This is a genomic window from Caballeronia sp. LZ033 (genome assembly GCF_031451265.1).
In the GTDB taxonomy this organism is placed as follows: domain Bacteria; phylum Pseudomonadota; class Gammaproteobacteria; order Burkholderiales; family Burkholderiaceae; genus Caballeronia.
Window position 1 is genome coordinate 3,123,591 of record NZ_JARUXQ010000001.1, and the last position, 115,343, is coordinate 3,238,933.

Below are 115,343 nucleotides of genomic sequence, written 5' to 3' on the forward strand. Positions count from 1 at the left end.
AGGGCGGCTCGGACGTGCGCAGCAACCGCACGCGCGCGCATGCGCTGGGCGCGCCGGGACGCGGCGGCGCCTATCGGCTGATCGGGCACAAATGGTTTTTCTCCGCGCCGCAATGCGACGCCCATCTCGTGCTCGCGCGCACCGAAGAACAAGGCGGGCTGTCGTGTTTCTACGTGCCGCGCTTCCAGCCGGATGGCCGCAAGAACGCGGTCGAGGTCCAGCGGCTGAAGGACAAGCTCGGCAACCGCTCGAACGCGAGCAGCGAAGTGGAGTTCCGCGATGCCTACGGCGTGATGATCGGCGAGGAAGGACGCGGCGTGCCGACCATCATCGAGATGGCGAACTTCACGCGGCTCGATTGCGTGATCGGCAGCGCGGCGCTGATGCGCGCGGCGCTCGTGCAGGCGATCCACCACGCGCGGCGCCGCAGCGCGTTCGGCGCGCCGCTCGTCGATCAGCCGCTGATGCGCAACGTGCTCGCCGACCTCGCGCTCGAATCCGAAGCGGCCACGGTGTTGTTCATGCGTCTCGCGGGCGCGTTCGAGGACAGCACGGCGCCGGGCGGATCGGCGCAAGCGCGCGCGTGGCGGCGCATCGTGACGCCGGCCGCGAAGTTCTGGGTGTGCAAGCGCGCGCTCGAATTCACCGGCGAGGCGATGGAAGTCTGGGGCGGCAACGGTTATGTCGAAACCGGGCCGATGGCGCGCTTCTACCGCGAGGCGCCGGTGAACTCGATCTGGGAAGGCTCGGGCAATGTGATGTGCCTCGACGTGCTGCGCGCGTTCGAGCGCGAACAGGACGCCGCGCACGCGCTGCTCGCCGACTGGAACGCGACGGCCAGCGCGCATCCGGCGCTGGCGGGCGCACTGGCGTCGCTGATGAAGCTATTGACCGGCGATCCGGCGGCGCGCGAGGCATCGGCGCGGCGCATCGCGCAGCAGCTGGCGCTGTGCGCGCAGGGTGTCTTGCTGGCGCGGCATGCGCCGCAGGAAGTGGCGGATGCGTTCATCGAGACGCGCCTCGGCGACGCGCGGGGCGACACGGGGCGGGTCTACGGCACGCTGCCGGCGCGCTTCGATCACGCCGCGCTCGTGAACCGCGCCTTCGCGGCGTGAAAGCGTCGGCGGTGAAGGATCAACGCAGCGCGCGCCCCGCTTCGCGCAACGGCTCCTCGTTTTCCAGCCGATACACCCACGACAGCAGTTCCGCGACCGCGTGATAGAGCGCAGGCGGAATGTGCGCGTCGAGATCGACCTGCATCAGCAGCGACACCATTTCCGGCGACTCGTGCACATACAGCCCCGCCTCCTTCGCGCGCTGCACGATCATCTCCGCGACCATGCCGTAGCCCTTCGCGACCACGCGCGGCGTCGCATCGCGATTGCCCGCCTCATAGGCGAGCGCCGTGGCCTGCATGCGGGTGTACGGCGGCGGCCCCGACTGGTTCTGGTTCATGCCGCGCCTCCCTCGCCCGCCGCCGGACGCAACAGATGCTCGAGCGGCGACCTGACCGGCTTCCTGTCATTCGGTTCGCCGGAGATGGCGAGATCGGTGGAGCCGTCCATCGAACGGACCGACAGCGACGCCAGCGCCAATCCCGCCGCTTCCAACTGGCGCGCGAAGGCGGGGCCGTCGGTGGCGAGACGGCGCGCGCCCGCGTCGCCCGCCTTGATGCGCGCGACCAGCTTGTCGCCGGTCAGCACCAGCTCGGCGTCCACGGTGCCGAGCGAAGTAATCTAAAGAGTTAAGCGCGAGCGCAACGCGCGCTCTTCGGCTGAGTCGACCAGCGAGCGGTGATCCCGCGGTTCGCGGGCAATCTCCCACTCGAAGCGCGTGCCGGGCCAGGCTTCGCCCTGCCAGCGGAACTGCTGGTTCGCGAGCACGTCGAGCTGCTGGCGCACGACATTGAGGGTGGCCGGATGAATGCCCGCATCGGCCGACGCCTGCAGCGCCGAGTTGTGTTCGCTCGGCCGCGCGGCCGGGGCCGACGCGGCGCTCGTGCCGTATGCGTTGTTCGCGCCCTGTGAACTCGACAGCATCGCGGCCGGCGCATCGCGCACCGACGCGGCGAGCGCGGCCGCCTGCTGCGGCGTCTGCGGCGTCGCGACGCCGCGCGCGGGGAAATCGGGCAGATCGGGCAAATCGGGGGAATCCGCGGCGGCGGCTTGCGGCGCGCGGGCGTCGTCGAGGCCGGTGTCGCCGGTGGCGGCGGGGCTCAAGGCATCGCTGACGAAGTCGAGCGGCAAGGCGCGCGTGCGGGCGTCGACGCGCGCCTGCGGCTCGTTGCCGAGCGACGCGCTGCTGCGCTGGCCCGCCAGCCATTGCACGAGGTGCGATTCGTAGAAGAGTCCGCTTTCGTCGACGGTCTTCGCCAGTTCGGTGGCGAGCACGCCTGCCGGCAGCGGCGGCAGATTCTGCGTCGCGGCGCGCGCCGCGGCGACCGCGGCGGCGTTGGAGGAGAAAGCGGTGTCGAAGAGTCCGGTCGAAAGCGCCGTGAACGCGCTGGCGGGACGGGGCGGCGTCGGCCAGAGCGGGGCGTCGCCGGTGACGGGCGGCGTCGCGCCGCCGAAACGGGAAATCACGTCGAGCGTGCGCGCCACGCTGGAGAAAGCGGTCTGGGTGGACGGCGCCGGCGCCAGGCTGGCCTGCGGCGCGCCGCCGACAAGCGACGTATCGGCCGACGTGCCCGTCTGTCCGACGCTCGCGCCGGTGACGCCGCTGCCGCTCACGCCGTTCGGCGCGCGAAGGGCGGACATCAGGAGCTCGGTTCGGTTGGCGAGCAAGCTTGCGATCGCAGTATCGAGTCCACTCATGCCCACATCCTCAAGTACGCTGTGACCGGCTTCCGGCCAGGCGCAGTTGCGCTCAGCGCAGTCCCATCATTTTTTTCAGTACGCGCGCCGGGCTGTTGACCGTGAACAGCGCGGACAGGCGCGCGAGGCTCGGCGACGTCAGGTCGCGGATCGCGGCGTCGTCGGCCAGGATCTTCTTGACGAGATCGAGCTTGCGGGCGCGGGCGCTTTCATCGAGCTCCGAGCCGGAATCCACGTCCTTCAGCTGCTCGATCAACTCGCGGTAGGTGCCTTGCAACGTCTTCAGTTCGCTCCATTCGCCGCCGCGCGCGGCCACGAGCATCTGGCCGGAAACCGCCGCAATGGCTTCGTAGTGGGCGAAATATTCTTGGGTCATCTTCATTCTTTCGAGGCAATCGACGCAGCCTTCCGTCATACGGGCGCCGCGGTCATTTGAGCCACTTCCGGTGCGATGCCCACCCACGCCTCTTCGAGCGTCGCGAGCAAGTTGTCGACTTCCACGAGCATCGTCTCGTCCTGCTTCAGGTTCGCTTCGAGCAGCCGGCGCGACATATACGTATACAGCGCGTCCAGCCGTTCGGCGATCTCGCCGCCCGCGTCCTTGTTGAGCGCCTGCTGCAAGCCGCTCTCGATGATGCTGATGGCCTTGCCGATCGCCATCCCCCGACCGCCGATGTTCTTCTGCTGGATGTGCATGCGCGCCTGCGCGATGGCCTGGCGCGCGCCCTGATACAGCATCGTGATCAGCCGGTGCGGGCTCGCTCCCATCACCCCTGTCTGGACGCCCACGCGCGCGTAGGCGTTGGCTCCGGCGTGTCCTGGGGAATACATCTCTTGCTTCTCCTTTTACGATGCCCTGCTGCGATCCGCTGTCTGTCCGGTTTCGGGCCTGCTGCAAACCGGCGCCGGCGCCCGATTCGCTCGCCGGGGCGAGCGAATCGTCGTTCGCCGTGCTGTTATGGGGGTTATCGGAGGAACGCGGCAAAGCTTTAGGACGCAAGGCTCAGGAGGCGGCGACAGGATCGGAAGAGAGACCGTGAACGGTTCGATTCCAGGCTTGACTGCGCGTCAGACCGAGATCTGCATGACGTCGTTATAGGCCGAGACGAGCTTGTTGCGCACCTGCAGGCCGAATTGCAACCCGACGTTCGCCTTCTGCATATCCACCATCACGTCGTTCAGCGACACGTTCGGCGAACCGATTTCAAACGCATGCGCCTCGCCGAGCGCCTTGGTCTGGTTGTCACTGATCTTGTCGATCGAGGTTTTCAGCGCGTCGGCGAAGCTGCCCACGCTGGCCGCGCCCGACTGGCCGCCTGTGACGGCGCCCGTCGCCACGTTAGCAGCGCCCGCGGCGGACGTTCCGCCGGCGGCCTGCGACGCCATCGACTGGATGGAGGAGAGCGCGGCCGAGAGCGGATTGATCGGAAAGTTCATGTGGACTCCGGAAATCAGTGATAAGCCGGCGGACCGCGTCCGAAGGCGGGACGGCCCGCGCCGCACGGGAGCGGTGGCCTGGGTTCGGCGCCGCCATGACGGAGGTTCACCGAGTACGAAAAAGCTTAGCAGCGGGTGTCGTTTCAAAGCGCGGGAAGAACGGGGAAAACCCCGCTCTATTCGCTGAATCGAGTTGCAATCTTCTGCGGATAATCCCCATCGTGAAAAGTCCACTGCCGCCGTTCAAGAAGCCCGGCGGCCGCGGTGGAAGCGAAAGATTCGGAGCCTCGACGCTAAATGGAAACGCCCAATAACTCACTCATCACGCCCGATGCCAGACTGGGCCTGGCGGGCGCACAACCCGGCACAGCCGGAACGGCAGGCCCGGGCCTCGCAGGCGGCGCCGACTTCGGCGGCTTCGCGCAGCGCGTGCCGATGCTCAACCAGTTCCGCTCGAACCCGCGGGTGCCGCTGATCGTCGCCGTCGCCATTCTGGTGATGGTCGTCGCGGGCCTCGTCATGTGGTCGCGCCAGCCGGACTACCGCGTCCTCTTCTCCAATCTCTCGGACCGCGACGGCGGCGCAATCGTTGCCGCGCTCCAGCAGGGCAATATTCCCTACAAGCTCTCCGACGGCGGCGGCGCGATCCTCGTCCCGGCCGAGCAGGTTCACGAAACCCGCCTGCGCCTCGCGAGCCAGGGCCTGCCGAAGGCCGGTTCGGTCGGTTTCGAACTGATGGACAACCAGAAGTTCGGCATCAGCCAGTTCGCCGAGCAGGTCAACTACCAGCGCGCGCTCGAAGGCGAACTGGAGCGCACCATCGGGTCGATCTCGTCGGTGAAGTCGGCGCGCGTGCATCTGGCCATTCCGAAGCCCAGCGTGTTCGTGCGCGACAAGGAACTCCCGACCGCCTCCGTGATGGTCAACCTGTATCCGGGACGCGTGCTCGACGAAGGCCAGGTGCTGGCGATCGCGCACATGGTGGCGTCGGGCGTGGCGGACATGCCGGTCAAGAACGTCAATATCGTCGATCAGGACGGCAACCTGCTCACCAGCCAGAGCGTCGCCAACGGCCTCGACGCCTCGCAGCTGAAGTACGTGCAGCAGATCGAGCACAACACGCAGAAGCGCATCGACGCGATCCTCGCGCCGCTGTTTGGCGCCGGCAACGCCCGCTCGCAGGTCAGCGCGGACATCGATTTCTCGAAGCTCGAGCAGACCGCCGAAAGCTACGGCCCGAACGGCAACGCGCAGAACACCGCGATCCGCAGCCAGCAGTCGAGCGAATCGAGCGAAACCTCGGGCAGCGGCGCATCCGGCGTGCCGGGCGCGCTCTCGAACCAGCCGCCGCAAGCCGCCTCCGCGCCCGTCGATGCCGCCGCGTCCGGCGCAGCCGGCGCGGGCGCGAAGTCCACGCCGAAGAACGAGCGCAAGGACACCACGACCAACTACGAAGTGGACCGCACCGTGCGCCACTTCGAGCAGGCGACCGGCGGCATCAAGCGCCTGTCGGTGGCGGTGGTCGTGAATTACGAGAAGAAGGTCGACGCCAAGGGCAACGTGACGATGACCCCGCTCGCCGCCGACAAGCTCGCGCAGGTGCAGCAGCTCGTGAAGGACGCGATGGGCTTCGACGACAAGCGCGGCGACTCGGTGAACGTGGTCAACAGCGCGTTCTCCGCCGACCTGAACGTGACGCCGGACGTGCCGTGGTGGAAGACGCCGGAGTCGATCGGCATGGGCATCCAGGCGGCGAAGTACCTGGGCATCGGCATCGTCGGCCTGTTCCTGTACTTCAGCATGGTGAAGCCGGCGATGCGCCGTGCGTTCCCGCCGCCGCCCGAAATGGCGCCGTCGCTGGCCGCACCGGACGAACTCTCGCTGCTCGACGGCCCCGCGGCCGGCGGCGACAAGAAGGACGATGAAGACAAGGATGCCGAGGTGAGTCTCCTCGGTCACGAAAGCAAGAAAGCCAAATTCGATCGCAATCTCGACTACGCGCGCATGGTCGCGCGTCAGGACGCGAGAATCGTTGCGACGGTCGTCAAGAACTGGGTGTCCGATGAACGCTGAAGGCCTGAATAAAGCCGCGCTCCTGCTGATGTCGATCGGCGAGGAAGAAGCCGCCGAAGTTTTCAAGTACCTCGCACCGCGCGAAGTGCAGAAGATCGGCGCGACCATGGCGGCGTTGAAGAACGTGACGCGCGAGCAGCTCGACAACGTGCTGACCGAATTCGTCAGCGAGGCGGAGCAGCACACGGCGCTGTCGCTCGATTCGAGCGAGTACATCCGCTCGGTGCTGACCAAGGCGCTCGGCGAAACCAAGGCCGGCGCGCTGATCGACCGGATCCTGCAGGGCAGCGACACGAGCGGCATCGAAGGCCTCAAGTGGATGGACTCGGGCGCGGTCGCGGAACTGATCAAGAACGAGCATCCGCAGATCATCGCGACGATCCTCGTGCACCTGGACCGCGATCAGGCGTCGGAGATCGTCTCGCTGTTGACCGACCGTCTGCGCAACGACGTGCTGCTGCGCATTGCGACGCTCGACGGCATCCAGCCCGCCGCGCTGCGCGAACTCGACGACGTGCTGACCACCCTCCTCTCCGGCAGCGACAACCTGAAGCGCGCGCCGATGGGCGGCATCCGCACGGCGGCCGAGATTCTCAACTTCATGTCGAGCAACCATGAGGAAGGCGTGATCTCGAACGTCCGCGAGTACGACGCGGAACTCGCGCAGAAGATCATCGACCAGATGTTCGTGTTCGAGAACCTGCTCGACCTCGAAGACCGCGCGATCCAGCTGCTGCTGAAGGAAGTGGAGTCCGAGACGCTGATCGTCTCGCTGAAGGGCGCGCAGCCGGCGCTGCGCCAGAAGTTCCTGTCGAACATGTCGCAGCGCGCCGCCGAACTGCTTGCGGAAGACCTCGATTCGCGCGGTCCGGTGCGCGTGTCGGAAGTGGAGCAGCAGCAGCGCAAGGTCCTGCAGATCGTCCGCAACCTCGCGGAAAACGGCCAGATCCAGCTGGGTGGCAAGGCGGAGGATGCGTATGTCTGACGCCCGCGCGCACAAGGGCCCGGACAAGGCTCCGCTCTCGGCGTACCAGCGCTGGGAGATGGCGTCCTTCGATCCGGTCAACGTCAAGGTCGACAACAGCGCGGCGGAACAGGCCGCGCTCGAAACGCATCTGCGCCGCGTCGAGGAAGACGCGCATGCACAGGGACTCGCCAAGGGTCACGTCGCGGGCCAGGCGCTCGGCTATCAGGCCGGCTACGAACAAGGCCAGGCGAAGGGTTTCGAAGACGGCCGCAAGGAAGCGCTGGCGCAGGCCGCGCGTCTCGCCGAAATCGCGGACAGCTTTAAGACCGCGTTGCAGGCGGCGGATGCGGCCATCGCGGAAGCGCTCGCCGAACTGGCGGTCGATATCGCGCAACAGGTCGTGCGCCAGCATCTCGCGCTCGATCCGACCGCGCTGGTCGCGGTGGCGCGCGAGGTGATCGCGGCGGAACCGGAACTGTCGGGCGCGCCGACGCTGATCGTCAATCCGGCCGACATGCCGGTCGTCGATGCCTATTTGAAGGATGAACTCGAAGGCGCCGGTTGGACCGTGCGTCCCGACCCGATCGTCGAGCGCGGCGGCTGCAAGGCGCATGCGGCGACGGGCGAAGTCGACTCGACCAATGTATCGCGCTGGGAGCGCGTCGTGGCTGCCCTCGGGAGACACAAGCCGTGGTAAATCAACCCGCATCGTCGGCCGTGCATCCGCACGCACATTCGCACGCCCACCCGCACGCGCACCGCATCACGCAGGACGGCCTGAGCGCGCTCGAACAGGAACTCGCGCGCGCGTCGTTCGGCCCGCTCGCCGCCGATGAAGCCGCCGACGAGCCCACGCCCGAGGAACTCGCCGCGCGCACCATCGCCGAACTCGCCGATATCGCCGGCAATCCGCACATCGACGCGTGGCGCGACAAGCTCGACGCCCTGCGCACGCGCAGCGCGCTCGCCAAGCCGCTGCGTCCGTGCGGCCGCCTGACGCGCGCCGCCGGCCTCGTGCTCGAAGCGGTCGGCCTGAAGATGGGCGTCGGCTCCGAATGCATGATCGAGCTGCCGCCCGGCAGCGCGATTCCGAGCGCCGAAGCCGAAGTCGTCGGCTTCTCGGGCGACAAGCTGTTCCTCATGCCGACCACCGAAGTGGCCGGCCTGCTGCCGGGCGCGCGCGTCTATCCGCTCGAAAGCGCGCCGATCAACGATCCGATGGCGGGCGCCAAGCGCCTGCCGGTCGGCTGGGAAATGCTCGGCCGGGTGGTCGATGCATCGGGCCGTCCGCTCGACGGTCTCGGTCCGCTCAACGCGCGCGTCGACGCGCCGCTGTCCGCACCGGTCATCAACCCGCTGAACCGCGAGCCGATCCACAAGGTGCTCGACGTCGGCGTGCGCGCGATCAATTCGCTGCTGACCGTCGGACGCGGACAGCGCATGGGCCTGTTCGCGGGTTCGGGCGTCGGCAAGTCCGTCCTGCTCGGCACGATGGCGCGCTACACGAGCGCGGAAGTGATCGTGATCGGGCTGATCGGCGAACGGGGACGCGAAGTGAAGGAATTCATCGAGCAGATCCTGGGCGAAGACGGCCTCGCGCGCTCGGTGGTGGTCGCCGCGCCCGCCGACGTCTCGCCGGTGCTGCGCATGCAGGCCGCCGCCTATACGACCTCGCTCGCCGAATATTTCCGCGATCAGGGCAAGCACGTGCTGATGCTGATGGATTCGCTGACGCGTTACGCGATGGCGCAGCGCGAGATTGCGCTGGCCATCGGCGAGCCGCCCGCGACCAAGGGTTATCCGCCGTCGGTGTTCGCGAAGCTGCCGGCGCTTGTCGAGCGGACCGGGAACGGCCCGGAGGGCGGCGGCTCGATCACCGCGTTCTACACCGTGCTCACAGAAGGCGACGACCAGCAGGACCCGATCGCCGATTCGGCCCGCGCGATTCTCGACGGCCACATCGTGCTGAATCGTTCGCTGGCGGAAGCGGGTCACTATCCCGCGATCGACATCGAACAGTCGATCAGCCGCGCCATGACCTCGCTCATCGACGACCGTCATCTCGAGCGCGTGCGCCTGTTCAAGCAGATGTTGTCGCGTTACCAGCGCAACAAGGACCTGATCAACGTGGGCGCGTACTCGAGCGGCCGCGACCAGCTGCTCGACCGGGCGATCGCGCTGTATCCGCGCATGGAGTCGTTCCTGCAGCAGGGTTTCAGGGAGCAGGCGCCATTCAAGCCGAGCATCGAAATGTTGAATCAACTTTTCGAATAGTTTTCGAATAGTATCCACTTTATTAGTCAGACAAAAACGAAAGACCATACGGGACCGTCACGCCATGTCCAAGAATCTGCCGATCAACACCCTCATCGAACTCGCGGGCGAAGAACTCGACGCCGCGACGAAGAAACTCGGCAAGCTCCAGCAGGAGCGAAACGACCTCGAAGCGCAGCTGAATTCGCTCATCACCTATCGGGACGAGTATCACGCTCGCTTCACCGCTTCGGCGCAGCAGGGCACCACGGCGCAGACGCTGCGCAATTTTCAGGCGTTCGTCGACACGCTCGATTCGGCGATCGCGCAACAGCGCACGGCGCTGTTGATGGCCGATCAGCGCATCGAAGCCGCCAAGCCCGACTGGCGCATGAAGAAGCAGAAACTCGGCAGCTACGAAGTCCTGGCCGCGCGCGGCGAGGCGATGCTTGCCAAAAAGGCGGCGCGCGTCGAACAGCGCGAAGCCGACGAACACGCGGCCAAGATCCTGCGCATGCGCGCCGAGCGCGCGTCGTCCTGACCGATCAAACATTCCCACCGATTTCCAGAGGCTACGCATGTCCTCCGTTTCTCTCCTTGGCGCGCTGTCGGGCGCCTCGTCTTCGAGCAAGACCACGGCGCAGCGCGTGGCGAGCGCGGGGGCGTCGTTCGGCCTGACGCTGCAGGGCATCACCGACCGCGCCAACGCCGACGCACAGGCCGCCCGCGCGCTGGCCGACTCGGCGCAGCAGTCGGGCGACACGTCGAGCGTGCACGATGCGCCCAAGCCGGACGACCGGTCCGACGCGGCATCGAAGAGCGCCGACGCCACCGATGCGCAGGGCGCGTCGCAAACCAATCAAGCCGATGCGGGCGCGAAGACGGGCGCAGCGGCTCGTCCGGGCAAGTCCACGACGGCCGATGCATCGAAGCCGGCCGCGCAATCCGCAGGCTCCGCGCAGGATGCGGCGGCGGCCTCGCAGGCCAAAGCCAAGGCGCTCGCGGATGCAGCCAATGCCGACGATGACACTGACCCGACGCTCACGGACCTGACCGATGCGGCCGCCGCTGCTGCGACGAGCGCCAGCGACGACACGAAATCCACCGACGGCACGCAAAAGGCCGGCGATGCGAAATCGGCGCAGGACGCCTTGCAGGCGGCGCTTGCTGCGCTGAACCAGCAGACGCCCGCCGCACTGCCGGTGAACGTCGCGACGGGCGCGGCCGGTGCGGCGCGCGAAGCCGGCAAGGAGGGGGACGAACAGACCGGTCTGTTCGCGAAGGGCGGCAAGGGCGCGGGTCTGATCGGACTGTCTTCGGCGGCAAATGCAAGCGCCGACGCCCACGCAGCTACCGCGCAGACCGATGTCGCGGCGCTCGCCGGCGGTCAGGCAGCGACGGCAATGCCCGCCGATGCCGCGACCGCCGCGTACAAGCAGGCAGCAGACGCCGCTGCCCACGCGGTGGCGATGCAATCGGCGACGGGCAGTTCGGCCGTGTCCGGCACGCAAGGCTCGATGGCGGCTTCCACCAGCGCAGCAATCGCGCCGCATGTTGGCGCTTCCGGCTGGGACGATGCGTTCAGCCAAAAGGTCGTGTTCGTGTCGAAGTCCGATCAGCAAAGCGCGGAACTGACGCTCAATCCGAAAGACCTGGGGCCGCTGCAAGTCACGCTGCAGGTTTCCGAGAATCACGCGCACGCGTTGTTCGTGTCGCAGCATGCGCAGGTGCGGGAAGCGGTCGAAGCCGCGATGCCGAAGTTGCGCGAGGCAATGGAAGCGAACGGCATCAGCCTCGGCAGCGCGTCCGTTTCCGATGGCTCGGCGTTCGCGCGGCAGTCGCAGCAGCAAAGCGGTGACGGGCGTTCGGGATCTGGGAGCGCGCGTGGTACGAGCGGGATTGGCGGTGTCGGCGGTATCGACGATGGAGGCACGGCCAGCGTGACTGTGCCGGTACGGCGCACGGTCGGACTGGTCGATACGTTTGCGTGACCAAGCCAGGTCGCGTCGGGGTTGCGGCGCGACGCTTACTTCCAGCCCTCTCGATTGCTGCTGAAGTCGATAAACATCCGGTGATCAGTGAAGAAGCCGATTCCTATAATCGTTCTCTTCGATGTCTCGTAACTGGGGAAGAAGGTGATATAGGGCAGATTCGAGTCCGCCTGATAGCTGTAGGTGAACGGCGAGCTCGCCAGCGTCAAGGTCTCTGTACTGCCTGCGGCCAACGATTGCGGGAATGTCGCCGTCGGCGGTACCGAGAACTGCATGTTCGGCGTGCCGGAATCGAAGAGGACTTCGGTCATGAAACGCTCACCGGAGTCGGAGTCGCTGATCGTGACGCCGGCAATATTGGCATCACATGCCGTAACGCCCTGGTCTGATCCGGTGGGACCTTCAGAAGCAGGACAGGTCAAGGGTGTCGATGCATAAGCTTGCTCGTCGGCGGAACTTAACCCCACCGTCAGCGCCGATTGCAGGGTGCATCCCGTCATCGTGGCGGTGATGAGGCAATTCGGATCAAGCGTTGCATTGCCGAGCGAGAAACCTGCATTGATGCCTGCGGAATAGTTCAGGTAACGCAGCGCACTCACGGTGTCGCAGCCGTTTGCATTGATGGACTGCAGCGAACAGATGTTCAAGCTACCGGATGAGGGGACACCTGTTGTCGAGCCAGAGTACTCGCCCGCGTGGACCCCGAACGTGCCATGCCAGGCCAGCGCAAGCGGCTGGCCGTTGCCGTCGAGCGTCTTGTAGCTGAACAGGATCGGCATCAGATTCGTGGTCAGCTCGCCGTGTCCGCCGAACTTCACTGTGGCGTAACCGATATTGCCGTAGTCGGTGTGGCCGCCTCCGCCGAAGCTCTTGGATACCTGCATCTTGGTCACAGTAATGCCGTGATAAGTCAGCATGTCCTGCCCGGGCGGAAACACGAATCCGTTGGTGCTGACGATGTCCGCAGGAAACACGTCCTGTGCGTTGATGACCATCCCGGCTGAACCGGTGTCCAGCACCAACGGTGAAGGCGTAGTCAAGGTTTGGGAACCGAGTGCGACCACCGGGATGATCAGCTTGCTTTGATCGGCTATCGATCCGCCCAACAATGATCCGTAGACCGTCACCGCGGTCGGCTTCGTGACAGTGCTTCCGCCTGTCACACCCTGCACTGTGCCGGGCGCGTTCTGAACGGCTGGTGCTGACGCAGGCGCGGGCCCGGATGCTGGCGTCGGCGGCGACGTTGGTGCAGACGCGGGTTCCGATGCAGGCGCCGGTGCAGAGGCAGGCGTCGGTCCTGACGCAGGCGCAGTCGGACCGCTCGAAGTCGACGGCCCGGTGCTGGCGGCCTGCGGCGAGTTGCTGCTTCCGCCGCACCCGGCCAAGGCCAGGACGAGCATGAGGATCAAGGCGAAAAATGGCGTGCGTCCCGGTGCGTTTCTTTTCATGGTGGCGTTTAATCAGCGTAGCAAGCTAATCAGAACCGGACGCCAGTCACGCCCAGACCGATTGCTTTCACGTTGCGGCCTATCAAAATCTGTCGCGCGTCTCAAATTAAAATGTTTCGAAAAATTTCAAGGCGGTAGCGGCGGGGAATTGTCGAACTTTCAATCTCTTTTTCATACAAGAAAGAACAGAAGCTCGTCGATTTGAAGAGGCGATTCGGCTGATCGACTAGTCCGTTTGCTTGATCCGGTATTGGCGAACGCCTTTCACGCCCGTGCAATGGACTTTTCCATATACTCATTGCTGTCGAAGGCGCTGCTCCAGTAACGCTCGCAGGCGCGATTGTATCGAATCCGCATCGCCTGATGCATTCGTTTCTGCGTGGCGAATATTGAGCAGATTTAGAAAACCCATCTGATCCAAGGCGGTCCGAGAAAATCATGACGTTCTGAAAAGTGAAAGGCGCGCTTAAAGTTGCGCCTGAATTGAATCAACCAAATACTCATTGACTCATGTTGAAATCAAGGCTCAAAGTATTTTCATTCATTGCATCCGCGTTATTTTCCGGATTAACGCACGCAGCCGCAACTGATTATGCAGGCGCTTACGTCAAGCTCAACGTCAATAACAGTTATCTTTGCGCGGGTGCGCTCGTCAGCAGTGACGTCGTGATTACCGCGGAGCATTGTCTGACCGAACCAAGCTCGGTGACATCGATCAGCGTGTCATACGGCAGCGCGTTCTCTTCTTCCCAGGAAGCCGCGTCCACTGTGGAAAACACAGGCTGGGTAAGAATCCCTGGCATCGATGTCGCGCTCATCAAACTGCAGCGTCCGGTCTCGTCGAGCGGGACGCAGACTCTGAAACTTCCCCAAAAGTGCCCGTCGCCCAAGATCTCGGATTTCGCGAACGATCCTGTGGTGGTGTATCGCCAGACGCCGCAGTCTCTGATCGTAGCCGGCGCCTTGCAGCTTTTCGGAGCCGCAATGTTGCCGCAGAGCGAATACGTCACAACACCGATCACCTTCAACAGCGTCGGCCCGAATTCTCTACTTGCGGGTACTTATTGGGCGGTGCGAACAGTCTGGTTCTATGGCGACTCCGGCGGACCGCTCGTCGATAGCAACGGCATCCTCGTGGGCACGGTCAGCAACGGCGGTCTGCCGCTGGAATACGCCGCCGCGACCTGTACGGTTTCAGACTACATCCAGGCTGGCATCACCGCGTTCGATGGAAACGCCTCGTCGGATCCGGCGACTTCAACGACCCGCGCCGCTTCGGGCACCACGACCCAGTCGCCCTTCGGATCCGCACCGCAATCCACATCCGGCACGACGCAAAGCTCGTCATCGGCGCTCGCCAGCATCATCGAGGCGCTTGCCAACACCTTCTCCAGCCTGTGGAGCGGTTCGTGACGTCTGGCCGACCTGACCAGGCCTGAAGCGCGGGGCGGCCACGCACCGCCCCGCACCCCCTCCTCCCTTCCCCCAAATAGCCAAAAGTTTTCCGTCAAATCCCCGTTAACCGGTCTAACCACGCCCGACCCAAGGGCTCCATCAATCAGATGGAATAGCCCCTAATCCCCCCTCTGTTCGACCCATCGCTTTACACCGCGATAGCCAACAATTCACCCTATCGAAAGAGGCACGCATTCATGGCTACCACGACCGCAAACCAGCAACCCATCGTTCCCGCCAAGGGCGGCAAGTTCAAGAAGATCCTGATCATCGCCATCGGCGCGATGGTTCTGCTCGGCGCGGGCGCAGGCGGCGCCTACTTCTTCCTCGGCAAGAACCATGGCCCGGCCAAGCCCGCTCCGGAGCCGCCGCCCGTGTTCTTCCCGCTCGATTCGCTCACCGTGAACCTCCAGTCCGACGACGGCACCATGCACTACCTGCGCGCGGGCCTCACGCTCAAGCTGCACGACGAGAAAGTGCAATTGCTGGTCACCGAGCACATGCCCGAAGTCCGCAGCCGCGTGCTGCTTCTGCTTTCGGGCAAGCGTCCCGACGACCTCGCCACCGTCGACGGCAAGAAACAGCTCGCCAACGAACTGCGCGCCGCCGTCGAAACGGCCGCGAGCACCGCTGAAAAGCCGGTGCGCGTCGAGGAAGTGCTGTTCACCGAGTTCGTCGTTCAGTAACGCCGCATCAGCGAGTAAAAGTTCATGGGCCACGAAGAGTTCATGTCGCAAGAGGAGGTCGATGCCCTCCTCAAGGGCGTCACCGGCGAAATCGACCAGGTCTCCGACGAGACCAAACCCGTCGGCGTCCGTCCCTACAACATCGCGACGCAGGAACGCATCGTCCGCGGCCGGATGCCCGGCCTCGAAATCATCAACGACCGCTTCGCGCGCCTGATGCGCGTGGGCATCTTCAACTTCATGCGGCGTTCGGCGGAAATCTCCGTCGGTCCGGTGAAGGTGCAGAAGTACAGCGAATTCACCCGCAACCTGCCGATCCCGACCAACCTCAACCTGGTCCACGTGAAGCCCTTGCGCGGCACGTCGCTGTTCGTGTTCGACCCGAACCTCGTGTTCTTCGTGGTCGACAACCTGTTCGGCGGCGACGGGCGCTTCCATACGCGCGTCGAGGGACGCGAGTTCACGCAGACCGAGCAGCGCATCATCAGCAAGCTGCTCAACCTGGTGTTCGAGCATTACGCGACCTCGTGGCGCAGCGTGAAGCCGCTCCAGTTCGAATACATGCGTTCGGAGATGCACACGCAGTTCGCCAACGTCGCGACGCCGAACGAGATTGTCATCGTGACGCAGTTCACGATCGAATTCGGCTCGACGGGCGGCACGCTGCACATCTGCATGCCGTACTCGATGATCGAGCCGATCCGCGACGTGCTGTCCTCGCCGATCCAGGGCGAAGCGCTCGAAGTGGACCGCCGCTGGGTGCGCGTGCTGTCGCAGCAGGTGCAGTCGGCGGAAGTGGAACTGACGGTGGACCTTGCTGAAATCCGCTCGTCGTTCGAGCAGTTGCTGAACATGCGCGCCGGCGACGTGCTGCCGATCGACATCCCCGAGCATGTGACGGCGAAGGTGGACGGCGTGCCGGTCATGGAATGCGGCTACGGAATTTTCAATGGGCAATACGCGCTGCGCGTGCAAAAAATGGTCAGCGCGAGCGATACGATGAAGGAAGGTGGATATGAGTGATCTGATGCAGGAAGGCACGTTGCCCGGCGCGGACGCCAAGGCCGACGACGCCATCATGGACGACTGGGCCAGCGCCCTCGCCGAACAGAACGGCAACGAAACGCCGGCGGTGGCTACGGCCGGCGTGTTCCAGCCCTTGTCGAAGGCCGCCGCGCCGTCCACGCGCAACGACATCGACATGATTCTCGACATCCCCGTGCAGATGACGGTGGAGCTCGGGCGCACGAAGATTGCCATCCGCAACCTGCTGCAACTCGCACAAGGTTCGGTCGTGGAACTCGACGGCCTCGCCGGCGAGCCGATGGACGTGCTGGTCAACGGCTGCCTGATCGCTCAAGGCGAAGTGGTCGTCGTCAACGACAAGTTCGGCATCCGCCTGACCGACATCATCACGCCGTCTGAACGCATCCGGAAGCTGAATCGATGAAACGCGTGGTCGCCGCGCTGCTTTTCGCCGCGCCTCTTCTCGTGCATGCCGCCGACATGAACGCGGTGAATCACGCCGCGCAGATCGCCTCGGGCGTCGGCGCGGGCACCGCGGTGCCGTCGCTCGGCTTCGGCGCCGTGTTGCAGACGCTCGTCGGACTCGCGGTCGTGATCGGCTTCGTGTTCGGCTGCGCGTGGCTCGCGCGCAAGTTCGGCTATCAGGGCGGCAAGCGCAGCGGGCTCGTGAAAGTGGTGGGCGGCGCGTCGCTCGGCAACAAGGAACGGGTTGCGGTGATCGAAGTGGGCGATACGTGGCTCGTGCTCGGCGCCGGTCCCGGCAACGTGCGCCTGCTGCACACGATGCCCGCCGGATCAGCGGACGCGGACGGCATCGGCGTCCCTGTTCCGGGCGCGGCACAAACCGTGTCCGGCGGCTTCGGCCAGCGGTTCCGCGACGCCCTCGCCGGCGAAGCGAACAAGCGCCTGCAGAAGTTCGTCAAGTAACGCGCAGGTCATCGGCATCGGGCGTGCTCCGCGAGGACCACGCCCGATGCGCGTTTACAGTCTCGCAGCCTCGTTTGCAATAGAACGAGTTAGCGCGGGTTTTCCCCTCTGTTCGCGTCATCGTCGCGCCCCCGGATAGTCAACAATTCAGCCTATCGAAAAAGGCAGGATTTCATGGCTATCACCTTCATCGTTTTCCACGGTCAGCGCTTCGTCGATGTCCTTGCGGGCATCGCGGGCAAGCGTCTCAAGCAGTTCGTCGGCGGGAGCAAGTAATGCGGGTCAGTCGCAACATCGTGCGCGGCGTGAAGCTCGCGCTTCCGGTCGTGATCGGTCTGATGCCGTATCTCGCCTTCGCACAAAGCACGGCGGGTCTCCCCGCGTTCAACACCAGCCCCGGCCCGAACGGCGGCACGACCTATTCGCTCAGCGTGCAGACAATGCTGCTGCTGACGATGCTCTCGTTCCTCCCCGCGATGGTCCTGATGATGACGAGCTTCACGCGCATCATCATCGTGCTGTCGCTGCTGCGCCAGGCGCTCGGCACGACGAGCACGCCGCCGAACCAGGTGCTCGTCGGCCTCGCGCTGTTCCTCTCGTTCTTCGTGATGTCGCCGGTGCTCGACAAGGCCTACAACGACGCCTACAAGCCCTTCTCCGAAGGCCAGATCACGATGGATCAGGCCATGACGCGCGGCGTCGCGCCGTTCAAGCAGTTCATGCTGAAGCAGACCCGCGAGGCGGATCTCGCGCTGTTCGCCCGCATCTCGCACGCCGCGCCGATGAACGGCCCCGAGGACGTGCCGCTGTCGCTGCTGGTGCCTTCGTTCGTCACGAGCGAGCTGAAGACCGGCTTCCAGATCGGTTTCACGATCTTCATCCCGTTCCTGATCATCGACATGGTGGTGGCGAGCGTGCTGATGTCGATGGGCATGATGATGGTGTCGCCCACCACGATCGCGCTGCCGTTCAAGCTGATGTTGTTCGTGCTCGTCGACGGCTGGCAGTTGCTGATCGGCTCGCTCGCGCAGAGCTTCGTTTCCTGAGGATCGACAGATGACGCCCGAATCCGTCATGACGATGGCCCATCAGGCGATGTATGTCGCCTTGTTGCTGGCCGCGCCGCTGCTGCTGGTCGCGCTGGTCGTGGGTCTGGTGGTGAGCCTGTTCCAGGCCGCCACGCAGATCAACGAATCGACGCTCTCCTTCATTCCGAAGCTGATCGCGGTGGCGGTCACGCTGGTGATCGCCGGGCCCTGGATGCTCTCGACGCTGCTCGACTACATGCGTCACGTCTTCACCATCACGCCCGCGATCACGGGCTGAGCGCCTCGATGTTCTCCGTCACCTATGCGCAACTGAACGGCTGGCTCACGGCATTCCTGTGGCCGTTCGTGCGCATTCTCGCGCTGATTGGCACGGCGCCGGTGCTGAGCCACATGGCGATCCCGATGCGCGTGAAGATCGCGCTGGCCGCGTTCGTCGCGCTGATCATCGCGCCGACGCTCGGCGCCATGCCGCAGGTGACAGTGTTCTCGTCGGCGGGCATCTGGATCATCGTCAACCAGTTCCTGATTGGCGCGGCCATCGGCATGACGATGCAGGTTGCGTTCGCCGCTGTGGATGCGGCGGGCGAGTTCATCGGCCAGCAGATGGGCCTCGGCTTCGCGATGCTCTACGATCCGCGCGCCGGCGGCAATGCCGTGGTGGTGTCGCGCTATCTCAACACGCTGGCGATGCTCGCCTTCCTCGTCTTCGACGGCCATCTGCAGCTGGTCAGCGCGCTGGTCTCGACGTTCCAGAGCGTGCCGGTGGATGTGAACGTCGTGGCCTCGGCCGCGCATGCGCAAGGCTGGCGCGTGCTGGTGGGTTATGGCGCCAGCGTCTTCTCGACGGGCTTGCTGCTCGCGCTGCCGATCGTCGCCGCGCTGCTCACCGCCAATCTCGCGCTCGGCATTCTGAACCGGGCCGCGCCGCAAATCGGCATCTTCCAGGTCGGCTTTCCGGTGACCATGCTGGTCGGCTTGTTGCTGCTGCAACTCATGGTGCCGAACCTGATGCCCTTCTTTCAGCGCATCTTCGACGTGGGGCTCGGGCAAATCGGGCGAATCGCCGGCGCGATGCACTGACGCGCGCATCGACATGTTCCGGCTCATGCCGTCAGGCAACGATATCTCGGAATTCCCGTAACGCCTTCGACGTTGGATCGCTGTAGTCTGCCGCCTGACGAAATTTCTATCGTCCAATTCTTATAAGGAAGCAGTCATGCACCAACGTCATTCAGTCACGATGCAGAAGATCGATCGAAGCCAGCTTCACTATTCGCTGGTGTCGGGAGGCGCGGCGAAGACCATCAACGCCGTCACGCAAAGCAACATCGACGGGAACAACGTCATCGTGCTGCAGGGCGAAGTCTCTCGAGGCAATTCGAAATCCCGCGTCTGATCGCTCCCTGGTCCGGCAGGCGGGGTTAAGAGCGCACCCGCCTGTCGCGCGCCAATAAAAAAAAGAGCATCGCGCTTCCGCGATGCTCCTCAAGATCAAGGTCCGGCAAAAACCGCCCCAATCAACTCCCGATGTAATCGAACAACGACATCTTCTGGATCTGCGAGAACGCCATCTGGGCTGCTTGCAGCGAGGTCTGCGTCAGCTCGTACTGGCTGATCGCCGACACCAGGTCGATGCTCGTGAGATTGGCGATGTCGCTTGCCGTCTGCGTCTGGCTGGTCTGCATCGACGTCTGCGTCGATTGCACTTCCTGTTCACGCCCGCCCACGACCGTCTGCGCCGCCAGCACATTATTGAACGTGTTGTTGACCTTGGTTCCGGCCGTGCTCAATGCGTTCGTCAGCGCAGCTTGCGCGCCCGGCGTGCCGGTCGGCTGCTTGAGCGCCGCCACGATGTTGTCGAGCGTCGCGAAGATATCGTTGTTATCGGTGGCCGCCGGCTGCACGCTGAACGTGTCGCCGTCGCCCGGCGTGCCGTCGATGGTCACGCTCTGGCCGCCCAGCTTGATGTCCGTCTTGCCGGTATAAGCCACGTTGGTCGGCAGCGTGTTGTCGGGCGGCGTGGATTCGACCGAATAGGTCGTCGTGCCGTCCGTTTGCGACACCGCGAAGGTGATCTTGTATTGGCTCGCATTGCCGGCGTTGCTGGCGTCGGTCACGCTCACCGCGCTGACCGTGCCGGTACCGGTGTTCTGGCTGCCGGCGCTCGAGACGGGATCGCTTTCCGTCGGCGAGACGCTCTGGAAAATCGACACGCCCGTGTCGCCCACCGAAATCGAACGGCCTTCGCTGATCTGCACCGAGCGCTGGCCGAAGTCGCCCGAATAGGTCGTGCCGACGCCCGACGAATTGTTGGTGAACGGCGCCGTGCTGCCCTTCAGGCCGGAGAAGATGTAGTTGCCGTTGCTGTCCGTGGTGTTCGCGAGACCGAAGAGCTGGTCGCGCAAGCCCTGGATCGCGGTCGCGACCGAGGTGCGGTCCGCATCGGTGAGCGAACCGTCGCCGGCCTGCACGATCTTGGTCTGGATGCTTTGCAGGACCGTGCTCACGGTGCCGAGCGTGGAGTCTTCCTGTTGCAGCGAGGACAGCGCGGTCGTCTGGTTCGTGCTGTATTGCGCGAGCGCGCCGCTCTTCAGGGTCAGCTGCACGGCCTGGGCGGCGCCGAGCGGATCGTCGGACGCCGTGAGGATGCGCTTGCCCGACGAGATCTGCTGATACATCGACGCGAGCGTGCTTTGCTGGTCGCTCATCGAAGCGACGTTCATGTTGAAGTACTGGGAACTGGAAATACGCATTGCGTTTGCCTCAGTTGAACATGCCGAGCAGCGACTGGAACAGCGTCGCGGCGGTCTGGATCACCTTGCTGTTCGCTTGATAGAGCTGCTGATACTGAATCAGGTTGGCCGCTTCCTCGTTCAGGTTCACGCCCTGCACCGATTGCTGCGCCGTCGTGGCTTGCGAGAGCAGCGCGGTCTGCGCCGTGCTCGTCGCCTTGAGCTGGTTGGTCTGGTTGCCGATCGTGTTCACGTAGTTCGCGTACGAGCTCGTGAGCGTGTCGGTGCCGCCGTTGAACGACTTGGTCGAGACCAGGTTGGACATCGCGAGCGCGTTGCTGCCGTCGCTCGTGCCGCCCTTGTTCTGCGCGATCGTGAACGCGTCGTTGTCCTTCGGCGTGCCGCTGATGGTGGCGGAGATGCCGTTCGCCGTGACCGTCATGCCGTTCGACGCGTTGTACGGAATGGTCGTGCCCGCCGTGTAGCTGGTGCCGCCGACCGTCACATCGACGCTCGACGTGAAGCCGCCCGCCGACGCGCTGTACGTGAGCTTGATGTCCGACGGCATCGAGTAGCCGGTCGTGACCGTCGCCGACGAGATCGTCGCCGTGCCGGTGTTCGAGCTGCCCGCCGAGGTCACCGCCGGCGAAGCCGCGGCCACTGCGGCGCCGTTGGTCGTCGTGAGCTTGAACGCGTCGAGTGCGGCGCGCGTCGGCTGGATCGTGAACGAGTCGCCCTGCTTCACATCGGCGGCGGCCGGCACGGTGATCTTCAGGCCGTTGATGGTCTTGTCGGTGCCGGGATCGATCGTGCCGAGCGAATTGCCGGTCGCCGGATCGGTCACGTTGAAGGTGGTGCCGTTGTAGGTGACGGCGAAGTCGTTGGTCGGCGGCTGCGTGCCGTCGACGATCGACGCGCTCACGGTGCCCGTGCCCTGGTTGCGCGCGTTGGTCACGATGTTCGGGCTGCCGGCCGCGAACAGGTCCGTGCCCTGGACACCGTTGAGGTCGAGGCCGAGCTTGTTCTGGCTGTTCAGCTGGCTGCTGAAGCTCGTGGCGATGGCGCCGAGCTGCGCTTCGGCCGGGTCGAGGGTCTGCGAGCGGAACGAAATGAGGCCGCCGACCACGCCGCCCGTTAGGGCCGAATCGTCGATGTACTGGGTGTTCGCGGGCGTCTGCGGCGAACCGTCGCGGCTCTGGAAGGCGACGGTCAGCTCGCTCGGATCCGACGGCGAATTCACCGTTTGCAAGCCGTATTGCGTATTGCCGACGACGAGCGGCTGCCCGTTGCCGATGAACACGTTGTAGCTGTTGCCTTGCGACACGACCTGCACGCCGATCATCGAACTGAGGTTCGTGACGAGCTGATCGCGCTGGTCGAGCAACTGGTTCGGCTGCTGGCCGCCCGCCGTGGCGACGTCGATCTGCTTGTTGAGATCCGCGATCTGCTGCGAGTAGCTGTTGATCTGCGAGACCGCGCTCGTCAGCTGCGTGTTGACGCTCTGGCGCAGCTGGTCGTATTGCTCGCCCGCCGAATTGATCTGGTCGGCGAGCGTCTGCGCGCTGCTCATCAGCGACTGACGCACGGCGGTGCTGCTCGCCGAGTTCGCGACGGACTGCAGGCCGGAGAAGTAATTGGTGATGCCCGTTGCGATGCCCTTGGTCGGATCGCCCACGAGATTGTTGAGCTGCGAGATCAGCGAGTAGTACGTGCTCGCCGCGCTGCTCGACGCCTGCGTGTTGTTGACCTGGGTCGTCAGGTACTGGCTGTATTGACGCGTGACGGTCGTCGCCTGCACGCCATTGCCGAGATAGCCGGAACCGGTGTATTGGCCGGCCGCTTCCTGATACTGGACCTTTTCGAGCGTATAGCCGGGCGTCGCGGCATTGCTGATGTTCTGACCCGTCGTCGTCAGGCCCCACTGGGCCGCATTCAGACCCGAAAGACCAATGCTGAAAATATTATTGGACATGCGTGAATCCTGTTGAGGCGGCGTGGAATCGAGCGCTGCCGCATGATTGCCTTGTATATCGGCCGGACGCCGAGGAAATTGAGCTTCACGCGTGGCTCGCATCGGGTTATCGGAGTGATCTTGAATTCGATGCAAACGCTGGACGCTTGTCGCGATGGGAAATTATCGACGGCCGATGTCAATCGCTATTGAGCGAAGAGCGCGGGGTTTACAGGTCAATTCTGCTGATTCGACGTGCGGTCGTTCAGATGGCCCATGAAAGACGATGCCCCTGGGCAAGACGGCAGTTGCCTGCCGCCCCGCACAGGGGCATGGAGCTGAATTACTCAGCCAGTTACGCCGCGAACGCGTTACTTCGCCAGCGAGCGCCGCTTCATCTCGAGCTGCGTGATCAGCCGTTGCAGCGTGTTTTCCGCCGATCCCGGCATCGACGTGAACTTGAAGCCGATCGTATAGCGGCGATCACCCTTGGGCGTCGTCGATTCGCGATGCGACACCAGCATCATGTCCAGCGTGACCTTGCCGTTCGCGCTGAAATGCAGTTCGGCATCTTCCAGCACGATGCCCATCTCCAGTCCCGCGACACGCTCATCCGTCGTGCGCAGCGCGACGCCGCCCAGCGAAAGGTCGTGCACCTCGAAGCGGAAACGCTCCCCGTCCGGAAGCACGCCCGTGCAGATGTAAGGATCGAGCACCGGCGCTTCGACGCGGAAGTACTCGCGCCGCTGCATGTAGTAGAGCACCGTGGGGAACTCGACTTCGAACGCGGGCCGGCCGTCGAAGACGGTTTCGCGCGGCCGGGCCGTGGTGAACTCGACGCGCACGCCTTCGGGCGCCGCATGAAAAACGAGCTTTTGTGCCGCCAGCACGCCGCGATTCTGTTCCGCGACGCCGCCCCAGTCGAAGGTGAAGCGATGCGCCGTCACATCGACGTCAAGCAGGCGGGTGACGATCTGGCCGTCGCCGTATTGCGCGGTGAGGAAGTCACCACGATTGGCGAGATTGCGCAGCGCAACGCCGATTTCCAGCGGATTGCGCCGTCCGAAATCAACGATCGGTGCAACATCATCGTCGGCAACGTCATGTTTTTGATTGGTGTTCATGGTGCTGGCCGTATTCTCTGTGCTCGCGCATTGCCCTTATCCCCGAACGCCGCGCGTCGCTCCAGGCCCCTATTGGTCCGGAACTTCGATTATTCAGGTTAGCGGCTTGCAGTTTTAAAAGTTTAGGGTTTGCCGGCGCAAAAAGTATGTGGTGCGCCGTCCCTTCGAACGTAAAACGTTTGCCGTCGCCCCAAGGCCGAACAATTGCATCTCGCCAGGATGTATACGGCAAACGCCGCCTTCCCAGCAAGAAGGCGGCCGCAACCATCGGGTGATTGAGCGCGAAGCCGCGCCCTGTTGCGTCAGACGATCTGTCGCATGATCGAGATGAGTTTCTTCGCGTATTGCGGATCGGTCGCGTAACCCGCCTTCTGCATGCCGTGCGCGAAGCCGGCCACGTCGCGGGACGCCTGGATCACCGGCGCGTAACGCGGGTTGGTGCTGATGACGCTGGCGTAGTCGGTCAGCGCGTGCTCGTATGAATCGTAGGCGCGGAACTTCTCCACGACCTTCTGCGGCCGGCCGTTCACGTATTCGGTCGTGACGGCATTGACCGTCTTGCCAGTCCAGTCCTTCGTCGCCTTGATGCCGAAGATGTTGTGGCTCGTCGAGCCGTCGGCGGCCTTGATCTCGCGCTTGCCCCAGCCGGATTCCAGCGCCGCCTGACCGATGATGAAGCGCGCCGGAATGCCCGTCGCCGCGCTCGCGGCCTGCGCCGGCGCAGCCAGACGGTCGACGAACGCATTGACCTTGTCCGAACCGTTGCCGCGCGCGGGCGGTTCGAGCGAATCCGCCGCCGAGTAGCCGCGGCCGGCGAGCGTGCTGTTCTTGTTGGCTTGCGCCGCCGCATACGCCTTCGCCATGGCGTTCATGGCCGCGAGATTGCCCGCGTTGGCATCGAGATCGCCGCCGCCCGACATGCCGCCGAGCGCCTGCATCGCGTTCATGGAGCCTGCCGCGCCGGCGCCGCCCGCGGCGTTCGCGCCGGTCTGCGTGCCGGAATTGCGCATGAGCTGCTTGAGCATCATGTCCGCGACGCCAATGCCCTTCGACGACATCTGCTGCGAAAGCTGCTGGTCGAGCATCGACGTGAACGACTTCGTATCGTTCGATTCGAACGGGCTGTCGGAAGGCGTCGCATCGCGCATGCTTTTCAGCATCATCTGCGTGAAGACGGCGTCGAACTGCTTCGCTGCTTCCTTGAGTCCCTGCTGCGGATTCGCGCCGGCCTGCGCGCGCAATGCGTCGAAACCTTGCGTGTCGAGCGCGAAACGGTTCGAGAGATTCGAGAGTCCGCCGCTCGTATCGGTCGATGCCAGCGCGCTGCTGGCGATTCCGTTCGGGTTCGCGTTCATGGGTTCTTATTCGTTATTAGATGATTTCGAGGTCGGCGCGCAGGGCGCCGGCGGCCTTCATCGATTGAAGGATCGAGATGAGGTCGGCCGGCGTCGCGCCGAGCGCGTTGAGCGCCTTGACGACTTCGGCGAGATTCGCGCCTGCGTTCAGCATCTTGAGCGCGCCGCTGTCCTGCTTGAGCTGGATCGACGACTCCTTCGCCGCCACCGTCTGCCCGTTCGAGAAGGCATTCGGCTGGCTCACTGCCGTCTTCGTGTTGATGACGACCGACAGATTGCCGTGCGCCACGGCGCAGTTCTGCAGCGTGACCATCTGGTTCATGACGATGGAGCCGGTGCGCGCGTTCAGGATCACCTTCGCGGCGGCCTGCGCCGGATGCACGTCGATGTTCTGCAACTGCGCCATGAAGGACACTTGCTGGCTCGGGTCCTGCGGCGCGCGCAACTGGATGGTGCGGCCGTCGAGCGCGAGCGCCGTGCCCGCGCCGAACAGGTTGTTGACCGCAGCGACGATGCGCTGCGTCGTGTCGAAGTCCATTTCACGCAGTTCCATCTGCATGACGCCGCCCTGCTGCTGCAATGCCGAAGGCACCGCCCGCTCGACGATCGCGCCCGCCGAGATGCGGCCCACCGCCAGCTGGTTCACCTGGACCTTGCTGCCGTTCGCGCTCGCGCCCGCGCCGCCGACGACGAGGTTGCCCTGCGCCATCGCATACACCTGGCCATCGGCGCCCTTCAGCGGCGACATCAGCAAGGTGCCGCCGCGCAGGCTCTTGGCATTGCCGAGCGAGGACACCGTGACGTCGATCGCTTCGCCGGGGCGCGCGAACGGCGGCAGCGTCGCGGTCACCATCACGGCGGCGACGTTCTTCAACTGCATGTTCTGCGTGGTGGCCGAGTTCACCGTGATGCCCAGGTTGCCGAGCATGTTGGTGAGCGACTGCGTCGTGAACGGCGTCTGCATGGTCTGGTCGCCGGTGCCGTCGAGGCCGACGACGAGACCATAGCCGATCAGCGGGTTGTCGCGCACGCCCTGGAACGAGACGAGGTCCTTGAGACGTTCGGCATGCGCGTGCGGCACGGCGCCGAGCGCGACGACGGCCGCAGCGAGCGAGAACGAGATGAAGCGAAGAAGCGGATTCATGATCAGAACGGCGCGACGTTGAGGAAGAAGCGTTGGAGCCAGCCCATGTTCTCCGCTTCGTCGATGTAACCCTTCGCCGAGTATTCGATCTTCGCGTCGGCGACTTGCGTGGAGTAGACGGTGTTGCTGCCCGAGATGGTCGTCGGGTTGACGACGCCCGAGAAGCGCACGAATTCGTTGCCCTGGTTGATGAGCATCTGCTTCTCGCCGCTCACCATCAGGTTGCCGTTGGGCAGGACCTCCGTGACGGTCACGGTCAGCGTGCCGCTGAACGTGTTGGCCGCGCTGGCGCCGCCCGTTGCGGTGAACTTGTTGGCGCCGGTGGCCGAGAGCGTCGTGTTGTTGAACAGGCCGCCGAAGATGCCCGGCGTGGTCGGCACGGCGAACGACGCGTTGCTGCCGCGGTTGGTGTTCGCCGCCGAGGACTTTGTCGCGTTGACGTTTTCCGAGATCACGATGGTCAGGATGTCGCCCATGTTGCGCGGCCGCTGGTCTTCGAACAGCGGGCGGCCTGCATAGCCGGCGTTGTAGATCGCGCCGGGCGAACGCGTGCCGGTGGGCGGCTGCGGCGGACGCGCGGTCATCGGCTGCTGGATGATCGGCTCTTTCGGCACGAGGCCGCATGCGCCGAGCGCCGCGCCGAAGGCGGCAACCGTGGCGAGGCGCGAGGCATGGAGCGAAGCGCGCGCGATGAGGTGAAGTGACGACATCGTGATAACTCGTATGAAGCGAAAGATGCGTCAGTGTGACGTCATCTTTCCGATTCTCATCCGTCGAATAAAGGGGTTAAACCTGCATTTGCGAGAGCGTCTGCAACATCTGGTCGGACGTGGTCACGGCCTTGCTGTTGATTTCGTACGCGCGCTGGGTCTGGATCATGTTGACCAGTTCCTGCACCACGTTGACGTTCGACGCTTCCACATAGCCTTGCTGCAACGAGCCCGCGCCGTTCAGGCCCGGTTGCGACACGTTCGGCGCGCCCGAGCTGCCCGTCTCCGAGAACAGGTTCTCGCCGCGCGCTTCGAGGCCGGCCGGATTGATGAAGGTCGCGAGCTGGATCGCGCCGACCGTCGTGCTGGCCGACGTGCCCGACTGCGTGATCGACACCGTGCCGTCCGAACCGATCGTGATCGACGTCGCGTTCTGCGGAATCGTGATCGCCGGATTCACCTGATAGCCGCTCGACGTGACCAGCTGGCCCTGCGCATTCGTCTGGAACGAGCCGTCGCGCGTGTAGGCGGTCGTGCCGTCGGGCATCGTCACCTGGAAGAAGCCCTGGCCGTTGATCGCGACGTCCTTCGAGTTGCCGGTCTGCTGCAGGTTGCCCTGCGTGTACAGCCGTTCCGTCGCGATCTGCTGCACGCCGGTGCCGAGCTGCACGCCCGAGGCGAGTTCGGTCTGTTGCGTCGAATTCGCGCCTGGCTGGCGGGTGGTCTGGTACAGCAGGTCCTCGAACACCGCGCGCGAACCCTTGAAGCCGTTCGTGCTCACGTTGGCGAGGTTGTTCGAGATGGTGTCCATCTGCGCCTGCTGCGCATTCATGCCGGTCGCGGCGATGTAGAGAGAGCGATTCATGTTCTTTCGTGTCCTGTGGTGCTGGCGTGCGCCGCTTAGCTGAAGTTGAGCAGCTTGTTGGCCGACTGTTCGTTCTGGTCGGCCGATTCCATCAGCTTCGTCTGCATCTGGAATTGCCGGGCGTTGGTGATCATCGAGACCATCGCGGAAACCGGGTTCACGTTGCTGCCCTCGAGCGCGCCGCCGGCCACGACGACATTCGGGTCCGCGTCGGCGGGATCGCCGGTCGCGGTGCGGAATAGCCCGTCGTCGCCGCGCGTGAGCGTCGCCGGATCGGGATTGACGAGCTTCAGCTGATCCACCACCGCGATCGCCGTCGGCGGGTCGCCCGGAATCAGCGCCGAGATCGTGCCGTCATGACCGATTGTCACTTCGGCGCCCGGCGGGATCGACAGCGGACCGCTGTTGCCGATCACCGGCAGGTTGCTCGCGTTGACGAGCTGGCCGTTCTGATCCACGTGCAGGTTGCCCGCGCGCGTGTAGGCCTCGCTGCCGTCCGCCGCCTGCACGGACAGCCAGCCCTGGCCCTGGATCGCGACATCCAGCGGATTGCCGGTCTGCTGGACCGGCCCCGCCGAGTAGTCCGCGGTGGGCGTCGACGAGAGCACGAAGGTGCGCGTCGAGCCGTCGGCGGACTGGTTCTCGAACGACATCGGCACCTGGCGGAACGCAGCGAGTTGCGCCTTGAAACCCGTGGTCGACGTGTTCGCGAGGTTGTTCGCCACGACGGCCTGTTGTTCGAGCGCCTGGCTGGCGCCGGTCATCGCGGTGTAGATCAGACGGTCCATGAATCGCTTCCTTCGAGCCTATGCGTGCGCTGCTTACAGGTTGATCAGCGTCTGGTCGACGGTCTGCTGCGTCTTGATCGTCTGCGCGTTCGCCTGATAGTTGCGCTGCGCGGTGATCAGGTTCACGAGCTCGCTCGTCAGGTCCACGTTGGAGTTCTCCACCGCGCCGCCCTGCAGCGTGCCGTGGTTGGTCGAGCCGGGCACGGCGATTTGCGCCGCGCCCGACGCGGCCGTCTGCGCGTACACGTTGCCGCCCAGGTTTTGCAGGCCGTTCTGGTTGTTGAAGTTGGCGATGGCGATCTGGCCGAGGGCCTTGGTTTCACCGTTCGAATAGTTGCCCGTCAGCATGCCGTCGGTGCCGACCGTAAAGCCCGTCAGTTCGCCCGTGCTGTTGCCGTCCTGGTGCAGATTCGTGATGCCGCTCTTGGCGCCGTACTGGGTCGTGCCGGTCAGGTCGAGCGTCAGGGTCTGCGTGCTGTTGCCGGTCGGATCCGCGCCGTTGGGGATCGTGAAGGTGAACTGCCCCTTGTTGGCCGAGGTTACGCCGCCTGCGGTGTTCGCAGCCGTGCCGGTCAACGTGCCGGTGGAATCGAACGACACTGCGCCGAGATCCGTTGTCTGCGAGACAGGGTCGCCGTAGCCCGCATAGGCTTCCCACGTGCCGGTCTGGGTCTTCGTGAAGTACACGGACACTTTCTGCGTGCCGCCCAGCGTGTCGTACACATCCACCGAAGTCGATTCGTTGTAGGTGTTGCCGTTGGTCGGATCGAAGTTGAGCGTCTGGTTCGTGTCCTGCGAGTTCAGGTTGAACGCGGCCGTGATGCTCTTCGTCGCGGTCGGCTGGATGTTCGCCGTCGGCACCGACAGGGGAACCGTGCTCGCGCTGTTGACCACGCCGGACGAATCCGCCGCATAGCCCATCAGTTGCAGGCCCGCCGAGTTGACGATCTTGCCGCTGTCATCGAGGTGGAACACGCCGTTGCGCGAGTACACCACCGAGCCGTTGTTCGACAGCTGATAGAAACCGTTGCCGTTGATGGCGACATCGAGTGCCTGGTTGGTCGTCGTGATCGTGCCTTGCGAGAACTGCTGCTGCACTTCCGCCAGACGCGTGCCGATACCGATCTGGTTGCTGACGGCCGTGGCCATCGAGTTGGCGTACATGTCGGCGAACTGCGCCGAGCCCTGCTTGAAGCCGACCGTGTTCGAGTTGGCGATGTTGTTGCCGATGACGTCGAGGTCGCTCGATGCGGCGCCCAGACCGCTCAGTGCCTGTTGATAGCTCATGTGTTTCTCCGTGACGAGTTCGCGCTCGTCCTAAAAATTGAATTTAAAGAATCGAGGCGACGCTCGAGAGCGCCACGGTGGAACCGTTCGAAAGCTTGAGGCCCGGCGCGCCGCCGGACATCTGCACGACGCTCTGGACCTGCGCGGCCGACAGCGTCGTGGCCGTGGCCTGCTGGCCGTTGATCGTGCCTTGCGCGGTGATCGTGTAGGAGCCGTCGGCGAGCGTGGCGCCCTTCGAATCGACCGGCGTCCAGCCCGTCACCGGCACGACGCCCGCGCCCTGCGCGCCGAGGTCGAGCGTGTTGACGATCTGGCCCGAGGCGTTCTTCACGACGATCTGCAGGTCGCTCACATCGTTCGCCAGCTGCACGCCGAAGCTCGACGACTTGCCGCTCGCCACCGTCACGTCGCTGCCGGAGGACAGCACGTTGGAACCGATCAGCAGCGCGGCCTGCGTCTGCTGGCCAGCCGACAGCTGCGCGGCAAGCGACGACAGCGACGTATTCAACTGGCCGATGCCCGTCACCGTATTGATCTGTGCGAGCTGCGAGGTCATCTGCGAGCTGTCGGCGGGATTGGTGGGGTCCTGGTTCTTCAACTGCGTCACGAGCAGCGTGAGGAAGGTGTTCTGCAGGTCCGACGCCGATTGCGCGCCGGTCGCCGAGGTCGACGAAGACGTCGACGAACTCGACGACGCGCCGTTCATGGTGTCGAGCAGCGTCTGCGACACCGTGGTGCCGTTGCTGCCGATGGTTGTGCTGGTCGTCACGTTGCGTTCCTTGGATGTCTGTATCAGGTTCCGATGGTCAGGGTCTTGAGCATCAATTGTTTGGCGGTGTTGAGCGTTTCGACGTTCGCCTGGTAGGAACGCGACGCGGAAATCATGTTGACCATTTCCTGCACGGGGTCGACGTTGGGCAGCGTCACATAGCCGTCCGCGTTGGCCGCGGGGTTGCTGGGGTCGTAGCTGGTCTTCATCGGGCTCGGATCGTCGATCACGCCGGTCACCTGCACGCCGCCGACCTGCTGGCCCGACGCGGTGCGCGCGCCGCCGAGCGGATCGACCGCGAACACGACCTGCTTCGCCTTGTACGGCTGGCCGTCCGGGCCGGTCGTGCTGTCCGCGTTGGCGAGGTTCGACGCGGTGACGTTCAGGCGCTGCGCCTGGGCGGACATCGCCGAGCCGGCGACGTTGAAGATGTTCATCAAAGAGGGCATGGTCTTTCTCCTGTCGTGCTCAGCTGTTCGACGTGATCGCCGACAGCATCGACTTGATCTGCGACGACAGCACCGTCATGCCGGCTTCGAAGTGCAGCGCATTGTCGGCGAACTGCACGCGCTCGGCGTCGAGGTCCACGGTGTTGCCGTCCAGCGAAGGCTGGCTCGGCACGCGGTAGGCGAGCTTGCCGTAGTCGTCCGTCGAGCCGCCGGATGTGGCGAGCGTCGACGTGCCGCTCATGTGGCCTTGCGAAGTCACGGCCAGCGACGCGCTCGAGCTGAGGCTGACGGGCTGCGCCATCTTCAGCGTCGAGCTGTTCGACGCCGTGCCGTTCTGCTTCAGCGCGCCCGCGAGCGCGCTCGAGAATTCGACGTCGCGCGCCTTGTAGCCGGGGGTGTCGGCGTTGGCAATGTTCGACGACAGCAATTCCTGCCGGTACGCGCGCACGTCGAGCGCTTCACGGCCAAAGGCGAATTCCTTGTCGAGTCTGTCTAGCATTCCGGTTTCTCCTGTCGGCAGCGCCGAGGCCTTTTTGCATGACACGCATCTTAGGAGCGGCGCACAAGAACTAATCCGACGAATAACCGGGAAACGCGGCCTCTATTCGACGCTTGCACGCGCCCGCCGATATCTAGAATGCGTTTCGTGGCCGATGGCGGGCGTGCTGTGCTTCCCGTCCGGTTCCAGGAAGTTGCCGTGCAGTGCGCGGCTCGATTTATTCAGGCAATGCCGCGTTCAGTGCGCGGCGTCAGGGAGAGAAGGGATGAGCAGGTCCGCCAAGCGTGCATCGAACCCTACGGCTCGCGCCGCAGCGACGTTCACGCGCCGCACGCTGTGCGGGCTGGCGGGCGTCTCGCTACTGATGGCCGTCGCGGCGGGCGCATCCGCGCAGCAAAGCGACGGCATGATCGTCATTCCCGGCAATGCCGAGACCAATCCCGCCGCGGCCGCCGACATGGCGAAGAACCTGGCGCCTGCCGCGCGGGTTTCGACGCCCGCGCCCTTGAGCGCCAGCGGTTATCGCGCAGCGACTCGCGCCGCCGACGCCGCGATGCGCAACGCCGCGCTCGAACTGGAAGCCCACGCCGACGCCGCCGACGATTCCATGAACGACGCCGGCATGATCGTGATTCCCGGACCGGGCGAAGCGAAGCCGGCGGCCGCCGCCGCTCCCGTTGCGACGCGCGTCGCGGCTCCGGCGCTTGCCAAGGCGCCCGCTGTGGCCGCCTCGCGCGACGTGATGCCGGTAGTCGTCACGCGCGATGACGCCGCGGCTGGCCGAGCCGTCAATCCGCGACCGGTTGCGGCCGGCGTGGCGACGCCCGTCGCAGGGGCAGCCGCTTCGCCGATGCAGCGCGTCAGCTTCAAGCCTGCCGCCGCAGCGGCACCCGCGGCAGCGACGCTTCCGCCCGCGCCCGGCGCGCCCGCCACGATGCAGGACGGCGAGTCGATTCGCGCGGCCGCGCTGAACTTCCTCCAGCAACAGGCAGCCGGCTTGCCCGGCAAGGTCGACATCACGGTCACGCCGGTGTTCCCGCGCGGCCTGGCCGCGTGTTCGTCGCTCGATCCGTTCATGCCGACCGGCGCGCGCCTCTGGGGCCGCATGACGGTCGGCGTGCGCTGCGTCGGCGAACGGCCGTGGACGCTGTATGTCCAGGCGCGCGTGTCGGTCAACGCCACTTACTATCTGGCCGCGCGTGCGATCGCGCCCGGCGAAGTGCTGACCAACGCCGATCTGATCGCCCGCGACGGCGACCTCACCGCGATGCCGCAGGCCATCGTCACCGATCCGGCGCAAGCTGTCGGCGCAGTGGCGCTGTCGCGTGTGCCGGCAGGTTTGCCGCTGCGCACCGACATGCTGCGCGCCGCGAGTTCGGTGTCGATCGGACAGACCGTGCATGTGGTCACGGGCGGCGCCGGCTTTTCCATTTCCGCCGACGGCACCGCGATGAACAACGCGGCGCCCGGCCAGCAAGTACGGGTGAAAACTGCCGGTGGCCAGATCATCACCGGCGTCGTGAAGGACAGCCAGACGGTGGAAGTGTCCCTCTGAAGAGGGCGGTTTGCGCGATGTGTTCGGTCCCCCACGTATGTTTCATTTTGTTGCAATTCGCGTCGATGCCCGCTGCATAAGGGTTTCCGGGCGATGAGCACGGCGAACACCAGTTGGCGCTCCTGAGGCAGGGTCAAGTTTTCGGGCACCCTGACCGATAAAGGACTCAACACGTTCGGGAATGGACATCGTGAAAATCGAATCGAATAGCAACACCACTCTGGCAGGCCTTCAAGACACCCTGCAGCGCGCGTCGCAGAACGACGCCAAAGGTGCCGCGAGCACCGTGCAACAAGCGGGCGCAAACCCGGCAACGAATTCGAAAGTGAGCTTGTCGTCCTTGTCGACGGACCTGCGCGCATCGAACGGCTCGGACATCGATACGGCGAAAGTCGAGTCGATCAAGGCCGCGATCCGCGACGGCAGCCTGACGATGGACCCGGCCAAGATCGCCGACGGCATTCTGAGCACGGCGCGCGATCTGCTGCAAACGAGAACCCCGCCGACCGGCGGCTGAACGCAGTGAGCTCGACTCGCCTGTCATGGATGGACAGGCGCGTCGTGGCGGCGGCGTTCGCGGACCGGGCGGCTTTTTAAAACCCGCTTTTCAGCGTATCCAGCGAGCCGCAATGAGAGACGCCCTGCTTGCCACCATCACCGAAGAAGTCGCTGCTGTTCAGGCCTTCGAATCCCTCCTCGCCGACGAGGAAAAAGCGCTGATCGCCGCGCAGCCGCTTCCGGCGCTTCCCGGCATCATCGAGAACAAGACCGCGCTCACCGAACGCATCTCCAGTCTCGAAAAGACGCGCGACGAACATCTGAATGCATTGGGCTTTCCGGCCGGTTTCATCGGCATGGAAGCCGCCGCCGCCGGCGATGCCGCGATTGCCGAGCAATGGGCGCTGCTCACCGCCGCCGCCCGTCGCGCGAAACAAGGCAACAACAATAACGGCGTGCTGATCCGCACGCGCATGGAATACAACCGCAAGGCGCTCGCCGCGATGCAGGTTGCGCCGTCGCGGGCCGGGTTCTACGGCCCGGACGGCCGCGTGCCGGGCGCCTGATCCGGACATTGGTAGCCTTCAGAACGGCGCGTGTCTCATGCGGGACACGCGCCGCTTTTTTTTCCGCGCTTTCATCTAGCGAATAACCCCCTTTTCCCCGGCCTTATCCTCCGATGGCCGCTCGACGCCTTCCGCAATAATCCCTGACATCGAAAAGCGGCTTCGTGCCGCTCGCACGGATTGGACACGGAACGGAGCAAGGCCCGGTGGCAGAAGAAAGCGATCTCGAAAAAACCGAATCAGCCACTCCCAAGCGCCTGGAAAAGGCGCGGGAGGAAGGCCAGGTTGCGCGTTCTCGTGAACTCGCTTCCTTTGCGCTGCTGGCGGCGGGCTTTTTCGGGGTCTGGGGCTTGTCCGGCCCGATCAGCGGGCATTTGCAGTCGGTGTTGCGGGGTGCTTTCACGTTCGATCATGCCACCGTGCTCGACACGCGTCAGATGATGATCGGGGCCGTGAACGCCGGCAAGGAAGGCATGCTGGCCGTGCTGCCGGTCCTGCTGCTCACGTGCTTCGCCGCGCTGGCCGCGCCGATGGCGCTCGGCGGCTGGCTGCTCACCACCAAGCCACTCGCGCCGAATTTCGGCCGCCTCAATCCGGTAAGCGGGCTCGGCAAGATCTTCTCTTCGCAGGGCCCGGTGCAGCTGGGCATGGCGATCCTGAAAACGGTCGTGGTCGGCGGCATGGCGGGCTCGGCAATCTGGAGCCGCCGCGCCGAAGTGCTCGACCTTCTGACCAAGCCGCTCAGTCTCGCGCTCGCCGATGCCATGCACCTCATCTTCGTGTGTTGCGGCATGGCGATCGGCGGATTGTTTCTGGTCGCGGCCGTGGACGTTCCGTACCAGCTGTACTCGCACGCCAAGAAGCTGCGCATGAGCAAGGAAGAAGTGAAGCGCGAGCACAAGGAGAACGAAGGCGACCCGCACATCAAGGGCAAGATTCGTCAGCAGCAGCGTGCGGCCGCGCGTCGCCGGATGATGCAGGCGATTCCCACCGCCGACGTGATCGTGACGAACCCGACTCACTTCGCGGTCGCGCTGAAGTACACGGACGGCGAGATGCGCGCACCGAAGGTCGTCGCGAAGGGCGTGAATCTCGTGGCCGCGCGCATCCGCGAACTGGGCCGCGAAAACAACGTGCCGCTGCTCGAAGCGCCGCCGCTGGCGCGTGCGCTGTATCACAACGTCGAGATCAATCGCGAGATTCCGGGCGCGCTGTATGGCGCGGTGGCGCAGGTGCTGGCGTGGGTCTACCAGCTGAAGCGCTACAAGGAAGACGGCGGTATCAAGCCGGACCAGCCGTCCGATCTCGACGTACCGAAGGAACTCGACAAAGGCGGCGTTTCCGACGCCGACGCCGATCAGGAAGCTGAAGAAGCCCTGACCGGCGACAACCCTGACAATGGAGCCGCCGCATGAACGCGCGCGCTGGATTTTTCGCCAAACGGCCTGACGCGCTGGGCACGCAGAACCTTCGAGCCCTCGCCGGCCCGATCCTGATCTGCATGATCCTGGGCATGATGATCCTGCCCTTGCCCGCGTTCCTGCTGGATCTGCTGTTCACCTTCAACATTGCGCTCGCGGTGATGGTGCTGCTCGTCAGCATGTACACCCAAAAGCCGCTCGACTTCGCGGCGTTCCCGAGCGTGCTGCTGTTCTCCACCTTGCTGCGCCTGTCGCTGAATGTCGCGTCGACGCGTATCGTGCTGCTGGAAGGCCACACCGGTCCGGATGCGGCCGGCCAGGTGATCGAGTCGTTCGGTCACTTCCTGGTGGGCGGCAACTTCGCGGTGGGTATCGTCGTCTTCGTGATTCTGATGATCATCAACTTCATGGTGATCACGAAGGGCGCGGGCCGGATCGCCGAAGTGGGCGCGCGCTTCACGCTCGATGCCATGCCCGGCAAGCAGATGGCCATCGACGCCGACCTGAACGCCGGCCTCATCAACGAGGAAACCGCGAAGAAGCGCCGCCAGGGCGTGGCGCAGGAAGCCGAGTTCTACGGTTCCATGGACGGCGCGAGCAAGTTCGTGCGCGGCGACGCCATCGCGGGCTTGCTGATCATGGTGATCAACGTCGTAGGCGGGCTGATTGTCGGCATGCTCCAGCACGACATGGACTTCAGCCACGCGGCGACCAACTACACGCTGCTGACCATCGGCGACGGCCTCGTGGCGCAGATCCCTTCGCTCATCATCTCGACGGCAGCCGGCGTGATCGTGTCGCGCGTCGCGACCGAGGAAGACATCGGCACCCAGCTGACGGGACAGTTGTTCCAGAATCCCCGCGTGCTGATGATTACGGGCGTGATCATCGGCATCATGGGCCTGATCCCCGGCATGCCGCACTTCGCGTTCATGCTGCTCGGCGGCGGCCTGATCTATGCCGCGCGCTCGATGAACAAGCGCGCCGAAGCGAAGAAGAAAAGCGCCGTCACCGATGTCACACCGCTCGCTGCAAGCGCGGCGGCCACCTCGGCCGAGAATGCGGAAGCCAGCTGGGAAGATGTCGCGCTCATCGATCCGCTCGGACTGGAAGTGGGCTACCGCCTGATTCCGCTCGTCGACAAGAACGCCGATGGCGAACTGCTCAAGCGCATCAAGGGCATCCGCAAGAAGTTCGCGCAGGAAATCGGCTTTCTGCCGCCGGTCATTCATATTCGCGACAATCTCGAACTGCGCCCGAACGGCTACCGCATTGCGCTGAAGGGCGTGGAAGTGGGCGTGGGCGAAGCGTTCCCGGGACAGTGGCTCGCAATCAACCCCGGCCAGGTTTCGGCGGCACTGCCCGGCGCCCAGACGCAGGACCCGGCGTTCGGCCTGCCGGCGGTGTGGATCGACACCAATCTGCGCGAGCAGGCTCAGGTGTACGGCTACACGGTGGTGGATGCGAGCACGGTGGTCGCGACGCACCTGAATCATCTGGTGGTCACGCACGCGGCCGAATTGCTCGGACGCCAGGAAGTGCAGGCGCTGCTGGAGCGCATCGGCAAGGACACGCCGTCGCTCACGGAAGACCTCGTGCCGAAGGTGATTTCGCTGACGACGCTGCAAAAGGTGCTGCAGAATCTGCTCGACGAAAGCGTGCCGATCCGCGACATGCGCACCATTCTCGACGCGCTTCAGGAACACGCTCCCAAGCTTTCCGACGCTCACGACCTGACCGCCGCGGTGCGTCTTGCGCTGGGCCGCGCGATCTCGCAGCAATGGTATCCCGGCAACGACGACCTCCAGGTGATGGGACTCGATCCGACGCTGGAGCGCGTGTTGTCGCAGGCGTTGTCCACCGGCACGAATCCGGGACTGGAGCCCGGACTCGCGCAGACGCTGATGAACTCGACCCAGAACGCGATGATGCGTCAGCAGAACCTCGGACTGCCGCCGGTGCTGCTGGTGCAACATTCGCTGCGCGCGATGCTTGCGCGCTTCCTGCGCCGCAGCCTGCCGCAGTTGAAGGTGCTGTCCTATGCCGAAGTGCCCGATACGCGCAACGTGAAGGTGGTCAACCTGATTGGCGCGTAATCAGACGACGGTGAATCTGCGCTCCTGCGCCGACGTGTCCGAGATATACAGTCTGAGCGGATGGCCCTCGTCATCCAGATCCGCTTTCGCAAGGAAGCAGATGGAATGGCGGGAAGCCATGGCCTCGACGTAGCGATTCTTAGGGCGGTTGAACGCGGGATCGACCACGATGGCGGGAAGCCGCGCACTGCCTCCTTCGAGCGTGACCCGGCACGCGCCGGTGGTCATGTCGAACTGCGAAATCACGCCGACATAAGTCTCGAGATGCTCCGAGAGCTTGCGTCCCGCGTGTGCAAATGTCCGCTTGTGCGTGCGATTCAGGCTCATGAAACACGCGCCATCCAGGTGGAGGTCGATGCGCTCGCATGAGCGCTCGATAGGACTCAGCGCCTGACGCGCGGCGGGTTGCAGGATGTCGGTGAGCTTGTCGATGGAGGCCATCATCTTGTCGACCGTCGTGGCCAGTCTGGTCATGTTGAGTTCGTTGCTCTGCATCGACCGTTGCAATGCTTCATTCAGGTATTTCATATTGCCTTGATCGCGTCGGGATAGAACGTACTGAATCACGGCGGCAAGCACAGCGCCAAACGCACCAGACCACAGTTCCTTGCTCGTTGCCATGCTTTTCACCATTGCCAGGACTTCGAAACAATGATGCTCGTCTACCGGGAGCGAGACGACACTGACATCGAGTGCATCGAAGTGAAAGGGCAGTCTACCCGTCGCGAGCACGCTCGCACATAGCGAAATGACGCGCGCGAAGCCTTGAATCGATTCTCCCAGCTGATTCAGATCTATCTCATGCGCGATAGCATCATAGCCTTGATAGCGAACGCTGAGAATGCACAGTTTGTTTTCGATGTTGCCACGTGCGACGTCAAGCATTGTTTGCTCCGCATGCCAGTTATGACGTCATGCTAAGCAACTGAGGCGGATTCGAACATCCACCGAACGGCCAGCTTGCGCCGGGCCTCAACACTCGACAATATTCACCGCAAGCCCGCCGCGCGACGTTTCCTTGTACTTGGTCTTCATGTCGGCGCCGGTTTCGCGCATGGTCTTGATCACCGAATCGAGCGAGACATAGTGCGAACCGTCGCCGCGCATCGCCATGCGCGCCGCGTTGACGGCCTTCACCGAGCCCATGGCATTGCGTTCGATGCAGGGAATCTGCACCATGCCGCCCACCGGATCGCAGGTGAGCCCGAGGTTGTGCTCCATGCCGATTTCCGCTGCGTTCTCCACCTGCGCGGGCGTGCCGCCGAGCACGGCCGCGAGGCCGCCCGCCGCCATCGAACACGCCACGCCCACTTCGCCCTGGCAGCCCACTTCCGCGCCCGAAATCGACGCGTTCATCTTGTAAAGGATGCCGATAGCCCCGGCCGTCAACAGGAAGTCGATGATGCCCTGCGGGTTCGAGCCAGGCACGAAGCGGTCGTAATAGTGCAGCACGGCCGGGATGATGCCGGCTGCGCCATTGGTCGGCGCGGTCACGACGCGTCCGCCTATCGCGTTTTCCTCGTTCACCGCGATCGCATAGAGGTTGATCCAGTCGATCATCGACAGCGGATCGCGCAGCGCCAGCTCCGGCTTGCTCGCCAGCGCCTTGTACAACTGCGGCGCGCGGCGCTTCACCTGGAACGGTCCGGGCAGATGCCCTTCGGCTTCGGGATTGCCGATGCCGCAGCCCCGCGCGACGCAATCCTGCATCACGTCCCAGATGCGCAGCAGGCCCGCGCGGATCTCGTCCTCGCTGCGCCAGACGCATTCGTTTTCCCACATCAGCCGGGCGATGGAGTGCCCCGACTCAACGCACATCCTCATCAATTCGTCGCCGGTCTGGAACGGAAACGGCAATTGCTCGTGCGCCGTCAGCACCGCGGTATTCGCCGCGCCCGCCGTCACCACGAAACCGCCGCCCACCGACAGATAGGTGGCCTCGCGCAGCAACGCGCCGCTTGCATCGAACGCGTACAGCTTCATGCCGTTCGGATGCTCGGGCAGTGCCTGCCGGTAGAACGCGATGTTCTCCCTGATCGTGAAGGGCAGCTTGTGATGGCCGAGCAGCGCCAGTGTCTTCGACGCGCGCACCTGGTCGAGACGCGCCGAAATCGTGCCGGCATCGACGGTATCGGGCGCGTCGCCCATCAGGCCCAGCATCACGCCGCGATCGGTGCCATGGCCCTTGCCGGTCGCGCCGAGCGAGCCGTACAACTCGCATTTCACCGACGCCACCGCGTCCAGCAGCGCGTCGCGCTCGAGCCCCTGGGCGAACAACAAGGCCGCGCGCATCGGACCGACCGTGTGCGAGCTCGACGGTCCGATGCCAATCTTGAAGAGGTCGAATACGCTGACTGCCATGACTGCTCCTGCGTGAGAGTTAGCGCGCCGGCAGCGGCAGACACACCGCGAGCCACGCGGGCGGCGTCGGCGCGAGCCGCAGCGCCACCGGCGCGTAGCGGCCGTCGAGACGCGCCGCCAGATGAAAGAGTTCTGCCGCGTTTTTAGGATCCCACGGACCCGAGAAGCCCGGCAAACCGGCCTCGCGGCGCTTGGCGTCGAAAGGGACGGTCGAACGCACGAATTCCTCGTGCGTCTTCGTGCCGAGCGCATACGGCGTGAGCCAGTTGAGCGCGACAGCGAGCGTCGCCCCCGACTGCGCGCGTTCCGGCAGCCAGTTGCGGTTGTGGCGGCGCGCGGCCAGCGCCGCCGTGACGAGCGGCTGAAGGTCGTAGGTCACGTAGTGAAGCGCATCGCGTTCGGCGAAATCGACCGTCGAGCCATCCGGCGCGATGTTGTCGCCGATATGCTCGACGAACAGCCGCTGCGCCGCGTTGATGAGCTTGCGGTCGTCGATGGTGAACGCGCCCATCGCCACCAGTTTCACGCGATGACTCTGCCAGTTGTTGCGATACGTGCCGGTGAGCGGACGCGGCTGCTTGTCGATGTCGTTGATGTAACCGGTCACGAGCTTCGTGATGAAGGCGTTCGCGGCATTGCGCGTCTTGACCGGCAGCGCGCTCGCCGTCAGGTCGTAGGCGAGGATCAGCGACTCGAAGTTGGTCTCGTCGATCGGGTTGAAGCTCGGCTGATACGTGGTGGTCCACGCGAACAGGAAACGGTCCACCAGACGCAGGTACCGCTCGTCGCCGGTGGCGCGCCAGGCGAGCGCCGCGTCGCGCATCAGGCTTAAGTCCTTCTCGGCCTCGATGCTCTCGTCGCGAATGCCCTCGTGCGGCAACGTGCCCTCGGTGTGCAGCTTCGCGCGCGCCTTCGGCTGGTCGTTGACGTGTGACTGAACCATCTTCACGAGCGCCCGCACGCCGGGATCGGCATTGGTGCGCTCGCTCGTCTGCATCGCGGGCGCGGCGCAGAAGTTCATCGCCGCATGCGCAGCCGGCGCGGCCAGCGTCAGCGCGCACAGCACAGCCAGCCGTTCGCGTGGCCTGAAACGGCCTTCGTTCACCTCTCGCACCTTCGGCGCCATGCGTACTCCTTGATTGGCTTGGGTCCGGGGTGTGATGTTAGCCGTTCTGACGCGCACCGCAAAACCGCCCGACAATGCTTGACCATTCGGGCGGCTCGCCGGCTCTAGGCCGTACTCATTCAGCGTAATCCGAAATCGGTACGCATGAACACATCAGGTTGCGGTCGCCATAGGCGTTGTCCGCGCGGCCCACTGGCGACCAATACTTGCGCGTCACCAGCGACTTGAGCGGATACGCTGCCGCCTCGCGCGTGTACTTGTGGTCCCACGCGTCCGCCGTGACGACTGCGGCGGTGTGCGGCGCGTGTTTCAGCACGTTGTCGTCGCGATCGGCGCGGCCTTCCTCGACGGCGCGAATCTCTTCACGAATGGCGATCATCGCGTCGATGAAGCGGTCGAGCTCTTCCTTCGATTCGGATTCGGTCGGCTCCACCATCAGCGTGCCGGGGACCGGGAAGCTCATGGTCGGCGCATGGAAACCGTAGTCGATCAGGCGCTTGGCCACGTCTTCCACCGAGATGCCGCTGGATTCCTTGATCGGACGCACGTCGAGAATGCACTCGTGCGCGACGAGCCCGCCCGCGCCGCTGTACAGCACCGGATAGTGCGGCGCGAGGCGCTTCGCGACATAGTTGGCCGCGAGGATCGCGCTTTCGGTGGCGGCCGTCAGGCCTTGCGCGCCCATCATCGCGATGTACATCCAGGAGATCGGCAGGATGGCAGCCGAGCCATACGGCGCCGACGACACAGCGCCGATGCCCGCTTCGTCGCGCTGGTAGCCGGTCGAGACCTGATTGGGCAGGAACTTGGCCAGATGTGCGCCGACCGCGACCGGACCCACGCCCGGTCCGCCGCCGCCGTGCGGAATGCAGAAGGTCTTGTGCAGGTTCAGGTGCGAGACGTCGCCGCCGAACTGGCCGGGCGCGCACAGACCGACCATCGCGTTCATGTTGGCGCCGTCCACGTACACCTGGCCGCCGTGCGCGTGCACGATGTCGCAGATTTCCCGCACATTGCGCTCGAACACGCCGTGGGTCGACGGATACGTGATCATGATCGCCGCGAGATTCGCCGAATGCTTTTCGGCCTTCGCCTTCAGATCGTCGATATCGACGTTGCCGTTCGCATCGCACGCCACCACGACGACCTGCATGCCGGCCATTTGCGCCGACGCCGGATTCGTGCCGTGCGCCGATGCCGGGATCAGGCACACATTGCGATGACCTTCGCCGCGCGACTCGTGATACGCATGAATGATCAACAGGCCGGCGTACTCGCCCTGCGAGCCGGCGTTCGGCTGCAAGGACACCGCCGCGTAGCCCGTGCATGCAACCAGCATCTGTTCCAGCTGATCGATCATCGTGCGATAGCCGACCGTCTGTTCGGCAGGCGCGAACGGATGAATCTGCGCGAACTCGGGCCATGTGACCGGCAGCATTTCCGACGTGGCGTTGAGCTTCATCGTGCAGGAGCCGAGCGGGATCATCGTGCGGTCGAGCGCGAGATCCTTGTCCGCGAGGCTGCGCAGATAGCGCAGCATTTCATGCTCGGAATGGTGACGATTGAAGACCGGGTGCGTCAGGTAGTCGCTCGTGCGCTGCAGTTCGGCCGGCAGTGAAACGGACGCAGCTTCGTCGAGCGCGTCGATGTCGAACGTTTCGGTCTTGCCCGCGACTTCCGCAAACAGCGCGAACAGCTTCAGCAAGTCATCGCGCGTCGTGGTTTCGTCGAGCGACACGCCCACGCACGTCGCGCTCACGCGGCGCAGATTGACGTGCGCGGCGTAGGCGGCCTGATGCAGCGCGGTCGTGCTGGCGCCGCTTTCGATCGTCAGCGTGTCGAAGAAGGATTCATTGGCCAGCGTATAGCCCAGCTTGCGCAGACCGCCCGCGAGGATGGACGCGACCCGGTTCACCCGTTGCGCGATCGTCCGGAGACCCTGCGGGCCGTGATAAACCGCGTACATGCTCGCCATGATCGCGAGCAGCGCCTGCGCCGTGCACACGTTCGAGGTCGCTTTCTCGCGGCGGATATGCTGTTCGCGCGTCTGCAGCGCGAGACGCAGCGCGGAATTGCCCTGCGCGTCGACGGTCACGCCTACAAGACGGCCCGGCATCTGGCGCTTGAATTCGTCGCGCACCGCCATGAAGGCGGCATGCGGTCCGCCGAAGCCGACCGGCACGCCGAAGCGCTGCGTATTGCCGATGGCCACGTCCGCGCCCCACTCGCCCGGCGGCGTGATGAGCGTCAGCGCGAGCAGATCCGCCGCCGCGATCACATGACCGCCCGCGGCGTGAATCGCTTCGGCGAGCGCGCGGTAGTCGTGCACGTCGCCGTTCGCGCCCGGATACTGGAGCAGCACGCCGAAGGCATTCGCACTCGCGGCGTCCGCGGCGGGACCGACCTTCACTTCGATGCCCGCCGGCTTCGCGCGCGTCTTCACCACTTCGATGGTCTGCGGCAGGACGTCGTCGGCGACATAGAACACGTTCGACTTCGGCTTGCCCACGCGTTGCAGCAGCGTCATGGCTTCCGCGGCGGCGGTGGCTTCGTCGAGCAGCGATGCGTTCGCCATCGCAAGGCCGGTCAGGTCCATCACCATCTGCTGGAAGTTGAGCAGCGCCTCGAGACGGCCTTGCGAGATTTCCGGCTGATACGGCGTATAGGCCGTGTACCACGCCGGGTTTTCGAGCACGTTGCGCAGGATCACGCCCGGCGTGTGCGTGCCGTAGTAACCCTGGCCGATGTAAGTCCGGAACACCAGATTCTCGTCCGCCAGCTTGCGCAGCGACGCGAGCGCTTCCGCCTCGCTTTTCGGCTGCGTGAACGCGCCGAGCGGCAACGTTTCCTTGCGGCGGATCGATTCAGGAATCACCGCGTCGATGAAGGCCGCGCGCGAGGCGAAGCCAAGCGCGTCGAGCATCGCGCGCTGATCTGCTTCATCGGGGCCGATGTGCCGTTCCGCAAACGCGTCGTGGCGTTCGAGCGCGGCGAGTGACAGGGAGGTGCGGTTCATCAGGCGATCCGGGTGTTCGAGCTTCATGAGAATTCCTGCGAGAAGCGGCTTTCCTCGAGGAAAACCGCCTTCGTCCAAGTGAGAAAGTTATTCGCCGATCGACTGGCCGTAGCCCGCGGCGTCGAGCAGCTTGTCGAGACCGTCATTGCTGGACGGCTTGATCTTGAAGAGCCAGCTTTCGTACGGCGCGCCGTTGACCTGGTCCGGCGCGGCAGCCAGCGCGTCATTCGAGGCGACGATCTCGCCCGACACCGGCGCGTAGATGTCGGAGGCGGCCTTCACCGATTCGATGACCGCAATGGCATCGCCCGCCGCGACGCTCTTGCCGGCTGCCGGCAGTTCGACGAACACGATGTCGCCGAGCGCTTCCTGCGCGTGATCGGTGATGCCGACGGTCAAGGTGCCGTCGGACTCGGTGCGGACCCATTCGTGCGATTCGGTGTATTTCAGATCGGCCGGGATGCTCATTGGATGCTCCTTGCGTGATGCGTTCGTGAGGTTCTTGATCGGAGGAAACGGGCGCAGCGGCTTGATGCCTTGTCTGATGCACTTGCCTCAGGACAGATCCACGAGGACCTTGCCGTTGCGCACGAACGGAAGTTTTACCACGCGCGCCGGGACTTGCTTGTCACGAATCACGACCTGCACCGTGTCGCCGGCGGCAACGGCGGCGGGCACGCGCGCAAACGCGATCGACTCCTGCATCGACGGCGAAAACGTGCCGCTCGTGATCTCGCCTTCACCGTGCTGCGACAGCACTTTCTGGTGGGCGCGCAGCACGCCGGCCGCGCGGCCGTTTTCCTTCATCAGCACCAGTCCGACGAAGTTCGCCTGCGTGCCGTTTGCTTCCAGCGCGCTGCGGCCGACGAAGTCGCGCTCGCTTTTGAGATCGACCGTCCAGGCGAGGCCGGCGTCGAGCGGCGAGACGGTGTCGTCCATGTCCTGGCCGTAGAGATTCATGCCGGCTTCCAGGCGCAACGTGTCGCGCGCGCCGAGCCCGGCGGGCTTCACGCCGGCATCGCGCAGCGCGTTCCACAGGGCTTCGACGTGCGTCGCGGGCACGACGATCTCGAAACCGTCTTCACCGGTATAGCCGGTGCGCGCGAGCATGACTTCGCCGAATGCCGTCGACGGAAAGCGGACCGCGTTGAACGGCTTGATCGATTCGGTTTGTGCGCGGGTATCAGGCAGCACGTGCCAGACTTTTTCGCGGGCGTTCGGACCCTGCACGGCGATGATCGCCAGATCGCGGCGCGGCGTGATGGAGAGGTTGAACTCGCCTGCGGCGTTCAATTGCCCGAACCAGGCGATGTCCTTCTCGGCGGTGCTCGCATTCACGACGACGCGAAAGCTCGTCTCGGAGAAGTAATAGACGATCAGGTCGTCGATGACGCCGCCGTCGCCGTTGAGCAGGCAGGAATAGAGTGCGCGGCCGGGTGTCGTGAGTTTGTCGACGTTGTTGGCGAGGGCGTACTTGAAGAAGTCGCGGACGGCTTCGCCCTCGAAATCGACGACGCGCATGTGGGAGACGTCGAACATGCCGGCATCGGTGCGGATGGCGCGATGCTCGTCGATCTGCGAACCGTAGTTGACGGGCATGTCCCAGCCGCCGAAATCGACCATGCGCGCGTTCAGCGCGAGATGGGCGGCGTGCAGGGGCGTGTGTTGAAGGTCGGTCATCGGGGCCTCGGTTCGCGAAACAAAAAAGGCCACGCAGCGCACTATTCGCCTGCCGGATGAGCCTTTCGTGCTGTCGAACAGCGCGCAAGGCTTATGCCGCGACGATTGCGATGCGTGACCCCTCTGTCCTCGGTACCTGAGAGATTGCGCGAACCGTGCACGGTCGTGCTGCGGTTCATCGCGCGCCCCTTCGGTGGGCAACTGGCTTTGCTATAGAAGCCGCTGCCGCTCTCCAGAGTGCGAGGAAATGATTCCTCGACGCCGTCGGTCCTTTTGCCTGAGAGTTTGCGGGTATGCCCCTTCGGCGGCGCGGCGACACTGCCTGAGCAGCGGCCACGCGCTCTCCCGACGCGTGCGGCAGAATTTACGCGACCGAATTGGGGTTGTCAAACTGATCCGGGGGCGGAATGGGTGGGGGCGGACATTTGGGGGCGCATCAGGATGGCGCTCGGCCGTTGGGGCGACGCAGGCGCCGCTGCCGATCAGGAAACGGCGGCCTGAGTGCGTTCGACGTGCGCCCGGAAAGCGTCTGCCCGAGGGACAAACGCACGGCAATTTGCCAGAAGGTCCGTGGCCTGAGACTGTGTGAACGATTCAGCGAGCCGATAGTCCGCATCTGTCCTCACGCGCTTGAGATCGATCAGTGAATAGGCCAGCGATCGTCCTTTCATGCCGCCTGCCTTGAGTCGCTCAGTGAGCTTGACGTGCCCACCACAAAGCTGCGGATTGGGGGGCAGGCAATGATCCGCCACGACGAGCGCCTTGTGGTAGGCGGCGTAATAAGCGCGCGAGGCGCCCGCGCGCCATTCACATTCGTGACTGCCCGCCGACAACTGTTCCGCCAGCGTCAATAGATCATCGACTTCGATACTCACCGTTCAACCTCGATGGACAAACCTGCCGGTATATAGGACGCAAATGGGCGGCACGCGAAAGTGATGGCTTCAGGATGAGCGTTCTCGAAGCGTTCGGTCAACGTGTCCGCTATCGCGCAATTCACGCTGGCGCAACGGCTTGCGGATTGATCGACGAAGAGCTCGTATCGCATGGAATGGTCCGGATAAACCACGACGGTGGTTTGTCTTATGACACAGTCTTCCTCGCAGAGGGCCGCGATGGCCGATTCCAACAGAGCCAGGCGTAGCTCGATGCCGACATTACCTTTCTGAAGCCGCTCGACAATTCCCTCGATGGATACAAAAAATGCATCGACCTCAGTGAGTGCGCTGTGATTTTCCTGAGCAAGAACGATCCTTGCCGCATCTTCGAAATGCAATGCTCCGAAAAGCACCCGCGCAGCATTCACCTTGAACCGAGCGTCATCGCCTGCGTTCGCGACTACCCGGCGCGCATAATTGACAGCGAGACGCGGCATGCCGACATTGTTCAAGAGCGAGGCCGCATTGCCCAGAATCATCACATCGTGTTTCGCGAGTGCCTGAGCGGCTTCGATACACCGTATGCACTGGCTCCGGTCGCCGCGCAGAAATGCGGCAAATGCCAGAATCAGCCAGCACATTTCCCGCTGCTGCGCACCCCTTTCAAGAAGCGCTTGGGCATCTCGCTCAATACGCCTTATCCGGAAAGCATTGCCATTCGTCGTGATCGTCATGTCGATCACTTCGCTGAGCCATTCCGTCGTGGCGAGTTTTGGAAGATTCAAGGACGACTGCTCCGGATTTCCGATTCATGATCTGCGCTGATACTAGCAGCGCAATCGAACCAAACCGCCATCTCGAAAAAAATCAGAAATAACGCCTGCCGGAATACACGAAAGGCGCGAAGCAGGCAGCAATGCCGCCCGTTTCACGCCTTTCGATTACCCTCCGCCCTCACGCCCTCACAAACGCCACGCTCCGCCCTTCGCGATCGCTCTGCATCGCCAGCTCGATGATCGTCATCGTATCCACCGCGTCCTGCGGCGATACGGGGAACGGCTTGCCATCCTGGATCGATGCCGCCAGCGCCCGGTAGAACTCGATGTACGCGCCATCCTTCGTTGCGAATTCATGGCGCAGATCGTGATCGCCGTCCACTTCGCGCAGCAGGCCCGGTGGGTTCTTGCCGAACTCCGGATTGCCCGGCCGCATGCCGGCCCGCAATTGATCTTCCTGCGTATCCAGCCCGCTCTTCACGTAGCTGCCGCGCGTGCCGTGAACCGCAAAACGAGGCGGCTCGAGCGCCGCGAGCGCGCTTGCGTGCAGGATCACTTGCTTGTCGTCGTAGCCGAGCACGAGATGTACGTAATCCGGTGCATGCGCGTGATCGCGATGCGTCTTGACGAACGCCGTCACCGTCTCCGGTGCGCCGAACAAGGTCAGCGCCTGGTCGATCAAATGCGGCCCCAGATCGAACAGCAGACCGCCGCCGCGCGCCGCTTCCTCGCGCCAGCGTTGCGGAACCTTGGGGCGGAAGCGGTCGAAGTGCGATTCGTAGTGCGCGATGCGCCCGAGCCGCCCGCTTTCGATCAAGCCGCGCAACGTCATGAAATCGCCGTCCCAGCGGCGATTGTGGAACGGGGCGAACAGCAGCCCCTTCTGGCGGGCAAGATCGGCAAGCGTGCGGGCATCGGCGGCGCTGAGCGTGACGGGTTTGTCGACCACCACATGCTTGCCCGCCGACAGCGCGCGGTGCGCGAGGTCGAAGTGCGTGTCGTTCGGCGTCGCGATGACGACGCACTGAAGGCCCGGAACGGCCAGCAGCGCGTCGAGGTCCGCCACGATTTGCGCGTCGGGATAGTCGGCCTGTGCGCGCTCGGCCTGGCTGGTCGCGATGGCGGTCACTTCGGCGCGGCCGCAATGCTCGATGACGGGCGCGTGAAACGTCGCGCCGGCGAGGCCATAGCCCATTACGCCGACTTTCAGTGCTGAACTCATGCGGGCATCCTGTCGTGGAAAGCGGTTTGATATTGTGGCACGCCCGCAGCCCGTGCTTCACGCCCTCCGACCGTAAGCAGGGCCGGAACCGGGCGCTTGGCATCGTGTTAACATCGCGCACTCCTTCATGCGGCGGCTGCATGCCGCGCGCCTCAGAATCCAAAGCCCAGAACGATGTCCGCAGGTCTGAACGCCGCGCAAAACGAAGCCGTGCGCTATCTCGATGGTCCCTGTCTCGTGCTCGCCGGCGCAGGCAGCGGCAAGACACGCGTGATCACGCAGAAGATCGCGCATCTGATCGAGGGGCGCGGCTTCGAGCCGAGGCACATCGCCGCGCTCACGTTCACGAACAAAGCCGCGCTCGAAATGCGCGAGCGCACCGCCAAGCTGCTCGAAGGCAAGACGCTCACGGCACCGGGCAAGGAAGGCCGCCGGATTCCTGTCAATCAGTTGACCATCTGCACGTTTCACTCGCTCGGCGTACAGATCATGCGGCAGGAGGCGGAGCACGTCGGCCTGAAGCCGCAGTTCTCGATCATGGACTCCGACGATTGTTTCGGCATGGTCCAGGAGCAGCTCGGCACCACGGACAAGGGGCTGATCCGCAAGATCCAATCGATCATCTCGCTGTGGAAGAACGCGATGGTGTCGCCCGATCAGGCATCGGTGCTCGCCAGCAACGAGGATGAACATCAGGCAGCGATTGTCTATCGCAGCTACGCGGCCACGCTGCATGCCTATCAGGCGCTCGATTTCGACGATCTGATCCTGCGCCCGGCGCAACTGTTCGCGCAGAACGAGCAGGTGCGCGACAAGTGGCAGAACCGTCTGCGCTACCTGCTGATCGACGAGTACCAGGACACCAACACCTGCCAGTACGAACTGGTGAAGCTGCTGGCCGGACCGCGCGCCGCGTTCACGGCCGTGGGCGACGACGATCAGGCCATCTACGGCTGGCGCGGCGCGACGATCGAGAATCTCGCGCAGCTCGGCAAGGACTTTCCGAAGCTGCACGTCATCAAGCTGGAGCAGAACTATCGCTCGACGGTGCGCATCCTGACCGCGGCGAACAACGTCATCGCCAACAATCCGAAACTGTTCGAGAAGAAGTTGTGGTCCGAGCACGGCATGGGCGACACGATCACCGTCACCGGCTGCAACGACGAAGAGCATGAGGCGGAATCCGTCGTGTTCCGGCTCTCGGCGCACAAGTTCGAGCGACGCACGCAGTTCCGCGATTACGCGATTCTCTATCGCGGCAACTTCCAGGCGCGCATCTTCGAACAGGTGCTGCGCCGTGAACGCATTCCGTATGTGCTGTCGGGCGGGCAATCGTTCTTCGACAAGGCCGAGATCAAGGATCTGATCGCGTATCTGCGGCTGATCGCGAATCCCGACGACGATCCCGCGTTCATCCGCGCGATCACGACGCCGCGCCGGGGCGTCGGCAACACGACGCTCGAAGCGCTCGGGGCGTTCGCGGGCGCGGCGAAGGTGTCGCTGTTCGAGGCCGTGTTCATGGGCGGCATCGAGGCGCGTCTGTCGGCGCGGCAGGTCGAGCCGCTGCGCACGTTCTGCGAGTGGATTCGCCGGCTGTCCGACCGCGCCGCGCGCGATCCGGCCAGCGAAGTCCTCGATGACATGATGGAGGCCATTCACTACGAGGCGTATCTCTACGATGCCTACGATGAACGGCAGGCGCAGTCGAAGTGGCAGAACGTGCTCGAGTTCCTCGAATGGCTGAAGCGCAAGGGCACCAAGCCCGAAGCCGCGCCGGGCACGGAGCAGACCGGCTTCGACACCGCCGACGGTCTCGCCGACGAAGGCAAGAACCTGCTCGGACTGATCCAGACCGTCGCGCTGATGTCGATGCTCGAAGGCAAGGAAGAGGATCCGGATGCGGTGCGCCTGTCGACGGTGCATGCGTCGAAGGGGCTGGAGTATCCGCACGTGTTCCTGGTGGGTGTCGAGGAAGGCATCATGCCGCATCGCGGCGGCTCGGACGAAGACACGCCCGTCGATGATGCGCGCATCGAGGAAGAACGCCGTTTGATGTATGTCGCGATCACGCGGGCGCAGCGCAGCCTGCATCTGAACTGGTGCAAGAAACGCAAGCGGGCGCGGGAGACGGTGGTGTGCGAACCGTCGCGCTTCATTCCCGAGATGCTGCTCGACGACGCGCCGCCGCCGACTGCCGATGAAGCGCCGCTGTCGCCGAAGGACCGGATGGCGATGCTCAAGGCGATGCTGCAGAAGAGCTGATCGCCGCTGTCGGGTTCATTCAGTGCACTCGAAAAAAACCCTGCGACACTCGCGTGCGCAGGGTTCTTTGCTTTGCGGCCTGGCCTCTTACTTCGACGCGTTCACCATGTAGTCGACGGCGGCCTTGACATCGGCGTCCGGCGCATTCGATCCGCCCTTCGGCGGCATCGCGCCCTTGCCGTGCAGCGCGTAGTTGTAGACGGTGTCCATCGGCTCTTTCAGACGCGGCGCCCAGGCAGCCTTGTCGCCGAACTTCGGGGCGCCGAGCACGCCGGCCGCGTGACACGCCTGGCAGACCTGCTCGTAGAGCGCCTTGCCGGCTTGCGCGGCGTCGGCGCTTTGGGCGCCCGCGGCCGGAGCCGGCGCGGCCTGCGGTACCGACGCCAACGCGGCGACGGCGGCTGCGGCCTGTGCGTTGTCGTTGGAACTCGCGGCCGCCGGTGCGGAAGCAGCGCCGGCTGCGCTTGCCGCGGCGCCCGGCGCCGGTTGCGCGGGTTCCGCGAACTTGGCGCCGCCGTTGTTTGCCATGTAGACGACAGCGCGCGCGATTTCGAAGTCGCTGTAGTCGTCGGGATTCGTGCCGCCGCGGGCGGGCATCGCGCCCTTGCCGTTGAGCGCGTTGTGCAGCAGCGTGTCGTAGCCTTCGCTGATGCGCGGCGCCCACGCGCCGGCATCGCCGAACTTGGGCGCGCCGGCGGTGCCGGCGGCGTGACAGGCGGAGCAGACGGCCTTGAAGACTTCCTCGCCGGTTTTGTAGACGCGCGGGGCATTGGCGTCGCGGACATCGACCTGGGCGGCGGGCGCGATGCGCTCCTTCACGGAGGCTTCGATATCGGTGCCTGCGCCGGTGCGCGTCGAGTTGTTCACATAGACGGCGAGCAGAATGATGATGGCGACTGGAATGCCGAATCCCGCAATGATCGCGACGATGAGTTGACCGGGCGTCTTGATCGGGGCTCCGTGGGGTGCTTCGCTCATGCTTGTCTCGTCTCCCGTTTTTTGGTGTGAGTCGGTTCAGTGACAGCGTGACAGCTACCGCATGCATTGCCTTGGCGCTCAGACCGTGCGCCGAGACAAGCCGTGGGGAAAGGCTCGGTCGATTATAGACGGAACGTTTGGACGGCGGCACAGGGCAGCAGCACGACCGGACGGGCGTTTACCCGAATCGTGTGATGCTTGTGGCGCACGCGGGCATCGAGTTTGCAGCGCCGCGCGATGGACGGAGTCATGGAAAACAGGTATCCTCTCGGATTCGCGTGGGCCTTGCAGCTGGCTTTCTTTGAGCCGCTTGCCTTGTTACCTTGTCAAATAAGCAGCCCACCGCCGATGCGCCCGTAGCTCAATGGATAGAGTACTGCCCTCCGAAGGCAGGGGTTGCTGGTTCGATCCCAGCCGGGCGCGCCAATCTCAAGACCCCCGCTACACCCCACCCGTCGTCCCCCATCCGAACTCCAGTTCCGCCAGCCATCTCCGGTAAGCCACCGACATCCGGTCGCACTTCTGATGCAACTCCGCATCGAGTTCCAGCGGCAAGCGCTTCGGCCATTGCGATTCGACGATCGGCGTGTCCTGCAGCAGGATCTCCATATTGAAGTCATAAAGCTCCCGATCGCTGTGCGTCGAGTCGTCTTCATGAACGGAGACGAGCCACGCCCGCGTTTCCGTCTCCGACACCGGCGACGCCACCAGCATGATGTGCAGCGCGCCCTGCCCGCCGGCGGCCATCTTCGTGAGGCTCGCAATCAACGGCCGCCTGACGCGATACACATAGTCGATCATCGCGCCGTCGTCCTGCCCCGGCATGCCGGCTGGTTGCCAGTAACGGCACTGCCGCGCTTCGAGACCGCCATCGACCGGAACGACTTCGTAATCGGGCACCTCGGTATGCGCCTGCTCGCCCAGAATCCCCGCGTGCACGAAAGAGAAATGGGCCATGTCGAGAAAATTCTCGACCACTCTCGGCGCCGATGACCTCACCGTCTGCGGTGCGAGATTGATGCGACGCCCGCCGGGCACATCGGCATCCGGATAAAAATCGAGCGCATACTCGGGCTCGCCGAAACACATCCAGACCACGCCGTACTTTTCGTCGCTGACAAAGGTCGTCGCGCAGGCGCGTTTCGGCGGACGCAGTGCGGGATTCGACGGGATATGCAGACACTGCCCCTCGATGTCATACCGCCAGCCGTGATAGGGACACGTGATCCAGTCGCGCGATACCGATCCGAGCGACAGTTGCGCCCCGCGATGCGGACAGTAGTCGCGCCACACATGCGCCGCGCCGAGACTGTCCCGCCACACGACGATGCGCTCATCCGCGACGATGAATCCTCGCGCCCCGCCCTCCGGCACGTCCTCACTGTTGCAGACCGCCAGCCATTCGCCTTGCAGGGAAGAAGCGTTGTTGTGCATTGTCATCAGCCGTAAGCAGGAAGACCGGGAAGAGTCAAAGAGTCCGCATTCGCCCCAACCGATCCTGCAGCGAGATCGCAAAAAGTAGCAGAATAGCGGGTCGCGCGACGGTGCAACCCGATGCACACCTTCACAGCGCCTCCCGCGACCGGGCCGCACATACGAGACAGCAGCACACCATAACAGCAAGAAATCACCAGCCAGGGGTTCATATGGAGCAGGCGCATCAACCGGCACGCCGGATCCAGGCTTTCATCGGGTCCGGGCACCGGAGTCCCGAACGGGAGCAGGCCACGCTTCGTGTCTGGATGGGAACAGCGGTGCTGCTCGCGTATGGCCTCTTCGCTTTGTGGCGCCCGTCGCACGATGCGTCGATGGTCGTGCGGCTCGTCGCCCTCTATGTGTCTTACGGCGCCCTGACGCTATTGGTCGTGAGCCGCGCGAGCGCCATGTCCGGAACGCGCCTGACGCTCACGACCATCGCCGATCAGGCCTTGCTCGGACTCGCGCTCGCGGCTGGCGGCGCCAGCGCGCTGCCGCTCATCTGGGTGATGTTCTGGTTCCTGATCGGCTCGGGATGCCGGTATGGCAAGCGCACGCTCGCGGTGTCCTGTACGACGGCGCTCATCGTGGTGATCGCGCTCGGCCTCGGGCAACCTTGGTGGCATGCCAACCTGCCGGCCGCGATCGGCCTGGGATTGAGCGTGCTGGGGGCTTCGGTGTATCTGAGCGTGCTCGTCGACCGGCTCGGCAAGCTCAATCTGGATCTCGCGCGCCAGGCGTCCACCGATCCGCTCACCGGCCTCTCGAATCGCTATGCGCTGGAGAAGATCGTCAATCGGGCGATGGCCGCGCCACCAACCAGCCAGGACGGCCACGACGCCGATGACGCCACCGCCCTGCTGCTGATCGACCTCGACGGTTTCAAGGAAGTGAACGACACCTACGGACACGCCGTCGGCGATGTGCTGCTGCAATCGTTCGCGCATCAACTCGAGGCGCGCCTGCGCAGGACCGATACCATCGCCCGGCTCGGCGGCGACGAATTCGTCGTGCTCGCGCATCAGGTGCGGGACCGCTCGGCGGTGCTCGCCGTGGCCGACAGCATCCACTCGGCGCTCGCCGCCATCACGTCGGTGCAGGAGCGGGCGGTATCGGTATCGGCGAGCATCGGCGCCTGCCTGCTGTCCGGCGCGACGATCGCGCGCCCGTCCGACATGAACACCGTGCTGCGCGCCGCCGACCGCGCCATGTATCGCGCCAAGAGTCTGGGCGCCGGCAAGACCGTGTTCGCCGAAACCCACGATTTCGAAACCAGCTAAACAAATGGCCCGCATCGCTGCGGGCCATTCGTCTCATGCGTCACGCGTCGAGCGTCAGACTTACGCCTCGGCGCCGGTCCACGCCTGCTCGCGCAGCTTCGTGCGCAGACGCGCCACGGCCTGGCTGTGCAGCTGGCACACGCGCGACTCGCTCACTTCCATCACCGCGCCAATCTCGCGCAGGTTCAGGCCGCGCTCGTAGTACAGGCTCATCAGCAGCTTCTCGCGTTCCGGCAGCCGGTCGATGGCTTCGATCAGCGCGCCGCGCAGGCTGTCGTCCATCAGCGCGGACAGCGGATCCGAACGGTCGACGCAATAGCGGTCGAGGAACGGCTCGTCATCGGCGGAACGGTCGAAGTCTTCGTAATAGATCAGCTGCGCGCCGTGCAGGTCCTGCAGCATCGACTGATATTCGTCGAGCGGCATCTTCATGTGCTCGGCGATCTCCGTCTCGCTGGCGGACCGGCCGAGGTTCTGCTCGACCTTGTGCACCGCCGATTCCACTTCGCGCGACGTCTTGCGCATGCTGCGCGGCAGCCAGTCGTTGGCGCGCAGCTCGTCGAGCATCGCGCCGCGAATCCGCTGGCTCGCATACGTCTCGAACTGCGCGCCCTGGTCTTCCTTGTAGCGGCCGGCCGCGTCCAGCAAGCCGATCATGCCGGCCTGGATGAGATCGTCGAGATCGACGCTCGCCGGCATCTTGGCGACGAGCTGAAGCCCCAGCCGGCGAACGAGCGGTGCATATTTCGTCAGCGTTTCGGACTGTGAGAGTTTGCCTTGGGCGTTATACATCTTGGTCACCTATCTTGATCACATCGACGCCGTGCTGCTCATGGCCATTTCGTGAAGCGCGGCCGCACGATGCGCCGTCTCCCGTCCGCCCTGCTCAGAGTCGCCAACCGGAATTCGCGCGTCCGCCTGGCCGTCCGCCGCACGCGCATACGGCGCGGGGCGCATCGGCCAGTGCAGGAGCTCCGCCGCAATCGCGCGGTAGTCGCGTGCCGCGGCCGTGGCCGGGAACGCTTCGACAGCGCAGCGTGAGAGTTCCTTTGCCCGAGCGACGCGCGCATCCTCGGACACATATCCCGCCTGCACCAGCGACACAGCCAGATACCGGCTTGCGACGCCCGACAGGTTGTCGAACGCGACCGCCGCATCGGCCGGGTTCTGCACGTGATTGATCAGCACGCGGAACTGGCCGATCGCATGGGCGTAGTGCAGACGCTTCATGCACGCATACGCCTCGGTGATCGCCGACGCGGCCACCCGCGTCACGACGAGAAAGTCATGCGCCTGCGCCGCGAGCGACGAGAGCGCGCCATACCGGTCCAGCTGCGCGTCGATCAGCACGATGTCCGCCGGACCGTCCAGCAACGCACGGCATTGCGCGGCGTCATGGCTGATGCGTTCATCACGCGGCGCCGCGAGCAGCGAAAAACCGAACGGCGTGCGCCCGGCGGCCTCCGCGAGCGTGCTGCGGCCCGTCATCACCGCGGCAGCCGCGCCTGCATCCTCGATGCCGGTGAGCCGGCTGGCCGACGCCACGTTGCGGTGCTCGTCGATCACAAGCACATCCTTGCCATGTACCGACAGCGCCGCGCCGAGATTCACCACCGTCGACGTGCAACCGATTCCCGCCGGGCCGCCCACGACCGCCACCACACGCGAGCCGGCTCGCGTGAGGAGCCGTCGCAGACCTTCTGCCTGGTCGAGCACGAACTTATCCAAAGTGCACCCCATGCATGTCGGTCGAGGCACGCGCGGACAGCGCGGAGAGCAGCGCGGGGACTTCTTCTTCGTTCGGCACGAACGGCGAGCCGTCGCGCGGAATGCAGAACGCGCTCTTGATGAGAAAACGCTTGGTTGCGACGTACAGGTTCTCCGGCACCTTCTGCCCGGTCGAGACGTAATGCACCGGCAGCTTGTAGCGGATCACCGTGTCGAGCACGCCGCCGAGATTGGTGGCTTCATCGAGCTTGGTCAGGATGCAGCCCGCGAGCGGCGGCTGGTCCGGCGCGCTCTTGTAGGCCTGCACGACTTCGTTCAGCGTGTCGCCGTGGCTCGTCGCGTTGAGCAGCAGGATGCGCTGCACCGGATGGCCCGCGCCGCACAGCATCGCAATCTGGTCGGAGACCATGCGGTCGCGCTGGCTCATGCCGATCGTGTCGATCAGCACGATATGTTTGTTACGCAGTTCGGACAGCGCCAGTTGCAGGTCGGCGCCGTCCTTCACCGCGTGCACCGACACGCCCAGGATCTTGCCGAAGATGCGCAATTGCTCGTGCGCGCCGATCCGGTAGCTGTCGGTCGTGAGCAGCGCGACCTTGCTGGCGCCGAAGCGCATCACGCAGCGCGCCGCGAGCTTCGCCGTGGTGGTCGTCTTGCCGACGCCCGTCGGGCCCATCAGTGCGAACACGCCGCCGCGCTCCATCAGCGCGTCTTCGCTGTCCATCACCGGAATGTTGTTTTCGAGGACTTGCTGCACCCATTCGAGCGCGCCTTCGACAGTCTCCATCTCCGGCATGTTGTCCATCACCATGCGCACGAGCTGCGCCGAGAAACCGGCCGAGAACAGGCGCTTGGTCAGCGCGCCGCCCGTCGGGTTGCGGCGCTGGCGCTCGCTCCACATCAGGCCGGCGAAGTGCTCTTCCATCATCTCGCGCATCGACGAGAGTTCGTTCATCACCGTGTCGTTGACGACCTGCTGCATGCGCGCCCGGATCGCCTCGGTCACGACCGCCGCCGCATTCGCGGGCAGGCCTTCGAAGACGCTTTCCGGCGTGGCGGGCGCGGCGCCCGGCGCCGGCGTTTCAGCGTGCGGCGCGCTCGTGTTGATCTTGTGCGCAGCGCGGCGGGCTGCGACCTGCGCGGCTTCGCGCGCCCAGTCGGGCGTTTCGACCTTCTGCTGCACGGCCGGCTGCGAGACCGGTTGTGAGACCGGCTGCGGCGCCGCTTCGGCCCGGGCCGGCTGCTGCTGACGCAGCGCAAACTTGCCGGCTTCGGATTCGGTCGGCCGGGCGGTCGACTGGACCGGCGCCTGCGACAGCGTCGTCACCGGCACGCCCATGCCGCGCGCAATCGCGGCCGACGGCGTGAGCGGGCGGTTCGACGGCATCGACGCCTGTTGCGCCAGGCGCTTCGCATGCTCGATCAGCCACGGGTTGGTGTCGGCCATCGTGCGGGACGTGTCGTCGGCGGAGGATGCGAAGTCGTCTTCGTCATCGGCACTCGCGCCGAACACGGAGGAAAACACATCGCCGTTCACGTAGGGGTTCGTGGCTGCCTGCTGTTTCACCGGGATCGCTGCCGCCGCCGCGGCCAGCGCCGCGCGCGACGCGCCGCCCGAACGCACCGCCTGCTCCTGCGCGGCGGGCGAGATCGAAGCGATGTCGCTGTCCGCGACCGCGACGATTTCGACCGAGCCGTCGTCCAGCGTGCGATTCGACAACACCACGGCATCGGGACCGAGCGTTTCACGAACCTGGCGCAGTGCGTCACGGCTGTTCGCGCCGATGAATTTACGAATGTTCAAACTTGCCCCCGATGAGGTGTGATACGGCGATCGTTGCGAGCGAACCGGTCTGTCTGCTTGCCGGTCCCGCTTTTCAGTGAAGCCATTATTGCGAAGTTCCCCTTCGGTCCATCGCTGGATAAAGGGTGGGAAAAAGGGGTATTTCGGCTGATGGACAGTTCGGGGCCGGAACACGGCGCGCCCGCCGCAGCCAAATCTTCCCGGGCGGCGTGTGGCCGAAGGCGCGGCCGAACGCGTAAGCTGGAGGGCACGTCGCTCACCGTCCGGCACCTCTCCGGCATCGAACCGAGGCGTTTCCGGACATTTCAAGGAGACTTCATCGCATGACGTCCGCTGCTTCCGCTGCTCCGTCCGCCGCTCCCGAAAGCCAGACGACCGGCGCCCGTCTCGTCGTCGATGCGCTCGTTCATCACGGCGTCGAGCGCGTGTTCTGCGTGCCCGGCGAGAGCTTCCTCGCGGTGCTCGACGCGCTGCACGACGAAACCGCGCACATCCAGACCATCGTCTGCCGCCACGAGGCCGGCGCGGCGAACATGGCGGAGGCGGTCGGCAAGCTGACCGGACGTCCGGGCGTGGCGATCGTCACGCGCGGGCCCGGCGCGACGCACGCGTCGATCGGCGTGCACACCGCGTTTCAGGATTCGACGCCGATGCTGCTGCTCATCGGCCAGTGCGCGCGCGATCACATGGACCGCGAGGCATTCCAGGAGATCGATTACCGGCGCATGTTCGGGCAGATGGCGAAGTGGGTCGCGCAGATCGACGACCCGCGCCGCGTGCCGGAATACCTGAGTCACGCGTTTCACGTCGCGACGGCCGGGCGTCCCGGGCCGGTCGTGCTCGCGCTGCCAGAAGACATGCTCACCGAGACGCTCGCCGCCATCCCGCCGCTGCCGCGCTACCAGCGAGTGGCGGCCGCGCCCGCGCCGGCGCAGATGGAACGCCTGCGCGAGCTGCTCGGCAACGCACGGAAGCCGTTCGTGATCGCGGGCGGCAGCGGCTGGACGGAGGAAGCCACGCAGGACTTCGCGCGCTTCGTCGAGCAATGGCAGTTGCCGGCGGGCTGCGCATTCCGCTATCAGGACACGCTGTCGAACGAGCATCCGAACTATGCCGGCGATGTCGGGCTCGGCATCAACCCGGCGCTCGCCGCGCGCGTGCGCGACGCCGATGTGCTCTTCGTGCTCGGCCCGCGCATGGGCGAATCGACGACGGGCGGTTACGCGCTGATCGACATCCCGAAGCCGAGGCAGACGCTGATCCACGTACACCAGGGCGCGGAGGAACTCGGGCGCGTGTACCACGCCGATTTGCCGATCGTCTCGGGCATGCCGGAAATCGCGGCGATGCTGGCCGCGCTGCCGCCGCCGCCTTCCATCGCGTGGGCCGGCGAGGCCGAAGCGGCACACGCTGCGTATCTCGACTGGCGCGAGCCGCGCCCGATGCTCGGCGATGTCCAGCTCGGCGAGATCATGCGCCAGCTCGCCCAGACCCTCCCCGCCGACGCCATTCTCACCAACGGCGCCGGCAACTATGCAACGTGGCTGCATCGGCATTACTCGTACCGGCAGTTTCGCTCGCAGGTCGCGCCCACCAGCGGCGCGATGGGCTATGGCGTGCCTGCCGCGATCGCCGCGAAGTCGCTGTACCCGGAGCGCACGGTGATCGCGTTCGCAGGCGACGGCTGCTTCATGATGTCGAGCCACGAGCTGGCCACGGCCATGCAATATGAATTGCCGGTGATCTTCATCGTCGTCAACAACGGCCAGTACGGGACCATCCGCATGCATCAGGAACGGCACTATCCGAACCGCGTGCATGGAACCGGACTCACCAACCCCGACTTCGCCGCCTACGCGCGGGCGTTCGGCGCGCACGGCGAACTCGTCGAGACGACCAGCCAGTTCATGCCCGCGTTCGAGCGCGCACAGCGTTCCGGCCTGCCAGCCGTAATCGAAGTCCGCATTCCGGCGGAACAGAGCACGCCGGGCGCGACGCTCGAACACATTCGCCAGCAAGGCAAGCGTTAGCGGACAAACTTTCATACTGCTTTCAGTGCGCTCCCGGTGGCGCTAGAGTAGCCCGTCCAGAACCACCGGGAGTAAGTCATGCTGAAGATTCTGGCGTTGTCGCTGGCGATGGGAATGTCGGGTGCGGCGTTCGCGAAGGCGGATTGCACGGCGCATCCGAAAAGCAAATAGATGAAGGAGTGCGACGCGAAGGCCAGGCTCGAGGCCGAAGGCTGCAAGATCCGCAAGTTCAAGGTCGATGGCAACTGCTACGAGATCTACGGCCACGACAAGAACGGCAAGAAGGTCGAGATCTATGACGACACGAAGACGCTCGCGGTCGTGAAATCGGAAGTGGAACAAGCGTCATGTCTCCGCCCGTGACCCGGCCCACGAGAGTCTGGGACCTCTGGGTGCGGCTCACGCACTGGGTCGTTGCGGGCATCGTCCTCTGGAACCTGTTCGGTCCGACCGATTCCATTCACCGGCTGCTCGGGTATGGCGCGGCAGGTCTGGTTGCCGCGCGCATCGTGTGGGGCTTCATCGGGCACGCTGTGGTGCCTGATTCTCGCGCTCGCGCTATCCGGCTGGATCATGCGGCTCGATGCCTTCTGGGGCGAAGACTGGCGGCAGGAGATCCACAGCTGGCTCGCGGTCGCGGTGGAAGTGTGCGTCTGCGTGCATGTCCTTGCGGCTGTGCTGATGAGTGTGTGGACGCAGGAAAAATCTCTGCGGGGCGATGCTGACGGGCAACATGCGCGGTCCCGAAAAGGAAAAAGCCCCGTGACCGGAGTCACGGGGCCTTCACCCGAAACATCAACCGCGAGAGCTGGCGTGCTTACTTGCCGCCCACGCTCTGCAGCGTCGTCCACTTGCCGCCGACGACCTTGTACAGCGTGATGCCGCCGTTCTTCAGATCGCCCTTCGTGTCGTATTCCAGATGCTTCGCCGTCACGCCCTGCATGTCGGTCTTCGCGAGGAACGGCAGGTACTTGGCCGGATCCGTCGAGTTGGCCGCCTTCATGGCGGTGAACATGGCCATGGCGCCGTCGTAGGCGTACGGCGAGTAGGTCTGCACGTCTTCGTTGAAGCGCTTCTTATACTTCGCTTCGTAGGCCGGGCCGCCCGGCATTTCGTTCATCGGCAGGCCGGCGAGCGAGGCCACCGTGCCGTCGGCCGAGTTGCCCGCGATCTTGAGGAACGTGTCGGTCTTGACCATTTCGCCCGCCATCAGCGGTGCGCGCAGGCCGAGCGTCTTCATTTGCTTGACCATCGGAGCGGCTTGCGAATCCGCGCCGCCGTAGTACACGAGGTCCGGATTCATCGACTTGATCTTGGTCAGGATCGCCTTGAAGTCGACGGCCTTGTCGTTCGTGAATTCACGGTCGACGATCGTGCCGCCCGCCGCCTTCGCCGCCTTCTCGAACTGGTCGGCAAGACCCTGGCCATAGGCCGTGCGGTCATCGACGATCGCAATCTTCTTGACCTTCAGGTTCTTCACCGCGAACTCACCCGCGACCGAGCCCTGCTGCGTGTCCGAGGTCATCATGCGGAACGCCGTCTTGAAACCCTGCGTCGTGTATTCCGGCGCCGTGGCCATGGCGATCTCGGGAATGCCCGCGTTCGCGTAGATGCGCGAAGCCGGGATCGTCGTGCCCGAGTTGAAGTGCCCCAGCATGCCCTTGATGCCGCCATCCACGAGCTGCTGCGCGACCGTCGTGCCGGTGCGCGGGTCAGCCTGGTCATCGGCCGATTCCAGCACGATGCGAACCGGCTTGCCGCCGATCACCGGCTTCGTCGCGTTGAAGTCTTCCACCGCGAGCGTGATGCCGTTCTGCATGTCCTTGCCGTAGTGCGCCTGCGCGCCCGTCAGCGGGCCGGCGTAACCGACCTTCACGTCTTCCGACGTCTGCGCGACTGCCGTCCCCGCGAACAGGCCGGCGAGCGTCATGGCTGCTGCCAGCTTGGTCATCGTGTGCTTCATAGCTTCTCCTGGTTCCAGTGTGGATGGCAGCGCGTGCCGGGATCGCCGTGCCTGCTGCCGCTTGTTTGAATGTTCCTGATCCGAACGTCCGAGGGGTAACTCAGCCGATCGTCATCAAATTGGCATTGCCGCCTGCCGCCGCCGTGTTCACGCTCACCGAGCGTTCCGTCAGCAGACGTTCGAGCGCATAGTCTTCGCCGTCGTGGCCTGCGTCGGCGAACGCTCCCGCAGCCACGCCCTGCACCGATACGATCGGTCCCGGACGCTTCGCGACTTCCTTCACGAGCGACAGCAGTTCATCGCTGTCGCCTTCGAACAGCACGGCGTCGAAGTCCTCGGCCGCCTTGCGAACCTGTGCATACGGCTTGAGCGCCGCCGGCAGCGACGCCGCCAGTTGCTCACCCGCCGATCCGCCGAACAACGCGCGGTTGCCCGTCGCGAGCACTGCCGCGAACTGCGCGCGCGCGCCGCTTTGCGTCGCCGCCACGCACAGCACCGTGCCGCGCGCGCCGAGCGTATAGGTATTGCGCTCGCCCGTCGGGCCGGTCAGCACCGCCGTCGCGCCCGCCATCACATGCTGCAGATAGCCGTCGCAACGCGCGGCCGTGTGCGGATCGCGCTCGCCGATCGCCCAGTCGCGCAACGCGGTGAGCGCCGCGGCCGGCGTGTCCTTCGTCGCGGCCGGATCGACGGTCAGCGCGCTTTCCAGCGACTTCGGCAAACCGCTCGGGCGCTTGGCCAGGAGGCGTTGCAGATACAGCGCGCCACCCGCCTTCGGACCCGTTCCCGACAGACCTTCGCCGCCGAACGGCTGCACGCCGACCACGGCGCCGATCACATTGCGGTTCACGTAGATGTTGCCCACGTGCGCCCGCGAAATGACGTGCGCGATGGTTTCGTCGATGCGCGTATGGATGCCGAGCGTCAGGCCATAGCCGGTCGCGCGAATTTGGTCGAGGAGTTTATCAAGGTTCGATCGGCGGTAGCGAACCACATGGAGCACCGGGCCGAACACTTCGCGCTTCAGTTCGTCGATGTTCTCCAGTTCGATCAGCGTCGGCGGCACGAAGGTGCCTTGCGCGCAGTGGTCCGGCATCGGCAGCTGCACGACGTTGCGGCCTTTCTCGCGCATCGCGTCGACGTGCGCGTCGATGCCGCGCTTCGCGTCCGTATCGATGACCGGGCCCACGTCCGCCGACAGCCGGTCCGGATTGCCCACCGCCAGTTGCTTCATCGCGCCGGTGAGCATCTCGAGCGTGCGGTCGGCGACGTCGTCCTGCAGGCACAGCACGCGCAGCGCCGAACAGCGCTGGCCGGCCGAGTCGAACGACGATTGCAGCACGTCCGCCACCACCTGCTCCGCGAGCGCGGACGAATCGACGATCATCGCGTTCTGGCCGCCGGTCTCGGCGATCAGCGGAATCGGGCGGCCGTCCGGATCGAGGCGCTCGGAGAGCGTCTTGTTGATGAGGCGCGCGACTTCGGTCGAGCCGGTGAACATCACGGCGCGGGTGCGCGGATCGGCGACCAGCGCCGCGCCCACCGTTTCGCCATTGCCCGGCAGCAGTTGCACCGCGCCCGCCGGCACGCCGGCCTCGCGCAGGATGCGCACGGCCTGCGCGGCGATCAGCGGCGTCTGTTCCGCCGGCTTCGCGAGCACCGGATTGCCGGCCGCGAGCGCGGCGGCGACCTGGCCCATGAAGATCGCGAGCGGGAAGTTCCACGGGCTGATACACACGACCGGACCGAGCGGACGATGCGTATCGTTCGAAAACTCGCCACGGATCTGCGCGGCGTAGTAGCGCAGGAAATCGACGGCTTCGCGAATCTCGGCAATCGCGTTCGGCAGCGACTTGCCTGCCTCGCGGATGATGAGGCCCATCAGCGTATGCATCTGCGCTTCGAGCAGGTCGGCGGCGCGGGTCAGGCAATCCGCGCGGTCTTCGACCGGCGTCGCCTGCCAGATCGGCGCGGTGGCGACAGCATTGGCGATGGCCGCGCTCACCTGTTCCGGCGACGCCTCGACCACCGTGCCGACGAGATCGCGCAGATCCGACGGATTGCGCACGTCGCGGGCGACGCCGTTGCCCGCGGCATCGTCGGCCGACGCGCCTTCGAGCATCGGCTGCGCGCGCCACGGATGATTCGCGCTCGCCAGCAGCGCCGACGACAGCGACGCCAGACGATGCTCGTTCGACAGATCGAGGCCCATCGAATTGGGCCGCTCGTCGCCGTAGAGATGGCGCGGCAGCGGAATCTTCGCGTGCGGCGCGCCGAGCGGCACGAGTTTCTGCGCTTCGTCGATCGGATCCTGGACGAGGTCCTTCACCGGAATCGATTCGTCGGCGATGCGGTTCACGAACGACGTGTTCGCGCCGTTTTCGAGCAGGCGCCGCACGAGATACGCGAGCAGCGTTTCATGCGTGCCGACCGGCGCATATACGCGGCACGGACGGTTCAGCTTGTCGCGGCCGGTGACTTCCTCATAAAGCGGCTCGCCCATGCCATGCAGGCACTGGAACTCGTACTGGCCGGGATAGTAGTTCTGGCCCGCGAGGTGATAGATCGCCGACAGCGTGAATGCGTTGTGCGTCGCGAATTGCGGATAGACCGCGTCGGGCGCGGCCAGCAGCTTCTTCGCGCACGCGAGATACGAGATGTCCGTGTAGATCTTGCGCGTGTAGACCGGATAGCCTTCGAGGCCGTCCACTTGGGCCCGCTTGATTTCCGTGTCCCAGTAGGCGCCCTTCACGAGGCGGATCATCAGGCGATGGCGGCTGCGGCGGGCCAGGTCGACCAGATAGTCGATCACGAACGGGCAGCGCTTCTGATAACCCTGCACCACGAAGCCGATGCCGTTCCAGCCCGCGAGTTCCGGATCGAAACACAGCGCTTCGAGCAGATCCAGCGAGAGTTCGAGGCGGTCCGCTTCTTCGGCATCGATATTCAGACCGATGTCATAGCGGCGCGCGAGTTGCGCCAGCGAACGCACGCGCGGCAGCAGCTCGTTCATCGTGCGTTCCTGCTGGGCGCGCGAGTAGCGCGGGTGCAGCGCGGAGAGCTTGATCGAGATGCCCGGGCCTTCGTAGATGCCGCGCCCGCCGGCCGCCTTGCCGATCGCATGAATGGCCTGCTCGTAGGACGCGTAGTAGCGCAGCGCGTCCTCCTCGGTCGTCGCGGCTTCGCCGAGCATGTCGTACGAGTAGCGGAAACCGCGCGCCTCGAACTTGCGGCTGTTCGCCAGCGCCTCGGAAATGGTCTCGCCGGTGACGAACTGCTCGCCCATCAGGCGCATCGCCATGTCGACGCCCTTGCGGATCAGCGGCTCGCCGCCCCGGCCGATCAGGCGCGTCAGCGCGGACGACAAACCTGCTTCGCTGTTCGTGGTCACCAGCTTGCCGGTGATCATGAGGCCCCACGTGGCGGCGTTCACGAACAGCGACGGCGCCTGGCCCATGTGCGATTTCCAGTCGCCCTTGCTGATCTTGTCGCGGATCAGCGCGTCGCGCGTGGCGCGGTCGGGAATGCGCAGCAGCGCTTCCGCGAGGCACATCAGCGCCACGCCTTCCTGGCTCGACAACGAAAACTCGTGGATCAGCCCTTCGACACCGCCGCCCGAACTCTTCGCGCGCAAGGCTTCGACGAGCTTGGTCGCGAGTTTTTCGGTATCGGCGGAGACGTTCGCCGGCAGGCGCGCCTGGCCGATGAGGAACGGCACGCACTCCGGCTCGGGCCGGCGATACGCGGCGGTGATCGCCGCGCGCAGCACCGATTGCGGCTGCACGTTCTGGGCAAAGTCGAGGAAGGGATGCGGCGCGCCATCTTCGTCGCTGTCGACGGGCGCGGCGTCAGCCAGTTCCGAGCCGCCGTTCGCGCCCGACAGTTCGGGCGGCAACTGGCCGTGCTCGATGCGCTCGAGGTAGGCGAAGATCGCCTGCTTGATCAGCCAGTGAGGGGTGCGCTCGAGACGCGTCGCGGCATCCTTCAGCCGGGAACGCAGCAGATCATCGACTTTGACGCCTAAGGTTGTGCTCGCCATGGTTCCTTCGTTTGCCGGTGGTGGGGCCCGGCGAAAGACTAAAAAGTGGGCGAATCGTACTCCGCTGATATAAAAGGTGCAACCATTTCAGAAATGGGTTGCACCCTGCTTATAACCCTTGTGGGTCAAGGGGTTGCGGGGAATGTTCTCGGACCGAGGGCAACTGGTTTGCTCGGTACTTTCCCTGAAGCAAGGAAATTTTGGGACAAACCCTAAGTAATGCCTGCGACAACGCCGATATAAACACAATGCGCCGCCCACGGCGCGGCATACGCGGTCAATGATCCGCGACCTCGGGGAGAGTTACGAGCATGAGCACTTGGATGGTGGTAGCCAGCGTTTGGGTAATGTTCGCAGTCTGTGTCGTGCTGTTCGTGCGGGGCGCATCGCCACAGGTCTTCCGTTCGGAAGACGCTCAGGAGGAAGGCCGACCCGCACGCAACGACGTTTCCCGCGCAAAGTCCTGAGTCTTCGAAGCGGCATGACTTTGCCTGCCGCTCTCGCGTCAGCATCAGACGTCCTGTGGATCGACTTCCACATTCCAGCGCAACACACCCTTCAGCGAACGCAGCACCGGCTGCCACGCGCGCAGCGCGGCTTGCAGCGCCGCGCGTGAGTTGCTTTCCAGCAGCAATTGCGCGCGGTGCACGTTGAACACTTTCACGATGGTCAGCGGCACGGCGTCGTACACCGTCACGCGCTCGGCGCCCGGCAGCGGCGCGAAGCCGGCGGCTGCCTGCTCCAGAAAGGCCAGCGCCGCTTCGAGCGTGCGTCCCTCGGCACGCAGCATCGCCTGATAGACGAACGGCGGAAGGTGCGCGTCGCGCCGTTCGGCCAGCGTCGAGTTGGCAAATCCCGCATAGTCCTGGCGCGTCAACGCCTGGTAGAGCGCATGGCGCGCATAGCGCGTCTGGATCATCACTTCGCCGGGCAGGCCGGCGCGTCCCGCCCGGCCGCTCACCTGCGTCAGCTGGGCAAAGAGGCGTTCGCTGGCGCGGAAGTCGTGTGAGAACAGCGCCAGGTCGGCATTGAGCACGCCGACGAGCGTCACGCGACGGAAGTCGTGCCCCTTCGCGATCATCTGCGTGCCGACCAGAATGTCGACTTCCCCGGCGTGGACATCGGAGAACAGCGCCTGTGCGCTGCCCTTGCGGCGCGTGCTGTCGGCATCGATGCGCAGCACGCGCGCGCCCGGCACCACGCTCGCGAGCGTCTCCTCGACGCGCTGCGTGCCGCGGCCCATCGGCGCGATGTCGATGTTGCCGCAATCCGGACACGACTTCGGAATGCGCGACTCCCAGCCGCAGTGGTGACAGCGCAGCGCCCGCTCCGGCTTGTGGAGCACGGCATAGGCGCTGCAACGCGGGCAGCCCGCGACCCAGCCGCAGGCGTCGCATGACAGGATCGGCGCATAGCCACGCCGGTTCAGGAACACGAGACTCTGTTCGCCGCGCTCGACACGCGTCTTCAACGCGGCGATCAACGGCCCCGAGAGCCCGTCGACCGACGCGCGGCCGCGGCGCCGCTCTTCTTCCAGATCGATGAGCCGGATGCCCGGCAGCACGGCCTCGGCGACGGCCCGCCGTGTAAGCGTCAGGCGCGTGTAGCGGCCCTGCTCCGTCTGCCACCAGGTTTCGAGCGACGGCGTCGCTGAGCCCAGCACGACGGCGATGTCGAGCTGCTTGGCGCGATAGATGGCGAGATCGCGCGCCGAATAGCGCAAGCCTTCCTGCTGCTTGTAGGCGGGGTCGTGCTCTTCGTCGACGACGATCATCGCCAGATTCGGCATCGACGCCAGGATGGCGAGACGCGTGCCCAGCACGATGCGCGCGTGCCCCGTGTGCGCGGCCAGCCAGTTGCGCGCGCGCTCGCCTTCTGCGAGACCGCTGTGCATCGTGACGATGGCTCCATCCGCGAGGCCCGCGAAACGCGCGCGAAAGGCGGCCTCGAACTGCGGCGTCAGATTGATTTCGGGCACCAGGACGAGCGCCTGTGCGTAGGGGCGTGCGGCGAACAACTGCGCCAGCGCCTGCAGATACACCTCGGTCTTGCCGCTTCCCGTTACGCCGTGCAGCAGGAACGGGGCGAAACCTTGTGCGGCCGAGATGGCGTCGACGGCTGTGCGTTGTTCGTCGGTCAGCACCGGAAGGGGGGCGTTGCCGGTCGGCGTGGCTTGAGGTGGCGACGCCGGGGCGCCCTCATTCACTTGCTCGATCCAGCCGCGTCCCAACCACTCTTCGAGCGTCGCGCCCGCCTTGGGGTGCAGGGCGCGGGCGTCACCGAGGCCGAGAACAGGCTGTTCGGCGAGCGTCTGCGCCAGACGTCGCAGCGCGCTGGCGCGGGCGGGCAAGGCATCGGGCAGGGCGTCGCGTCCCTCGGCCAGCAAGCGGTAACGCGCTTCGACGGCAAACAGGCGATTCCACCTCGACGCGTCACGCAGCGCCTGCGGCAGCGCCGGCAGCGCGACTTCTCCAAGACCACGCTGATAGTAGTCGGCCGCGAACTCCGCGAGCGCGATCCACGACTCCGACAGCGGCGGGCAAGACACGCAGATCGCGCTTACGCTGCGCAGCTTGCCGGCGGGGACATCGGTCGTGGACGCGATCTTGCAGATCAGTCCCACCACTTCGCGCCGGCCGAACGGCACGAGCACCAGCGATCCTTCAACCGGAGCCTCGGCCAGCGCATAGCGATAGTCGAACAGCACCGGCATGGGCTGGTCCACGGCGACGCGCACGAAAAGGTCGGCCATTATCCACAGCTCCGGCCCGGTGGGCGTGGGACAGAAGCATGGATTGCCCGGCTGAAGTTAAAGTAAAACATCAGAATCGTTGGTAAACCGCAGATTAGTTTTGGATTTCCGATGCTTTCCACAGCCTTGTGGATAACTTTGTTGAGAAGTGCTGGCGGGCATGCCGCAAAGCCCGTCACGAAACCCTTATGTGCGCTAGCCCACATTTCGGGTCATGCCGATTAAAACTCTTATCATTCATGGACTTAAAGCACATATAGAGATGCCGCATCAGCTCTTTCAGGCCATAGGTCTGATGGCGCGCCGCAGCGAACGAAATGTGTATAAGTTCAGTCTTGACATCGCCGGACTCCGCGTGAGACGGGCGATTGCGACAAAAAGCTACACCCGCTGACGATTCCAGCCGCGATCGTGACATTGCAGCGCAACATGCGTTCGTAACACGGGCTTTCGGACGCAGCGGCTCGGCGACGCTGATTACCGCGAGCCTTGTCCAGCCCGAATGGCGCGACTATGCCGATGCACCTCGTCGACCAGTTCCGCGACATGCTCCGGCGGCGTGAACTGCGAAATGCCGTGGCCCAAGTTGAAAACGTGGCCCGGATGGTTGCCGAAACTGTCGAGCACGGCGCGTGCTTCCATGCGGATCGCGGCGGGCGGCGCAAACAGCACGTTCGGATCGATGTTTCCCTGCAGCGCGACGCGCGCGCCCACTTTCTCCCGCGCCCGGCCGAGGTTCATGGTCCAGTCGAGCCCGACGGCATCGACACCCGTCGCCGCGATCTCCTCCAGCCACAGGCCGCCGCCCTTCGTGAAGGTGATGACCGGGACCCGCGCGCCGTCGTGCTCGCGCTTCAGCCCCGCGACGATCTTCGCGATGTAATCGAGCGAGAAGCGCTGGTAGGCGCCGTCCGCAAGCGCTCCGCCCCACGTGTCGAAGATCATCACGGCTTGCGCGCCCGCTTCGATCTGCGCATTCAGGTATGCGACCACTGCCTGCGCGTTGATGTCGAGGATGCGGTGCATCAGGTCCGGCCTGGCATAAGCCAGCGACTTGACCGTACGGTGGTCGTCCGAACCGCCGCCTTCCACCATGTAACACGCAAGCGTCCACGGACTGCCCGAAAAGCCGATCAGCGGCACTTTCTGGCGACCCTGCGAATCAGTGAGCGCGCGCCGGATCTGGCTGACGGCGTCGGTGACGTAGCGCAAAGTGCTGTCGATGTCCGGCACCGCGAGGCGCTTCACGTCGTCTTCCGTGCGCACGGTCCGCTCAAAGCGCGGACCCTCGCCCTGCACGAAATTCAGCCCGAGGCCCATGGCGTCAGGCACGGTCAGGATGTCGGAAAAGAGGATGGCGGCGTCCAGCGGAAAGCGTTCGAGCGGCTGGAGCGTGACTTCGGTTGCGTAATCCGGGTTCTTCGCGAGCCCCAGGAAACTGCCGGCGCGCGTCCGCGTGGCGTTGTACTCGGGCAGGTAGCGGCCCGCCTGACGCATCAGCCAGATCGGCGTGTAGTCGGTGGGCTGGCGCAGCAGCGCGCGCAGGAAGGTGTCGTTCAGAAGTGTGTGTGCCACGTCGCTCGGTGCTCAGTGCTGAAGGCGGAGAATCGTTCATTCTACCGGACCGCCCGAGCGTTGCCGTTGACGGATCCGGACGATTCGGAGAGTCTCACACGGCGCCGGCCTATGCCGTTCGGCCGACTGTCGGGCCGTCGAAAGGCTCGTTATGATCGCTGGACGGTCATCGCCCGTTACAACCCACCAGAAACAAAGACAACCGGGAGAATCAATGAAACGCACGTCTGTCCGTCTTGCCGCAGCCTTTTGCAGCGTCGTGCTGTCGTCCGCATTCGCGGGCGCCGCGCATGCCCAGACCGTTCAGGCGGGCGCCGTCTCAGGCGCACCGCCGGCTCCGGCGTCTGCGCCTGTCGCCAGCGCGCCGGCCACACGCCTCGACAGCATTCTCGCGCGCCATACGCTGCGCGTCTGCACCACCGGCGACTACAAGCCGTATTCGTTTCTGCGGCCGGACGGCCAGTTCGAAGGCATCGACATCGATCTGGCAGAGAGCCTCGCGAAGTCGCTCGGCGCGAAGGTGGAATACGTGAAGACGTCGTGGTCGAACCTGATGAACGACTTCATCGCACAGTGCGACATCGCCGTGGGCGGCGTTTCGACCACCCTGGAACGGCAGAAGCGCGCGTTCTTCACCGCGCCGTATATGGAAGACGGCAAGACGCCCATCGTCCGCTGCGACGATGTGGACAAGTACCAGACCGTCGCGCAGATCGACCAGCCGGGCGTGCGCACCATCGTCAATCCCGGCGGCACGAACGAACGCTTTGCCAAGCAGTATTTCCCGCACTCGCAGCTGATCGAGTATCCGGACAACGTGACCATCTTCAAGCAGATCCTCGACGGCAAAGCGGACGTCATGGTCACGGACGCCTCCGAGACGCTGCTCCAGCAGAAGCTCAACCCCGGCTTGTGCTCGGTGCATCCGGACAAGCCGTTTCAGTTCGGCGAGAAGGCGTATCTGCTGCCGCGCGGCGACGTGGTGTTCCAGCAGTACGTCGACCAGTGGCTGCATCTCGCCCGCGCGTCGGGCGAGTATCAGGCGGTGTATGACAAGTGGCTGAAGTAAGGGCTCAGCGCCCTGCCCGCAGCAGCTCGCCGGTGCGCACGCCGATCTTGCGCAGCCAGGCGAGCGCCGCCTCGGAATGCGCATGCAGGCGGGCGAATCCGTGCGTCATGTCGCGCGCGTCGATCATTTCGGCGCGGCCGCCGTTGGCTTCGAGAAAGCTTTTCAGGGCGTAGGCGTCGTCGTAGAGCGGGTCATAGGCCGCCGCGACAATCAGCGCGGGAGCCGGCGCGCGCTCGCACGGTTCAGCGAGCGGGAAGGCGCGGGCGTCGTCGGAATCCGGCACGCCGGCCGCGAAGAACCGGGCCCAGTACCACCTCATCTCTTCGTTGGTGAGGCCTGGACCATTCGCGTTGGCCACGCAGCTCGGGCTGTCGAACTGCTGCCGCATGACCGGATAGAGCAGCACCTGCAAGTCGACGATGCCGGTCACCTGGTGGTTCGCCCCGCGCGCCGCGACCACCGCCAGATGGGCGCCGGCGCTGTCGCCGCCCACGGCCAGGCGGTCAGTCGCGAAGCCGAGCCGGGATCGGTGCTCGGCGAGCCAGATCAGCGCGTCGAGTGCGTCGGCACAGGGCGCAGGGAAGGGAAACTCGGGCGCCAGCCGGTAGTCGACGCTCGCCACCGCGCATTGGGCGTCCCGTGCAAGCCGCGCGACAAGGCCGTGGTGCGTTTCCAGATCGCCGACCACCCAGCCGCCGCCATGGAAATACACGAGGAGCGGCAAAGGGCCGGTGGTGCCGGCGGGTTTGTATATGCGCGCGTTGACGGAGCGGCCTTCGAGCGGGATCTCGATGTCCTCGGTCGTGACAGCGGCATCGCTCGGGCCTGCGTAGGCGCGGGCGATTTTGCTGAACCGGTCTCGCACTGCTCGCGCATCGTCGTCCAGCGCGGGAAGCGGAAAGGCCTGGGCGACTTGCTGGTAGTAACGGAGCAGGGCTGCATCGATGGTCATGCTTGTCTCCATGGTGCGTTTTTTGGAAAGGACGCCCGCATTTCGGGTTTTGCGCTCCGGTTACATGCGTCCACGCGTTCTATTTTCTCGGACGATTAGAATAATCGCACTAGTCCTTAAGTCGGCATTTTTTCATTCGAACAATCCGATGAAGTGAACGTTTCGATGTTCAGGCAATATATCCACGCGAAACCCACAGTTTGCGCGAGAAAATTTCCTGAAAGCCTTACAGGACGGGGGTTACAACCTGAAACACTTTGTTACGGCGACGCGGATTCAATTCGCCCACAATCTGTTCAAACGGTTTCAACACGGATGTATTGGGCGTGCGAGTCAAAAACTCCGCGTTTCCAGTGGTCGGCAATCGCCGAAGCTCACTTTTGGGGCATCTTTGCTGGGATCGTTTTTCGAGTCTCTTGCTCGAAACATCTCACCTTTGGTCTCCTCGCGCTAACCCCGTAGCGTGTGGTTTTTAGCGGGCTCCAGGCCCGCTTTTTTTTTGCCTGAACAAACGTTTGCGCCGTTCGGGAGCTTTGAAGAGCTTCGGCAGCGCCAACGTTTCGTCCCATGACAGAAGGGAGCGCACTGCGCTCCCTTCTTCGTTTTGGCTGAATCATCCGCGTCGTCAGGCTGTCCGGCTCTCCGAAAGCTTCAGCTCGTCGATCATGCGGGCGCGCATGACGAATTTTTGCACCTTCCCGGTTACCGTCATCGGCAGGTCGTCGACGAAACGAATGTAACGCGGCACCTTGTAATGCGCGATCTGGCCCGCGCAGAAGTCCCGCACTTCGTCCTCGCTCATTTGCTCGCCCGGGCGCACGACGATCCACGCGCACACTTCCTCGCCATACTTCTGGTCCGGGACACCGAAGACCTGGACCGACTGCACCTTCGGATGGCGGAACAGGAATTCTTCGATCTCGCGCGGATAGATGTTCTCGCCGCCGCGGATCAACATGTCCTTCAGCCGGCCGACGATGTTGCAATAGCCCTCGGCGTCGAGCGTGGCGAGATCGCCGGTATGCATCCAGCCGTCGACCACGGTTTCGCGTGTCTTCGCCTCGTCGTCCCAGTAGCCTTTCATGACCGAGTAGCCGCGCGTGCAGAGTTCCCCCGTCTCGCCAACCGGCACGATCTCGCCCAGCGGATCGACAATCTTCACTTCGAGATGCGGCTGGACCCGTCCGACGGTCGTCGTGCGCTTGTCGAGCGGATCGGTGGTCGAACTCTGGAACGACACCGGGCTCGTCTCCGTCATGCCGTAAGCGATGGTGATCTCGCTCAAATGCATCTTCGACACGACCCGCTTCATGGTCTCGATCGGACATGGCGAGCCGGCCATGATCCCGGTGCGCAGGCGGCTGAGATCGAACTTGCTGAAATCCGGGTGATCCAGTTCGGCGATGAACATGGTCGGCACACCGTGCAGCGCCGTGCATTGCTCTTCGTGGACGGCGGCGAGCGTTGCGCCGGGGTCGAAGGCCTCGCCGGGGAAGACCATCGCACAGCCCGTCGATACGCACGCGAGCACCGCCAGCACCATGCCGAAGCAGTGGTACAGCGGCACTGGAATGCACAGCGAGTCCTGCTCGGTGAGCCGCATCGCCATGGCGATGTAGCGCGCGTTGTTGACGATGTTGCGATGCGTAAGCGTCGCCCCCTTCGGGTTGCCGGTCGTGCCGCTCGTGAACTGGATATTGATCGGTTCGTCCGGATTGAACACCGCTTCCAGCGCGTCCAGCTTTGCACTGTCGCGTTGTTCGCGGCCCCGGCGCATCACGTCGGCGAAGTTGAGCATGCCGGGACGGCTCGCCTCGCCCATGCGAATCACCGCGCGCAACTCGGGCAGCTTTTGGGCGCGCAGCGCGTTGGGCTCGGCGTGGGCGAGTTCAGGCGCGAGCGACTCGAGCATCTCCAGGTACTTCGACGTCTTGAACTGCTCGGCGGCGATGATGGCCTTGCAGCTGACCTTGTTCAACGCATATTCGAGCTCGGCCAGCCGATACGCCGGATTGATGTTCACCAGCACGGCGCCCATGCGCGCCGTGGCGAACTGGGTCAACAGCCATTCGGCCCGGTTCGGCGACCAGATTCCCACGCGATCGCCCGCCTGGATCCCCAGCGCCAGCAGGCCGCTTGCGAGCGCATCGACCTCATCGGCGAACTGACGCCACGTCCAGCGGATGCCCTGCTCGCGAAACACCACCGCGGGGCGATCCGGAAAACGGCGAACGGTGTCGAGAAGGAAGCGCGATACGGTTGCTTCGCTCAAGGGGATATCGGTTGCACCGCGTACGTAGGACACGCCGTCGCGCGGTTCGACCTGCGCACCCGCCTGCGTCTGTTCAATCGCCATCGATCACTCTCCGCCTGGATTTCGCCGCCCTGTGCCGGCGTATGTGGCTGGCCGCTGTAAGGGCCGATGAAAGCCATTGTGCATGGCGATCTTGCCGGCGGGCATTGAGTGTTTCCCCGCAATGCCGCGCGAACATTCCGCGCGCCTTGAACGAGAAAGTCGATGAATCAAGGGTCTACGGAGCGGCGCGTCAGAGGCTGCACATCCGATATGCAGAAAAGGCCCAATCCGCTTCTCGCATCAAGCATAAAAAAAGCAGCCCGAAGGCTGCTTTCTCAACGCTGAACACGCGTAGAAGCGTGCTGCGTGTCAGTGCCTTGCGTGAACCTTGCGCAGACGCTGGATTGCTGCGAGCTGCGCCGTCGCGTACGCCAGTTCGGCTTGCGCCGTGGCGTATTCGAGTTCGGACTTGTTGTCCTGCATCGCTTCTTCGGCACGCTTCTTCGCCTGCTCTGCCTTCGCTTCGTCGAGATCGGCGCCGCGAATGGCGGTATCGGCGAGCACGGTCACGATGCCCGGCTGGATTTCGAGAATCCCGCCGGCAACGAACACGAACTCTTCCGAACCGTCTTCCGCCTCGATGCGCACCGCGCCCGGACGAATGCGCGTGATGAGCGGCGTGTGGCCCGGCAGAATGCCGAGTTCACCTGCTTCGCCCGGCAGCGCGACGAACTTCGCCTGGCCCGAGAAGATCTGCTCTTCCGCGCTGACGACGTCTACCTTGATGGTTGCCATATGTGTCGACTCCTGTGTCGGTCAGTGTATTTCGTGGACGCCGCTGCAAGGCAGTGGCGTCCGCCTGAAATAACCCGACCTTTACTGGATCTTCTTGGCCTTTTCGAAGGCTTCGTCGATCGTGCCGACCATGTAGAACGCCTGCTCCGGCAGATGATCGCATTCGCCTTCCACGATCATCTTGAAGCCGCGGATGGTTTCCTTCAGCGGCACGTACTTGCCCGGCGAGCCCGTGAACACTTCAGCGACGTGGAACGGCTGCGACAGGAAACGCTGGATCTTGCGCGCGCGCGCGACCGACAGCTTGTCTTCCGGCGACAGTTCGTCCATGCCCAGAATCGCGATGATGTCGCGCAGTTCCTTGTAGCGCTGCAGCGTCTGCTGCACGCCGCGCGTGATCGTGTAGTGCTCTTCGCCGATCACGTTCGGGTCGATCTGACGCGAGGTCGAATCGAGCGGGTCCACGGCCGGGTAGATACCCAGCGAAGCGATGTCACGCGACAACACGACGGTTGCGTCCAGGTGGCCGAAGGTCGTAGCCGGCGACGGGTCGGTCAAGTCATCCGCAGGGACGTACACGGCCTGAACCGACGTAATCGAGCCGGTCTTGGTCGACGTAATGCGCTCTTGCAGCTTGCCCATTTCTTCAGCCAGCGTCGGCTGATAGCCCACTGCCGAAGGCATACGGCCGAGCAGTGCCGACACTTCCGTGCCTGCCAGCGTGAAACGGTAGATGTTGTCGACGAAGAACAGCACGTCCAGGCCTTCGTCACGGAAGTGCTCGGCCATCGTCAGACCGGTCAGCGCGACGCGCAGACGGTTGCCCGGCGGCTCGTTCATCTGGCCGTACACCAGCGCGACCTTGTCGAGAACGTTCGAGTCCTTCATTTCGTGATAGAAGTCGTTCCCTTCACGGGTACGCTCACCCACACCGGCGAACACGGAATAACCGCCGTGTTCCTTCGCGATGTTGTTGATGAGTTCCATCATGTTCACGGTCTTGCCCACGCCTGCACCGCCGAACAGACCGACCTTGCCGCCCTTCGCGAACGGGCAGATCAGGTCAATAACCTTGATGCCGGTTTCGAGCAGTTCCGTGGACGGCGACAGTTCGTCGAACGCCGGCGCCTTCTGGTGGATCGAACGCGTGGTTTCCGCGGTGATCGGACCGGCTTCGTCGATCGGACGGCCGAGCACGTCCATGATGCGGCCCAGCGTCGGCTTGCCGACCGGCACGCTGATCGGCTTGCCCGTGTTCTTGACCATCGTGCCGCGGCGCAAACCGTCGGAAGCACCCAGACAGATGGTGCGAACCACGCCGTCGCCCAGCTGCTGCTGGACTTCGAGCGTCAGTTCGGTGCCTTCCAGAATGAGCGCGTCGTAGATCTTCGGCATCTCTGCACGCGGAAACTCCACGTCGATAACGGCGCCGATGCACTGTACGATCTTGCCTTCTACCAAAGCAGTGGTACTCATCGCATTTCCTTTAGATACTGTGTTCTTTCACGCGGCCGTCAGACCGCTGCGGCGCCGCCGACGATTTCCGACAATTCTTTCGTAATCGCGGCCTGGCGGCTCTTGTTGTAGACGAGCTGCAGTTCGTTGATCACGGTCTTCGCGTTGTCCGACGCGGCCTTCATCGCGACCATGCGCGCGGATTGCTCAGACGCCATGTTTTCCGCGACAGCCTGATAAACCAGCGCCTCGACGTAGCGCACGAGCAGCTCGTCCACCACGGTCTGCGCGTCCGGTTCGTAGATGTAGTCCCACGAAGTCTTCGGCGTTTCACCGTCTTCATCCTTCGCGTGGAGGTCATCCACCGACAACGGCAGCAGTTGCTCGATCACCGCTTCCTGCTTCATCGTGTTGACGAAGCGCGTGTACGCCAGGTACACCGCGTTGATCTTGCCTTCCGAATACAAGTCGAGCTGCACCTTGATCGCGCCGATCAGCTTTTCCAGATGCGGCGTGTCGCCCAGTTGCGTGACTTGCGACACGACCTGCGCCTTCAGCCGGTTCAGGAAGCCCAGACCCTTGCCGCCGATCGCCGATGCTTCGATCTTCACGCCACTCTGATCGAGTTCCTTGATCTTGTTCAGCGACGCACGCAGCACGTTCGTATTCATGCCGCCGCACAGACCCTTGTCGGTGGTGACGAGGATCAGGCCGGCGGTCTTCGCGCCCTTGTTCTCCACCATGAACGGGTGGCGATACTCGGGGTTGGCCTTGCTCATGTGCGAGGCGATTGCGCGGACCTTGTCGGCATACGGACGGGCGGAACGCATGCGCTCCTGGGCGCGGCGCATCTTCGATGCGGCGACCATTTCCATCGCTTTGGTGATCTTGCGCGTGTTCTGCACGCTCTTGATCTTGCCGCGAATTTCCTTCATTCCAGCCATTGCTTACTCCTTGTCGGCCCGAGTTGGCGCTTTAGCGCTTACTCGGGCCCCATGCAACGCGGATCGAAGCCGCGCGATGTTGTTGAACATCGCGCGTTGCCTCTCTATCCCGATCAATAAGCGCCCGACTTTTTGAAGTCCTTCAGCGCGGCATGCAGTGCGCCTTCGTCGTCCTTCGCCAAGTCCTTGTTGTCTTCGATGCGCTTGATCAGATCGCCGTGGCTGGTCTTCAGGAATTCGCGCATGCCCTTTTCAAACGGCAGCACTTGCGAAACTTCCAGGTCGTCCAGGTAGCCATTGTTCGCCGCGAACAGCGACACAGCCAGTTCCCACACTTGCAGCGGCTGATACTGCGGCTGCTTCAGCAGTTCCGTCACGCGGCGGCCGCGCTCCAGCTGCTTGCGGGTGGCTTCGTCGAGGTCCGATGCGAACTGCGCGAACGCAGCCAGTTCACGATACTGCGCCAGGTCGGTACGGATACCGCCCGACAGCTTCTTCACGACCTTCGTCTGAGCCGCACCACCGACGCGCGACACCGACACGCCCGCGTTGATGGCGGGGCGGATACCGGCGTTGAACAGGTCGGTTTCCAGGAAGATCTGGCCGTCGGTAATCGAGATCACGTTCGTCGGAACGAACGCGGTGACGTCGCCGGCTTGCGTTTCGATGACCGGCAGCGCCGTCAGCGAACCGCTCTTGCCCTTCACTTCGCCGTTGGTGAACTTCTCGACGTACTCTTCCGAGACGCGGGCCGCACGCTCGAGCAGACGCGAGTGCAGATAGAACACGTCACCCGGATATGCTTCGCGGCCCGGCGGGCGGCGCAGCAGCAGCGAGATCTGGCGATACGCCCACGCTTGCTTGGTCAAGTCGTCATAGACGATCAGCGCGTCCTGGCCGCGGTCGCGGAAGTATTCGCCCATCGTGCAGCCGGCGTACGGCGCGAGGTATTGCATCGCGGCCGATTCCGAAGCCGAAGCCGCCACGACGATGGTGTATTCCATCGCGCCGGTTTCTTCGAGCTTGCGCACCACGTTCATGATCGACGAAGCCTTCTGGCCGATCGCGACGTAGATACAGAACAGGTCCTTGCCCTTCTGGTTGATGATCGCGTCGACGGCCACCGCGGTCTTGCCGCACTGACGGTCGCCGATGATCAGCTCGCGCTGGCCGCGGCCGATCGGCACCATGGCGTCGATCGACTTCAGGCCCGTCTGCACCGGCTGCGACACCGACTTGCGCCAGATCACGCCCGGCGCGATCTTTTCGATGGCATCGGTCTTCTTTGCGTTGATCGGACCCTTGCCGTCGATGGGGTTGCCCAGCGCATCGACCACGCGGCCGATCAGTTCCGGACCGACCGGCACTTCGAGAATGCGGCCCGTCGTCTTGACGATGTCGCCTTCCGAGATGTGCTCGTACTCGCCGAGAATAACGGCGCCGACGGAGTCACGTTCGAGGTTCAGCGCGAGGCCGAAAGTGTTGCCCGGGAATTCGAGCATTTCGCCCTGCATCACGTCCGACAGGCCGTGGATGCGCACGATACCGTCGGTCACGGAGATCACGGTGCCCTGGTTGCGAACATCCGCGCTCGCTTCAAGGCCCTGGATCCGGCTCTTGATCAGCTCGCTGATCTCAGAGGGATTGAGTTGCATTATTCGCTCCTGATAGTCAATTCTGTTGCGTGCCCGCTAGAGACACGGTTGGCCGCATTAATTCGCAAATTAAGCGGTCAGAGCCGTCTGCATGCGGGCGAGGCGCGCGCGGACCGAGGTATCGAGCACTTCGTCGCCGACCGTCACGCGAACGCCGCCGATCAGCGACTGATCCACCGTGACAACCGGCTTCAGCTTGCGCTGAAACTTGCGTTCGAGACTGGCGACGAGGTCGTTCAATTGTTCGCCTTCGAGGGGGAACGCGCTCACGATCAGCGCGTCGGCCGCACCTTCGCGGGCGTTCTTCAGTTCGTCGAACTGGACAGCGATTTCCGGCAGCAGCGGCAGGCGATGATTCTCGACCAGCATGCCGACGAAATTCTTTGCTTGAGCGTTGCCTTGAGCGAGCGGCGACTTCACCGCGGCGAGCAGCAGATCGATGATTTGCTGACGGTTCACCTTCGGGCTCGACGCGACCGATTCCACTTCGGGCAGACGCGCAACCTGTGCCAGCTCCTCGACGAAGGTGGACCAGCCCGCGAGATCGCCGGTTTCGGCCACGCGGAACAGCGCTTCTGCGTAAGGACGAGCGATGGTTGCAAGTTCGGCCATGATCAGAGCTCGGTTTTGAGTTGATTCAGCAGAGCGGCGTGAGCGTTCTGGTCGACTTCGCGCTTCAGGATCTGCTCGGCGCCCTTGACGGCCAGCGCAGCCACTTCCGCACGCAGCGTCTCGCGTGCCTTCACGATCTGCTGGTCGGCGTCAGCCTTGGCTTGAGCGACGATGCGCGCGGCTTCGGCCTGGGCATTCGCCTTGATTTCTTCTGCGACGGCGGCAGCACGCTTCTCGGCGTCAGCAATGCGCTGCTGGCCGTCGTTGCGTGCTTGCGCGAGTTCCTGATCGACGCGCTTGTGCGCTGCTTCGAGTTCCGCTTTGCCCTTGTCGGCGGCGGCGAGGCCGTCGGCAATCTTCTTCGAGCGCTCGTCGAGGGCGTTGATCAACGGCGGCCACACGAACTTCATCGTGAACCACGCGAGGATCAGAAACACGACCATTTGCGCAAACAGGGTTGCGTTGAGATTCACGGTGTTTCCTTAAACGTTGCTTGATCGGAGGGAATACGGTTAAAAGGCGCTCATCGGCTTGTTGAGCTCGATCAGCGCCTCACCCGTTCCGTTCTGGCGTCTTGAAAGAGTCAGACGCACACTTCCGAGGAACCTCAGCCTGCGAGCTTCGAGAGCAGCGGGTTCGCGAACGCAAACAGCATTGCCACACCAACGCCGATCAGGAACGCCGCGTCGATCAGACCAGCCAGCAGGAACATCTTGGTCTGCAGCGGGTTCATCAGTTCCGGCTGGCGGGCGCACGCTTCAATGTACTTGCCGCCCATCAGGCCGATACCGATACAGGCGCCGATTGCACCCAGGCCGATGATGATGCCGATACCGATGGCGGTCAGACCCTGGATGTTGGCGATGAAAGCTTGCATGATCACTCCTTTGATTAAAGACTTTGGAACTGGATTTATAAAAATTGAAACTTGTGAAACCTAAACCTGAAAGCTTCCGGAACGTGCGGCTGCTTTAGTGCGAGTCATGCGCCTGGCCGATATACACCAGCGTCAGCATCATGAAAATGAACGCCTGCAACAGCACGATCAGAATGTGGAAGATCGCCCAGACGGTGCCCGCGACCACGTGGCCGATAAAGCCGAGCAACGACAGATCCGCGCCGAACGACCACATGCTGCCCAGAAGGGCGATCAGCAGGAACAGCAGTTCGCCGGCGTACATGTTGCCGAACAGCCGCATGCCGAGCGAAACCGTCTTGGCGACGAACTCGATGATGTTCAGCGCGAGGTTCGGAATCCACAGCAGCGGATGCGCGCCGAACGGAGCCGACAGCAGTTCGTGAACGAAGCCGCCCGCGCCCTTGATCTTGAAGTTGTAGTAGATCATCAGCACGAACACGCCGAGCGCGATGCCGAGGGTGCCGTTGAGGTCGGCGGTCGGCACGATGCGATGGTGCGGCAGGACATGCTCGAGACCGAGCCAGCCGATCAGACGGCCCGGCAGGTCAACGGGGATGAAGTCGAGGGAGTTCATCAGGGCGACCCAGACGAACACGGTCAGCGCGAGCGGAGCGATGAAGCGGCGGCTGCCGTGGATCATCGACTTCGACTGGTCTTCGACCATCTCGACCAGCATCTCGATGGCGCACTGGAAACGGCCCGGAACGCCGGAGGTCGCCTTGCGCGCCGCGAGGCCGAGAATGACGATGGTGAGGAGACCGCATACGATCGACCAGAACAGCGTGTCGAGATTCCAGACGTGGATGTCGAAGATCGACGTCTGCGTATGCGTGGAAAGATTCTGCAAGTGGTGCGCAATGTACTCGGACGGATCCAGAGCGTGCGTTCCTTCGCTAGCTGCCATATCGTTAAAGCCACCCAAATTGTCAAAAATCTTTCGCCGCCTGCCGCTGCCGGGACGCCGCTTCGCGTCGCGTCTCCGGGCGGGAGGCCCGAGTGCGGAAACTGTTCCGCACCTGTTCATTCATGATGCTACTTGCAATCGGTGCTGCGGGCGCTTACCTGGGACGTCATGGAATGTCACCGTAGCGCCATTGCAACCCAGTAAGTCTTCAGAGCGATGATGTAAGTCACGAGCAGCGGCAGCCACAACGCGCTCTTGTACCAGAACGCGATCGCCACGAACATAGCAATCGTCGCTCCCATCTTGAGCGCCTCGCCGATCATCCAGCTCACGATCGTCTCCGCGCCGCTCTTTGCCTTCAGGCGCGCGGCGAACAAGGCACTCGGCGCCCAGCAGATCGCTCCTCCCAGGAAGGCTGACAGCGCAGCATCGCCCGGTGGCTTGTAAAACAGCCACCACAGCAGCGTCGCACCCAGGGACAAAACCATTTGCGCCGCCACGACCCGAAACGGCGTGACACGCGATGGACGACTCACTTCCGGGCCAAACAGCTTCTCTGCCTGATCCCGCGTGAGCGGAACGATATTGTTATCTTGCGCTTCGGCGTCCCACGACTCGCTCGACGTACTGTGCGGCTGATTTCCGGGGACGTGCGCAGCGTCGGTTGCATGCGCGTCCGGCGCTCGATTTTTCTCTCGCACCGTCTTCAAACCTTCAACCAAAAGTCCGGGGAAATCACCCTGCGCTTTCGCGGCGCTTTCGAGGTGGCCTAGCTGATAAATCCGGGCGATTGTAAGCGATTGTTGTCACGGATTCAATAGTTTAGGTGTGTCAAAAGGCAGTGAAAAAGCATGCCGAAAAGGTTCTCGAAAACGAGACTTTCCTTGCAATTGCAAGCAGATTCTCATGTGCTGGCAGAGGTGTCTCCGAGCCTCAAACAAGCACCCATCCGATGATCATCGCCACGATCCAGAACGGGATCGATACGATATGAAACGGCATCCACATGCCCTTCTCGTTAGACAGTCTGACCGCGATCAGATTGGCCAGTGAACCGATGGCGATGCCAAAGCCACCCACGCTCACGCCGAAGGTCAGTGCACGCCAGTCCTTCGAGAATTCGGCGAGCACGATGGCAGCCGGAACGTTGCTGATGCCCTGCGACAGCACGGCGCCCGCCGCGTACGCCCTGACCGGCGTGTCGATGCCGAGATGCGCGATGGCTTGATGAATCACGGGCAATGCAGCGGCACTGCGCAACACGATGAACATCAGCACGAAGATGAGCAGCAGCAGCCAGTCGATCTTGAAGACTGCCTCACGCCGCCAGAGCAGGAATCCGGCAGCCAGGACGGCGAGCGCGGGTCCGACATGATGGGCATCGGCGAGATAGACGAACGCGGCGAACGCCACGGCACTGACGACGCACAGCACGCGATCCACCCGATGCTCTTCGAGGTCGCTGGACAGGTCGAGCGGCGCGCCGCGGAACATCGCGAACGTCACGATGGCCAGCAGCACCATCAACGCCGCGCACAGCGGCAGCATCGTCCAGACGAAGGCGCCGAACGCGACACCGCTCGTCTGCCAGAGGAAGAGATTCTGCGGATTGCCGAGCGGCGTGAGAATCGATCCCGCATTCACCGCGAGCGCGATCACGATGACCAGCCGTTTGATCGGCAAGGGCGCGAGCTTGTGCAGCGACAGCGCAAGCGGCACGACCGCGAAGAGCGCGACGTCGTTGGTGAGCACGGTGGACAGGCCCGCCGCGAGCGCAACCAGCAGCAATGCAAGCGTGCGCTCGCCGTGGATGTGATGCACGAGCCGATGCGCCGCCCACATCAGGAATCCTGATAATTCGATGGCTTTCGTCAGGATCAGAAGACCCGCGAGCGTCAGGACCGTTTGCCAGTCGACGAGGCCAGGCAAGGACGGCCACGGGCGCGGCTGCACGACCTGCAGCACGACCAGCGCGAACACCAGAATGGCGAGGACCGGCTCCTTCGAGACGGTCCTCCAGATGCGTCCGATCCAGTCCGGCCGCGTACGCTTGACGTTGACCTCGGACACGATCCGCGATCGTCAGGCAGTCGGTGTAGTCGATTCGATGCTGCCACGCAGTTTGCTCAGGATGCCTTCGAGCGAATCGAGCGTGCCGAAGTCGATCGTGACCTTGCCGCGCCCTCTTCCACCGACCTTGATCTTTACGTTCGCGGACAACAAATCGGACAGTTCTTCTTCCAGACGGCGCGTATCGCGGCCACCATCGTTAGCTACACGCGCTTTGGTCGCCGGCGCTTCCTTCGTCGTCGCCGCGACGAGACGTTCGGTTTCACGCACCGACAGGCGGCGGTTGACCACATGATTGGCCAGCTGGATCTGCGTGGCGGCGTCCACGGCCAGCAGCGCGCGTGCGTGGCCCATGTCGAGATCGCCGGCGAGGAGCATCGTCTGGACGGGTGTCGCCAGATTGAGCAGGCGCAGCAGGTTGGATACGGCACTGCGCGAGCGGCCGACCGACTCTGCTGCCTGTTCGTGCGTAAAACGGAATTCATCGAGCAGACGCTGGATGCCCTGCGCCTCTTCGAGAGGATTCAAATCCTCGCGCTGGATGTTCTCGATCAGCGCCATCGCCGCCGCGGCCTGATCTGGCACGTTTTTCACGAGCACCGGCACTTCGTCGAGTCCGGCCAGCCGTGCGGCCCGAAAGCGTCGTTCGCCCGCGATGATTTCGTAGCGGTTGTCGCCTACCGAGCGCACGAGAATGGGTTGCATCAGCCCTTGAGCACGAATGCTCGCGGCCAGCTCCTGGAGCGCGCCTTCGTCCATGCGCGTTCGCGGCTGGTATTTGCCGGCCTGCAGCTTGTCCAGCGCCAGCACCGAGGGCGTGCCCTCACCGCGCACGGCTTCGGTGATGTCGACACTGCCGCCGAGCAATGCATCCAGGCCCCGGCCCAACCCCTTCTTCTTCATCACAGCGCTCATTTCGGTTCCTCCGTCGGCGTTCGCTGCCGCATCGAATGGGTGTTGCTCAGTTCACGTTCAGCGCGCGCACGCGCTCGATCATTTCCGTGCCGAACTGGATATACGCCTGGGCGCCGCGCGACGACTTGTCGAACACGACCCCCGGCAGCCCGTAGCTTGGCGCCTCGGCAAGACGCACGTTGCGCGGGATGACGACATCGAACAGCTTGCTGCCGAAGTGCTCCTTCAGCTGGTCCGACACCTGTTGCTGCAAAGTGATCCGCGGATCGAACATCACGCGCAGCAGGCCGATGACCGTCAGCTCGCGGTTGAGATTGGCATGGACCTGCTTGATCGTGTTCACGAGGTCGGACAGTCCTTCCAGCGCGAAGTACTCGCACTGCATCGGAATGACGACGCCGTGCGCCGCGCACAACGCGTTGAGCGTCAGCAGCGACAGCGCCGGGGGGCAATCGATCAGGACGAAGTCATAGTCATCGACTACCTCGGCAATCGCGTTGCGCAGGATGCGCTCGCGATTTTCCATGTCGACGAGCTCAACCTCCGCGCCTGCCAGTTCGCGATTGGCCGGTACCACGTCGTAGTTCACTGCACCGGGACGCACGCGGGCGTCGCGAACGGCCACGCCATCGACGAGCACTTCGTACACAGTGTTCTCGCAGGCTGCCTTGTCGATGCCACTGCCCATGGTTGCGTTACCTTGCGGATCAAGATCGATCAGCAGTACGCGTTGCCCGAGCCCGCCGAGGCTCGCCGCGAGGTTGACCGCCGTCGTGGTCTTTCCAACGCCGCCCTTCTGATTTGCGACGCAGAAGATTTTTGCCATCGTTTAGTGTCCTCGTTATTCCGCTGTCAGAAGATCAGCGTGCCTGGAATGCCGGATCGAACGGTGCGGCGAACCGTCATTCTGCTGCGACGGCTATTTCGATCAGATGTCGCTCGGCGTCGAGCATCGGCACTTTCAGACGCTCCACGCCGAGCACCGTTGCGCCCGTCGGGAGACGTGCGACTTCGGCATCGGGCTTGATGCCTTTCATCGCGAGAATGCGCCCATCGACTTCGACCAGATGACGCGAAAGTGTAACGAAATCGGAGAGCTCTGCGAATGCGCGAGACACGATTACATCGAATTTTTCGGGTATTTCGATACCTGGACGCAGCGCTTCGACGCGCCCCGTTACGACGGACAGATTGACAAGGCTCAACTGAGCCTTGACTTGCGACTGAAAGGCACTCTTTTTATGGACGATGTCGTTCAATGTCACGCGGACGTCCGGCAGGGTGATCGCCAGCACGACGCCTGGCAGTCCGCCACCCGAGCCGACATCGAGCACCGTCGACGGATGGCGGGCAGACACCATCGGCACGATGGCGAGCGAATCCAGAATATGCTGAATCATCATTTGCTCAGGATCGCGGATGGCCGTCAGGTTGTAGACGGCGTTCCACTTGCCGAGCAGCGCGACATAGTCGAGCAGCTTTTGTTTTTGCTCAGGAGAAAGCGAAATGGAGAGATCGGCGGCGCCCTTGTCCAGTATCGTCGCGAGCGAGGATGGGCGTTCCGTCATTGAACCGCCGTCGGTTTGCCTGCCGAGGATGAATCTTCCGCCGAGTTACGACCTCGACGGCCAGCGCCGCGCTTGAGGTGAACCATCAGCAACGAGATCGCCGCTGGCGTGATGCCCGAAATGCGCGAGGCCTGCCCGATCGTCTCCGGTCGATGCTGCATAAGCTTCTGGCGCGCTTCGAACGACAGCCCGCGGACTTCGTTGTAGTCGAGCCCGTCCGGCAAACGGGTGTTTTCCTGCGCGCCATTGCGCATGATTTCGTCGGCTTGACGCTCGATATAACCTTGGTACTTCACGCCGATTTCGATCTGTTCCTTGATCTGCGCCAGCAACACCGGATCGTCCGCGAGTCCGGCGTCCGGTCCGCATTCTCCATCGCGAAGGGCGCAGATCGCGTCATAGGACACTTCCGGACGACGCAGCAGGTCTGCAAGGCTATATTCGTGGTCGATCGGCTTACCGAGGAGTGCTGTCGCCTCTTCTGCCGGCAGCGTTTTAGGATTAACCCACGTCACACGCAGACGCTGTGTTTCACGTGAAACAGCATCACGCTTGCGACTGAACGCATCCCAGCGTGCGTCATCAATAACGCCCAACTCCCTACCCGCTTCCGTCAAGCGCATGTCTGCATTGTCTTCGCGTAACGAAAGACGATACTCCGCACGGCTGGTGAACATCCGATACGGCTCGGACACGCCGCGTGTCACCAGATCGTCGACCAGCACACCCAAATAGGCCTGGTCACGTCGCGGCGACCACGCATCCTTTCCTTGGACTTGTAGTCCGGCGTTGATCCCGGCCAGAAGTCCCTGAGCCGCCGCTTCTTCGTATCCGGTGGTCCCATTGATCTGCCCGGCGAAGAACAGACCGTTGATCGCCTTGGTTTCAAGGGAGGCCTTCAACGCGCGCGGGTCGAAATAGTCATATTCGATCGCGTAGCCGGGGCGAAGAATGTGCGCATGCTCGAGACCACGCATCGAGCGGACCAAGTCAAGCTGGACGTCGAACGGCAGGCTGGTTGAGATCCCGTTCGGATAAAACTCATTGGTCGTGAGCCCTTCCGGTTCGAGAAAAATCTGGTGCGCATCCTTCGAAGCAAACCGGTGAATCTTGTCTTCGATCGACGGACAGTAGCGCGGCCCTACCCCCTCGATTACGCCGGTGTACATCGGCGAACGATCCAGGCCCGAGCGGATGATGTCATGCGTCTGTGCGTTGGTATGGGTAACCCAGCACGGCACTTGGCGGGGATGCTGCTCAACGCGGCCAAGGAACGAGAAGACCGGGATGGGATCGAGATCGCCGGGCTGTTCCTCGAGCTGCGAGAAATCGATCGTCCGGCCGTCGATTCGCGGCGGCGTACCGGTCTTGAGCCGGCCCTGAGGGAGCTTCAGTTCCTTGAGACGCGCAGAAAGCGACACGGCTGCGGGATCGCCTGCACGGCCACCGACGTAATTATTCAAACCAACATGGATCTTTCCGTCGAGGAAGGTCCCAGCCGTCAAAACGACCGCCCGGCCTCGGAAACGCAGTCCCACCTGCGTCACCGCGCCGACAACGCGATCCCCCTCCACCATCAGATCTTCCACTGCCTGCTGGAATAGCCACAGATTCGGCTGATTCTCCAGCCGATGACGTATCGCCTGCTTGTAGAGCAGCCGATCAGCCTGCGCCCGCGTCGCGCGAACAGCTGGGCCCTTCGAAGAGTTGAGGATGCGAAACTGGATGCCCGATTCATCCGTCGCCGCTGCCATTGCGCCGCCGAGCGCATCGACTTCCTTGACCAAATGCCCTTTGCCGATGCCGCCAATCGACGGATTGCAGCTCATCTGGCCGAGCGTCTCAATATTGTGCGTCAGAAGGAGCGTCTTGCAGCCCATGCGTGCTGAAGCAAGCGCCGCCTCAGTGCCCGCATGACCGCCGCCAACGACGATCACGTCAAATTCAGTGGGATAAAGCATTGGGATCTCGTGTGCGAACGACACGATCCTGAAGAGAGAACAGCCTTGAATTATAACGGTTTCTTCTCTTCCTCAACTTCGACGCAGGTCCGATGCGCGAAAAAAGCGTGTTTCACGTGAAACACGCCCCTCTTCGACAGCATGAAACAAAGCATCTAGGCCATTTTCTTGGACAGACCGAGATAAGTTTCAATCACCTGAGGATCGTGCTGCAGATCATCCGCCTTGCCTTCCAACGCAAACTCGCCGGTTTCCAAGACATATCCATAGTCCGAAATCTGGAGCGCCGCGCGGGCATTCTGCTCGATCAGCAGCGTCGCAACGCCACTCTGTCGCAATGCACTGATGATGTGGAAGATCTCTTTAACGATCAGCGGAGCGAGACCAAGGCTCGGTTCGTCGAGCATCAGCAGCTGCGGCTTGCCCATCAGCGCCCGCCCGACTGCCAGCATCTGCCGCTCCCCGCCCGACAGCGTTCCCGCCGCCTGCTTCCGCCGTTCCTTGAGACGCGGAAACAAGCGGTAGACCTCATCGATCTGATCCAGGAAGTTTCGCTCGCCGGCCCGCTTGCGCCGATACGCTCCGAGAATCAAGTTGTCTTCCACCGCCATCGTGGCGAATAGCTCACGCTTTTCCGGGACGAGACACATGCCTCGCGATACCCGCCGTTCGATTGCCAGTGCAGACACTTCTTCACCAAGGTAACGCACCGAGCCTTTGGCATGTCCCGATGACGGCAACGCACCCATGATGGCGTTCAGCAGTGTCGACTTGCCGGCGCCGTTCGGGCCGATCACGGACACGATCTGACCGGCGCCGACCGTGAGCTTGCCGTCGTGCAACGCCTCGACCTTGCCGTATCTCACCGACAAGCCATCCACTTGCAGAATCGGATTCGTAATCTGCGACATCATTCCACCCCGCCCAAATACGCTTCCAGCACCGCAGGATCCTTCTGCACGTCGACCGGCAGTCCTTCCGCGATCTTCGTGCCGAATTCCATCACGACGAGTCGATCCGTCAGATTCATGACGAAATCCATGTCGTGTTCGACCAGAAGAATGCTCATCCCTTCCGCGCGCAGCTTGCGAAGCAGTTCAGCCAGCTGTTGTTTTTCCTGATAACGCAAACCAGCGGCGGGCTCATCGAGCAATAACAAAGTCGGATCACAGCAGAGCGCACGCGCGATTTCCAGAATCCGCTGCTGGCCAAGCGCCAGACTTCCGGCCTCGCTGTAGATGTGCTTCTCGAGCCCGACGCGCCGAATCTGCCTGGCCGCTTCCGCCATCAACCGGGCTTCCTCAGCTGCATTCAAGCGAACAATGCTTCGCCACACGCCTGTCGTGCCGCGCAGATGCGCGCCAATCGCCACGTTTTCGAGCACGGTCATGCCGGGCAGCATCTTGACGTGTTGGAAGGTTCGCCCGATACCCCGCTTGACGATATCGCGCGACGTGAGCTTCTCGATGCGTTCGCCGTGAAAGCTGATCGCACCACTGGTCGCCTGCAACACGCCGGTGACGAGATTGAACGTCGTCGATTTTCCCGCGCCATTCGGACCGATCAAACCGATGATCTCGCCTGCCTTGACTTCGAAGCTCACGTCATTGACGGCAACCAGCCCGCCGAATTGCTTGCGCGCCTTTTCAACGACCAGCAGACGTTCTCCCGTCGCCGGTTTGCTGCGCTGCGGCAAAGCTTCCCCGTGCTCGGGAACATGTGCACTCGGCCCGCGCGGAAAAAGTCGTGCGACGAACGGCCATACGCCCTGCCGCGCATACTGGAGCAGCAACACCATCACGACGCCGAACACGATGATCTCGAAGTTGCCGTTCGCCCCGATCAGCTTGGGCAACCAGGTTTGCAGATAGTCCTGCAGAACGGTGAGGATCGTGGCGCCGAGAATCGCACCCCAGACATGCGATACCCCGCCCACTACCGCCATGAACAGGAATTCGATGCCGTGATTCAGGCCGAACGGCGTCGGATTGACGGCGCGCTGCAAATGCGCGTACAGGAAGCCGGAAATGGCCGCCAGGACCGCCGCATAGATGAAGATGGTGACCCGCATCCACGCGGTGTTCACGCCCATTGCCTCGGCCATGGTGCCGCCGCCGCGCAGCGCGCGAATGGCACGTCCCGGCCGGCTGTTCAGAAGGTTCTGAACCGAAATCACCGCCAGCAGCACGACCACCCAGATCAGGTAGTAAATGCTCCTGCCCGATTCGAGCTGCCATCCGAAGACGCTCAAAACCGGAATGCCGTTGATGCCGTCGTACTTGCCGAGCAATTCCATGTTGCCGAACAGATAGAACAGCGACAGGCCCCAGGCGATCGTGCCAAGCGGCAGGAAGTGGCCCGAGAGACGCATGGTGATCAGCCCGAGCAACAGCGCAATGAAAGCGGTCAGCACGACGCCTGCAATCAGCGCAAGCCACGGCGAAACGCCGTACTGCGTCGTCAGGAAGGCCGTTGCATAGGCGCCGACGCCCACAAACGCGGCCTGCCCGAAGCTCGTCATGCCGCCGATCCCTGTCAGCAGCACGAGCCCGATCGCGACGATCGAATAAAGCCCGATGTAGTTCAGCAGCGTGATCCAGTACTCCGGCACGGCGACCGGTCCCGGCAGCACCGGCAGCGCGAAGACGACCAGCACGAACACCCAGAAGAATCGATAACGTTTCAGGAATTTCATCCGCTTACTCCTCGTCCTCATCCGTATGCGGCGTTGCCAGGCTCCGCCACAGCAACACCGGAATGATCAGGGTGAAGACGATCACTTCCTTGTAGGCACTCGCCCAGAACGACGAATACGATTCGAGCAGCCCCACGAGCAGCGACCCGGCTGCCGCGAGCGGATAACTCACCAGACCGCCGACAATGGCCCCCACGAAGCCCTTCAGGCCGATCAGGAAGCCCGAGTCGTAGTAGATCGTCGTGATGGGCGCGACCAGCACGCCGCACAGCGCGCCGAGGCCCGCGGCGAGCGTGAAGGCGAGCCGCCCCGCCTGCGTCGTGCCGATGCCGACCAGCCGCGCGCCGAGACGATTCACCGACGTTGCGCGGAGCGCCTTGCCGGAAATCGAGCGATCGAAATAGAAGTACAGCGCGACGATCAGCACCACCGCCGTTCCGACCACCCACAGGCTTTGCCCGGAGATCGACACGCTGCCGAGATTGAAGTTGGCATCGGAGAAGGCTGTCGTGCGCGAACCTTCCGCGCCGAACATGACGAGCCCGAGTCCCACCATCGCGAAATGCACGGCTACGGCAACGATCAGCAGCAGCAGCGTGCTCGCCTCTGCGATCGGCTCATAGGCGAGGCGGTAGACGAACGGCCCCATCGGCACGACGATCAGCAGCGTCAGCGCGATCTGCGCGATCATCGGCAGCGTCTGGAGAGCGACCGCCTGGGTCAGCGCCCACACGGCCACCGGGAACAGCAGATACTTGCCTGCGAGCACAGCCAGCAAGCGTCCGATCTGGTGATATCGCGCGGGATGACGCACGATGCCGGCCGTTTCGGCGACGAAGCAGCCCACGCCCATGGCGATGAGCAGATAGCAGGTCGCCGGCAGCTTCTGTGTTTGCAGGGCCGCGAGCGTCAGCGCGCCGTACGCGACGAACTCGCCCTGCGGTATGAAAATGACCCGCGTGACGGAGAACACGAGCACCAGCGCCAACGCCAGCAACGCGTAGATCGCGCCTGTGGTGATCCCGTCCTGCGCGAGAATCGCCGCAATCGATAAGTCCATACTTCCTCTTCAAAGCTTCTCGTGGAACAGGCGCACCGGAATCGGCGGCCTCGCATGCTCGAAGCGGCGCGCCGTTGCCGGTGCGCCGCCCCGTCATCTCGAAATTAAGACGCATGAACGCGCGGTGACGCGCGACACACGGCTTAGTCGTTCAGCAACTTCCACTTCCCGTCGACGATCTGCACCATCACGCGCGCGCGATCGTCGAAACCGTTGTGATCGGTCGGAGTCGTGTTCATGATGCCGTGCGCGACCGGCAGGTCCTTCAGGTTTTCCAGCGCGGCGCGCAGCGCCTCGCGGAATTCCGGCGTGCCCGGCTGGCCTTTCTTGAGCGCCTCGGGAATGGCCCGCTGAAGCATCTGGCCGGCATCCCATGCATGGCCGCCGAAGGTCGACAGCGACCCCGCGCCATAGGCCTTCTCATACGCGTCCTTGTACGCCGCCGAAGACTTCTTCACCGGATTGCTCGCCGGCAGCTGCTCGGTCACCAGCACCGGGCCCGCGGGCAGGATCTCGCCTTCGCAATCCTTGCCGCACACGCGCAGGAAGTCGTTGTTGGCCACGCCGTGCGTCTGATAAACCTTGCCCTTGTAGCCGCGCTCCTTCAGCGCCTTGGCCGGCAGCGCCGAAGGCGTGCCCGCGCCCGCGATCAGCACCGCGTCCGGATTCGCGCCCATCGTCTTCAATACTTGTCCGGTCACCGACGTGTCCGTGCGGTTATACCGTTCGTTCGTGACGATCTTCAGCTTGTGCGCCGCTGCGGCCGTGTTGAAGACGTTGTACCAGCCGTCGCCGTAGGCATCCGCGAAGCCGATGAAGCCCACCGTCTTCACGCCGTGCTTCTCCATGTAGCTCGCGATCGCATCGGCCATCAAGGCATCGTTCTGCGGCGTCTTGAAGACCCATGCCTTCTTCGCATCCATCGGCGCGATGATCGCGGCCGATGCGGCCATCGAGATCATCGGCGTCTTGCCGGACGCGGCGGGGTCGATCATCGCGAGCGAGTTCGGCGTCACGGTCGAGCCGACGATCGCATCCACATGATCCTCGTCGATCAGCTTGCGCGTGTTCTGCACCGCGCGGCTCGTGTCCGAGCCGTCGTCGAGCACGATCCACTCGACCGACTTGCCGGCGATTTCCTTCGGCAACAGCGCAACGGTATTTTTCTCGGGAATCCCAAGCGATGCCGCCGGGCCCGTCGCCGAGAGCGTCACGCCGATCTTCACCTGGGCATATGCCGCACCCGTGCCGAGCAGCGCGCCGCCCGCAAGTGCGAGCGCCATGCTCGTCCTGATCCATGCCTTCTTCGTTTTCATTGCTGTCTCCAAACGCGACGTGCTCGTTTTGCCAACACGCACCCCAGCGGTGCGCTGCTGCGAGTTGTTATCGATGCCGCCTCTTGTGGGCCAATCGAGCCAGGCCATGCAAAGGGCCGCCCCAATCTATTTACCGCCATACTGCATGCCAAGGGTGGTTTTCCCTGACCGTTGCGCGACGTGTTGCCCTGACTGCACGTGAGCATTCCGCGAGGCTTTGCGCCCTCTTCTTTCCGTCGCTTCCCGCCAACTGCACCACACAGAAAAAAGGCGCGTTCTGCTTCGACGCGCCTTGGTTTCCGAATCAGTTCACATACGATTCCGTCAGTTGCCCGAGAGCTTCCACTTGCCGCCGACGATCTCGACCATCACGCGGGCGCGCTGGTCGAGTCCGGAGTGATCGTTCGCGCTCATGTTGAAGATCCCGTGCGAGGCCGGCAGATTCTTCGTCTCTTCGATAGCGGCGCGCAGCGCTTCACGGAACGCCGGCGTGCCCGGCTGACCCTTCTTCAGCGCAAGCGGAATGGCGCGCTGGAGAATGAGGCCCGCGTCCCACGCGTGACCGCCGAAGGTCGACACCGACCCCGCGCCATACGCGCCTTCATAGGCCTTCTTGTAGGTCAGCGCGGCCTGCTTCACCGGATTGGTGTCCGGCAATTGCTCCGCGACCAGCAGCGGACCCGCCGGCAGGAAGGTGCCTTCGCAATCCTTGCCGCACACGCGCAGGAAGTCGTTGTTCGCGACGCCGTGCGTCTGATAGAGCTTGCCCTTGTAGCCCCGCTCATTGAGCGTCTTCTGCGGCAGCGCGGCCGGCGTGCCCGCGCCCGCGATCAGCACCGCATCCGGGTTCTGCGACATCATCTTGAGCACCTGGCCCGTGACCGATGCATCGTTGCGCGCGAAGCGCTCGTTCGCGACGACCTTGATCTTCGCGAGGTCGGCGGCCTTCGAGAATTCCTTGAACCAGCTTTCGCCATAGGCGTCGCTGAAGCCGATGAACGCCACCGTCTTAACGCCATGATTCGACATGTGCTGCGCGATGGCGGTGGCCATCAGGATGTCATTCTGCGGTGTCTTGAAGACCCACGCGCGCTTGGCATCCATCGGTTCGACGATGCTCGCGGCGGCGGCCATCGAGATTATCGGCGTTTGCGTTTCGGAAGCGATGTCGATCATCGCGAGCGAGTTGGGCACCACCGTGGAGCCGATCAGTGCATCGACATGATCTTCGCTCGTCAGCTTGCGCGCGTTCTTCACGGCCTGGGTGGAGTCCGTGGCGTCATCCAGCACGATGTACTGGATCTTCTGACCAGCGACTTCCTTCGGCAGCAAGGCAATGGTGTTCTTTTCCGGAATGCCGAGCGACGCGGCCGGACCGGTCGCCGAGACCGTCACGCCGACTTTCACGTCCGCCCAAACCTGAGTGCTGAATACCGCCGAAAACCCGACAACGGCCATTGCGACCGCGCTGATGCGTGAAGCCAACTTCATTGATGTGCGCCCCGTAATTCGTGTTTCTTCGTGATGATCTGCTCGCGAAAATGCCCCTGAATTGCGCTCGCCGCGAATTCCCGACCAGTGGGTCGGGAAATGCAGTTTAGCGAGGCATGCGCTGCGCAGCAAGCGTTTTGAAGGCTCTCCCGTGTGGCTTTTCGCATTGTTTTTCAAGGCCTTGCGCAATCACTTCGCGCAAGCTGGGAAGCCTCAGGGAAAACCCCGTTTAAAATCGCCCGCCGAATTTAATCACATAATCAGCGGGCAATAAAAAAAGCGCTGTTGGACTCATCCAACAGCGCTTTTCGGTCGGGCACTTCGTGCCTCATGTCTCCTCGTTCTCCACCTCAAAAATCTGGGTGCAACAGAACTAGACCGAATGTTAAAGAACGCAACAGTGCACGACAACCTAGCATTTACCCTAGTGGTGCATGAAAGCACCCGGAAAGGGCGTACTTCTTGCAATAAAACACGCCTCGGTGCGTGGCTCCGCGGATTTCAGCCTTGCAGCGGACGGACCCGCGCGACGATCTCCCCGACAATGCCGCGCCGGAACGCCAGCACGCAGGCAATGAAGATGACGCCGGTCACGATGGTCACGGATTCGCCGAGCGAGTTGAACCACGTCATGCCAGTCAGCCGCGCGAGACCGCCGCCGATGTCGCCGAGCCGGTCCTCCAGCGCGACGATGATCGCGGCGCCGAGCAGTGGTCCGAACATCGTGCTCATGCCGCCGACGAGCGTCATCAGCACCACCAGGCCGGACATGGTCCAGTAGGCGTCGCCGAGCGTCTCGAAGCCAAGCACGAGCGTCTTGGTGGCGCCCGCCAGTCCCGCGAGTCCCGCCGACAGCACGAAGGCCAGCAGCTTGTAGCGCGACGTATCGTAGCCGAGCGACACCGCGCGCGGCTCGTTCTCCTTGATCGCGATCAGTACCTCGCCAAACGGCGAATGCACGATGCGCACGATCAGCGCGAACGCGAGCAGCATCACGACCAGCACGACGTAGTAGAGCGTGATGTCGCTGCCGAGATCGATCATGTTGAACAGCTTGCCGCGCGGCACGCCCTGCAAGCCGTCTTCGCCGTGCGTGAACGGCGCCTGCAGGAACACGAAGTACACCATCTGCGCGAGCGCGAGCGTGACCATCGCGAAGTAGATGCCCTGGCGGCGGATCGCCAGCAGCCCCGCGACGAGTCCGAGCAGCGTCGCCGCCGCCGTACCCGCGATCACGCCGAGTTCCGGCGTCAAGCCGATGGTCTGGATCGAATAGCCGGCGACGTAACCGGCGGTCGCGAGAAACATCGCGTGGCCGAATGAGAGCAAGCCGGTATAGCCGATCAGCAGGTTGAAGGCCGCGGCGAACAGCGCGAAACACAGCACCTTCATCATGAACAGCGGATACACGCCGACGAACGGCGCCACGATCAGGCCGATCAGCAACAGGCCGTAGAGCGCTTTTCTCTGCATCATTTTTCCTTGCCGAAGAGTCCTGCCGGGCGAATCATCAACACGATCGCCATGATGACGAAGACGACCGTCGCGGACGCTTCCGGATAGAACACGCGCGTGAAACCTTCGATCACGCCGAGCAGGAGACCCGTGAGGATCGAGCCCATGATCGAACCCATGCCGCCGATCACGACGACCGCGAACACGGTGATGATCATCGACTGCCCCATCAGCGGCGACACCTGGATCACGGGCGCGGCCAGCACGCCGGCGAAGGCCGCGAGCGCCACGCCGAAGCCGTAGGTCAACGTGATCATCAGCGGCACGTTGACGCCGAACGCCTCGACCAGCTTCGGGTTTTCCGTGCCCGCGCGCAGATACGCGCCCAGGCGCGTCTTCTCGATCACGAACCACGTCGCGAAGCACACCGCCAGCGACGCCACCACGACCCACGCACGATAGTTCGGCAGGAACATGAAGCCGAGATTGGTCGCGCCGGACAGCAGCGAGGGCACGTCGTAAGGCTGGCCCGACGAGCCATAGATGGAGCGGAACACGCCCTCGACCACAAGTGTCAGGCCGAAGGTCAACAACAGCCCGTAGAGATGGTCGAGCTTGTAGAGCCAGCGCAGCATCGAGCGCTCGATGACCATGCCGAACAGCCCGACGATGACCGGCGCAAGCACGAGCATCGCCCAGTAGGGAATGTTGAAGTACGCGTAGCCCATCCACGCGAGCATCGCGCCCAGCATGAACAGCGCGCCGTGCGCGAAGTTGATGACGTTGAGCAAGCCGAAGATCACCGCGAGACCCAGGCTCAGGATCGCGTAGAACGAGCCGTTCACCAGCCCCAGCAACAGCTGGCTCAGCATTGCGGCGAGTGGAATGCCGAAAATTTCCATTGAACCTGCCGTCAGAAACGTGTTGACGCGGTTGCAGCGGCGGAAGTCCTCACCGGACGCCCGCCGCGCGAACGCGCTGAATCACTGCCGAATGCTTACTTCCAGAGCTTGCAGCGCGATTCCGCCTTCGTGCCGAATGCCTGGTCGCCCGGAATCGTGGCGGTGATCTTGTAGTAATCCCACGGTTCCTTCGACTCCGACGGCTTCTTCACTTCCATCAGGTACATGTCGTGGATCATCGCGCCGTCTTCGCGAACGTAGCCCTTCGCGTAGAAGTCGTCGATCTTCATCTTCTTCAGCTGTTCCATGACCTTGTCGCTGTCGGTCGTGCCCGCCGCCTGCACGGCCTTCAGATAGGTCGTGGTCGCCGAATAGTCCGCGGCCTGCAGGCTGCCCGGCATCTTCTTCATCTTGTCGAAATAGCGCTTGGCCCAGGCGCGCGTCTTGTCGTCCTTGTTCCAGTACCAGCTGTCCGTCGCCACGAGGCCCTGCGTGGTTTCCAGGCCCAGCGAGTGGATGTCGGACAGGAAGATCAGCAGCGCGGCGATCTTCATCGACTTGGTGACGCCGAATTCCTTCGCCGCCTTGATGGAATTGACCGTGTCGCCGCCCGCGTTGGCGAGGCCGAGCACCTGCGCCTTCGAACCCTGCGCCTGCAACAGGAACGACGAGAAGTCCGACGCCGACAGCGGATGGCGCACTTCGCCCAGCACCTGGCCGCCGCTCGCCTTCACGACGTCCGCGGTGTTCTTCTCGAGCGCCTTGCCGAACGCATAGTCCGCCGTCAGGAAGTACCACGTCTTGCCGCCCTGCTTGGTCACCGCGGAACCGGTGCCTTTGGCGAGCGCCATCGTGTCGTAGGCGTAGTGAACCGTGTAGGGCGAGCATTGCTCGTTGGTCAGGTTGTCCGCGCCCGCGCCGATGTTGATGTACGGAATCTTCTTCTCGGCCGTGACCTGCGCGCTGGAGAGCGCCGTGGCCGAGTTCGTGCCGCCGATGATCGCATTCACCCCGTCGCGGTCGATCCACTCACGCACGCGCGATGCTGCGATATCCGCCTTGTTCTGATGGTCCGCATACACCAGTTCGATCGGCTTGCCGTTCACCTTGCCGCCGAAATCCGCGATGGCCATGCGGATCGCTTCGAGGCCGCCTTGTCCGTCGATGTCCGCATAGAGGCCCGACATGTCGGTGACGAAGCCGATCTTCACGGTGTTGCCGTCGGCGGCGTATGCGCTGCTGCTCATCACCGCCACACTCGCCGCCGCAGCCGCAAAGCACAACGTAGAGAGGCGCGCGAGGGTCTTCTTTTTCATTCCAGTCTCCATGAGTTTTTGATTTGATGCGGTGTTACTGGTGATGCCCTTTCCATTCCGGTGCGGCACGCCGGCGCCCGATTACACGCCGAGCAGTTCGTGCAGCACCGGCATCTTCGCCTCGAGTTCCCCCGCGCCGAAATGCTCGACGATATTGCCGTGCTCCATCACGTAGAAGCGGTCCGCGAGCGGCGCCGCGAAACGAAAATTCTGTTCGACCATGACGATGGTGTAGCCGCGCGACTTGAGCATCAGGATCATGCGCGCGAGTGTCTGCACGATGACCGGCGCGAGGCCTTCCGAGATTTCATCGAGCAGCAGCAGGTTCGCGCCGGTGCGCAGGATGCGCGCGACGGCCAGCATCTGCTGCTCGCCGCCCGACAGACGCGTGCCCTGGCTGGCGCGGCGTTCCTTCAGGTTGGGGAACATCGAATAGAGTTCGTCGAGCGACATCGCATCTTTCGGGTCGCCGATCAGCGGCGGCAACAGCAGGTTTTCTTCGCAGGACAAACTCGAGAATATGCCGCGCTCCTCCGGACAATAGCCGACCCCGTAATGCGCGATCTTGTGTGTAGGCAGGCCGATGGTCTCGTGTCCGCTCACGCGGATCGAACCCGTGCGCCGCCCGGTCAAACCCATGATGGCCCGGAACGTGGTGGTGCGGCCCGCGCCGTTGCGTCCGAGCAGCGTGACCACTTCGCCGCGGTTCACCTTGAGGTCCACGCCGTGCAGGATATGCGACTCGCCATACCACGCCTGAAGGCCCGAGATTTCCAGCGCCGGCACGTTGCTGGCCCCGCCGTTCGCGTTGAGCGAGCGGCGTTCTTCCACGATCGTACTCATGCATGCGCTCCGGTGAGCGCCGCATCGGCGCTGCCCATGTAGGCTTCCATCACGAGCGGATTCTTCGACACTTCCGCGTAGCTGCCTTCGGCGAGCACTTCGCCTTGCTTGAGCACGGTGATGGTGTCGGAGATGCCTGCGATCACGTTCATGTTGTGCTCGACCATCAGGATGGTGCGGCCCGCCGACACCTTCTTGATCAGCGCCGTCACGCGGTCGACATCTTCGTGGCCCATGCCTTGCGTCGGTTCGTCGAGCAGCATGAGCTCCGGCTCCATCGACAGCGTGGTCGCGATCTCCAGCGCGCGCTTGCGGCCATAGGACAGCTCGACGGTTTTCGTGTCGGCGAAATCGGTGAGGCCGACTTGTGTCAGCAGATCCATGGCGCGGTCATTGAGCTGGTCGAGCGAGCGTTCGCTGCGCCAGAAATGAAACGACGTGCCCAGCTGCCGCTGCAAGCCGATGCGCACGTTCTGCAGCACCGAGAGATGCGGGAACACCGCGGAGATCTGGAACGAGCGGATGACGCCGCGCCGTGCGATATGCGCGGGACGTTCGCGTGTGATGTCGACGCCGTTGAAAACGATCTGGCCCGCAGTGGGATCGAGAAATTTGGTGAGTAGATTGAAGCAGGTGGTCTTGCCTGCGCCGTTCGGTCCGATCAGCGCGTGGATCGAACCCCGGCGCACGCGCAGGTTCACGTCATTCACGGCCGTGAAGCCTTTGAACTCCTTGGTGAGCCCTCGCGTTTCCAGAATGGTGTCGCCGAGAATCATGTCCCCTTCCATGCGAAGTGAAGCGCTAGACAGCGGGTGGGTCTGCGCCTTGTTTTTTTGATCCGCGCGCACCGGGCGGTGTCTCCATTCCGGTACTGCTTCGCTTCGTACAGCGCTGTTGCGTCCGCACAAAGTGCGCACGAGTGTCCTCGAGCATCACTTGATCCGGGGCCATTGTCGCGCCAATGATGCAGCGCAATCATTGGGATTTGCACTAACTAACGAATGGCTTGGAAGGCGCGCTGCATGCACGCTTCGAGGGCATGCGAAGCGGTATTTCTGCAACGCATGCAGGCGCATCGGATGCATCGCGTGCGATGTCATCCGTGCGCCATGCCTCTGTCATCTCAACATGTGAAGTGCGCTCGTTCGCACCGTCATGCGAAGGCAGTCGCGATCGCTTCTTCCGTGGCAAGACCGCGCCGGTCCTCGCGGATCATCTCGCTCGCGCGCTCGGCGATCATCAGCGTCGGCGAGTTCGTGTTGCCCGAGGTGATGGTGGGCATCACCGAGGCATCGACCACGCGCAGGCCGCGCACGCCGATCACGCGCAGGCGGCTGTCCACGACCGCGGCGGGATCGTTGTCGGTGCCCATGCGGCATGTGCCGACCGGATGGAAGATCGTGGTCCCGACCTGCCCCGCCGCTTCGACCAGTTCTTCCTGGGTCTGGAACTGGATGCCCGGAAGAATCTCCTGCGGCGCATATTGCGCGAGCGCGGGCGCGGCGGCGATGCGCCGCGTGAGTCGCAAGGCATTGGCGGCGACTTCGCGGTCGCGGTCCGTCGACAGATAATTCGGCGCGATCAGCGGCGCCACATGCGCATCCGGCGACTCGATATGCACGCTGCCGCGCGAGGTCGGCCGCAGATTGCATACTGAGGCGGTGAAGGCGTTGAACGCATGCAGCGGCTCGCCGAAGCGTTCGAGCGACAAAGGTTGAACGTGATACTCGAGGTCGGGCCGCTTGATGGACACGTCGTCGGGATTGGACTTGGCGAACGCGCCAAGCTGCGAGGGCGCCATCGACATCGGGCCGCTGCGCATGAACGCATACTGCATGCCGATGAACAGCTTGCCCCACCAGTGCGCGGACAAGGTGTTGAGCGTACGCACACCGGTCACCTTGTAGGCCATGCGCAATTGCAGATGATCCTGCAGGTTTTCACCGACGCCGCGCAGATCCTTCACCACGTCGATGCCGAGCCGCTGCAGACGCGCGCCATTGCCGATGCCCGACAGTTCGAGAATCTGCGGCGAGTTCACCGCGCCCGCGCTCAGCAAGACTTCGCAGCGCGCACGCGCAAGGTAATCGACATCGCCGCCGCGATACTCGACGCCGACACAACGCGCCCCTTCGAACACGAGCCGTTGCGTATGCGCGCCGGTGATCGTCGTCAGATTGGGACGCTTCATGGCTTCGCGCAGGAAGGCCTTGGCCGCATTCCAGCGGATGCCGCCACGCTGGTTCACATCGAAATAGCCAACGCCCGTGTTGTCGCCGCGATTGAAATCTTCCGTAGCGGGAATGCCGGTCTGCTGCGCGGCCTGCGAGAAGGTTTCGAGGATCTTCCACTTGAGACGCTGCTTCTCGACGCGCCACTCGCCGCCCGCGCCATGCCACTGATTCGCGCCGCCATGATGATCCTCGCTGCGCTTGAAAATCGGCAGAACAGAGTCCCATGACCAGTTCGGATCGCCGCTGATGTGCGCCCAGTCGTCATAGTCCTCGCGCTGGCCGCGCATGTAGATCATGCCGTTGATCGACGAACAGCCGCCGAGCACCCGGCCGCGCGGATACGACAGCGCACGCCCGTTGAGCCCGGGCTCGGCCTGGGTCTTGTAGAGCCAGTCCGTGCGCGGATTGCCGATGCAATACAGATAGCCGACCGGAATGTGGATCCAGTGATAGTCGTCCTTGCCGCCGGCTTCGAGCAGCAGCACCTTGACGTCCGGATCTTCGGTGAGGCGATTCGCCAGCACGCATCCGGCCGTGCCCGCACCCACGATGATGTAGTCGAATTCGCCTTCGAGCCTGCGCGCGTCCTGTTTCATTGCCGTCTCCGATATCGTCTTTCGTTGTCGTTGTTTTGTTGCGCGATGCGTACGACACCGAGCGTACTGCCGGTCACGTCTCCGAATCCAATCAGATATGTTCAACTGCGATATAAGAAGCGTTAATATCAGCGGATGGACTACACCCTGCTGCGCGCCTTTCTCACCGTCGCTCGCGAAGGCAACCTGACGCGCGCGGCGGCGCAACTGCATGTCACGCAGCCAGCCGTCAGCCTGCAGATCAAGAACCTTCAGGAGATGCTCGGCGTCGTGCTGTTCTCGCGCACGTCGCACGGCCTGCTGCTGACGCGCGATGGCGAAGCGTTGCTGCCCCATGCCGAGCGCGCGCTCGCCGCCGCCGCCGACGTCCGCCGCGCCGCTGCCGCCTTGCGTCACGAAGTGAGCGGCACCTTGCGTATCGGTTCGATCCTGGATCCCGAGTTCCTGCGCCTGGGCGGCTTCCTGCGCCAGCTGGTGGAGACGTATCCGCGCATCGAGACCTCGCTGCGGCATGGCATGTCGGGCTGGGTGCTGGAACGCGTGCGGACGCGCGATCTCGATGTCGGCTATTACATCGGCGATCCGGCCAGCGACGGCACACGCGACAGCGACCGTTTCCACGTCGTGCGGCTCACGCCTTTCGTGTATCGCGTGCTGGCGCCGGCAGGCTGGCACAACCGCGTGAACAAGGGCAAGCGCAGCTGGGCCGCGCTCGCGAAGCTGCCGTGGATCTGGACGCCGGCCGAATCCGCGCACAACCGGCTCTTGTCGCGCCTGTTCCGCGAAGCGGGCGCAATGCCGACGGTGGTCGCCGAAGTGGATCAGGAGCCGTCGATGCTCGATCTCGTCAAGTCGGGCATCGGGCTTTCGCTGGTGCGCGATTCGATCGCGCTCGGCGAGGCGCATGCGCACGCGCTGACGATCGTCGAAGGCGTGTCGGTGCCGACGCAGCTGTCGTTCATCGTGCTCGCCGAGCGGTGCGACGAGCCGGCCATCGCGGCGGCGCTGCGGCTGATCGACGCGCAATGGGCCGTGTGACGACCCGTCCGGCGGCCATGCCCGAAAATTGCGCAGGGTTTCAAGCGGGCTTCATCGAAACTTTGCTAGTCTGAGTCCTCGCTTAACCCAACCTTTTGTGTTCGAGGAGTCTTCATGGCACGCAACATCGAAATCAAGGCGCGCGCGCATCAGTTCGAGCAATTGCGCGAGCGCGCGGCCGCGCTCGCCACCGACGCGCCGCTTGTGTTTCGCCAGCAGGACTTCTTCTACGACGTGCCCACCGGCCGTCTCAAGCTGCGCCAGTTCGACGACGGCACGCCATCGGAACTGATCTTCTATCAACGCGACGACCGCGACGGCCCGAAGGTGTCGTATTACTCGCGCAGCCCGGTCACGAATCCCGAGGCCATGCACGCGCTGCTGGCCCAGGCGCTGACGACGCGCGGCATTGTTTCAAAGGAGCGCCACGTGTATCTCGTCGGGCGCACGCGAATTCATCTGGACCGCGTGGATGGCCTCGGTGATTTCATCGAGCTGGAAGTGGTTCTGGGCCAGGACGACGATGAAGCCGGCGGCGAACAGGAAGCGCACGCGATGTTCGCGCAACTCGGCGTAGGCGAAACGGATCTGGTGCCGCTCGCGTATGTGGATCTGCTGAACCCGGCTCAGGTTCCGGCTTAAGAGGCGTCGGCGGCCAGATGAGCAAGCGGTAACGGACCATTGCGCTTGAAGGTCGTCAGCACGATGTTCGAGCGCACGCTGTCCACGCCCGGCACCCGCATCAGCTTCTTCATCACGAAACCTGACAGTGCGTTCAGGTCCGGCGCGACGATGCGCAGCAGGTAATCCGCGTCGCCCACCGTGGCATGGCATTCGAGCACTTCGGGCAGCAGGTCGATCTGCTGCTGGAACTGCTCGATGACCGAATCGCCATGATGCTTGAGCTTCAGGCTCGTGAAGGCCGTCACGCCGAGTCCCAGCTTTTCGGGCCGCAGCATGACCCGATAACCCTCGATCACCCCCACCGCCTCCAGCCTCTGCAAACGCCGTCCGATCTGCGACGGCGAAAGCGGCACCTGTTCGCCCAGTTGTTGATGCGTGGCCCGTCCGAAGCGTTGCAGGACGTCCAGCAGGGCGAGGTCGAAATGGTCGAGATCGAGCATGAGGTGAATGTGCGCGTAAGCGGGAGCGGATGCGACTTTATCGCATTAACGCGGCCTGGCTCTCTTAACCCTTGCGGCAGAGGGCCGTTCCGTGCGCAGGAATCCGACCCTTACAGTAAAAACAAGGTAACGTGCATGTTACGAACGATGACAGCGCCGAAAGGCAGAAAAACACGGCAAAGCGCGTGATTTTTTGGCGGCTGGAAGCTTAACTGAAGAAAGCCGAAAGCGAGGATGCGCCCAAGCTTTCAGTCGCGCATGCCATTGTTGAAGCGCACGTAAGCTTCCCACGCGGCGCGGGCGTCTTCGTCCAGCTGTTCGGAAGGCAGACTTGACCGACGCTGTACAATCAGCAGCGCATAAGGCCTGGACAGTGCGCTCGCCTCCTTGCAAAGAGCGAGTTCATCGCCGCTCGACGGCGAGCGGCCGCGCCAGTAGTTGATCGCGGCTTCGAGTTCGTTGATCGGGATGAGCGCCATGTCCGGGAAGAAAGACAATCGATGTACGGCCGCTCGCGGCTCAAAGCAGGGTCGCGCAACGCCGCATGAGATGTGAGTTTTAACTGGCTCGAGCCTGCCGCCGCGTCATGCATGACAGAACATGCCACCGATCGCCCCCGCCGGCCTGAGCTCAACCCATTGTACTTGAGCGACTCCATGCGAATCCTTCTGATCGAAGACGACCGCCCCATCGCGCGCGGCATCCAAAGCAGCCTCGAACAATCCGGCTTCACGGTCGACATGGTGCACGACGGCATCTTCGCCGAACAGGCCCTCGCGCAAAACCGCCACGAACTCGTCATTCTCGATCTGGGCCTCCCCGGCATCGACGGCATGACGCTGCTCGCGCGTTTTCGCCAGAGCAACCGCCATACGCCGGTCATCATCCTCACCGCGCGCGACGAACTGCATGACCGCGTGCAAGGCCTCAACAGCGGCGCCGACGACTACATGCTGAAGCCCTTCGAGCCGCAGGAACTCGAAGCGCGCATTCGTGCCGTGATGCGTCGCAGCGGCCCGCACGGCGACGTGCCGCGTCCCGAAGTCTCGCTGGGCGGCCTGCGCCTGTCGGGCGTCGATCGCCGCATCTTCAACGACGAGCGTCCGCTCGAACTGTCGCCGCGCGAATTCGCCGTGCTGGAAATGCTGTTGCTGCGCCATGGCCGCGTGGTCAGCAAGGCGCAGTTGCAGGATCACCTGACGCACTTCGGCGGCGATCTCGGCGATACGGCCATCGAAGTCTATGTGCATCGCGTGCGCAAGAAGCTGGAGAACACCCGCGTCGAGATCGTGACGGTGCGCGGCTTCGGCTATCTGCTCCAGGAAATCCGTCAGGCAGCCTGACGCTCCGCGTCGGCTGCCCCGAAGCAGACTGCCTTGCGATTTCCCACCCGGCGCGCGGGCGACCAGCGTTTCGCCCGCGAAGACTGGCTCGATCTGGCGCGATCGAAAGCCCCCGAGACACCGACGCCGCCGAGCCTGCGGCGCACGTTGCTGCGCCGCCTTGCCGCGCCGCTGTCGCTGCTCGCGCTGATGAGCGGCCTGATGGCGTACTGGCTTGCCTGGCAATACACGCAGCACGTGGTGGACCGTTCGCTCGCGGATCTGGCCACCGCCATCTCCAAGCAGATCCAGCTCGCGGGCGTCGATGCGCCTGTCACCGTGCCGCCGCTCGCGCAGGCGATGTTCTCCGACCCGGTCGAGCAGCTCATCTACCGCATCAGCACGGGCGACGAGGAAATCGCCGGCGAGCGCGACCTGCCGCTCACGGGCAGCAACGTCCGGCGCATTCACTACGCGTATGTCTTCGAGACGCACTTTCAGGGCGTGAGCGTGCGCGCGGCGCAAGTGCGCGTGCCGCAACCGACCGGCAATCCGATCGTCGTGGAAGTGGCGCAGCGCGTGGGGTCGCGCTATCGCATCGCGGTGGAGTTCCTGATCGCGATCATGATGCCGCTCGCGCTGCTGCTGCTCGCCGGCTGGGTGATCGTGTGGCGCGTCGTGAACCAGCAACTGAACCCGCTGACCGACCTCGCCGACGCACTCAACCAGCAGACCCACATCTCGCTAGAACCGGTCGACGAAACCTACGTACCGGGTGAGATCCGTCCGCTCACCAGCGCGATGAACGCCTTGCTCGTGCGCCTGCAGACGGCGCTCGATGCGCAGCGCAAGTTCATCGCCGATGCTGCGCATCAGCTGCGCACGCCACTGACGGCGGTGAAGCTGCACGCGGAACAGGCGCTCAGCTCACGCGATCCCGCCAAGGCGGTGGAAGCGGTGAAGGAGCTGCGCGCCTCGGCTGACCGGGCGGTGCGGCTGTCGAATCAATTGCTTTCGCTGGCGCGGGCAGAACCGGGCGAGCAGGCCGCGCGCTTCACCGATTTCGATTTCGCCGCGCTCGCCTTCGAAACCGGCGCCGAGTGGGTGCCACGGGCACTCGCATCGAATGTCGATCTCGGCTTCCAGCGCCTCGACGATCCCGAGAACGAACATCCGCTGATCGTGCGCGGCAATATCGTGCTGACGCGCGAGGTGATTGCGAACCTGATCGACAACGCGCTCAAGTACATTCCGCCGTTTCGCGCGGAGGGCGCGCGCATCACGCTGACGGTCAGCGAATGGCGTGACGAGGAACGGCGCGCTTTCGCCGAAGTGGTGGTGGAGGACAATGGACCCGGTGTGCCGTCCGACCAGCAAGCCGATCTCTTCAAGCGCTTCTTCCGTGGCGATGGCCAGAACGTCGAGGGCGGAGCGGGATTGGGTCTCGCGATCGTGCATGACATCGTCGTGCTGCACGGCGGCTCGGTGCATTACGAGGATGCGCCCGAAGGCGGCGCGCGCTTCATCGTGCGCATTCCGCTCAAGCAGGAAGCCGTAGCGCAGTCGTGAAAAGAGCCACGGTAAAGATCACCGTGGCTCTTCTCGAAGACAATCGTTGTTGCCGGACCCGCTACTTCTTTTTCTTTTCCTTTTCCTTCTTCACGGCCAGCATGGTGCCGCGGCATTTCTTCGCGCCGCAACGGCACTCGTATTCCTTCTTGAGCTTCTTCGTGATGCGGCCTTCGATGACGAGGCCGTAGTCGTAATTCAGCTCTTCTTCCGCCTCGATATCGCGCAGCGCGTGAATGAAGACACGCCCTTCGATTTCCTCGGCTTCGCAGTTCGGCGCGCACGAATGGTTGATGTACTTCGCGCTGTTGCCTTCGATCTTGCCGTCGATCACGCGGCCGTCGTCGAGGGCGAAATAAAAGGTGTGATTGGGCTCGTCGGGATTGTGCGGATGGCGTCGCAACGCTTCCTTCCACGAGATGCGCTCGCCCTTGTATTCCATCACCTTCTCGCCGGCGGCGATCGGCTTCACAGCAAACACGCCCTTGCCGTGCACGCCTGAGCGGCGAACGGTGACCCTGCGTGAACTCATCGACTGAATCCTTGAATGACGCTTCGCTCCCGCGCGCTCGGGATGAACATCGGGGATAAAAAAAACGCGGTGGCCTTCGAGGCGCCGCGTTAGCTTGGTTGAACGCTCACAGGTCCAACACACCGGTATCCTACACTCCCGGCGCGCGAATGCTCAACCGTCTCGATGACGCTCGATACTTTTCAACGTTGTCCGATCGTGATCTCGCCGAACAGGTTCTTCTGGTCGCGCGGCTGCGAACGCCAGTATTGCGGCGGCGCCGTGACGGCCGCGCCGAGCTCGGCGGCAGCGTGCCACGGCCAGCGCGGATCGTAGAGCATGCCGCGCGCGATCGCGACGAAGTCCGCCTGGCCACCGGCCACGATCTTCTCCGCGTCCTTCGCTTCAGTGATGAGGCCGACCGCGATTGTATTCACGCCCGTCGCTTCCTTCACGGCCTGCGCGAACGGTACCTGATAACCGGTGGCAAGCGGGATCTTCTGCAATGGCGATACCCCGCCCGACGAGACATCGATCCAGTCGACACCGCGCTTCTGCAACTCGGATGCGAACGCAATCGTGTCCTCGATGCCCCAACCGCCATCGACCCAATCAGTCGCCGAGACGCGCACGCCGACCGGCTTGTCGGCGGGAAACGCGGCGCGCACCGCATCGAAGATTTCGAGCGGATAACGCATGCGGTTTTCGCGCGAGCCGCCGTATTCGTCGGTGCGCTGATTGGAGATGGGCGAGAGGAACTGATGCAGCAGATAACCGTGCGCGCAATGCACCTCGATCCCGTCGATGCCGAGCCGCGCCGCACGTCGCGCCGATGCTGCGAAGGCTTCCTTCACGCGCATGAGTCCTGCGGTGTCGAGCGCGAGCGGCGGTGTCTCGTCGGGCTTGTGCGGCACCGCCGACGGCGCGTAGGTCATCCAGCCGCCCTCCGCGACCGGGATCAGCTGTCCGCCGTCCCAGGGCGCGTGACTCGACGCCTTGCGGCCCGCGTGCGCCAGCTGCATCGTCACGGCGATGTCCGAATACTGGCGGATCGCGGCGAGCACCGGGCGCAAGGCAGCTTCCGTGACGTCGTCCCACAGGCCGAGATCGCCGGGCGTGATGCGGCCGTCGGGCTCGACCGCTGTGGCCTCGATAAACAGCATCCCTGCGCCGGACAGCGCGAGCTGCCCGAGGTGGATCATGTGCCACGCCGTGGCTTCGCCACGCTCGGCCGAGTACTGGCACATCGGCGAAACCATGATGCGATTGGGAAGCTGCAGGCTGCGCAGGGTCGCGGGTGTGAACAACGCGCTCATGTCGTGGGCTCGGGGAAGGAAGGATGCGGTCGAGAATAGCATCGCGTTTTCAACGCTGCAGGACGTGCCGCGAATGCTTGCGCCACGCTCAGGCGTGCGGGTCCTCGCGGGCAAAACGGTCGAGCCATTCGCCGAACATCGCGCGCGCAGCGCGTTCGAGAGCGGGTCCGTGGCGCGCGGTGTCCTCGCGCAACGCAGTGACGGTGGTGCCGCTGCGCGCGACATCGCCGGGATAGGCAACCAGCCAGCTTTCGAAGCGATCGGCCAGGACTTCGGGATGGCACTGCAACGCAAGCACATGCTCGCCCCACGCGAAGGCCTGATGCGCGCACTGCGCAGTCGATGCGAGCAGCGTGGCGCCGGCGGGAAGATCGAAGGTATCGCCGTGCCAGTGGAACACGGGGATGGGCGCGCCGTCGGCTTCGAGATGGCGCAGCGCGGAAGCACGTCCCGCGTCGGTCAGCGTGAGCGGCGACCAGCCCAGTTCGGTCGAGCCGGAAGGATAGACCCGTGCGCCGAGCGCCCGGGCAATCAGTTGCGAGCCGAGACAGATGCCGATGGTCGGCAAGCCCGCCGCAATGCGCTTTTCCAGCATCGCGAGCAAGGGAGAAAGATGGGGATACGCCGCGTCCTCATAGGCGCCGATCGGCCCGCCAAGTACGACGAGCAGGGAGGGATCGAGCGGATTGGGCGCATCGATGCGGCCGCGTCCGACATCCAGATAGCGCACGAGATGGCCGCGATCGCCCAGTACGAGTTCGAGGCTGCCCAGATCTTCGAAATAGACGTGGCGAATCGCCAGGACTTCATCTTTCATCAGCGGCTTCCGTGAGCGGGCTGTGCGTGTCGGGCAAGTGTTGACGAGCCGCGCCTCGCGGGGAGGCGCGACGGGCACAGTCTAACCGACTCGCCGCGGCCTCACAGCGTTGCTGCCGCCGGATGAATCACTCCGTTTGCCCGATGTCAGGCAAGCTGAGCGAAGACCTTCCAGCTCTTCTTCTGCGTCGCGGGATCGGCTTCTTCGTAGACCGAGCAGTCGAGACGCAGATCCGTATCCGCCATGTCGATCTGCAACAGCGCGCAATGATGCGGCGCCTTCTTCAGATTCTTGCTGGCCTGGAAGTGCGAGCAGGACAGGCACATACGGTGCGCCGGCATCTGCTGCTGCGACTCGAGATGGCGGATGGTCTTCAGCAGCGTGCGATAGAACGCCACCTGCTCTTCCTCGCGCAGTGTGCCGACCGCCTTCGCCAGGAAGTCCGGCCATTGCACCGCCTTCTTCGCGGCCGTGCGGCCACGTGCGGTCAGGCGCACGGCCAGCGCGCGGCCGTCGTCGAGCGCGCGGCGCTTCTCGACCAGCCCCTTGCCTTCGAGCGTGCTCACCGCATCGCTCGTCGTGGCAGCCGTCAATGCCGTTTCACGTGCGATCTCGCCGAGGCGCATCGGCCCCCTGCGCTGCATCAGCAAAACGAGAATTTCACCCTGGGTCGGCGTCAGCCCCACGCCTTCTGCCCATTCCCAAGCCTGGCTGCGCATCGCCGTGCTCAGCCGCAGCAGACCGTGGGTCACCCGCCCCGTCGCCTGCTCTCCGTAAACGCCTTCATTCATAGTCTTTCGCTTGTTGTTCCGCTTATGTGTTTTGACGGCATGTTCACGTGACCACGCGAACACCGTTCCCGAAACGCTTCCGCAGAAAACGACTTGCAACCCCTTGCGGAACACGCTCGTTCCCGGTCCCCGCCGTCTCAAAATTCAGGCGTGCCAAGCCTCACGGCGACACCTGAATGGGGACACTGCTACCCTCTTGTTTATGCGCCCTCTTATGGTCTGCTTTGCGGCGCTACGTATTTGCCGACTATAACGCCCCGCCGGCAAAGTCGCCATTCTAAGCGACATGGAACAAACGTACACCTTAATTGTCCGTGTCAGACTGTGGATAACTCTCGAAATCGCCTCACTCGCTGATTGCCGACTCGTTTTGATTAACTCTGTACGAGTCGTAAGTCGTCTTCACGTCACTGAAAGTTCCGCCAGAGTTTGCTTGCGTAGCCCAGGCCACGCGCATGACGCGCAACCATTACGGCGGTATACGGTTTGTTTGAGGCAAACCTTAGAAGCGGAAGTTTGAACCTGCTTCAAACGATGGCATGAGACAGTTATTCCCGATTCACGCTCACGTCCTTGTTTCATAAAGCGCAAAAGAAAAAGGCTGCATGCATATTTAAGCAGCAGCCTTTCCTGTTCATGAATGCCGATTACCAAGGCAAGCCTTACGGTAAGCAACATGCTACGTCTCGCGTCATTGGCGTCATTGACGCCATTGCAAGCATTGTTGCCTGACGGCTTCGTGCAGCGATTTCTCCTTGTCGAATACGCTGCGCAGCCAGGTGGCGTCGTTCATGCCGCGCGCTATGTCGGCGACCTGTGCCAGCGCCGCCTGCGAGCCGAGCGCTTCGGCGTGCGGTGCGAGCACGTCGAGCGTTGCCAGGATGTCTTCGCCGATGGTCCTGCGTTCGCCCGTCTGCGGATGGATGCAGGTGCCCTCCAGGCCGAAGCGGCACGCCTCGAAGCGATTGAACGTGTAGACGAGGTAGTCGTCCTCGTGGGGCGTGAGCGGCTTGTCCAGCAACAGGTAGCGCGACAGCGTCTGGATATAGCACGCGATCGCGGCCGCCCGGTCTACCGACAGCGGCGTGTCCATCACGCGGACTTCGATCGTGCCGAAACCCGGCTTCGGCCGGATGTCCCAGTAGAAGTCCTTCATGCTGTTGACGACGCCGGTATGCACCATCTTCGAGAAATACTCCTCGAAGCTGTCCCACGTCAGCACGAACGGCGCGCGGCCCGACAGCGGAAACGCAAACACCGAGTTCAGGCGTGCCGAATGAAAGCCGGTATCGACGCCCTGAATGTACGGCGACGAAGCCGACAGCGCGATGAAATGCGGAATGTAGCGCGACATCGAATGCAGCAGGAACAGCGCGCTGTTCGGATCGGGGCAGCCGATATGCACGTGCTGGCCGAACACCGTGAACTGCTTGGCGAGATAGCCGTAGAGTTCGGAGATGTACTGGAAACGCGGTGCGTCGTAGATCTGCCGATCGCTCCATTGCTGGAATGCATGCGTGCCGCCGCCCGCCAGACCCACGTTCAGTTGGTCCGCCGCCGCGACGAGCGTGTCGCGGATGGTGCGCAGATCGGTGACGGCCTGTTCGTGCGTCGTGCAGATGCCGGTCGACAGCTCGATCATGCTTTCGGTGATTTCGGGCGTGATGTCGCCCGGAATCTTCTCGTCCTTGATGAGACGCATGAGGTCCGACGCCGCGCGGGTCAGATCGTAGTCGTGCGTATTGACGACCTGGATCTCAAGCTCGACACCGAACGTAAAGGGTTCGGAGTTGATGAAGGGTTCGAGTGCCATGGCGCCTCTGGAAAAATCGATTACTCGCGCCGCTCGCCGACCGCCGACAGGCTGCGGTACACCACGAACGGCGACACGATCTGCAGCAGCACGATGGAGCACATGACGATCGCGCGCAAGGTGGGATCGTAGTTGGGATAGAGCACGTACATGTCGTCGACCAGCAAGTACGCGAGCGCGGACATCGGCGACAGCGCGACGCCCAGCGCCGCACCCTGCTTCCAGTTCAGGCCGCTCGGCTTCGCAAAGATCAGCACGCCGGCAAGCTTGCCGATGAAGCGCGCGACAATCAGTCCCAGCGCCGCGATGCCGCCCAGTGCGATGTCGCGCCAGTGAAACGACGTCAGCGTGAGCGCGAACAGAATGACGGTAAGCAGCCAACCGGCGGAGCCGAAGTGCGACGGCCATAGCTGCGGACGTTCGTCGGCGTTCTTCACGATGATGCCGGCCGCGAGCAGCGCGAGGATGGTCGACAGCTTGAAGATGTGCGCGACGGCGATCGCCAGCAGCACGAGACCGAACAGCGCGACGAACGAATGCTCGTCGTTGGCGGGCAGGCGCCGGACGAGCAGGTTGCAGGCGCGCGCGAGCAGGAAGGCCAGCACCAGCGAGCCGATCAGCAGATACAGCGGCTGCAGGATGGTGGCGAGCGTATTGCCGTAGATCTCCTGATGCAGCACGCCGGCCGCGAGCTTCTCGACGATCACCGCATACATGCTGTTGAGCGCGGTCAGCGTGAGCAGCCGCTGCGTGACCTGGCCTTCCGAGCGCAGTTCCATCTTGAGCTGGATGACCATCGCGGGCGACGTGGCCATGGCGATGGCGGCAACGACGACCGAAGGCATCGTCGGTACCTTGAGCAGGGTCAGCGCGATCAGCACGAGGCCAAAGGTCAGCGTGGCTTCCGCGATGCTCGACAGGATCAGATACGGATTGCGCCGGATCCAGCGCAGATCGAGCCGGCCGCCGAGTTCGAACAGCAGCAAGCCGAGCGCAACATCCAGCAGCGGCCGCGACAGCCCGGCTGCGCTCGAGTCGATCACGCCGAGACCCGCATTCCCCGCGATCAGCCCGATCACCGCATAGCCGGTGATGCGCGGCAGGCGCCAGGCGCGCCACAACAGTTCACCGGCCAGGCCCGCCGTGACGAGCGCGAGACCGGCCCAGAGAATGGCGTCGGGTTCGAGCGGCCACGCGGGCAGAAATGAAAACGCCGAGTTCATCGTATTGGCTTCTCCTTCGTTACTGCTATCTGTTGCTGCTATCCGGGCGCGCGTCCGTAGCGTCACCTCGCCTGAGGGCGCCGCGCTCGCAGGCGGCGCGCGTCCGCTCCCGTGAGCGGACGTCAGTTCATTCAGGCGACACGAAATGCGAACGAACACGGTGTCACGGTCTGGCCGTGCACGAGTTGGTCGACGTGTCCGGTGTGAGGCTGCAGGCCGCGTGCGGTTCAGTGAGACACCGAGCCTACATGCGGCAATCGAACGATTGCCGACCGGACACAGAAAACGACGACGCGGCTTCGTTGATCAGATTCTTGGCGCGCGGCCATCGTTCCGTTGAAAGCGCTCGCCGCATGCACGGCGCGACGCAGGAAGAAGCGCGATTGTGCCATACCTGGATGTCCCTGACAGAAAGACCAAGCTCATGATTCCTTTGAGGTAAAAGCGACTGCCATATGCTGAAGCGGATTGGCAATGCTGACCGGAGACATGAAGCGACGGGGTGAAATGGTTTGCCTTGCTGCCGTCGGACAGCTCCGCCTTCAGGTGTTTACAGGTTTACTGTATATACAAGTAGTAGTAGTTAACAAGCGCTGCCGCGCGCTGTGGATAACCGCAATTTTGTCTTTTCAAACAATGAATTGGGAGAAGCACAAAGGCGCGGTAAACATGTTCGTCCGCGGCGGTTAACCTGGAACAACTTTGGGCGAGTAAACCGGAACCCGCGGGTTGTCCCGTTTACATGCACAACGAGTTCACACGCGTTTCACCGGCAATCCGCCGCGTTATCCACAGACCGGCGGGGACAACTCATCGGGGTCGATCTCGCCATGGCGCAGCGCCCGCAGCAGGAAGCGGGCGGGATCGACGGCCTCGGCAAGGTCGCGCTCGATAGGCCAGGGCTCGCCTTCGATCT

General features: G+C 63.8%; 103 protein-coding genes, 1 tRNA gene, 1 pseudogene and 2 riboswitches (2 of these 107 cut by a window edge). Of the genes and pseudogenes, 32 read left to right on the top strand and 73 right to left on the bottom strand.

Translation table 11 applies throughout. The annotated features are described in order from the left end of the window. A protein-coding gene (locus QCE62_RS14605) for an isovaleryl-CoA dehydrogenase (RefSeq protein WP_309919100.1) crosses the window boundary here: on the top strand, positions 1-1,115 show its 3' portion. It extends 604 nt beyond the left edge of the window; the window shows 1,115 of its 1,719 coding nt (coding positions 605-1,719); the start codon falls outside the window, past its left edge; the stop codon is at positions 1,113-1,115. A gap of 19 nt (positions 1,116-1,134) precedes the next feature. Here the strand turns inward: QCE62_RS14605 and QCE62_RS14610 are convergent, their stop codons facing one another. The 6 genes from QCE62_RS14610 to fliE form a co-directional block, all read right to left on the bottom strand. Continuing rightward, a complete protein-coding gene (locus tag QCE62_RS14610) occupies positions 1,135-1,455 on the bottom strand; it encodes an EscU/YscU/HrcU family type III secretion system export apparatus switch protein (protein ID WP_309931289.1) in 321 nt (106 codons plus the stop codon). After that, positions 1,452-1,718, bottom strand: coding sequence for a hypothetical protein (locus QCE62_RS14615; protein WP_309919102.1), 267 nt, complete (start codon positions 1,716-1,718; stop codon positions 1,452-1,454). Before QCE62_RS14615 ends, QCE62_RS14610 begins: the two co-directional genes overlap by 4 nt. 18 nt (positions 1,719-1,736) lie before the next feature. Then, positions 1,737-2,756, bottom strand: coding sequence for a flagellar hook-length control protein FliK (locus QCE62_RS14620; protein ID WP_309919105.1), 1,020 nt, complete (start codon positions 2,754-2,756; stop codon positions 1,737-1,739). 109 nt (positions 2,757-2,865) lie between these two features. Beyond that, a complete protein-coding gene (locus QCE62_RS14625) occupies positions 2,866-3,195 on the bottom strand; it encodes a flagellar protein FliT (RefSeq protein ID WP_309810684.1) in 330 nt (109 codons plus the stop codon). A gap of 29 nt (positions 3,196-3,224) precedes the next feature. Continuing rightward, positions 3,225-3,644: a flagellar export chaperone FliS gene (gene fliS, locus QCE62_RS14630; RefSeq protein ID WP_309810687.1), complete on the bottom strand. Its 420-nt coding sequence runs from the start codon at positions 3,642-3,644 to the stop codon at positions 3,225-3,227. A 237-nt stretch (positions 3,645-3,881) separates the two neighbouring features. Beyond that, positions 3,882-4,250: a flagellar hook-basal body complex protein FliE gene (fliE, locus tag QCE62_RS14635; protein ID WP_309898244.1), complete on the bottom strand. Its 369-nt coding sequence runs from the start codon at positions 4,248-4,250 to the stop codon at positions 3,882-3,884. A gap of 297 nt (positions 4,251-4,547) precedes the next feature. Here fliE and fliF point away from each other — a divergent pair, with 297 nt between their 5' ends. The 6 genes from fliF to QCE62_RS14665 all read left to right on the top strand — a co-directional run bounded on the left by fliF (position 4,548) and on the right by QCE62_RS14665 (position 11,534). Beyond that, a complete protein-coding gene (fliF, locus tag QCE62_RS14640) occupies positions 4,548-6,323 on the top strand; it encodes a flagellar basal-body MS-ring/collar protein FliF (protein ID WP_309919108.1) in 1,776 nt (591 codons plus the stop codon). Next, the gene (gene fliG / locus QCE62_RS14645) at positions 6,313-7,308 is read left to right on the top strand and encodes a flagellar motor switch protein FliG (protein WP_309919111.1); all 996 of its coding nucleotides are present in this window, start codon (positions 6,313-6,315) and stop codon (positions 7,306-7,308) included. Before fliF ends, fliG begins: the two co-directional genes overlap by 11 nt. Next, positions 7,295-7,987, top strand: coding sequence for a flagellar assembly protein FliH (fliH, locus tag QCE62_RS14650; RefSeq protein WP_404984622.1), 693 nt, complete (start codon positions 7,295-7,297; stop codon positions 7,985-7,987). The genes fliG and fliH overlap by 14 nt, the downstream gene beginning before the upstream one ends. 65 nt (positions 7,988-8,052) lie before the next feature. Then, a complete protein-coding gene (fliI, locus tag QCE62_RS14655; protein ID WP_309919870.1) occupies positions 8,053-9,564 on the top strand; it encodes a flagellar protein export ATPase FliI in 1,512 nt (503 codons plus the stop codon). A gap of 64 nt (positions 9,565-9,628) precedes the next feature. Further along, complete coding sequence (fliJ, locus tag QCE62_RS14660; RefSeq protein WP_309810704.1) at positions 9,629-10,084, top strand: flagellar export protein FliJ; 456 nt, start codon at positions 9,629-9,631, stop codon at positions 10,082-10,084. Between the two features lie 37 nt (positions 10,085-10,121). Then, a complete protein-coding gene (locus tag QCE62_RS14665) occupies positions 10,122-11,534 on the top strand; it encodes a flagellar hook-length control protein FliK (protein ID WP_309919115.1) in 1,413 nt (470 codons plus the stop codon). 35 nt (positions 11,535-11,569) lie between these two features. Here QCE62_RS14665 and QCE62_RS14670 read toward each other — a convergent pair whose 3' ends face one another. Further along, positions 11,570-12,661: a hypothetical protein gene (locus QCE62_RS14670; RefSeq protein ID WP_309919118.1), complete on the bottom strand. Its 1,092-nt coding sequence runs from the start codon at positions 12,659-12,661 to the stop codon at positions 11,570-11,572. Positions 12,662-13,492: 831 nt separating this feature from the next. Here QCE62_RS14670 and QCE62_RS14675 point away from each other — a divergent pair. The 9 genes from QCE62_RS14675 (at position 13,493) to QCE62_RS14715 (ending at position 19,521) form a co-directional block, all read left to right on the top strand. Next, complete coding sequence (locus QCE62_RS14675) at positions 13,493-14,395, top strand: trypsin-like serine protease (protein WP_309919121.1); 903 nt, start codon at positions 13,493-13,495, stop codon at positions 14,393-14,395. A 239-nt stretch (positions 14,396-14,634) separates the two neighbouring features. After that, a complete protein-coding gene (fliL, locus tag QCE62_RS14680) occupies positions 14,635-15,123 on the top strand; it encodes a flagellar basal body-associated protein FliL (RefSeq protein ID WP_309810727.1) in 489 nt (162 codons plus the stop codon). A gap of 24 nt (positions 15,124-15,147) precedes the next feature. After that, positions 15,148-16,146 carry a flagellar motor switch protein FliM gene (fliM, locus tag QCE62_RS14685; RefSeq protein WP_309898259.1) on the top strand — a complete coding sequence of 333 codons (999 nt, stop codon included), beginning with the start codon at positions 15,148-15,150 and terminating at the stop codon, positions 16,144-16,146. Continuing rightward, positions 16,139-16,573, top strand: coding sequence for a flagellar motor switch protein FliN (fliN, locus tag QCE62_RS14690; RefSeq protein ID WP_309919123.1), 435 nt, complete (start codon positions 16,139-16,141; stop codon positions 16,571-16,573). Before fliM ends, fliN begins: the two co-directional genes overlap by 8 nt. Beyond that, positions 16,570-17,076 carry a flagellar biosynthetic protein FliO gene (fliO, locus tag QCE62_RS14695; protein ID WP_309919125.1) on the top strand — a complete coding sequence of 169 codons (507 nt, stop codon included), beginning with the start codon at positions 16,570-16,572 and terminating at the stop codon, positions 17,074-17,076. Before fliN ends, fliO begins: the two co-directional genes overlap by 4 nt. Positions 17,077-17,414: 338 nt before the next feature. Further along, positions 17,415-18,122, top strand: coding sequence for a flagellar type III secretion system pore protein FliP (gene fliP / locus QCE62_RS14700; protein WP_409017857.1), 708 nt, complete (start codon positions 17,415-17,417; stop codon positions 18,120-18,122). 10 nt (positions 18,123-18,132) lie between these two features. Beyond that, the gene (gene fliQ, locus QCE62_RS14705) at positions 18,133-18,402 is read left to right on the top strand and encodes a flagellar biosynthesis protein FliQ (RefSeq protein ID WP_008352562.1); all 270 of its coding nucleotides are present in this window, start codon (positions 18,133-18,135) and stop codon (positions 18,400-18,402) included. Between the two features lie 8 nt (positions 18,403-18,410). After that, positions 18,411-19,205: a flagellar biosynthetic protein FliR gene (gene fliR, locus QCE62_RS14710; RefSeq protein WP_309919128.1), complete on the top strand. Its 795-nt coding sequence runs from the start codon at positions 18,411-18,413 to the stop codon at positions 19,203-19,205. 136 nt (positions 19,206-19,341) lie between these two features. Then, positions 19,342-19,521, top strand: coding sequence for a hypothetical protein (locus QCE62_RS14715; protein WP_309919131.1), 180 nt, complete (start codon positions 19,342-19,344; stop codon positions 19,519-19,521). A 121-nt stretch (positions 19,522-19,642) separates the two neighbouring features. Here the strand turns inward: QCE62_RS14715 and flgL are convergent, their stop codons facing one another. The 12 genes from flgL to flgB all read right to left on the bottom strand — a co-directional run bounded on the left by flgL (position 19,643) and on the right by flgB (position 31,798). After that, positions 19,643-20,878 (bottom strand): flagellar hook-associated protein FlgL, encoded by a 1,236-nt coding sequence (gene flgL / locus QCE62_RS14720; protein ID WP_309919134.1) that lies wholly within the window; start codon positions 20,876-20,878, stop codon positions 19,643-19,645. A 10-nt stretch (positions 20,879-20,888) separates the two neighbouring features. Beyond that, positions 20,889-22,829, bottom strand: coding sequence for a flagellar hook-associated protein FlgK (flgK, locus tag QCE62_RS14725; RefSeq protein ID WP_309919137.1), 1,941 nt, complete (start codon positions 22,827-22,829; stop codon positions 20,889-20,891). Between the two features lie 350 nt (positions 22,830-23,179). Next, complete coding sequence (locus QCE62_RS14730; protein ID WP_309919140.1) at positions 23,180-23,932, bottom strand: flagellar regulator YcgR PilZN domain-containing protein; 753 nt, start codon at positions 23,930-23,932, stop codon at positions 23,180-23,182. A gap of 302 nt (positions 23,933-24,234) precedes the next feature. Further along, the gene (flgJ, locus tag QCE62_RS14735) at positions 24,235-25,287 is read right to left on the bottom strand and encodes a flagellar assembly peptidoglycan hydrolase FlgJ (protein WP_309919143.1); all 1,053 of its coding nucleotides are present in this window, start codon (positions 25,285-25,287) and stop codon (positions 24,235-24,237) included. Positions 25,288-25,303: 16 nt separating this feature from the next. Continuing rightward, positions 25,304-26,431: a flagellar basal body P-ring protein FlgI gene (locus QCE62_RS14740; protein ID WP_309919147.1), complete on the bottom strand. Its 1,128-nt coding sequence runs from the start codon at positions 26,429-26,431 to the stop codon at positions 25,304-25,306. Between the two features lie 2 nt (positions 26,432-26,433). Next, on the bottom strand, positions 26,434-27,141 hold the full coding sequence (locus QCE62_RS14745) for a flagellar basal body L-ring protein FlgH (RefSeq protein ID WP_309919150.1): 708 nt from the start codon (positions 27,139-27,141) through the stop codon (positions 26,434-26,436). 76 nt (positions 27,142-27,217) lie between these two features. Then, on the bottom strand, positions 27,218-28,006 hold the full coding sequence (gene flgG / locus QCE62_RS14750; protein ID WP_309919153.1) for a flagellar basal-body rod protein FlgG: 789 nt from the start codon (positions 28,004-28,006) through the stop codon (positions 27,218-27,220). Between the two features lie 35 nt (positions 28,007-28,041). Continuing rightward, a complete protein-coding gene (gene flgF, locus QCE62_RS14755; RefSeq protein ID WP_309810772.1) occupies positions 28,042-28,794 on the bottom strand; it encodes a flagellar basal-body rod protein FlgF in 753 nt (250 codons plus the stop codon). 33 nt (positions 28,795-28,827) lie between these two features. Beyond that, positions 28,828-30,081 carry a flagellar hook protein FlgE gene (gene flgE / locus QCE62_RS14760; protein WP_309919155.1) on the bottom strand — a complete coding sequence of 418 codons (1,254 nt, stop codon included), beginning with the start codon at positions 30,079-30,081 and terminating at the stop codon, positions 28,828-28,830. A gap of 43 nt (positions 30,082-30,124) precedes the next feature. Further along, complete coding sequence (locus QCE62_RS14765; protein ID WP_309919158.1) at positions 30,125-30,850, bottom strand: flagellar hook assembly protein FlgD; 726 nt, start codon at positions 30,848-30,850, stop codon at positions 30,125-30,127. A 23-nt stretch (positions 30,851-30,873) separates the two neighbouring features. Beyond that, positions 30,874-31,299 carry a flagellar basal body rod protein FlgC gene (gene flgC, locus QCE62_RS14770; protein ID WP_035499295.1) on the bottom strand — a complete coding sequence of 142 codons (426 nt, stop codon included), beginning with the start codon at positions 31,297-31,299 and terminating at the stop codon, positions 30,874-30,876. Positions 31,300-31,318: 19 nt separating this feature from the next. Beyond that, entirely contained in the window at positions 31,319-31,798 is a 480-nt protein-coding gene (flgB, locus tag QCE62_RS14775) for a flagellar basal body rod protein FlgB (RefSeq protein ID WP_309919160.1), read from the bottom strand. A 265-nt stretch (positions 31,799-32,063) separates the two neighbouring features. Here flgB and flgA point away from each other — a divergent pair, with 265 nt between their 5' ends. The 5 genes from flgA to flhA all read left to right on the top strand — a co-directional run bounded on the left by flgA (position 32,064) and on the right by flhA (position 37,934). Continuing rightward, the gene (gene flgA / locus QCE62_RS14780; protein WP_309919162.1) at positions 32,064-33,353 is read left to right on the top strand and encodes a flagellar basal body P-ring formation chaperone FlgA; all 1,290 of its coding nucleotides are present in this window, start codon (positions 32,064-32,066) and stop codon (positions 33,351-33,353) included. A gap of 190 nt (positions 33,354-33,543) precedes the next feature. Next, a complete protein-coding gene (gene flgM / locus QCE62_RS14785; RefSeq protein ID WP_404987363.1) occupies positions 33,544-33,870 on the top strand; it encodes a flagellar biosynthesis anti-sigma factor FlgM in 327 nt (108 codons plus the stop codon). A 112-nt stretch (positions 33,871-33,982) separates the two neighbouring features. Beyond that, positions 33,983-34,417 (top strand): flagellar protein FlgN, encoded by a 435-nt coding sequence (locus tag QCE62_RS14790; protein ID WP_309919168.1) that lies wholly within the window; start codon positions 33,983-33,985, stop codon positions 34,415-34,417. A 206-nt stretch (positions 34,418-34,623) separates the two neighbouring features. After that, the gene (gene flhB, locus QCE62_RS14795; RefSeq protein ID WP_309919171.1) at positions 34,624-35,832 is read left to right on the top strand and encodes a flagellar biosynthesis protein FlhB; all 1,209 of its coding nucleotides are present in this window, start codon (positions 34,624-34,626) and stop codon (positions 35,830-35,832) included. Next, the gene (flhA, locus tag QCE62_RS14800) at positions 35,829-37,934 is read left to right on the top strand and encodes a flagellar biosynthesis protein FlhA (protein ID WP_309919173.1); all 2,106 of its coding nucleotides are present in this window, start codon (positions 35,829-35,831) and stop codon (positions 37,932-37,934) included. Before flhB ends, flhA begins: the two co-directional genes overlap by 4 nt. Here the strand turns inward: flhA and QCE62_RS14805 are convergent, their stop codons facing one another. From QCE62_RS14805 to QCE62_RS14845, 9 genes are all read right to left on the bottom strand, one after another. Next, positions 37,935-38,819, bottom strand: a complete 885-nt coding sequence (locus QCE62_RS14805; protein ID WP_309919176.1) for a hypothetical protein — start codon at positions 38,817-38,819, stop codon at positions 37,935-37,937. An 87-nt stretch (positions 38,820-38,906) separates the two neighbouring features. Beyond that, positions 38,907-40,295 carry an L-serine ammonia-lyase gene (locus tag QCE62_RS14810; RefSeq protein ID WP_309919179.1) on the bottom strand — a complete coding sequence of 463 codons (1,389 nt, stop codon included), beginning with the start codon at positions 40,293-40,295 and terminating at the stop codon, positions 38,907-38,909. Between the two features lie 19 nt (positions 40,296-40,314). Next, entirely contained in the window at positions 40,315-41,421 is a 1,107-nt protein-coding gene (locus QCE62_RS14815) for an alginate lyase family protein (protein ID WP_404987334.1), read from the bottom strand. A 115-nt stretch (positions 41,422-41,536) separates the two neighbouring features. Continuing rightward, the gene (gene gcvP / locus QCE62_RS14820) at positions 41,537-44,464 is read right to left on the bottom strand and encodes an aminomethyl-transferring glycine dehydrogenase (RefSeq protein ID WP_309919182.1); all 2,928 of its coding nucleotides are present in this window, start codon (positions 44,462-44,464) and stop codon (positions 41,537-41,539) included. 60 nt (positions 44,465-44,524) lie between these two features. After that, entirely contained in the window at positions 44,525-44,905 is a 381-nt protein-coding gene (gene gcvH, locus QCE62_RS14825) for a glycine cleavage system protein GcvH (protein ID WP_309810807.1), read from the bottom strand. An 87-nt stretch (positions 44,906-44,992) separates the two neighbouring features. Beyond that, entirely contained in the window at positions 44,993-46,117 is a 1,125-nt protein-coding gene (gcvT, locus tag QCE62_RS14830) for a glycine cleavage system aminomethyltransferase GcvT (protein ID WP_309919184.1), read from the bottom strand. Between the two features lie 113 nt (positions 46,118-46,230). Then, positions 46,231-46,363, bottom strand: a riboswitch (glycine riboswitch). A gap of 9 nt (positions 46,364-46,372) precedes the next feature. Beyond that, positions 46,373-46,475, bottom strand: a riboswitch (glycine riboswitch). A gap of 124 nt (positions 46,476-46,599) precedes the next feature. Beyond that, positions 46,600-46,992, bottom strand: a complete 393-nt coding sequence (locus QCE62_RS14835; RefSeq protein ID WP_309919186.1) for a hypothetical protein — start codon at positions 46,990-46,992, stop codon at positions 46,600-46,602. Then, positions 46,989-47,780, bottom strand: coding sequence for a hypothetical protein (locus QCE62_RS14840; protein WP_309919189.1), 792 nt, complete (start codon positions 47,778-47,780; stop codon positions 46,989-46,991). Before QCE62_RS14840 ends, QCE62_RS14835 begins: the two co-directional genes overlap by 4 nt. A gap of 169 nt (positions 47,781-47,949) precedes the next feature. Further along, the gene (locus tag QCE62_RS14845; protein ID WP_309919191.1) at positions 47,950-48,993 is read right to left on the bottom strand and encodes an oxidoreductase; all 1,044 of its coding nucleotides are present in this window, start codon (positions 48,991-48,993) and stop codon (positions 47,950-47,952) included. Between the two features lie 174 nt (positions 48,994-49,167). On the opposite strand from QCE62_RS14845, the gene QCE62_RS14850 reads away from it, so the two are divergent. Beyond that, a complete protein-coding gene (locus tag QCE62_RS14850; RefSeq protein WP_309919194.1) occupies positions 49,168-51,255 on the top strand; it encodes a UvrD-helicase domain-containing protein in 2,088 nt (695 codons plus the stop codon). A gap of 87 nt (positions 51,256-51,342) precedes the next feature. On the opposite strand, the gene QCE62_RS14855 is transcribed toward QCE62_RS14850, so the two are convergent. After that, positions 51,343-52,233: a c-type cytochrome gene (locus QCE62_RS14855; RefSeq protein ID WP_309919197.1), complete on the bottom strand. Its 891-nt coding sequence runs from the start codon at positions 52,231-52,233 to the stop codon at positions 51,343-51,345. A 350-nt stretch (positions 52,234-52,583) separates the two neighbouring features. Here QCE62_RS14855 and QCE62_RS14860 point away from each other — a divergent pair. Beyond that, a tRNA-Arg gene (locus tag QCE62_RS14860) sits at positions 52,584-52,659 on the top strand. 15 nt (positions 52,660-52,674) lie between these two features. Here QCE62_RS14860 and QCE62_RS14865 read toward each other — a convergent pair. Beyond that, the gene (locus QCE62_RS14865; protein WP_309919199.1) at positions 52,675-53,667 is read right to left on the bottom strand and encodes an aromatic ring-hydroxylating dioxygenase subunit alpha; all 993 of its coding nucleotides are present in this window, start codon (positions 53,665-53,667) and stop codon (positions 52,675-52,677) included. A 308-nt stretch (positions 53,668-53,975) separates the two neighbouring features. On the opposite strand from QCE62_RS14865, the gene QCE62_RS14870 reads away from it, so the two are divergent. Then, complete coding sequence (locus QCE62_RS14870) at positions 53,976-54,989, top strand: GGDEF domain-containing protein (RefSeq protein WP_309919203.1); 1,014 nt, start codon at positions 53,976-53,978, stop codon at positions 54,987-54,989. A gap of 60 nt (positions 54,990-55,049) precedes the next feature. On the opposite strand, the gene QCE62_RS14875 is transcribed toward QCE62_RS14870, so the two are convergent. Genes QCE62_RS14875 through flhF form a run of 3 tightly spaced genes read right to left on the bottom strand, consistent with a single transcriptional unit; the run spans position 55,050 to position 58,521 of the window. Beyond that, the gene (locus QCE62_RS14875) at positions 55,050-55,781 is read right to left on the bottom strand and encodes an RNA polymerase sigma factor FliA (RefSeq protein WP_309898321.1); all 732 of its coding nucleotides are present in this window, start codon (positions 55,779-55,781) and stop codon (positions 55,050-55,052) included. Positions 55,782-55,799: 18 nt separating this feature from the next. Continuing rightward, on the bottom strand, positions 55,800-56,717 hold the full coding sequence (locus tag QCE62_RS14880) for a MinD/ParA family protein (protein WP_309919206.1): 918 nt from the start codon (positions 56,715-56,717) through the stop codon (positions 55,800-55,802). Then, positions 56,710-58,521, bottom strand: coding sequence for a flagellar biosynthesis protein FlhF (gene flhF, locus QCE62_RS14885; RefSeq protein ID WP_309919209.1), 1,812 nt, complete (start codon positions 58,519-58,521; stop codon positions 56,710-56,712). Before flhF ends, QCE62_RS14880 begins: the two co-directional genes overlap by 8 nt. A gap of 323 nt (positions 58,522-58,844) precedes the next feature. Between flhF and QCE62_RS14890 the strand changes: the two genes are divergently transcribed. The 3 genes and pseudogenes from QCE62_RS14890 (at position 58,845) to QCE62_RS14900 (ending at position 61,430) form a co-directional block, all read left to right on the top strand. Next, on the top strand, positions 58,845-60,551 hold the full coding sequence (locus tag QCE62_RS14890; RefSeq protein WP_309919212.1) for a thiamine pyrophosphate-binding protein: 1,707 nt from the start codon (positions 58,845-58,847) through the stop codon (positions 60,549-60,551). 78 nt (positions 60,552-60,629) lie between these two features. After that, positions 60,630-60,914, top strand: a pseudogene (locus QCE62_RS14895) (PepSY domain-containing protein). A gap of 210 nt (positions 60,915-61,124) precedes the next feature. Next, on the top strand, positions 61,125-61,430 hold the full coding sequence (locus tag QCE62_RS14900) for a hypothetical protein (protein ID WP_309919876.1): 306 nt from the start codon (positions 61,125-61,127) through the stop codon (positions 61,428-61,430). On the opposite strand, the gene QCE62_RS14905 is transcribed toward QCE62_RS14900, so the two are convergent. The 4 genes from QCE62_RS14905 to hemE all read right to left on the bottom strand — a co-directional run bounded on the left by QCE62_RS14905 (position 61,369) and on the right by hemE (position 70,880). Beyond that, positions 61,369-62,514 (bottom strand): branched-chain amino acid ABC transporter substrate-binding protein, encoded by a 1,146-nt coding sequence (locus tag QCE62_RS14905; RefSeq protein ID WP_309810858.1) that lies wholly within the window; start codon positions 62,512-62,514, stop codon positions 61,369-61,371. The two genes, QCE62_RS14900 and QCE62_RS14905, sit on opposite strands and share 62 nt — an antisense overlap. A gap of 100 nt (positions 62,515-62,614) precedes the next feature. Continuing rightward, positions 62,615-66,553 carry a trifunctional transcriptional regulator/proline dehydrogenase/L-glutamate gamma-semialdehyde dehydrogenase gene (gene putA, locus QCE62_RS14910; RefSeq protein WP_309919214.1) on the bottom strand — a complete coding sequence of 1,313 codons (3,939 nt, stop codon included), beginning with the start codon at positions 66,551-66,553 and terminating at the stop codon, positions 62,615-62,617. 511 nt (positions 66,554-67,064) lie between these two features. Then, positions 67,065-69,305, bottom strand: coding sequence for a primosomal protein N' (locus QCE62_RS14915; RefSeq protein ID WP_309919216.1), 2,241 nt, complete (start codon positions 69,303-69,305; stop codon positions 67,065-67,067). A gap of 477 nt (positions 69,306-69,782) precedes the next feature. Continuing rightward, positions 69,783-70,880 carry a uroporphyrinogen decarboxylase gene (hemE, locus tag QCE62_RS14920; RefSeq protein WP_309919219.1) on the bottom strand — a complete coding sequence of 366 codons (1,098 nt, stop codon included), beginning with the start codon at positions 70,878-70,880 and terminating at the stop codon, positions 69,783-69,785. 214 nt (positions 70,881-71,094) lie between these two features. On the opposite strand from hemE, the gene QCE62_RS14925 reads away from it, so the two are divergent. After that, positions 71,095-71,949: a transporter substrate-binding domain-containing protein gene (locus QCE62_RS14925; protein ID WP_309919221.1), complete on the top strand. Its 855-nt coding sequence runs from the start codon at positions 71,095-71,097 to the stop codon at positions 71,947-71,949. 4 nt (positions 71,950-71,953) lie between these two features. Here the strand turns inward: QCE62_RS14925 and QCE62_RS14930 are convergent, their stop codons facing one another. From QCE62_RS14930 to QCE62_RS15060, 27 genes are all read right to left on the bottom strand, one after another. Continuing rightward, the gene (locus tag QCE62_RS14930; RefSeq protein WP_309919224.1) at positions 71,954-72,901 is read right to left on the bottom strand and encodes an alpha/beta hydrolase; all 948 of its coding nucleotides are present in this window, start codon (positions 72,899-72,901) and stop codon (positions 71,954-71,956) included. A 625-nt stretch (positions 72,902-73,526) separates the two neighbouring features. Continuing rightward, positions 73,527-75,257, bottom strand: coding sequence for an AMP-binding protein (locus QCE62_RS14935; protein WP_309919227.1), 1,731 nt, complete (start codon positions 75,255-75,257; stop codon positions 73,527-73,529). A gap of 309 nt (positions 75,258-75,566) precedes the next feature. Further along, entirely contained in the window at positions 75,567-75,992 is a 426-nt protein-coding gene (locus tag QCE62_RS14940) for a F0F1 ATP synthase subunit epsilon (RefSeq protein WP_309919230.1), read from the bottom strand. A gap of 81 nt (positions 75,993-76,073) precedes the next feature. Further along, positions 76,074-77,468 carry a F0F1 ATP synthase subunit beta gene (gene atpD / locus QCE62_RS14945; RefSeq protein WP_309919232.1) on the bottom strand — a complete coding sequence of 465 codons (1,395 nt, stop codon included), beginning with the start codon at positions 77,466-77,468 and terminating at the stop codon, positions 76,074-76,076. A gap of 38 nt (positions 77,469-77,506) precedes the next feature. Continuing rightward, on the bottom strand, positions 77,507-78,391 hold the full coding sequence (gene atpG / locus QCE62_RS14950) for a F0F1 ATP synthase subunit gamma (protein ID WP_309919235.1): 885 nt from the start codon (positions 78,389-78,391) through the stop codon (positions 77,507-77,509). 113 nt (positions 78,392-78,504) lie between these two features. Then, positions 78,505-80,046: a F0F1 ATP synthase subunit alpha gene (gene atpA / locus QCE62_RS14955; protein ID WP_309810892.1), complete on the bottom strand. Its 1,542-nt coding sequence runs from the start codon at positions 80,044-80,046 to the stop codon at positions 78,505-78,507. 69 nt (positions 80,047-80,115) lie between these two features. Further along, complete coding sequence (locus QCE62_RS14960; protein WP_309810895.1) at positions 80,116-80,658, bottom strand: F0F1 ATP synthase subunit delta; 543 nt, start codon at positions 80,656-80,658, stop codon at positions 80,116-80,118. A 2-nt stretch (positions 80,659-80,660) separates the two neighbouring features. Continuing rightward, positions 80,661-81,131: a F0F1 ATP synthase subunit B gene (locus QCE62_RS14965; protein WP_309810898.1), complete on the bottom strand. Its 471-nt coding sequence runs from the start codon at positions 81,129-81,131 to the stop codon at positions 80,661-80,663. A gap of 134 nt (positions 81,132-81,265) precedes the next feature. Beyond that, positions 81,266-81,535: a F0F1 ATP synthase subunit C gene (gene atpE, locus QCE62_RS14970; RefSeq protein ID WP_007180033.1), complete on the bottom strand. Its 270-nt coding sequence runs from the start codon at positions 81,533-81,535 to the stop codon at positions 81,266-81,268. A gap of 94 nt (positions 81,536-81,629) precedes the next feature. Next, a complete protein-coding gene (gene atpB / locus QCE62_RS14975; protein ID WP_309810900.1) occupies positions 81,630-82,481 on the bottom strand; it encodes a F0F1 ATP synthase subunit A in 852 nt (283 codons plus the stop codon). Positions 82,482-82,657: 176 nt separating this feature from the next. After that, complete coding sequence (locus tag QCE62_RS14980) at positions 82,658-83,203, bottom strand: ATP synthase subunit I (protein ID WP_309919238.1); 546 nt, start codon at positions 83,201-83,203, stop codon at positions 82,658-82,660. Between the two features lie 211 nt (positions 83,204-83,414). Further along, positions 83,415-84,551, bottom strand: a complete 1,137-nt coding sequence (locus QCE62_RS14985; RefSeq protein ID WP_309919241.1) for an SLC13 family permease — start codon at positions 84,549-84,551, stop codon at positions 83,415-83,417. Between the two features lie 12 nt (positions 84,552-84,563). Next, positions 84,564-85,466, bottom strand: coding sequence for a ParB/RepB/Spo0J family partition protein (locus QCE62_RS14990; protein WP_309810907.1), 903 nt, complete (start codon positions 85,464-85,466; stop codon positions 84,564-84,566). 46 nt (positions 85,467-85,512) lie between these two features. Then, the gene (locus QCE62_RS14995; protein ID WP_309919244.1) at positions 85,513-86,292 is read right to left on the bottom strand and encodes a ParA family protein; all 780 of its coding nucleotides are present in this window, start codon (positions 86,290-86,292) and stop codon (positions 85,513-85,515) included. A 76-nt stretch (positions 86,293-86,368) separates the two neighbouring features. Beyond that, a complete protein-coding gene (gene rsmG / locus QCE62_RS15000; protein WP_309919247.1) occupies positions 86,369-87,034 on the bottom strand; it encodes a 16S rRNA (guanine(527)-N(7))-methyltransferase RsmG in 666 nt (221 codons plus the stop codon). After that, entirely contained in the window at positions 87,031-88,995 is a 1,965-nt protein-coding gene (mnmG, locus tag QCE62_RS15005; RefSeq protein WP_309919249.1) for a tRNA uridine-5-carboxymethylaminomethyl(34) synthesis enzyme MnmG, read from the bottom strand. The genes rsmG and mnmG overlap by 4 nt, the downstream gene beginning before the upstream one ends. A 155-nt stretch (positions 88,996-89,150) precedes the next feature. Then, on the bottom strand, positions 89,151-89,909 hold the full coding sequence (locus QCE62_RS15010) for an ABC transporter ATP-binding protein (protein WP_404987335.1): 759 nt from the start codon (positions 89,907-89,909) through the stop codon (positions 89,151-89,153). Beyond that, positions 89,906-91,690 (bottom strand): branched-chain amino acid ABC transporter ATP-binding protein/permease, encoded by a 1,785-nt coding sequence (locus QCE62_RS15015; protein WP_309919254.1) that lies wholly within the window; start codon positions 91,688-91,690, stop codon positions 89,906-89,908. Before QCE62_RS15015 ends, QCE62_RS15010 begins: the two co-directional genes overlap by 4 nt. Positions 91,691-91,694: 4 nt before the next feature. Next, positions 91,695-92,750, bottom strand: coding sequence for a branched-chain amino acid ABC transporter permease (locus tag QCE62_RS15020; protein ID WP_309919256.1), 1,056 nt, complete (start codon positions 92,748-92,750; stop codon positions 91,695-91,697). Positions 92,751-92,893: 143 nt separating this feature from the next. After that, a complete protein-coding gene (locus QCE62_RS15025; protein ID WP_309810925.1) occupies positions 92,894-94,066 on the bottom strand; it encodes an ABC transporter substrate-binding protein in 1,173 nt (390 codons plus the stop codon). Positions 94,067-94,390: 324 nt separating this feature from the next. After that, positions 94,391-95,557 (bottom strand): ABC transporter substrate-binding protein, encoded by a 1,167-nt coding sequence (locus QCE62_RS15030; RefSeq protein ID WP_409017842.1) that lies wholly within the window; start codon positions 95,555-95,557, stop codon positions 94,391-94,393. A 501-nt stretch (positions 95,558-96,058) separates the two neighbouring features. Next, entirely contained in the window at positions 96,059-97,030 is a 972-nt protein-coding gene (locus tag QCE62_RS15035; protein WP_309811755.1) for a branched-chain amino acid ABC transporter permease, read from the bottom strand. Then, positions 97,030-97,914, bottom strand: coding sequence for a branched-chain amino acid ABC transporter permease (locus QCE62_RS15040; protein WP_309810934.1), 885 nt, complete (start codon positions 97,912-97,914; stop codon positions 97,030-97,032). Before QCE62_RS15040 ends, QCE62_RS15035 begins: the two co-directional genes overlap by 1 nt. Before the next feature lie 95 nt (positions 97,915-98,009). Continuing rightward, positions 98,010-99,230, bottom strand: a complete 1,221-nt coding sequence (locus QCE62_RS15045) for an ABC transporter substrate-binding protein (protein WP_309919259.1) — start codon at positions 99,228-99,230, stop codon at positions 98,010-98,012. An 81-nt stretch (positions 99,231-99,311) separates the two neighbouring features. Continuing rightward, positions 99,312-100,073: an ABC transporter ATP-binding protein gene (locus QCE62_RS15050; protein ID WP_309898389.1), complete on the bottom strand. Its 762-nt coding sequence runs from the start codon at positions 100,071-100,073 to the stop codon at positions 99,312-99,314. Further along, the gene (locus tag QCE62_RS15055; RefSeq protein WP_309810943.1) at positions 100,070-100,849 is read right to left on the bottom strand and encodes an ABC transporter ATP-binding protein; all 780 of its coding nucleotides are present in this window, start codon (positions 100,847-100,849) and stop codon (positions 100,070-100,072) included. Before QCE62_RS15055 ends, QCE62_RS15050 begins: the two co-directional genes overlap by 4 nt. A gap of 377 nt (positions 100,850-101,226) precedes the next feature. After that, complete coding sequence (locus tag QCE62_RS15060) at positions 101,227-102,903, bottom strand: GMC family oxidoreductase N-terminal domain-containing protein (RefSeq protein ID WP_309919262.1); 1,677 nt, start codon at positions 102,901-102,903, stop codon at positions 101,227-101,229. A 135-nt stretch (positions 102,904-103,038) separates the two neighbouring features. On the opposite strand from QCE62_RS15060, the gene QCE62_RS15065 reads away from it, so the two are divergent. Both QCE62_RS15065 and QCE62_RS15070 read left to right on the top strand, forming a co-directional pair. Then, on the top strand, positions 103,039-103,941 hold the full coding sequence (locus QCE62_RS15065) for a LysR family transcriptional regulator (protein WP_309919264.1): 903 nt from the start codon (positions 103,039-103,041) through the stop codon (positions 103,939-103,941). A 114-nt stretch (positions 103,942-104,055) separates the two neighbouring features. Further along, positions 104,056-104,583, top strand: coding sequence for a class IV adenylate cyclase (locus tag QCE62_RS15070; RefSeq protein WP_309919267.1), 528 nt, complete (start codon positions 104,056-104,058; stop codon positions 104,581-104,583). Here QCE62_RS15070 and QCE62_RS15075 read toward each other — a convergent pair. Further along, entirely contained in the window at positions 104,580-105,065 is a 486-nt protein-coding gene (locus tag QCE62_RS15075; RefSeq protein ID WP_309810952.1) for an Lrp/AsnC family transcriptional regulator, read from the bottom strand. The genes QCE62_RS15070 and QCE62_RS15075 overlap by 4 nt on opposite strands. A 248-nt stretch (positions 105,066-105,313) precedes the next feature. Next, positions 105,314-105,544, bottom strand: coding sequence for a DUF3717 domain-containing protein (locus QCE62_RS15080; RefSeq protein ID WP_309898397.1), 231 nt, complete (start codon positions 105,542-105,544; stop codon positions 105,314-105,316). Between the two features lie 177 nt (positions 105,545-105,721). Between QCE62_RS15080 and QCE62_RS15085 the strand changes: the two genes are divergently transcribed. After that, complete coding sequence (locus QCE62_RS15085; RefSeq protein ID WP_309810954.1) at positions 105,722-106,408, top strand: response regulator transcription factor; 687 nt, start codon at positions 105,722-105,724, stop codon at positions 106,406-106,408. A 93-nt stretch (positions 106,409-106,501) separates the two neighbouring features. After that, positions 106,502-107,956 (top strand): sensor histidine kinase N-terminal domain-containing protein, encoded by a 1,455-nt coding sequence (locus tag QCE62_RS15090; protein WP_309919885.1) that lies wholly within the window; start codon positions 106,502-106,504, stop codon positions 107,954-107,956. Between the two features lie 61 nt (positions 107,957-108,017). Here the strand turns inward: QCE62_RS15090 and QCE62_RS15095 are convergent, their stop codons facing one another. The 7 genes from QCE62_RS15095 to mnmC form a co-directional block, all read right to left on the bottom strand. After that, a complete protein-coding gene (locus tag QCE62_RS15095; RefSeq protein ID WP_309919270.1) occupies positions 108,018-108,488 on the bottom strand; it encodes an SET domain-containing protein-lysine N-methyltransferase in 471 nt (156 codons plus the stop codon). Between the two features lie 182 nt (positions 108,489-108,670). After that, positions 108,671-109,783 carry an NADH:flavin oxidoreductase/NADH oxidase gene (locus tag QCE62_RS15100; RefSeq protein WP_309919273.1) on the bottom strand — a complete coding sequence of 371 codons (1,113 nt, stop codon included), beginning with the start codon at positions 109,781-109,783 and terminating at the stop codon, positions 108,671-108,673. Between the two features lie 88 nt (positions 109,784-109,871). Next, positions 109,872-110,600 (bottom strand): glutamine amidotransferase, encoded by a 729-nt coding sequence (locus tag QCE62_RS15105; RefSeq protein WP_309919276.1) that lies wholly within the window; start codon positions 110,598-110,600, stop codon positions 109,872-109,874. Between the two features lie 146 nt (positions 110,601-110,746). Continuing rightward, positions 110,747-111,391 carry a MarR family winged helix-turn-helix transcriptional regulator gene (locus QCE62_RS15110; RefSeq protein WP_309919887.1) on the bottom strand — a complete coding sequence of 215 codons (645 nt, stop codon included), beginning with the start codon at positions 111,389-111,391 and terminating at the stop codon, positions 110,747-110,749. A gap of 700 nt (positions 111,392-112,091) precedes the next feature. After that, positions 112,092-113,204: a YbdK family carboxylate-amine ligase gene (locus tag QCE62_RS15115; protein WP_309919278.1), complete on the bottom strand. Its 1,113-nt coding sequence runs from the start codon at positions 113,202-113,204 to the stop codon at positions 112,092-112,094. Between the two features lie 20 nt (positions 113,205-113,224). Beyond that, a complete protein-coding gene (locus QCE62_RS15120) occupies positions 113,225-114,427 on the bottom strand; it encodes a cation:proton antiporter (RefSeq protein WP_309919281.1) in 1,203 nt (400 codons plus the stop codon). Between the two features lie 785 nt (positions 114,428-115,212). Continuing rightward, positions 115,213-115,343: the 3' portion of a bifunctional tRNA (5-methylaminomethyl-2-thiouridine)(34)-methyltransferase MnmD/FAD-dependent 5-carboxymethylaminomethyl-2-thiouridine(34) oxidoreductase MnmC gene (gene mnmC / locus QCE62_RS15125; RefSeq protein ID WP_309919284.1), read on the bottom strand. Its footprint extends 1,711 nt past the window's final position; 131 of the gene's 1,842 nt are visible here — the last part of the coding sequence; the start codon falls outside the window, past its right edge; its stop codon occupies positions 115,213-115,215.

Bases quoted from the DNA above. Each gene is read 5' to 3' on its own strand.
- atpD (WP_309919232.1), bottom strand. From the start codon at position 77,468: ATGAGTACCACTGCTTTGGTAGAAGGCAAGATCGTACAGTGCATCGGC.
- mnmG (WP_309919249.1), bottom strand. From the start codon at position 88,995: ATGCTTTATCCCACTGAATTTGACGTGATCGTCGTTGGCGGCGGTCAT.
- fliG (WP_309919111.1), top strand. From the start codon at position 6,313: ATGAACGCTGAAGGCCTGAATAAAGCCGCGCTCCTGCTGATGTCGATC.
- fliE (WP_309898244.1), bottom strand. From the start codon at position 4,250: ATGAACTTTCCGATCAATCCGCTCTCGGCCGCGCTCTCCTCCATCCAG.
- QCE62_RS15030 (WP_409017842.1), bottom strand. From the start codon at position 95,557: ATGAAGTTGGCTTCACGCATCAGCGCGGTCGCAATGGCCGTTGTCGGG.
- QCE62_RS14905 (WP_309810858.1), bottom strand. From the start codon at position 62,514: ATGAAGCACACGATGACCAAGCTGGCAGCAGCCATGACGCTCGCCGGC.
- QCE62_RS15010 (WP_404987335.1), bottom strand. From the start codon at position 89,909: ATGATGTCGCAGATTACGAATCCGATTCTGCAAGTGGATGGCTTGTCG.
- QCE62_RS14900 (WP_309919876.1), top strand. From the start codon at position 61,125: ATGCGGCTCGATGCCTTCTGGGGCGAAGACTGGCGGCAGGAGATCCAC.
- QCE62_RS14625 (WP_309810684.1), bottom strand. From the start codon at position 3,195: ATGAAGATGACCCAAGAATATTTCGCCCACTACGAAGCCATTGCGGCG.
- QCE62_RS15055 (WP_309810943.1), bottom strand. From the start codon at position 100,849: ATGATTCTCGGCGACACCATTCTGGAAACGCGAGGGCTCACCAAGGAG.
- fliJ (WP_309810704.1), top strand. From the start codon at position 9,629: ATGTCCAAGAATCTGCCGATCAACACCCTCATCGAACTCGCGGGCGAA.
- QCE62_RS14810 (WP_309919179.1), bottom strand. From the start codon at position 40,295: ATGGCAGTCAGCGTATTCGACCTCTTCAAGATTGGCATCGGACCGTCG.
- QCE62_RS14875 (WP_309898321.1), bottom strand. From the start codon at position 55,781: ATGTATAACGCCCAAGGCAAACTCTCACAGTCCGAAACGCTGACGAAA.
- QCE62_RS14930 (WP_309919224.1), bottom strand. From the start codon at position 72,901: ATGACCATCGATGCAGCCCTGCTCCGTTACTACCAGCAAGTCGCCCAG.
- QCE62_RS14610 (WP_309931289.1), bottom strand. From the start codon at position 1,455: ATGAACCAGAACCAGTCGGGGCCGCCGCCGTACACCCGCATGCAGGCC.
- fliM (WP_309898259.1), top strand. From the start codon at position 15,148: ATGGGCCACGAAGAGTTCATGTCGCAAGAGGAGGTCGATGCCCTCCTC.
- flgL (WP_309919134.1), bottom strand. From the start codon at position 20,878: ATGCGTATTTCCAGTTCCCAGTACTTCAACATGAACGTCGCTTCGATG.
- QCE62_RS15045 (WP_309919259.1), bottom strand. From the start codon at position 99,230: ATGAAAAAGAAGACCCTCGCGCGCCTCTCTACGTTGTGCTTTGCGGCT.
- QCE62_RS14915 (WP_309919216.1), bottom strand. From the start codon at position 69,305: ATGGCCGACCTTTTCGTGCGCGTCGCCGTGGACCAGCCCATGCCGGTG.
- atpA (WP_309810892.1), bottom strand. From the start codon at position 80,046: ATGCAACTCAATCCCTCTGAGATCAGCGAGCTGATCAAGAGCCGGATC.
- QCE62_RS14675 (WP_309919121.1), top strand. From the start codon at position 13,493: ATGTTGAAATCAAGGCTCAAAGTATTTTCATTCATTGCATCCGCGTTA.
- QCE62_RS15120 (WP_309919281.1), bottom strand. From the start codon at position 114,427: ATGAACTCGGCGTTTTCATTTCTGCCCGCGTGGCCGCTCGAACCCGAC.
- fliP (WP_409017857.1), top strand. From the start codon at position 17,415: ATGCCGTATCTCGCCTTCGCACAAAGCACGGCGGGTCTCCCCGCGTTC.
- QCE62_RS15075 (WP_309810952.1), bottom strand. From the start codon at position 105,065: ATGCTCGATCTCGACCATTTCGACCTCGCCCTGCTGGACGTCCTGCAA.
- gcvH (WP_309810807.1), bottom strand. From the start codon at position 44,905: ATGAGCATCCCGGCCGATCTGAAATACACCGAATCGCACGAATGGGTC.
- QCE62_RS15115 (WP_309919278.1), bottom strand. From the start codon at position 113,204: ATGGCACTCGAACCCTTCATCAACTCCGAACCCTTTACGTTCGGTGTC.
- putA (WP_309919214.1), bottom strand. From the start codon at position 66,553: ATGGCGAGCACAACCTTAGGCGTCAAAGTCGATGATCTGCTGCGTTCC.
- QCE62_RS14665 (WP_309919115.1), top strand. From the start codon at position 10,122: ATGTCCTCCGTTTCTCTCCTTGGCGCGCTGTCGGGCGCCTCGTCTTCG.
- atpB (WP_309810900.1), bottom strand. From the start codon at position 82,481: ATGGCAGCTAGCGAAGGAACGCACGCTCTGGATCCGTCCGAGTACATT.
- QCE62_RS14805 (WP_309919176.1), bottom strand. From the start codon at position 38,819: ATGCTTGACGTCGCACGTGGCAACATCGAAAACAAACTGTGCATTCTC.
- QCE62_RS14745 (WP_309919150.1), bottom strand. From the start codon at position 27,141: ATGTCGTCACTTCACCTCATCGCGCGCGCTTCGCTCCATGCCTCGCGC.
- QCE62_RS15095 (WP_309919270.1), bottom strand. From the start codon at position 108,488: ATGAGTTCACGCAGGGTCACCGTTCGCCGCTCAGGCGTGCACGGCAAG.
- QCE62_RS14960 (WP_309810895.1), bottom strand. From the start codon at position 80,658: ATGGCCGAACTTGCAACCATCGCTCGTCCTTACGCAGAAGCGCTGTTC.
- QCE62_RS14730 (WP_309919140.1), bottom strand. From the start codon at position 23,932: ATGAACACCAATCAAAAACATGACGTTGCCGACGATGATGTTGCACCG.
- gcvT (WP_309919184.1), bottom strand. From the start codon at position 46,117: ATGACCGACCTTCAACACACGCCCCTGCACGCCGCCCATCTCGCGCTG.
- QCE62_RS15060 (WP_309919262.1), bottom strand. From the start codon at position 102,903: ATGAAACAGGACGCGCGCAGGCTCGAAGGCGAATTCGACTACATCATC.
- QCE62_RS15085 (WP_309810954.1), top strand. From the start codon at position 105,722: ATGCGAATCCTTCTGATCGAAGACGACCGCCCCATCGCGCGCGGCATC.
- fliS (WP_309810687.1), bottom strand. From the start codon at position 3,644: ATGTATTCCCCAGGACACGCCGGAGCCAACGCCTACGCGCGCGTGGGC.
- QCE62_RS14870 (WP_309919203.1), top strand. From the start codon at position 53,976: ATGGGAACAGCGGTGCTGCTCGCGTATGGCCTCTTCGCTTTGTGGCGC.
- QCE62_RS14815 (WP_404987334.1), bottom strand. From the start codon at position 41,421: ATGGCGCCGAAGGTGCGAGAGGTGAACGAAGGCCGTTTCAGGCCACGC.
- QCE62_RS14925 (WP_309919221.1), top strand. From the start codon at position 71,095: ATGAAACGCACGTCTGTCCGTCTTGCCGCAGCCTTTTGCAGCGTCGTG.
- flgE (WP_309919155.1), bottom strand. From the start codon at position 30,081: ATGAGCTATCAACAGGCACTGAGCGGTCTGGGCGCCGCATCGAGCGAC.
- QCE62_RS15110 (WP_309919887.1), bottom strand. From the start codon at position 111,391: ATGAATGAAGGCGTTTACGGAGAGCAGGCGACGGGGCGGGTGACCCAC.
- flgJ (WP_309919143.1), bottom strand. From the start codon at position 25,287: ATGAACGCGAACCCGAACGGAATCGCCAGCAGCGCGCTGGCATCGACC.
- QCE62_RS14740 (WP_309919147.1), bottom strand. From the start codon at position 26,431: ATGAATCCGCTTCTTCGCTTCATCTCGTTCTCGCTCGCTGCGGCCGTC.
- QCE62_RS14850 (WP_309919194.1), top strand. From the start codon at position 49,168: ATGTCCGCAGGTCTGAACGCCGCGCAAAACGAAGCCGTGCGCTATCTC.
- fliR (WP_309919128.1), top strand. From the start codon at position 18,411: ATGTTCTCCGTCACCTATGCGCAACTGAACGGCTGGCTCACGGCATTC.
- QCE62_RS15050 (WP_309898389.1), bottom strand. From the start codon at position 100,073: ATGAGTACGATCGTGGAAGAACGCCGCTCGCTCAACGCGAACGGCGGG.
- QCE62_RS15105 (WP_309919276.1), bottom strand. From the start codon at position 110,600: ATGAAAGATGAAGTCCTGGCGATTCGCCACGTCTATTTCGAAGATCTG.
- QCE62_RS14855 (WP_309919197.1), bottom strand. From the start codon at position 52,233: ATGAGCGAAGCACCCCACGGAGCCCCGATCAAGACGCCCGGTCAACTC.
- QCE62_RS15015 (WP_309919254.1), bottom strand. From the start codon at position 91,690: ATGAAATTCCTGAAACGTTATCGATTCTTCTGGGTGTTCGTGCTGGTC.
- QCE62_RS14995 (WP_309919244.1), bottom strand. From the start codon at position 86,292: ATGGCAAAAATCTTCTGCGTCGCAAATCAGAAGGGCGGCGTTGGAAAG.
- flgB (WP_309919160.1), bottom strand. From the start codon at position 31,798: ATGCTAGACAGACTCGACAAGGAATTCGCCTTTGGCCGTGAAGCGCTC.
- fliL (WP_309810727.1), top strand. From the start codon at position 14,635: ATGGCTACCACGACCGCAAACCAGCAACCCATCGTTCCCGCCAAGGGC.
- QCE62_RS14935 (WP_309919227.1), bottom strand. From the start codon at position 75,257: ATGGCGATTGAACAGACGCAGGCGGGTGCGCAGGTCGAACCGCGCGAC.
- QCE62_RS14890 (WP_309919212.1), top strand. From the start codon at position 58,845: ATGACGTCCGCTGCTTCCGCTGCTCCGTCCGCCGCTCCCGAAAGCCAG.
- QCE62_RS15020 (WP_309919256.1), bottom strand. From the start codon at position 92,750: ATGGACTTATCGATTGCGGCGATTCTCGCGCAGGACGGGATCACCACA.
- flgG (WP_309919153.1), bottom strand. From the start codon at position 28,006: ATGAATCGCTCTCTCTACATCGCCGCGACCGGCATGAATGCGCAGCAG.
- QCE62_RS15100 (WP_309919273.1), bottom strand. From the start codon at position 109,783: ATGAGCGCGTTGTTCACACCCGCGACCCTGCGCAGCCTGCAGCTTCCC.
- QCE62_RS14845 (WP_309919191.1), bottom strand. From the start codon at position 48,993: ATGAGTTCAGCACTGAAAGTCGGCGTAATGGGCTATGGCCTCGCCGGC.
- QCE62_RS14790 (WP_309919168.1), top strand. From the start codon at position 33,983: ATGAGAGACGCCCTGCTTGCCACCATCACCGAAGAAGTCGCTGCTGTT.
- fliO (WP_309919125.1), top strand. From the start codon at position 16,570: ATGAAACGCGTGGTCGCCGCGCTGCTTTTCGCCGCGCCTCTTCTCGTG.
- atpG (WP_309919235.1), bottom strand. From the start codon at position 78,391: ATGGCTGGAATGAAGGAAATTCGCGGCAAGATCAAGAGCGTGCAGAAC.
- QCE62_RS15040 (WP_309810934.1), bottom strand. From the start codon at position 97,914: ATGGAAATTTTCGGCATTCCACTCGCCGCAATGCTGAGCCAGCTGTTG.
- QCE62_RS14865 (WP_309919199.1), bottom strand. From the start codon at position 53,667: ATGCACAACAACGCTTCTTCCCTGCAAGGCGAATGGCTGGCGGTCTGC.
- QCE62_RS15070 (WP_309919267.1), top strand. From the start codon at position 104,056: ATGGCACGCAACATCGAAATCAAGGCGCGCGCGCATCAGTTCGAGCAA.
- QCE62_RS15025 (WP_309810925.1), bottom strand. From the start codon at position 94,066: ATGAAAACGAAGAAGGCATGGATCAGGACGAGCATGGCGCTCGCACTT.
- QCE62_RS15080 (WP_309898397.1), bottom strand. From the start codon at position 105,544: ATGGCGCTCATCCCGATCAACGAACTCGAAGCCGCGATCAACTACTGG.
- flgC (WP_035499295.1), bottom strand. From the start codon at position 31,299: ATGCCCTCTTTGATGAACATCTTCAACGTCGCCGGCTCGGCGATGTCC.
- QCE62_RS15065 (WP_309919264.1), top strand. From the start codon at position 103,039: ATGGACTACACCCTGCTGCGCGCCTTTCTCACCGTCGCTCGCGAAGGC.
- fliF (WP_309919108.1), top strand. From the start codon at position 4,548: ATGGAAACGCCCAATAACTCACTCATCACGCCCGATGCCAGACTGGGC.
- QCE62_RS14620 (WP_309919105.1), bottom strand. From the start codon at position 2,756: ATGTCCGCCCTTCGCGCGCCGAACGGCGTGAGCGGCAGCGGCGTCACC.
- fliH (WP_404984622.1), top strand. From the start codon at position 7,295: ATGCGTATGTCTGACGCCCGCGCGCACAAGGGCCCGGACAAGGCTCCG.
- fliQ (WP_008352562.1), top strand. From the start codon at position 18,133: ATGACGCCCGAATCCGTCATGACGATGGCCCATCAGGCGATGTATGTC.
- QCE62_RS14715 (WP_309919131.1), top strand. From the start codon at position 19,342: ATGCACCAACGTCATTCAGTCACGATGCAGAAGATCGATCGAAGCCAG.
- atpE (WP_007180033.1), bottom strand. From the start codon at position 81,535: ATGCAAGCTTTCATCGCCAACATCCAGGGTCTGACCGCCATCGGTATC.
- gcvP (WP_309919182.1), bottom strand. From the start codon at position 44,464: ATGAAGCTCGAACACCCGGATCGCCTGATGAACCGCACCTCCCTGTCA.
- flgF (WP_309810772.1), bottom strand. From the start codon at position 28,794: ATGGACCGTCTGATCTACACCGCGATGACCGGCGCCAGCCAGGCGCTC.
- QCE62_RS15035 (WP_309811755.1), bottom strand. From the start codon at position 97,030: ATGCAGAGAAAAGCGCTCTACGGCCTGTTGCTGATCGGCCTGATCGTG.
- fliN (WP_309919123.1), top strand. From the start codon at position 16,139: ATGAGTGATCTGATGCAGGAAGGCACGTTGCCCGGCGCGGACGCCAAG.
- flgK (WP_309919137.1), bottom strand. From the start codon at position 22,829: ATGTCCAATAATATTTTCAGCATTGGTCTTTCGGGTCTGAATGCGGCC.
- flhA (WP_309919173.1), top strand. From the start codon at position 35,829: ATGAACGCGCGCGCTGGATTTTTCGCCAAACGGCCTGACGCGCTGGGC.
- QCE62_RS14990 (WP_309810907.1), bottom strand. From the start codon at position 85,466: ATGAGCGCTGTGATGAAGAAGAAGGGGTTGGGCCGGGGCCTGGATGCA.
- flgA (WP_309919162.1), top strand. From the start codon at position 32,064: ATGAGCAGGTCCGCCAAGCGTGCATCGAACCCTACGGCTCGCGCCGCA.
- rsmG (WP_309919247.1), bottom strand. From the start codon at position 87,034: ATGACGGAACGCCCATCCTCGCTCGCGACGATACTGGACAAGGGCGCC.
- QCE62_RS14940 (WP_309919230.1), bottom strand. From the start codon at position 75,992: ATGGCAACCATCAAGGTAGACGTCGTCAGCGCGGAAGAGCAGATCTTC.